Genomic DNA, 109,797 nt, shown 5'->3' on the forward strand with positions numbered 1-109,797 from the left:
TTGACGTTGGCGATGTCCACACCGGTGCCGTCGCTCTTGACGCGCACCTTCACGTTGAAATCGACGACCCGCTTGACGGGGACCAGGACCTTCATCAGACTCTCCTTTGCAACTGCATGTCACGCGCTATGGCGCATCAGTCAGCGAACTGGCCTGCCGCCTTGATGACGGGTTCGTATCGCGTCGTCTCCTGCTGGAGCCAGGTCTGGAGGCCGGCCGGCGTCAACTTTGCATCGCTGGGAATGATCGCCCCGAGTTCTGCCAGGCGTTGAGCAACCGTTGGATCCTTCAGCGCCGTTTTCAATGCCGCACCGAACTTGTCTATCGCTTCCTTGGGCGTTCCCTTCGGCGCATAGATGCCGTGCCAGACGACGACCTGAAAGTCCTTCAGCCCCTGCTCAGCAAGCGTTGGCGTGTCGGGAAGCGTCTTGAGGCGGAAAGACGTTGTGACACCATAAAGCTTGATGGAGCCCGCCTTGATGTGCGGCGTGGTCGAAGTGGTCTGATCGCACAGCAAGTCGACCTGCCCGGCCAGCAGTGCATTCATGGCAGGGCCGGTGCCCTGATAGGGCACGGTGGTCATCGACACACCCATCGCCTGGCGCAACAGGACGCCGCACAGATGGGAGACCGCGCCCAGCCCTGCATGGGCGAGATTGATCTTGTCGCTGTTCGCCTTCGCGTAGGCCATCAACTCCTTGAAGTCCTTGGCCGGCAGGTCCTTGCGCCCTACCAACGTCATCGGCACATCGATCACCTGACTGACGTACTCGAAATCGGAGAGCGGCTTGTAGTTGAGTTTTCGATAAAGGGCCGGTGCCGTCGCCATGCCGTTGTGATGGATCAGGAAGGTGTAGCCATCGGGGTTCGCCCGCGCGGTGTAGGCGGCGGCAATGGTGCCGCCCGCGCCTGTCTTGTTCTCCACGATCACCGATTGGCCAAGCGTCTTGGTCATGGCCGCACCCAGCGTCCGGGCCACGACGTCCGTCGGACCGCCCGCAGCAAAAGGAACCACCAGGGTGATCGCCTTGGTCGGATAGCCCTGCGCCGAGGCGGCGCAGGACAAGGCCAACCCGGCAACCGTCGAGACGGTCATCTTCCAGACCGGCGTTTGATTCAGCTTCATGTCACTTGTCTCCAGTTCTTAATACAAATTTCAGATGGCGCCTGCACTGCGCATGGACGCAATGTCCTCGCTCGACCACCCCAGCCCCTGAAGGATGGCGTCGGTGTTCTCACCGAGACCCGGCACAGCGTCCATCCGCGGTGCGTACGCTTCCGTTTTGCCCGGGGGCAATAGCGCCGGAATAAGCCCACTGGGCGTCGGGACCTTGGTCCAGCGATTACGCGCCTTCAGCTGGGGGTGGTCCCAAACGTCGTGCATGTCATTCACGCTCGCATTGGCAATCTGGGCTCTGTCCAGCCGTTGAACAACCTGCTCCACCGTCAGCGATGAAAACCCTTCCACGATGAGCGCTCGCAGCGCGACCCTGTTGGCCACACGCTTGGAGTTGGAGGCGAAGCGCTCGTCGGTCGTCAGTTCGGGCCGTTCCAACACGGTCTTGCAAAAGGCGCCCCACTCCCGCTCGTTCTGAAGGCCGAGCATGACTGTGCCGTCGCTTGCCGGGAAGGGACCGTACGGGTAGATCGTGGCGTGAGCGGCACCTGCCCGCGGAGGCGGCGCCGCACCCTCGTAGGCGTAATAGAGCGGATAGCCCATCCACTCCACCATGCTCTCCAGCATCGACACGTCGATCCGACTGCCCTTGCCGGTCTTGTCGCGCTGGATCAGCGCAGCAAGGATGCCCGTGTATGCGTACATGCCTGCGGCAATGTCGGCGATGGAGCACCCTGCCTTCGCAGGCTCCGCGTCCGAACCGGTCACCGACAGGAACCCCGACTCGCTCTGGATCAGCAGGTCGTAGGCCTTCTTGTCGCGGTACGGACCGTCGTCGCCGTAGCCCGAGATGTCGCACACGATGAGCCTGGGATGCTTCTCGTGCAAGGCTTCGAATGAGAGCCCCAGTCTTGCAGCCGCACCGGGCGCCAGGTTCTGCACGAGCACGTCAGCGTCTTCGAGCAGCTTGGCGAGCACCTCCTGGGCGACGGGCTGCTTGACGTCCAGCGTCAAGCTCTCCTTCGACCGGTTCGTCCAGACGAAGTGCGATGCCATGCCCTGTACTCGCTCATCGTAGGCGCGCGCAAAGTCACCCACGCCAGGCCGTTCCACCTTGATCACACGGGCGCCGAGATCCGCCAGTTGGCGGGTGCAGAAGGGAGCCGCGATCGCGTGCTCCAGCGTGACGATCGTCACGCCATCCAAAGGTCGTGCCATGACAGAGTCTCCTTCGATCAGAACGACCGCGGCAGCCCGAGCACGTGCTCGGCAACGTAGGCATAAATGAGGTTCGTGGAGATCGGAGCAACCTGGTAGAGCCGCGTCTCCCGGAACTTGCGCTCGATGTCGTATTCGTTGGCAAAGCCGAAGCCACCGTGCGTCTGCATGCAGACGTTGGCCGCCTCCCAGCTCGCCTTGGCCGCCAGGAACTTGGCCATGTTGGCCTGTGCGCCGCAGTCCTGGTGCGCATCGAAGCGCCGCGCTGCCTCGAAGCGCATCAGGTTCGCGGCTTCCACCTCGATGAAGGCATCCGCGATCGGAAACTGCACGCCCTGGTTCTTGCCGATGGGGCGGTCGAACACGATGCGTTCGCTGGCGTACTTGCGTGCGCGCTCGATGAACCAGTAGCCGTCGCCGATGCATTCGGCAGCGATCAGCGTACGCTCGGCGTTCAGGCCGTCCAGGATGTACTTGAAGCCCCTGCCCTCCTCGCCGATGAGGTTCTCTTCCGGGATCTCCAGGTTCTCGAAGAACAATTCGTTGGTTTCGTGGTTGACCAGGTTGGGAATGGGCCGCACCGTCAGGCCGTTGCCGATGGCCTGCTTCAGGTCGACGATGAAGATCGACATGCCCTCGGATTTCTTCTTCACCTCCGCCAGCGGCGTGGTGCGTGCCAGCAGGATCATCAGGTCGGAATGCTGCACGCGCGAGATCCACACCTTCTGCCCGTTGACGACGTAGCGGCCGTCCTTCTTGACCGCGGTGGTCTTGATCTTGGTCGTGTCGGTGCCGGTCGTGGGTTCGGTCACCGCCATCGACTGGATGCGCAGTTTGCCGGCCGCAATGCCCGGCAGGTACTTGTCCTTCTGCGTCTTGCTGCCATTGCGCAGCAATGTGCCCATGTTGTACATCTGGCCGTGCACTGCACCGGCATTGCCGCCCGAGCGGTTGATCTCCTCCATGATCACCGTCGCGGCAGTCAGCCCGAGGCCGGTGCCGCCATATTCCTCGGGGATCATCGCGGCCAGCCAGCCGGCCTGCATCAGCGCGTCGACGAAAGTCTCGGGATAGGCCTTCTGCTCGTCGATCTTGCGGAAGTATTCGTCGGGGAACTGCCGGCACAGTGCGCGCACGGCATCACGGATTTCCTGGTGGTCGTCGGTCTCGTTGAACATGTGTGTCTCCTTGAAGGTGTGTTCAGTACAGGTTGGCTTTTGCTTCCATCGCGAGATGGCCTTCTGGGGTACGCGCCCAGAGCGTCACGGTCTCCGCATCCTCTCGGCGCCCACAAACCGTAAAGGGCGCGACATCGAATAGCGGCTTGACGGCACGGAACGAAAAGTTCTTGACCACCGCTTCGGGAAGATTGCGCCGCAACAGGTCCAGCAGCAGCGTCGCGATCAGCGGCCCATGCACGATCAGGCCCGGGTAGCCTTCCACTTCGGTGACGTACCGGCGGTCGTAGTGAATGCGGTGCCCATTGAACGTCAGGGCCGAATAGCGAAAGAGCAGCACGTCGTCTGGCTCGATACGACGCGACCATTGCTCACCTTGCGGCGCCACCACGCCCGCGGGCGCGGGTTCACCGGGAGCGGGCATGTCGCGGTAGACGATGTCGTGCCGCTCTGAAATTGCCAACTGCCCATCGGCACGGATCTCGTGATCCACATTGACGAACACCAGCGGTCCGGTGCGACCATCCTTCAAGCGCACGTCGGCGATTCGCGATGTCCGCGAGATCTGCTGGCCCACGCGCAGCGGGGTGTGGAAAGTCAGTTGGCTACCCGCCCACATCCGGCGCGGAAGGGGTACAGGCGGCAGGAAGCCCCCGCGTGTGGGATGCCCGTCGGGGCCAATTTCCGATTGCTGGGGAAGCGGCAGGAAGTACAGCCAGTGCCAGCACGGAGGGACCATTGCGTCCGGCCCCAGGGGCGGGTCATTGCGATCAAGCGTCGCCGTCAGCGCCTTGAGAGGCACCGGGGTCACCACATCATCGATGACCACAGTCTGGTCAATCCAGGTGCGTAGATGATTGATGTCAACAGTCATTGAATTGTCTCCTTGTTGGAGCAGTAGCTCTACAGATCTAGTCGTCCTATGCCCAGATTCTGGGCTGAGGTCACATATATGGGAAATACCGATTCGGGCTATCCGCTATACGTTGATCATCTAACTAGCCAGCGACGGTCGGCATCAACTCGGATCCCGATCACAAAGGACCTCGGGCCGGGCCCGCCGCTCGGCGCGTCGGTTGTGCGTGAGGCATGGCAGGCGCTGTTTGCCAGAATCTTGGAGAGCTATGGAACTCAGACAGCTTCGCTACTTCATTGGTGCCAGCGAGGCCGGTAGCCTGCTTAAGGCCTCGACCCGGCTTCATGTCGCGCAACCCGCACTGGGCCAGCAGATCGCCGCGCTCGAATCGGAGGTCGGCGCCCAACTTTTCAATCGATCAAGCCGTGGTGTGACCTTGACCGACGCCGGGAAGGTCTTCCTGGACCACGCAAGGGTCGTCCTTTCTGACATCGAAAGAGCGCGCGACGCGGTGCGCGAGCTCGATTCGGTGCCTCGAGGTGAGGTCGCCATCGGGCTCCCGACGACCGTTGGACTGACTGCAACCGTGGCGATCCTCGGTGCGTGCCGCACACGCTTGCCCGAAGTGCGCTTGAAGGTGGTTGAGGCCTACAGCGGATTCTTGCGCGAGTGGCTCCAGTCTGGTCGACTCGATCTGGCTGTTCTTTTTGGTGATGCCGCAGAGCCCGGCTTGATCAAGCAGCCGCTACTGGACGAATGGTTGGTATTTGTGGCCAGCCCCGCTGGGCCGAAACTACCCAAGCGTCTTCCCCTGTCCGCGCTATCGCGATGGCCGATGATCCTGCCAGGGAAAGAACATGGGTTGCGCAAGATCATCGATGACGCCTGTGCACCTCTTTCGGTCCAACCCAATGTGGTGGCGGAAGTCGAATCGCTTCGCAGTGTCAAACTGGCCGTCCAGGGAGGCATTGGCGCCACCATCCTGCCACTGGGTTCAGTGGCCGAAGAAGTGGCGTCAGGGGCTCTGCGAAGCGCGCGACTTGAAAGTTCCGCGATGACGCGCCGCGTCGTATGCGCCACGAGCACGGTGCGCCCAGCCACTCTCGCGAAGTCCGCAGTGCATTCCTTGGTTCAGGAGGTGATTCGCGATATGGTGCTGTCCAGTGCCTGGCCTGCTCGCTGGATCGGGGAACCTGCTTGAAGGGAGCGACGGTCACGGGTATTGCCTCTCGATCCAGGACCTGGACATGGAGAGCATCCGCTCAGGTCCTGCTGCGCAAGATCTTGCCTGGGTTCATCAGGTTCATGGGATCGAATGCCGCCTTCAGCGTGCGCATCATGTTCAGGTCGATGCCGGGCTTGAAGCGCTCCAGGCGCTCGACGTGCATCCTGCCGATGCCATGCTCTGCGCTGATGCTGCCTCCCAGTTCCACGCTCGCCTCGTGCACGATCAGATTGACTTTCGCAGCCGCTTCTTCGCATTGGTCCGGCGTGCCGTAGATCGAACGCGAAAGCACCGCGATGACATGGATGTTGCCGTCGCCGATGTGCCCCGCGTGGCACACCGCGGCCCCCGCCACCTGCTGCTCGATACGATCGGTCACGAGATCGATGAAGCGCGGGAGCTTGGAGACCGGCACCGACGTGTCGTTCGAGACGGTGAAGCCCGCGCGCTTGTTGGCCTCCGAGATGTTGTGCCGCAGCTCCCAGATGCGGTTGGCCTTGGCCACGTCGGTGGCGACCGCCGCGTTGGTGACCAGGTCGCGCTCGAAGGCGGTCTCGAGCGTCTTTTCGAGTTCGGCGATGGCATCCCACTGCGGCGAGCTGTCCGCGATCTCCATCAGCACAAACCACGGGCTGTCCAGCTCCATCGGCGATTGGAGGCCGTGGCCATGTTTCAGCACCATCTCGACCTGCGGGCGCGACATGATCTCGAAGGCCTCGATCCGGTTGCCCACCTGTTCCTGCATGAAGCGCAGAAGGTCGACCGCCTGCTGGACGCCCGTCAGCGCCACCATGGCAGTTGCGGAGACATTGAGACGGGGAAAGAGCTTCAGCACCGCGGCCGTCACCACACCCAGCGTGCCCTCAGCGCCGATGAACAGCTGCTTCAGGTCGTAACCGGCGTTGTCCTTGCGCAGCGCCCGCAGGCCGTCCCACACGCGGCCATCGGGCAGGACCACCTCGAGGCCCATCACCAGCTCTCGCATGTTGCCGTAGCGCAGAACGCCGGTGCCTCCGGCATTGGTCGACACCAGGCCACCGATCTCGCAGCTGCCGACGCTGCCCAGCAGCAGCGGGAACTGGCGCTGGCGCTCATCGGCGGCCTCCCGCACATGCGCCAAGATGCAGCCGGCCTCGGCCGTCAGCGAGTTGTTGGTTGCATCGATGTCCCGGATCCGGTTCATGCGCGACAGGTTGAGGATCACGGCCGGCCGCTCGGCGCCCGCCACGGCACCACCCGTCAGGCCGGTGTTGCCCCCTTGCGGAACGATCGCCACCTCCAGGCTCGCGCAGGCCTTCACGAGCTCTGCGACCTCGCTCGTGCTGCCGGGCATCAGGACCGCGAGCGCCGCGCCCTGGTATCGGCCGCGCCAGTCCTGCTGATACGGCTGCGTGGCGCCCGGATCAGTCAACACGCGTGCCGGGCCGACAACCTCGGCGAATCGCTCGAGCAAAGCGGCGGTCTTGAGCATCATGCTCTCTCCAGCGTGACGGCACACATGGCTCACTCCCTCTTGAGACCGCCGATGGACTTGATGACAGCGCCCCATTTGCCGAGCTCGGACTTGACCAGCGCATCCAGTACTTCGGGCGTCGATCCCACCGGCACTGCGCTCAGGTCCTTCAGCTTCGCCTGAACGTCTTGCATCGCCACCACCGCCTGCAGTTCTCGGCTCAAAAGTTCGACCAGAGGGCGCGGCAGTTTCGCGGGCCCGAAGACGGCGTTCCAGGTGTAGGTTTCATAGCCGGCAAGACCCGCTTCCGCGAGGGTCGGAACGTCCGGAAAGGACGGCGAGCGCTTGCTGGTGGTCACCGCCAGGGCACGCGCCGAGCCGGCTCGGATGTGCGATGCCGCCCCCGTCAGGACGTCGAACAGGATGGGAATGTGGCCACCGACCAGGTCGGTCATGGCCGGCCCGCCACCCTTGTAAGGAACATGACCGATGTCCACACCGGCCATGGACTTGAACAACTCGCCCGACAGGTGCGGAGGCGTACCCACACCGGACGAGCCGTAGTTGAACTTGCCCGGCTGCGCCTTGATCTGGGCAATGAGCTCCTGCACGTTCTGTGCCTTCACGGAGGAGCTCACAAGCAGGACGTTGGGCACGGTCGCGACGAGCGAGATGGGCGTGAAGTCGCGCTGGGCATCGTAGGAGGACGGCGGTGTCGAAAGCGGATTGATCGCGTGCGTCGCGACCGTACCCATCAGCAGCATGCTGCCATCGGCTGCGGCCTTCGCCACCTTGGCGGCGCCGATGGCGCCCCCGCCGCCGGCGACGTTCTCCACGACCACGCTGTGCGCGATGCGCTCCGACAGCTTTTGCGCGACCAGGCGGGAAACCACGTCGGTGGCCCCTCCGGCCGAGAAGGGAACCACCAGCGTGATCGGTCCCTTCGGCAGGACCGACTGTGCAAAGGCGTGCGGCAGGGGCGCGCCCAGCGTGGCGGCCACGCCCCACTTCATCAGGTCGCGCCGGGACAGCGTCGATGTATTCATGCTCTTGTCTCCGTCTATTGCTTTGAAGGTGTCAGCGCATCACGAACGGGTTGCCTGTGACCGCGCCGCTGTTGATCCACACGCACTTGGTCTGCAGGTATTCGCGGATCGCATCGATGCCGTTCTCGCGGCCCAGGCCGGAATCCTTGTAGCCGCCGAACGGCGCCATGAAGCTCACGGCACGGTAGGTGTTGACCCACACGGTGCCGGCCTGCAGTTTCTCGGACATGCGGATGGCGCGCCCCATGTCCCTGGTCCAGACGGCCGCCGCCAAGCCGAAACGCACGTCGTTGGCGATGCGCAGTGCGTCGGCCTCGTCCTTGAAGCGGATGATCGACAGCACCGGGCCGAACACCTCTTCCTGTGCAATGCGCATGTCGTTGCGCACTCCGGTGAAGATCGTCGGCTGCACGAACCAGCCGTTGCCGCACTCGGGTGCGCTCCCCTTCTCGCCGCCCAGCACGGCAGTTGCGCCTTCGCTGCGGGCAATGTCGATGTACTCCAGCACCTTCTTGTACTGCGGCGGCGTGGTCACCGGACCCACCTGGGTGTCCGGGCTCATCGGATCCCCCATGCGGGCGGTGCGAGCCACCGCGAGCAGGCGCTCGACGAAGGCGTCGTGGATGCTCTCCTGCACCAGCAGGCGGGAACCCGCAATGCAGGTCTGGCCCGTCGCGGCAAAGATGCCCGAGATGGCGCCAAAGGCGGCCTGTTCCAGGTCCGCATCCTCGAACACCACATTGGGCGACTTTCCGCCCAACTCCATGGCCGCGTGCTTGAGATGGCGGCCCGCCTTCTCGTTGATCAGGCGGCCCGTGCTGTCCGAGCCGGTGAAACTGATCTTGCTCACCAGCGGGTGCTCGACCAGCGGCGTGCCCACCTCGGCGCCGAAGCCCGTGACGACGTTGAAAACGCCCGGCGGAAAGCCCGCCTCCTCGAACAGCTCCGCCAGCTCCAGCGTGGAGGCCGAAGTGAACTCCGAGGGCTTGACCACCACGGTGCAGCCTGCAGCCAGGGCGGGAGCGATCTTCCAGCTCAGGAGCATCAGCGGCGAATTCCAGGGGGTGATGGCTGCCACCACGCCGACCGGCTCATGGCGGGTGAAGGCGAAGTACCCCTTCTTGTCGAGCGGCAGCGTGCTGCCCTGCACCTTGTCGGCCAGACCGCCGTAGTAATGGAACCACTGCGGGATGTAGTTGAGCTGCGCCTGCATCTCGGCCAGCAGCTTGCCGTTGTCGCGAACCTCGGTCGTGGCGAGCTTGACGGCATCGCGAGCGATCAGGTCGGCGAGCTTGCGCATCAGGGCGCCGCGCTGAGTAGCCGTGAGTTCGGCCCAGGGACCTTGCGTCAGCGCCTGGTGGGCAGCCTGCACGGCGGCATCCACGTCACTCGCATCGCCGCGCGGAATCTGCGCCCAGCTTTCGCCGGTGTAAGGGTTCTGCGTGTCGAACCACTGGCCGCCGCGGGGTTCGCAGGCTTGGCCGCCGATGTGCAGCAGGTAACGCTTCATGCCGTCTCCATTCATTGTCTTTCCAGGAGCCATGGCCGGGTTTTCAGAACGGCTTGAGGCCGAGCGCGGCGCGGAACCTGTTCTTGATGAAGGGGCCATCGCGCGGCGGCAGTGCGCGAGGCGGCTCATCGGCTTCGATGAACACCTGCACGAAGGCCAAGCCGCGGCGTGCATTGATGCCCTGAGCAATCTCGTCGACGAGATCGATGCTGCTGGTCGAATAGGCGTCGGCGATGCCAAAACCCTTGGCAATGGCCACCAGGTCCGCTCCGAGGCTGGAGTGACTGCGCTGCATACCCGTCTCACCGAAATGCCCGTTGTCCAGCACGACGATCGTGAGGTTCTTGGGTTGCTTCACCGCGATCGAGCCCAGGCTACCGATGCCCATCAGTTGTTCACCGTCGCCGGTGATCACGACCACCGGCTTGTCGGACTGCGCCAGGGCCAAGCCGAGGCCCAGCGAAGTGGCACCGCCCATGGCTCCCCAGAGGTAGTAGTTCTTATCCCGATCGCCGGCGGCAAACACGTCGTAAGAAGCGGAGCCCAGGCCAGTGACTACCATGGCATCAGGGACCGCAGCCAAGAGCTTGGCCACGAATTGGCGGCGATCCGCGCGCTTGTTCAATGCATCCTGACTCATCACTTGCGCTCCCACTTCTTGCGGCCGATCAGTTCTTGTCCCAACAGCACGGCGACCCTTTCGCCGGCCTCGAATGCGGCATCGAAGCCGGCGCTGACGATCTCTTCTACTTCCTCGGGCTTCGAAGCACGGAGTACGTGGATGCCCATCAGCTCCAGGGCAGCCTGCGTGGCCTTGCCCATCGGCCCCTGCCACGGATTGAACTCGGCGTACTCCCCGCGCATGGTGACGAGCGTGAAGAACGGGAAGTCGGCCGCCTGCAGCAGCGAGAACATGTTCACGCAGTTGCCGACGCCGCTGCTTTGCATCAGAAGCACTGCGCGATCGCCGCCAAGCCATGCGCCGCTGCAAACGGCCACGCCTTCCTCCTCCGTCGTCAGCACGACATCCTGGATGTCGGGGTCGGCAATGGCGCTGCGAATGACGTGCGAATGGCCGGCATCGGGAACGTAGGCGATCTGATTGACGCCCCCCTCCTTGAGAACCTTGAAGATGGCCTCCTGCCAGGCAGGGGCCGGTGCGGGTGTGTGATTCATAGCCGTGTCGAGCCTTTGGGTAGTACCGGGGTGCAGGAATCATAGTTTTTGATCTATCTTCATGGACAATAGAATTTAGGCATTCCACCATCACGATTCGAGATTCATCCATGGACTTCAAACAGCTGCGTGCCTTTCTCACCGTGGCCGAGACCGGCAATGTCACCCGGGCCGCCGAGGTCCTGCATCTCGTGCAACCCGCGGTCTCGCGCCAACTGCGCCTTCTCGAGGAAGACATCGGAGCGCCTCTTTTCGACCGTGGCCGGCACGGCATGGTGCTGACGCCGGCCGGCCAGTCGCTGGTGGGCTACGCGCGCCGGGCGATGCTGGAACTCGAGCGCGCCCGCGCGGAGATTGGCGGGAGCGACAACGGCAATGGCGTGAGCGGCCTGGTCACCCTGGGTCTCCTGCCCAGCACCATCGACATGCTGTCCAGCCCGCTCGTCTCGGCCATGGCAGCTGAATACCCGGGCGTCCACGTCCGCATCGCGATGGGTTACGCGGGCACGCTCCTGCGCTGGCTCGAATCCGGCGAGGTGGATGCGGCGCTGCTGTACGGCGCCGCACGCTCGGCCGAAGTCCAAACGACACCGCTGATCGAAGAGTCGCTGTGGGTCATCGGCCCGAAGGAAGCCAAGCTGCGCAAGAACAAGCCGGTGCCGCTGGCCAAGCTGGCCGGAATGAAGGTGGTGCTGCCCAGCGCGCCGCATGGAATCCGGGCACTGGTGGAGCATGCGTGCGCGGTCGCCAATGTCACGCTGGACATCTGCGCAGAGACCAACGCACTGAGCGTGCAGCGCAGCCTGGTCCTCGGCGGCCACGGCCTGACCATCCTGCCGCCGATCGCGGTCGCCGAGGACCTCCGCACCGGAAAGCTGTCGGGTGCTCCCCTGGCCGATCCGCCAATCGCCCGCACCATCGTGCTTGCTCTACCGGCCGACCGCGCTACGGGGCGGCATGTACGCTGCGCCGTGGACCTGCTGGTGAGGGAAGCGCGGCGCGCGATCGACTCCGGCACATGGCTGGAGGGACGGTGGCTCGGCACCTGAAGGCCGACGCCTCCATCAGCTCAAGTCGAACAACACGTCGCCGTAGCCCACGAGCGCACCCTCGGCTGATGCCTGCCGGATGGCCACAGCGTCGCGGTCGGAAAGGATCGGCGTCAGCATTTCACCCGCTCGGAGGAAAGCCAGAATCTGGCCCTTTTTCACGCCCCCTCCTTCCCGCATGGCCTCGAGCCCCGTCAACGGGTGCTTGACACAGAAGATTCCGATTCCCGGGGACTTCAGGCACGTCGATGCTCCGCTCGCGCCGAGGGGCGCCTGCTCGGTGGAAGTCAGGTCCCCATCGCTCGGCGCTTGCGTACCGGGCTGCCGGCTGAACCGTATCCGAAAAACGCCCTGCGGCCCTTCGCACTCGAAGTACGTCACGTCGCAGCTCTGAAGGCTCAGCACCACGCGCTGCAGTTCGCTGGGAGTCATCATGATGGCGTACTCGCTTTGTTGGCGGCGGCGAGCCAATGCTCCAGGTGGTGGATGTCCGTTCCGCCTTCAACGAAGCCCGGCTCGTCCATGATCGCGCGCTGCAACGCCACCGTGGTCTCCACGCCCTCCAGGACCGTTTCGTCGAGCGCCACGCGCATGCGCGCAAGTGCTTCACCCCGGGTTCTCGCATGCACGAGGATCTTCGCGACGAGGGAGTCATAGTGCGGCGGCACCGTATAGCCGTCCTCGAGATGCGATTCCACACGCACGCCGGGACCTGCCGGCGGCGTCCAATGGGTCACGGTCCCTGGAGACGGGGTAAAGCGCCAGGGATGCTCCGCGTTGATGCGGCACTCGATCGCATGGCCCCTCGGCTGAACTTCCGCCTGCGCGAACGACAGGGGATGTCCCTGCGCGATGCGCAGTTGCTCCACCACGACGTCGATGGCCGTCACCAGTTCGGTTACCGGGTGTTCGACCTGGACGCGCGTGTTCATCTCGATGAAGAAGAACTCGCCGCCCTCGTAGAGAAACTCGAAAGTTCCTGCACCGACGTAGCCGATCTCGCGACACGCATGCACGCACTGCGCGCCCAGCGCCGCGACGAGCTCGCGCGCAATGCCGGGCGCCGGCGACTCCTCGATGACCTTCTGGTGCCGACGCTGCATCGAGCAGTCGCGCTCCCCGAGCCAGACCGCTTTTCCGTGGGCATCGGCCAGCACCTGGATCTCGACGTGGCGCGGATGCTCCAGGAAGCGTTCCATGTAGACCTCCGCACTGCCGAAGGCCCGCAAGGCTTCTTCTCGCGTCATGGCCACCGCGGACTCCAGTTGTGCCTCGGCCCGCACCACGCGCATGCCGCGCCCACCACCGCCGGCCGCCGCCTTGATGATCAACGGGAAGCCGACCGAAGCTGCAATCCGGCGTATGGCACCCGGACCCTCCGGGAGCGCGCCCTCCGATCCGGGGACGCAGGGCACTCCGGCCGCGAGCATGGCGCGCTTGGCGCTGATCTTGTCGCCCATGCGGCCAATCGATTCCGCGCTCGGCCCGATGAACACCAGGCCGGCGTCGGCGACAGCGCGGGCGAAGCGTGCGCTTTCGGAGAGAAAGCCGTACCCGGGGTGCACGGCCTGCGCACCGGTCAGTTGCGCCGCCCGGATCAGAAGATCCTGGTCCAGGTAGCTCCTGGCCGCCGGCGCCGGCCCGATGCACAGTTTGGTGTCGGCGAGCGCAACATGCCTCAGGTTGGCATCGGCCTCGGAATAGACCGCCACGGTCTTGAGGCTGAGCGAGCGGCAAGCCCGCAGGATGCGCAGCGCAATCTCGCCGCGGTTCGCAATGAGCACGGTGTCAAACATCGCGCGTGTCCTCGGTATCGATCGCGAACAAGGGCGCGCCGGTTTCGACAGGCGCTCCGCCGTCTGCAAGGATCTCGGCCACGCGGCCGGCATGATCGGCTTCCACCGCATGCAGCATCTTCATGGATTCGATCAGGCCCAGTTGCTGGCCGGCCTTCACGCGCTGTCCGAGCTCCACCAGCGCTGGCTGTTCGGGTGCCGATGCGCGATAGAAGGTGCCGTGCATGCCGGCGCGGATGATTTCCCTGCGCTCGTGTCCGACGGGATCAGCCTCGGGAGTCGCTGCTGCCACCGCCACCTGCGGTCTCGCGCGATGGACCTCTGCCGGCCCCGGATCGCGAACCAGATGCAGGCGATGGCCGTCCGCGTGGTACTCGATCTCCGACACGCTCGTGCCCCGCACCGCGAGCAGCATCATGTCCAGCAGTTCGGCAACCATCTTGCGTCAGGCGAAAGGCTTGATGGCGATCCCGGCCCCAGTCAGCCGAGTCCGGATGGCCGCGGCCATCTGGATGGCTCCGGGGCTGTCGCCGTGCACGCAGATCGAACCGATCTCCATCGGCAGCACGGTGCCGTCTACCGTTTCCACTCCACCGGCACGGACCATGCGCAGCACGCGCGCGGCCACGGCCTCAGGATCGTGCAGGACGGCGCCGGGGAGCTTGCGCGACACCAGCCGGCCATCAGCGGCATACGCGCGGTCGGCGAAGATCTCGGCGCAGGTGCGCAGGCCCATCTCCTTGGCGATTCGCGTGGCGTGGCCATCGGGGAAGGTAAGCAGAACCAGTTCTCGATCCACGGCGGCCAATGCGCGCACGATCGCGCCGGCCACCCCCTCGTCCACCTGCGAGAGATTGCCGAGCGCGCCATGGGGCTTCACATAGCTGATCGGGTGGCCGACATAGGCCGATACGCCCTTGGCGGCGCCGATCTGGTAGGCGACGAACTGCTCGATCTCCGCCGGCGCGAAGGGCATCTCCCGACGGCCGAATCCCCAGAGGTCGGGATAGCCGGGATGCGCACCGACTGCGACTCCGAGCTCCTTGGCGCGGGCGAAGGTCCGGGCCATGATGTGCGGGTCGCCGGCGTGCATCCCGCAGGCGACATTGGCCGAGCTCACGATCTCGAGGATGGCGTTGTCGTCGCCCATCTTCCAGGCGCCGAAGCCTTCGCCCATGTCGGAATTCAGGTCGACGGTTCGCGTGGCGCTTGTCGAGTTCATTGATGCTCCTGGGTGGTGGTAGGGGAGGTTTTCATTGACGATGCGCCATGAGCGCTAGGCCCTGCCGTATGCGCACCTGCTCGCGATCCTGCTCGCGAATGGCGGCAACGGCGGTCTCTTGATCGACCCGCTCGAACCGGATGCGCTGACCAGGCCGCAGCTGCGCGAGCCGCCACAGGTCCGGCTCGATGACGTTGGCGATCTTGGGGTAGCCGCCGCAGGTGTTGGCTTCGGCCATCTGCACGATCGGCTGTCCGGAAGGCGGCACCTGGACGGTGCCCGGCACAATGCCATGCGACAGCAGTTCCAACGGGCGCTTTGTGTTCAGCGCCTCGCCATCCAGGCGGTAGCCCTGGCGGTTGCAATCTGGCGTGAGGCGGTACTCGGTTTGCTCGAAAGCGGAGATCGCGGCCTCGGTAAAGTGCTCGTGCTCTGCCGATGCCAGTGCACGGATCCGCACCGTGCCGGCGGCCACCTCGCCGGCAAAGTGCAACCGGGACTGAGGAGCGACGCCGAACGACGGCGCCACTGCATCTTCACGGCGGTTGGTTGCACCAAGAGCCAGGCGATCCTCCTTGCGCAGGCCACGACCTTCCAGGCCCCCGAACCCGCTCTTCAGGTCCGTCGAACGCGAACCGAGGACCAGCGGCACGTCGATTCCACCAGCCAGCGCGAGGTACGCCCTTGACCCGTGTGCGGGCGGCGCGATGGTGAGCACGTCCCCCGCCATGGCCTGCGCCGCCCACCAGCTCGGTACCTTCCGCTGCCGGAGTTCGAGCGTCGTGCCCGCCCCGGTGCATGCAAAGCAAGCGGCCTCGTGGAACTTCAGCTTGAAGGGAAAAATGCTGATCTCGATGCCAGCAGCGGACGCGTCGTTGCCGACCATCCAGTTCGCCATCGAGAGTGCGGGCGCATCCATGGCGCCCGTTCCGCTCACGCCGAGCCCGAGGTGGGCAGGCCGCCCGAGGTCCTGCACGAGGTTCAACGCGCCGTTGCTGAGGATCTCGATCATCGCTTCGCGCCTCGCGCAGTGAAGCGGATGCGATCGCCGGGCGAGAGCACGCAGGGTTCGGCGCGTGACGGGTCGAACATCTCGAGTTCGGTCATGCCCAGCGCATGCCAGCCCGAAGGCATGTCCATCGGAATGACACCCGTCTGCGAGCCACCGATCGCGACCGTTCCCTTGGGGATCCGGGGCCGCGGCGTCGTGTGCCGCGGCATGGCAAGCTTCGGCGGCAGGCCGACCACATAGGCGAAGCCCGGGACGGAGCCAATGCAGGCTACGTGATATTCCGCCGAGATGTGCAGCCGGATCACTTCGTCTACACCGAGGCCGGCGTGCTTGGCGATACCCTCCAGTTCCGACCCTGGGGACGTGTCGTAGACCACGGGCACCTCCAGGAGTTGCCCGCTTTCTTCGTGCGGCTGCGAAGTCTCCCAAGCCCGCTGCAGTTCATCGGCAAGCCCTACCGGATCCGTCCGCAGGGGGTCAAAGATGACGAGCACGTTGTTCACCCCGAGCACGATGCTGCGTAGGCCTTCCAGCTCTCGCAATCGGCCAGCGTTGCCGGCAAGCGACCAGAGGCGCCTTTGCGTCGAAAGACTGAATGCGCCTTCGGCAACGTCCAGCAGGAGGCCGCCCGTGCCGCAGGAGTGGATGCGAGAGGTCATCGTGCCGTTCAGCCTCACCGGGTCAGTCAGCCCTGATTCCGGCTTCGTCGATGACCTTCTTCCACTTCGCTCCTTCGGAGCTCACGATCGTGGCCACGCGGGACGCCGGTCCGCCGACGAGCTCGATGTCCATCTCGGCCAGCCTGTCCTTCATGTCTTTCTCGTTCAGGACCGCGTTGATGGACTGGTTCAGCTTCTCGACCACGTCCTTCGGCGTGCCGGCTGGCGCCACCATGGCGTACCAGAGGTAGATCTCGAAGTTCTTCATGCCCTGCGAATCCGCGACGGGTGCCAGTTCCGGGTACCGCTGGTTGCGCGACGGCGACGTGACGGCCAGCGCCTTCAGCTTGCCGGCCTTGACCAGCGGCATGGCCTCCGAGACGAGGGCGATCATGACGTCGATGTTGCCGGCCATCAGATCCTGCAGGGCAGGTGCTCCGCCCTTGTAAGGCACGTGGACCGCGTGGACGCCGGCGGCGCGCTTGTAGAGCTCCATGGCCAGATGGCTGGGCGCGCCGCTTCCGGCCGAACCGTAGCTGATCTTTCCCGGATGAGCCTTCAGGTAGGTCGTGAGTTCCTCCATGTTCTTCACCGGCAGCTGCGGGCTGACCGCCACCACGCTGGCGATCTTTGCCACCGGCAGGATGGCGGCGAAATCCTTCGCGGGGTCGTACTGCAGCTTGCTGAAAAGCGAGGGATTGATCGCCAGACCGATCGTCGTCGCCATCATGACCGTGTAGCCATCGGCCGGTGACTTGGCGACGGTCACCGCCCCCACCTGTTCCGAGGCGCCGGGCTTGTTCTCGATGACAACGGGCTGCCCAAGACGCTCGGAAAGTTTCTGACCGATCATCCGCGCCATGGCATCGGTGGACCCGCCGGGTTGGTATGGGACGACGATGCGAACAGGCTTGCTCGGAAACTCGCTGCCGAATACGAGCGGTGTGGCGAGCGGTGCGCACGCTGCCAGCGTCAGGGCAATGGCACGACGGACGGATGAGATCATGGTGAGAGGTCCAGGTTGAGTCGGGCTTTTTGAACTACTGCTGAGGGATGCTGAGGTCCTTGATCAGCTTGGCGTAGAAGTCCGATTCGGATCGGATGAACGCGCCGAACTCCGCGGCCGAACCGCCGGCGGGATAGAGGCTGATCTCGGTGAGCTGCTTCTGAACGTCCGGCGCGGACAGCACCTTCTGCGAGGCTGCATTCAGCTTCTGGACGATGGCGGGCGACGTGCCGCCCGGCGCGAGCAGGCCCATCCAGTAGACCGCCTTGAAGTTCGGAATACCGGCCTCGGCGACCGTGGGCACGTCGGGAAGCGTGGGCAAGCGCTTGTCGCTCGTCACCGCCAATGCCTTCAGCTTGCCGCTCTTCACGTAGGGCACTGCCGTGGGAGAAGTCTCGAACATGAGGTCGACGTGTCCGCCGACGAGGTCGGCGAGCGCCGGCGCACCGCCCTTGTAGGCGACGTTGACCATGTCGGTTCCCGTGGCACTCATGAAGATGCGCGCGGACAGATCCTGCGGATTGCCGATGCCGGAGGTCCCGAAGCTCAGCTTGCCGGGGTTGGCCTTCAGGTAGGCCACCAGTTCCGGCAGGCTTTTCGCAGCCACCTTGGTGGTGTTGACGATCAGGACGTTGGGCTGATCCGCCACGCGGATGATCGGCGCCAGATCCTTCAACGGGTCGAAGGGAAGCTTCTGAAACAGGTGCGCATTGGTGGCGAGGCTGAACGGCGCCATGACGAGCGTGTAGCCATCCTTCGGCGACTTGGCCACCAGGTCCATGCCGATGTTGCCGCTGGCGCCCGGCCGGTTGTCGACGATCACGGGCTGGCGCAGCTCATCCGAGAGCTTCTGGCCGAGCAGCCGCGCGACCATGTCGATGCTGCCGCCCGGCGGGAATGGAACGACCACGCGGATCGGCTTGGTCGGGTAGTCGCCGGCGGCCATGGCGTTGCCGCCGAAGCCCGCCGCCAGTGCAAGGACTGCGGCCAGTGTGCGAATCAGGGTTTTCATGATGACTACAGGCTTGAGTTGAGGAACTTGACGGTGAGACGGCCTACCGGCCGCTGGTATCGGCGGTCCAGCGGCGCTGGTGCCATGAAGTGCAGGCCTGGTAGCCCCTCGCCACGCCGAGCACACGCGCCTCGGCATCGGTGCGGCCGGCAATCTGCAGGCCGATCGGAAGGCTCTGGTCGTCTTCCCCCATCTGGACCGAAATGCCGCAGAGGTCCAGCAGGTTTCCGATGCGTGCGTACCGCACGGGCGGGTTCGTGTGGTCGACGCTCTCGAGAGGACGTGCAGTCCACTGAGAGGTGGGCGTGAGAAAGACATCCAGATCCCCGAGGGAAGGGGCGAACAGCCGCTTCAGTTCCGCGCGCCGCCTGCAAGCCGCGACGTACTTCGTCGCGCTGAGCCTGGCGCCGGCAAGGATCCGCGGCCGCACCGAAGCATCCATCCGCAGGGACTCGTCCGCAGCAAGATGGCCCCAGCTCGCCGCGGCCTCGGACAGCATGATGGTGCTCGAGACGTCGGCGAGTTCGTCGAAGGTGGTCGGCAGCACGAGCTGCTGCAGGTGCGCCCCCTGTTCGCGGAAGGTATCGAGCGCATGCGCATAGGCACGGTGGATCTCGGGCTGCAGGCCCTCGAGGTCCGCCGAGCCGAGATAGCCGACGCGCAGGCCCCGCAGTGAAGGGCTGGCGCCTGCTTGAAGTTCCGATGGCGGAAACGCCTGCGCATCGCCGGTCAGCGCGGCGAACATCAGGGCCGCGTCTTCGGCGGTCTGCGCGAGCACGCCGACGCTGTCCAGCGTCGTGCTCAACGGCACCACGCCTTCACTGGACAGCCGTCCGATCGTGGGCTTGAAACCGGTCACGCCGCACAGCGAGGCCGGCACGCGCACGGAGGCGCCGGTATCGGTACCGATGGTGAGAGGGACCATGCCGGCCGCGACCGCCACCGCCGATCCGCTGCTGGAGCCGCCCGGGGAAAGGTGCGCCTTGCCGCCCCACGGGTTGCGCGGTGCACCCATGTATTCGTTGGCGCCCCAGGCGCCCAGCGCGAACTCGACCATGTGCGTCTTGCCCACGATGACGGCGCCGCAAGCAAGAAGACGCTGCGTGATCCACGCATGGGCCGTGGCCACCTGGCTCGCGAGCAGCGTCGAACCGGCCGTACTGGGTCGGCCCGCCACGTCGACGTTGTCCTTCAATGCGACCGGAATGCCATGCAGCGGTCCGAGCCAGTTGCCAGCGCGGATCTGGTTGTCCGCAGCCTGGGCGGCCAGCAATGCCTCCTTCGCGTAGATGCCGACGAAGGCATGCAGCCTGCCATCCAGCTGCTCGATGCGCTGCAGCGCGTACTCGGTGAGATCGACCGAGCTGCACACCCCGGTGCGCAGCATCTCGCCCATCGAGACCAGGCTCGGAAAACCTTCGGCGAGGATCTGCGAGGCCAGCTTCATGCCTGCGCTCCCATGGCCTTGGCGATCAGGGCCGAGGTGCCCATGATGTCCGGGTACTTCTCGCCGCCGTCGAGCCGCTTCAGCGTGAGCTTCTCGTCGCTCATCATCTTCAGCGCGCGCCGCGCGCTGGCTTCGATGTCGGCCACAGGCAGGACGAGCACGCCGTTCTCATCCGCCACGATCGCATCGCCCGGATTGACGGCGACGCTTCCGCAGGTGACCGGCACGCAGAACTCGCCGCCGAGTCCGAGGCTCTTGACGGTGACCGCCGAAGTGCCCTTCGACCACACGGGTACGCCGTATTGCCGCAGTTCCCCGAGATCCGTGACCAGGCCGTCGACGATGATGCCGGCCACGCCCGCGACCTTCGCCGCATAGGCGACAGCGCCGCCGAGGGTCGCAATCGTTTCGTCGCCGCAGCGATCGATCACGATGAAGTCCCCGCGCCGTGCCTTGCCGACGGCGTAGTGCACCATGGACCCGTCCATCCCCGGCACGCGCACCGTGACGGCTGTGCCCGCGACGCGACGGTCCTGGAAATGGGCCCGGACGGATGGCGACATGAAGCCCGTATGCCGGAAGTGTCCGATCACGGCAGGTTCGGCGGAGGCAAGCAGATCGAGGAGCGCCGGATCGACTTGCGTCGGGAGATCGTTGAGGACAAACAAGATGAGTTCCCTGGCGTGGCTGTGGAGATGCAGCGGACTTTAGGAGTCGCTCGCCGCTTCGAAAAGACACAAATCTGGACCCCGGGCTATAAACTAAATTGATGTTGCGCATCACCTTCCGGCAGTTGGAGGCCTTCTACTGGGCCACGACGCTCGGCACCGTCAATGCGGCGGCCAAGCATCTGTTCGTCAGCCAGCCTGCGATCACGGCACGCGTGAAGGAGCTCGAGGAAATCCTCGGTATCGCGCTCCTCAGCAGAAGCCAGCAGGGTGTGCAACTGACGCCCGCCGGCCGCGAAGTGCTCGAGCACGCGCAGCGAATGTTGAAGCTGGGCGGAGAGCTCGAAAAGTGCGGGCAGCACGAAGTCCCTCCGCTCGACGGCGTTCTGCGCATGGGTGCGGACGAGTCGTCTGCGGCGGTGGCCGTGTCCGAGATCCTGCGCCAGTTGAAAGTTCGTTATCCAGGCCTGCGGGTCGACCTGAGCATCGAACGCAGCAAGGTGCTGCATGAAAAGCTCAACCGGCGCGAACTGGATGTCGCCCTGCAGACCAGTCCCGTCGCGCGCCCTCACGTGACCGATGAACTGCTGGGCTGGGTCCAGGTCGCGTGGGTGGCAGGGGCTTCCGTGGAGCTGGCGCACCTGCCCTTCTCTCCCGGCGACGCGGCCTCGGTGCCGCTGGTGACGAATCCGCAACCGTCCATCCTCCACTACGTCGCCAAGGATTGGCTCAGCAAGTCAGGCACCGACCTGCATCAGCTCAGCACCTGCAATTCGCTCGAGATGATCATGAAACTCGTGCGCGACGGGCATGCGATCGCAGCGCTGCCGGTTCCGGTGGTCCTGGATCACCTGAAACAAGGCACCCTCAAGCTGGTCGAGTCGGATCCGCCCTTGCCTCCCATCGCGTACTACGTGTCCTACCTGGTCGAGAAGCAGCCGGCCGGCGTCGGGGTCATCGTCGAACTGGCGCGAGCGGTTCTCGAGTCGGCGCAGTTCTTCATCGACGGGCCTCGAACGGCAGCGGACGACTTCTCCTAGAAGGCCGAGGTCGTCGTCCGGTCAGACCGCAGCAATGAACTCCAGCCGCAGCTCGCGGATGCGTGGTTCCACGTAATAGCCGCCGTACTCGGTGTAGCGCAGGAAGGGTCGACCGCATCCGACACAGGCCCACAGGTCGCAGCGGTTGTAAGGATGGAAAGGGGGTGCGATCGGCGCCCGGGGCGACCAGTAGCTGGTGCCGTTCGGGTGGTACTCGTCCAGCGTGGGCTCCTGGTCGCCAGGCGGGCGAAGAGAGCCGACCCGACGCAGGCTGCTTTCATCCGCGGTTGCCGAGAGGGCCTCCCATCCCGGGCAGCGAAGTGCAGCGCACCGCGCGCAACCCGTGTTCGACACGTGCTCGCTCGCCAGCCTAAGCAAGGCTTCGGCATCGAGCACGGCATCGTCGGAGTTGGGAGGCATGCGTCAGTCCAGCGTCACGCCGGCCACTGTACTCGCGTAGCGCACGCTCAGGTCAGGCCGAGCCGGCGCAGCGTGTCCGTCAGGCCGAGCAGGTCCGAAGTGAAGCTCCCTTGCGCGATGGCCTCGCGCTGCTTCTCTTCCTTCTCCTCCCGCGCCAGGCTGGCCGCAATGACCGACTCCACCTCGCCCTGCGGCACCACCGCGAGGCCGTCGCGGTCGCCGACGATGATGTCGCCGGGGTGGATCAGCACGTCGCCGATGCTGACGGGCACGTTGACCTTGCCGGGTTGATTCTTCGCAGTCCCCTTGATCGACAGCCCGCGGCAGAACACGGGAAAGCCAAGCTCGATGATGAGATTGGCATCGCGCACGCAGCCGTTGATGACCAGGCCGGCGATGCCGACCTTCATCGCCTGGATCGTCAGGACATCGCCCCATGGTCCGGCTTCCATGAAGCCCTTGGCGTCGACCACGAGCACGTCGCCTGGTTGTGCCTTTTGCACCGCGTAATGCAGCATCAGGTTGTCGGCCGGGCGGCAATCGACGGTGAAGGCCGGGCCGGCGAGACGCACGGTCGGATCGATTGGTTTCATGCCGTGGTCAAGTGCGCCCTTGGCACCCTGAGACTCGTACACGGTGGCTGCGCCCAGGTCGCGCAGTTGGTTGAGTTGTTCCTGGTTGGCTGTTGCTGTCATGTTGAAGAATTTCGAGTTGACGAAGGAACCTCAAAGGCGAGATGGCGAAGCCGCTTCCTTGACACTCCCCAATGAAATGCAAAAACTCTGGATGGCCTCACAGGCCTTGCGCAGCGAAGCATCGTCCAGCGCATAGGCGATGCGGATGTACGGCCCCAAGCCGAAGGCACTGCCATGGACGACGGCCACGCCAGCCTCGTCCAGCAGTGCCATCGCAACGTCCTCGTCCGTGTGCAGCACGGTGCCCGCAGGCGTCGTCTTGCCGATCAGGCCCGCGCATGAAGCGAAGGCGTAGAACGCACCGGCGGGCACTTCACAGTGCAGGCCCGACGTGTCGTTCAGCAGCTTCACCATCATGTCGCGCCGCTTCTGGAACACCGCGCGGCTGCTGTCGATGAAGTCTCGAGGCCCGGTGAGGGCGGCCACCGCCGCATGCTGCGAGATGCTGCACGCGCCCGAGGTCTGCTGGCCTTGGAGCTTCTCCATCGCATCGAGCAGCCATCTCGGCCCCGTGCCGAAGCCGATGCGCCAGCCCGTCATCGCATAGGCCTTGGACACGCCGTTCATCGTCAGCGTGCGCTCGCGCAGGCGAGGTTCCACCTGCGCGATGGTGTGGAAGGCGGCGCCGTCGAAGGTCAGGTGCTCGTAGATGTCGTCCGACAGCACCAGCACATGAGGACAGTCCAGCAGCACCTCGGCCAGCGCCTGCAGATCCGCGCGCGTGTACACCGCCCCCGTCGGGTTGGAAGGTGAGTTCAGGATCAGCCACCGCGTCCGCGGCGTGATCGCGTCCGCGAGCTTCTGCGGCGTGAGCTTGAAGCCCGTCTCGCTTCCGCAAGGCACGACCACCGGCTTGCCCCCGCAGAGCTGGACCATCTCCGGATAGCTCACCCAGTAAGGCGCAGGCACGATGACCTCGTCGCCTTCGTTCAAGGTCGCTGCCAGGGCGTTGTAGATCACCTGCTTGCCGCCGCTGCACACCAGCGTGTCCTGCCAGTTCACCTCCAGGCCGTTCTCGCGCCTGAACTTCATGGCGATGGCCTCGCGCAAGGCACGCAGGCCCGCAACCTGCGTGTAGCGCGTATGGCCGGCGCGGATCGCGGCGATGCCCGCTTTGCGCACGTGTTCGGGCGTGTCGAAGTCCGGCTCTCCGGCGGACAGCGAGATCACGCTCGCGCCGGCCGCGCGGCGCGCCGCCACGCGGTCCATCACGCGATAGGTGGCGGAAGGCTGTGCGCTTTCGAGGTGGGCGTTCAGGCGCCGCGAGCCGGATGCCGCGGCACTCATCATCCCTTCCTCTGCAGCGTGTGGTAACCCAGGGCCTGGCGAGCCTCTCCCAGGGTCTTCCCTTGCGCAATTTGCGCGCGAATCTCGGATTCCACGCCTTCGATCTTGAGGGCCAGTTCGGCCACCTCGCGCGCGCGGGCACGAGGAACCACCACCACGCCGTTTGCATCGGCCACCACGATGTCGCGCGCCACGACCCGGGCCGTGCCGATCGATACCGGCGTGTTGACCGACTCGACCTCGACCCGGTCCTTGCCCGTGCGCATGAAGCGCCCCTTGGTGAACAACGGATAGCCGTCGCCCAGCGCCTTGGAAACATCGCGGCACACGCCGTCGATCACCGTGGCGCAGATCTTCCGGATGCCAGCGTACTGGGTCATGATGTCGCCCCACACGGTGCAGTCGGTGCGCCCGTCGTTGTCGATCACGATCACGTCGCCTTCGGCCACGTCGTCGATGAAGTCGCCGACCGTGCCGGCGGGCGTGGCGGCCGGCACGTACTTGACGGTGAAGGCAGGCCCGATGACGACCTGCTTGTAGTTGTCCAGCGGCGCAATGCCCAGGCATTGGCCCGGGAGCCCCAGCTTGTCCATCGCGTCCGAGACGCCTGGGGTATCCAAGCCCTCGAAGAGGCTGACGAGTTCCTTGTCTTGTGCGTTCATTTGCCGGCTCCCTGGTTGATGGCTTCGAATTCCTTGTCGTGCATGACTTCGGCGACCGAGCGGCCGGCGCGTACGGCCTGCACCATGGCGTCCTGGCGGCGCGCGATGCGTTCGCCCAGGTCGAGGACTTCCTTGATGCGCGCCGCCGGCACGAACACGGTGCCGCAGCGATCCGCGATCACGTAGTCGTCCTGATTCACCGTCACGCTGGCCATCTGCACCGGCTTGCCGGAATCGACCTGCACAACCCGGTTGCGCGCACTGATCATGGTCACGCCACGGCCATAGACGGGATAGCCGATGGATTCGCTGCCTTCGATGTCGCGGCTCAGGCCGTCGATCACCGAGCCGCGGATGTTTCGCGCCACGGCGGCGTTGGCCAGGATGTCGCCCCAGCAGGAGATTCCGTCGACGCCGCCGGCGATGACCAGCACCCGTTCGTTGGTCGTGACCTCCGCGATGACGGGGGAGATCAGATGCACGGTCGGCTTGGCATCGGTCTTCGGGCCGAGCTGGATGGTGCTGGCGCGGCCCACGATCTTGGGGCAGGACCACAGCGGGCGCAGTCCGTAGGTGGCGCCGGGCAGTTGAAGGAAATCGAGCGCGTCGGAGACGGTGTTGGTGTCCAGCGCGGCCAAGCGGACAAGCAGGGAGGGAGGCGTCATGGCATAGCGGTGTGAAGCAATCGGAGCCCTCACTTTCGGTCGATGCCATTCATCTGTAAATTCCGAATTTCGGAACCCATCCATACGATCAACCTATCGCCCGACCATGATCAACTTCCGCCTCATCCGCCATCTCTGGCTGTTCCTGATCGTGGCCGAGGAGAAGAACTTCAGCCGCGCCGCAAAGCGCCTGGGCATGTCGCAGCCGCCCTTGACCGAGCAGATCCAGGTTCTCGAACAGTCGCTGAAGATGCGCCTCTTTGAGCGCTCACGGCGAGGAGCCCAGCTCACGCCGATGGGCGCGGCCATCCTGCCGGCGGTGCGCAAGTTCGCCGAGCAGCTGCAGCGGCTGGAGCTGGCCGTGCAGGAGGCGGCCGCGGGACAGACAGGCCTGCTCACCATCGGCGCCATCAGCTCGGCGATGGTGGATGTCCTGCCTGCACTCCTCGAGCAATTGAAGGCCGACCTCCCCTCGCTCACGGTGTCCGTGCGCGAGATCGACAGCGTGGATGCCATCCCCCTTCTGAAGAGCGGGGACATCGACCTGGCCTTCGCGCGGCTGGATGGAGACTTGGGCGCGGACATCGCATCGGTGCCCCTCACCCAGGAACGGCTGTCGGTGGCCCTGCCCAAATCGCATGCACTGGCGCAGCTGCCGAGGATTCGCCTCGCCTCGCTCGCGCAGGAGGCCTTCGTGATGTTCTCCCGGCAGGTCAGCCCCGTCTACTTCGACAGCCTCGTCGCTGCCTGCCTGGCGAACGGCTTCTCGCCGCGCGTGATCCACGAGGTCCGCTCGATCTCGTCCCAGGTCGCCTTCGTCGGATGCGGCCAGGGCATCGCACTGGTGCATTCGTCCTTCAAGCGCCTGGCGCCGGAGAACGTCGTCTTCCGGCCCCTCAAGGAGCGCTTGAATGTCGTGACCACGGCGGTTGCATGGAGCAGCGCGCGTGCAAATCCGGTCGTCGACACCATCATCGCCAAGCTAGGCGCTGTCTCGGCGCCCTCTCGCAAGGCCGCCGGGGCCAAACACTCCTGAGTTCGCGCAGTAGCCGAGTTGCCGATTCAGACACCCCGGTTGTTCGGGTTCCTGTAGGCCTCCTTGACGGCGCTCGGCATCGGGAGGTTGATGTTCGCTCCGGTCGGAGGCACGGGACGGGTGAACCACTTCGCATAGAGTTCATTGATCTCCCCGCTCTTCATGAGCGAAGTGAGCGTGGCATCAACCAGCGCCTTGAACTGCGGATCGTCCTTGCGATACATGAACCCATAGGGCTCTTCCCGCAGACGCTCTTCAAGGATCTTGTATTCACCCGGATTGTTCGTTCGGGCGATCAGGCCCGCGAGCTGCACGTCTTCCACGATCATCGCCGCTGCGCGGTCGGAGGAAAGGAGCAGGAACGCATCTGCCGTGTCCTTCCCCGAGATCTCGTTGATCTCCAGCTTCTCGTTCTTGCGGAAGGCACGCAGCAGCTGGATCGAGGTGCTTCCTGTGACCGTAGCAACGGTCTTGCCCTCGAGTTGGGCCATGCTGTTGATTCCCGAGCTCTTCTTGACGGCGGCGGCCACGCTGGCCACGAAATGCGTTGGGGCAAACTCCACCTGCTGCGCACGGGCGACCGTGTTCGTCGTCGTGCTGCACTCGAGGTCCACGGCGCCGTTCTGCACCAGTGGAATCCGGTTGGTCGGCGTGACGATGGTGTAGTGCACCTTCAGGTTCGGCATGCCCAGCTTGGCCTTCACCGCGTCGACAACCTTCATGCAGAGGTCGGCAGAAAAGCCGACCGGGTTGTCGTCCGAGCTCAGCTTGTACGAGAACGGAAACGATGCCTCTCGTCCACCGAGATTGATGACGCCGGTTTCCTTGATCTTCTGCAAGGTGTCCTTGGGCTGCGCATGCGCCGCACCCAGTGCCTGCAGCCCCACGATGGCAACGACGGTGATGGTCTCGAGAAGTTTCATGACGGCTTTCAGAAGTGGTTGACCTGCGGCAGGGCCAATGCCCTGCGGCCGACATTCTGAGATTTGATTGATGGAGTCATGAAATAGTTATTACTGATTGCTCCATCACGGATTGGCATCGGCATGCCGCCCCGGGGCACGGCGATCAGTCGTGACCGTTGTAGTAGGCGCGCAGCTGGACTTCGCTCTCGGGCGTGCACGACCCGCCGTCGACGACGATGCTCTGCCCGGTCACACGCAGATGGAGAGCCGCAGAACGGCCGACGTTTTGACTATGCAGAAAACCGCGGCCGTGGTGCGTCATACCATCTAGCGGCGCCGATCCCCCGCCCGCACAATTTCCGGCATGAACTGTCTGATCGTATTTGCGCATCCCGAGCCGGCATCCTTCAACGCAGCGCTCAAGGACCTCGCTGTTGGCGAGTTGGAGCGCCAGGGCCACACGGTCGTCGTCAGTGACCTCTACCGCATGGGCTGGAATTCGGCCTTGGGTCCTGCCGACTTCGCAGGCGAGCGAGCAAACCCCGACTACCTGGATCTCTCCAGGGAACAGGAACATGCATTCGCGACCAACGCATACAGCGCAGAAGTCGCGGCCGAGCAGGCCAAGGTCGCAGCCGCCGACTTCATGCTGTTTCATTTCCCGGTCTGGTGGTTCTCTATGCCCGCGATTCTCAAGGGCTGGATCGACCGCGTCTTCAGCCGAGGCTTCGCGTATTCCGCGGGGCGCAAGTACGAATCCGGGCACCTCAAGGGCAAGCGGGCGATGCTTTGCATCACAACAGGGACGGCGCCCACCCTCTACGAAGCCAACGGCATCGACGGCGACCTTCACCATGTGCTCTGGCCCATCCACAACGGGATCCTGGGCTACACCGGCTTCACCGTGCTCCCACCCTTTGCCGCCTGGATGCCTGCGCGCGTGTCGGTAGCGGAACGCCAGGCCTACCTCGACGCGTTTGCCGAGCGCCTGCGCAGCATCGACCGGACCGAGCCGCTCTTCTTCCATCCCTGGAGCGACTACGACAAGTCGCAGCGACTCAAGCCCGGTGTCCTCGCTCGGTCTGGCGTGCAGTGGAACCCGCGCGCCGGCCAGACATTCGAGCAATCGGCGTCGGACTTCGCACAACGGCAGCGGCCGGCTCGGGCCTGATTTCGCCGTTCATCCATTTGCTCTCCCTCGGTCATGCCATCAGCGAATTCAGGCCGCGTCGTTATTGTCGGCGGCGGCATCATTGGCAGCTTCTGTGCGTGGTCACTGCGCCAGGCCGGCTTTGCGGGATCGATCACTGTCGTGGAGAAAGACCCGACGTACCAGTACTCTTCGACAGCCCTGTCTGCCGCTTCGATACGCACACAGTTCGGGACACCCACGAATATCCAGATGAGCCTGTTCGGGGCTCACATGTTTCGCAACATCAAGGCCGTGTTCGGAGAAGAGGCGGACATCGGATTCCAGGAAAAGGGCTACCTGATCCTTGGGGAGAGCGATCAGATCGCCGAGCGGGTGGCGGCGGCCGAGATGCAATGCGCCCAAGGTGCACGCATCCTCGCGCTGGACCCCGACGAACTCGGCGTGCGCTTTCCTGGAATCAGTTTCGACGGCGTCGGCATCGGAACGCTGGGCGTGCAGCACGAAGGCTGGTTCGATGCCTGGAGCCTGCTGTCCACGGTGCGTCGATCGGCGCGCCAGCACGGCGTCCACTACGTGCAGGCGGCGGTCGAGACGTTGGAGACGCATCACGCCAGGGTCGCCAGCGTCGGGCTGTCGAATGGAGAGAAGATCCCCTGCGATTTCTGCATTCTGGCGTCGGGCGCGCTATCCGGCCGGTTGGTCGCATCACTGGGCATCGCGCTGCCTGTTGTGCCCAAGAAGCGCACGGTGTTCTGCTTCAAGACGCCGTTCAGGCTGGAAAACTTCCCGATGCTGTTTGATTCAAGCGGTATCTGGGTTCGTCCTGAAGGGGACAGCTACATCGGGGGCATTCAGCCACCGGCCGAGAAGGACGCGGACGCCGATGGGGATTTCGAGCCGCATCACGAGCTCTTCGAGGAACTCTTCTGGCCCTTGCTTGCCACCCGTATTCCGGCCATGGAGGAACTTCGGCTCCACCGTGCATGGGCGGGGCACTATGAAGTCAATACGCTGGACCACAACGGGGTCGTCGGCGCCCACGATGAACTCAGCAATCTCATCATGGCGACCGGATTCTCCGGCCATGGGGTCATGCATGCGCCAGCCGTGGGTCGAGGTGTTGCAGAACTGGTCACAACAGGAGAGTTCCGGTCCATCGACATGACCCCGTTGGGCTGGGGCCGAATTCGCAGTTCAACACCATTGTTTGAATCCATCGTCTATTAAGAGGAAGTCGAAATGAGGCTTGCAGGAAAAGTTGCTGTCGTGACAGGAGCTGCGCGCGGAATCGGGCGCGCGACGGCCGAACGTCTCTTGGCCGAAGGGGCCAAAGTGGTTGTCTCCGACGTCAACGTGGACCAGTTGCACAAGACGGCCGGTGAGATCGGCACGCCGGATGCCGTTCTGGCGCTACCCGCCGACGTTGCGAAGAAGAGCGAGGTGGTTCAGCTCGTCGAGGCGGCCGTCCAGCGCTTCGGCGCCGTCGACATCATGGTGAACAACGCCGGCATCGCGCCGGTGGTTGATTTTCTGGACGTCACCGAAGAACTCCTGGATCGCGTGCTGGACGTCAATCTCAAGGGCGCCTTCTACGGGACGCAGGCAGCAGGCCGCCAGATGATCAGCCAAGGCAAGGGCGGCGTGATCATCAACATGTCGTCGATCAACTCCGGGCTGGCCAACCCCAACGTGGCGCCCTACGCCATCTCCAAGGGCGGCATGAACCAGGTAACTTCCACCGCGGCGGTGGCGTTTGCGCCCCATGGCATCCGTGTCGTGGGCGTCGGCCCCGGGACCATCATGACCGACATGGTGGCCGGGGCGTTCGTCAACAGCGCGGGCCATCATGCGATCCTGTCGCGAACCCCGCTGGGCCGCTACGGCCAGGCATCGGAAATCGCGTCGGTCGTCGCCTTCCTCGCCAGTGACGATGCGTCGTACCTGACCGGGGAAACCGTGTATGTGGACGGAGGCCGGCGCGTGCTGAACTATGTCGTACCGGTCAAGGACTGAACCCATGTCGACCTTGTTCAACAAGTTTCACCACATCTGCATCGTGGTGTACGACATCGACAAGGCGCAAGCCTACTACGAGTCCATCGGCGTGGGCCCGTGGGTCGAATATCCGCCTCTGGTCGAGTATGAGGAGCTGGAGGTTCCCAGCAAGGCCGGCTTCCTGTCGCTCAAGTACAGGATCTGCAACCTGCCCAACGTTCAGATCCAGCTGTGTGAGCCTGGCGATGAACCCTCGCCCCAGCGCCTTCACCTGGACAGCAAGGGAGAAGGTGTCTTCCACATCGGCTTCGAGGTTGCGGACGCCGATGCCGCCGAGGCGCAGGCCAAAGGCGCGGGCCTGCCGGTGCTGATGCGCGGGCGCCGCGCCAACCGTACGGGCTTCACCTACTACGACTCGGCGCAGGGCGCGGGCGTCACGCTCCTCACGCGTGCAACGAATCTGCCCGGCAAGTGACGGCTGGCGACGTGTTTTCGCTGACACACGAAAAGCAGCGGATCCGGCGCTGACGAAGCAACTCGATGCGAAGGACGCAAGGATGCGGATCGATCTGAATTCCGATCTCGGGGAAGGTTACGGGCCTTGGGTCATGGGGGATGACGCGCTCATCCTGGACTGCGTCACCAGCGCCAACATCGCCTGCGGCGGTCATGCCGGCGACGCGGAAACCATGTACAGGACGCTGCGCATGGCCGCAGACCGTGGCGTCAAGGTCGGGGCCCATCCCGGCTATGCGGACCGTGAAGGTTTCGGCCGGCGCGCGATTCCGATGCAAGCCGCCGAGATCGGCAGGATGGTCGTGGCGCAGGTCGGCGCGCTCGCTGCAATGGCGCGATTGGCGGGCACGCGAGTGAGCTACGTCAAGCCGCATGGCGCGCTGGGCAATCTCGCGGCCGCTGACATGACGGTGGCGAAGGCCATCATTTCCGTGGTGAAGTCCGTGGACCCGACGCTCGCGATACTCGCCATATCCGGCACGGAGCTCGAGCGCGCCGCGCTTGAGCAAGATGTTCAGGTGTTCTCCGAGATCTTTGCCGATCGCGCGTACCTGTCCAACGGCCAACTGGTGCCGCGCAGCCAGACCGGTGCCATGCTGCTTGACGCCAAGGAGGCCGCGGATCGCTTGATCGGCTACCTGAAAACCGGAAGGATGCCGGTGCTAGGCGCCGAGCCTATTGCGTTGAACGCCGACTCGATCTGCGTCCACGGCGACAGTGCCGCGGCCGTCGAGATGGCAAGACTCGTCCGGATGCGGTTGGAGGCCGAGGGTGTCACCGTGGCCTCCTTTGTCGGCTAGCCGCTGGCGATGGATGGAGCCGTGGTGGGGTTTGGAGAGCCCGCTGTTCAGGATCGCCTGATTCCCCGTCACTTCGCGCGCGCAGCAGTGCGGTACTGCTGTGGGGTGAACATGGTGGCAGCCTTGAACTGCCTCGAAAAGGCGCTGTGGTCGGAGTACCCACACTCCGTCGCGATGTCGGTGATGCTGTCCTGGCCGTTCTCCAGTTTGCGGCATGCGCGATCCAGCCGCATCCGCATCATGATCTGCTTGGGCGCCATGCCGAACACCTCCCTGCACAAGCGCTCCAGCATATCCATTGACAGGTTCACGGCCACCGCAATCTCGCTGATCCGCAGGTTCTGTTGATCCGGGGCCTCCAGCATCTTCAGGAAGTCGAGTAGCCGCTTGTAGCTTGCGTGCTTTTCGTCGGGACGCGAAAGTATGCGCGACACGCCGACCAGCCCGACGACCTGCCCTGCCTTGTCCGACAAGGGAAACTTCGAGCTGAGGCACCACTGTCGGCGCCCATCCGCCGAGAAGAAAAGGCGCAGCACGTCGACCACGGGCTTGCCGGTGCTGATCACTTCTCGGTCCTGCGTGAGTGTGGTTGGCCCGGTGAAGCCGAACAAGTCGTCCGAGGTGAGTCCGACCACCTCTTCCTTGCGCCTACAGCCGCTGTGGTTCAGCAAGGTACTGTTGACCACCAGATACCGTGCCTCCCGGTCCTTGACATAGAACAGGACGCTGGGAAGGTGGTCGAACATCTTCTCCAGGAGGGAGAGATCGAGCTTCATCTCGATCGCGCGCAGCAGGGTTTCCTTGTCCAGCATGGGTAGGGGCACCATCCAGGTTGATCGGATCCTATTTTGGATTCGAAAGTAAGATAGTGGCCCGTGAAGGTTTGGATGCGAGGTCTGTGATGGCTGACGAGTCGGCGAATGGCGCGCTTGTATTGTCTGCAGATTCAGTCACGAGCGCACTGCGTGACATGATTCTGACCGGGTCCCTCGGCTTAGGGGTCCAGCTCAAACAAGAGGCGCTGGCCAAGCGCTTCGGTGTCAGTCGCATCCCCGTTCGCGAGGCCTTGAAGCGGCTTCAGGCCGAAGGCCTTGTCCAGCATACCCCGCACCAAGGCTCCATCGTCGCGACCCAGTCCGTCCCCGAACTGCTTGAGACCCTGGACATCCGAATCGGCCTGGAAACGCGTGCTCTGAAGCTTGCGATCCCACTGATGAAGACAGCTGACCACAAGGCGGCGCGCGAGATCATGGCCAGGTACGACGCAAGCGACTCGCCTCTCGAGTGGGCGGAGCTCAACCTCGAGTTTCATCTGTGCTTGTACAGGGCCTGCGGGCGGCCCAGGCTTCTGAAAATGATCGAAGAGATCGTGCGCGGGATCGGCATTCACCTCCGCGCCCAGCAGTCGTACAAGGCCGGACGAAAGTCCCCCCAATCCGAACACCGCGAGATCCTCAAGGCTTGCGTGGCTCGTGACATTCCCTTGGCCATCGAACTGCTGGAGAAGCACATCGAACACACGCAAAGAGCGCTTCAGGACGATTGATCCGAGAGCGCGCAGATGAACCTCAGGTCGGCGGCGCTCCCAAGAACTTTCCGCCCACCGCCCAATCCGACGGCTTCACGTCCTCGAACACAACGTGGACCGTTTCCGGTTTGCAGCCGCAGTGAGCAACCATCGATTGCGTGATCTCCTCGGCAACCTTCTGCTTTTGCTCCTGCGTTCGGCCTGCGGACAGTTCGATGCGAATCACGGGCATTGCTTTTCCTTCGCACTTCAGGGAACGGCTTGACGAACTCTTGTCCGTGCTGTTGCAAGCAGGAACGAGGCGTCTGCCTGGTCAACGGCGCTATGAGCAGCGAGAGTCGTCAAGGCGAGAAGGCATCAAGCTCGCCCGAGGACGTTACGAAGAACTCCAGATGGCGGGCTCTGCTGCCTGAGGCTTCGGGCGACGATTCAAACGCCCTTGTCCGTGGGATTCCTATACAGCGCCTTCGTCGCCTCGGACATCGGGAACTGCAGGTTCACGTTGCGGGGCGGAATCGGCGAGGTGAACCACTTCGCATACATCGCGTCGATCTTGCCGGTCTTCATCAGATCGGTGACCGTGGCGTCGACGAGCGCCTTCAACTTCGGATCGTCCTTGCGGAACATGATGCCGTACGGCTCCTGGCGAAGTGCCTCGGGCAGGATCTTGTACTCGGCAGGCGCCTGCGAGGCTGCGATCTGTCCGGCCAGCAGCACGTCATCCATCACGAAAGCGCTTGCGCGGTCCGATGCGAGCAGGAGGAACGAATCCGAATGATCCTTGCCATAGATCTCGCTGACCTCGACGTTGTCGGTCTTTTTGTATGCACGCAGCAAAGGAATGGATGTGGTGCCCGTCGTCGTCGCGATCGTCTTGCCTGCAAGGTCAGCGAAGCTGTTGATGCCCGAGCTCTTCTTGACCGCGGCACTCACGCCGACGACGATGTAGTTCGGACCGAACGCAACCAGCTGCTGACGCGCCATGGAATTGGTGGTCGACCCGCATTCCATGTCGACGGTGCCGTTCTGCACCAGCGGCACCCGGTTCTGCGAAGTCACCGTCTGATACTTCACGGTGAGGTTCGCAACGCCCAGCTTCGACTTGATTGCGCTGGCGACCTCCTTGCAGATGTCGATCGCAAAGCCCACGGGTTCATCGCCGGTTCCGAGAACATAGGAGAAGGGAATCGACGAATCGCGATGGCCAATCGTGATGGACCCTGCAGCCCTGATCTTCTCGAGCGTGTCGCCCGGTTGTGCGGACGAGGCGCCTGCCGCCAGGGCCAGACAACAAAGTGCAAGAAAACGCATTGCTGATCCTCTGTGACTCAATGATGGGTTGCATTGGATCCAATCACGGATACACTGTCAAGCCCAGTTCACTCCGAAACCAAGATTTCCAATGGACTCATCAACCGCGACCACCTTCGATGTTGCAGTCGTCGGTGGCGGCATCATCGGATCGAGCGTCGCCTACTACCTTCTCAAGGCGTCCCCTGCCCTTTCGGTCTGCGTGATCGAGCCGGACCCCACCTACGAGTTCGCATCCGCGCTTCGGGCGTCGGGCGGATGCCGCGTCCAGTTCACCTGCCCCGAAAACATCGAGATGTCGAAGTACAGCATCGACTTCATCAAGGGCTTCGAGGACACCATGGCGAGCAAGGGTCGCCCTGCGCCCGTCGACTGGGTCGAAGGTGGCTACCTTTTCATCGTGCCGCCAAACCAGGTGAAGGGCCTGGAGCGCAATGTGAAGATCCAGCAGGACCATGGCTGCGTCGTGAACCTGTTGGATGCCGCGGGCCTGAAGGCGAAGTTTCCCTCGATGAACGTGGAGGACCTTGGCGCAGGCGCGCATACCCCCCACGACGGCTGGTGCGACCCCAACGGATTGCTCTGGGGCTTCCGACGCAAGGCTGTTGAGCTCGGTGCGGTCTACATTCAGGAGCGCGTCGTGCAAGCCGATGTAGACGCCGTCAATGTGAAGTCGGTAGGACTTGGCAACGGCGATCGCGTCTTCGCAAACTCATTTGTTAACGCGACGGGCGCGTGGTCGGGCGTATTGGCCGAGAAGTTCGGCATGAAGCTTCCGGTCACTCCGCTGCGACGTTTCGAGCACTACTTCAGTCCGGGTTCGCCTGTCGAGTTCTTGCCGTACGTGAAGGACACGGCGCGGCTCGCCTTCCGCTCCGAGGGCAAAGGCTTTTCTGGCGGACTTGTCGATAGCGACGAACCCCGCGCCTTCAATTTCGAAGTGGATCATGACTACTTCGAGCGCGTGGTATGGCCCGCCGTCGCCCATCGATTTCCTGCATTCGAAGCGGCGAAGTGCCATCGAACCTGGTCGGGTCTCTATGAGCAGAACGAGCTCGACGGCAACCCGGTGATCGGCGCATGGAGCAAGCTGCCCAATCTCTACACCGTGGCCGGATTCTCAGGCCACGGGATGATGCACGCGCCGGCAGCGGGCCGAGGAATGGCTGAGCTCATCCTGAAGGGAAGATTCGAGACCATCGATCTCTCAAGACTTGGCTACGAGCGCGTCGAGAAACAGCAGCCGTACGCGGAAGCGGGCATTTTGTAGGCTGAGAGCGGCATGTACAGCGACAAGATCGACCTCTTCATCGACGGCCAATGGATGCCAGGCGCCGACCGGACCGAGGCGCCCATCGTCAACCCAGCAACGGGGGATCGGATTGCGTCGCTGGCATGCGCCAGTGCAGCTGACCTCGACCTGGCGCTGGATGCGTCCACCCGTGCCTTCGAGCAATGGAAGACGACCACGGCCGCGCACCGATGGGAGATCCTGAACCGTGCCGCGTCGTTGATCGATGAGCGAAAAGCGCACATCGCGCATGTCCTGACGACCGAGAACGGCAAGACTTTTTCCGAGGCCACAGGAGAGCTTGGGTTCTGCGTCGACGCTACTCGCTGGTATGCAGAAGAATCCAAGAGAGCCTACGGCCGCGTCATCCCTTCCCGACACCCGGCGGTGCGCCAGACCGTCCTGAAAGAGCCCGTGGGGCCTGCGCTTGGCTTTGCCGCTTGGAACTTCCCTGCGGGCAACGTCACTCTCAAGATCGTTTCCGGTGCGTGCGGCTACGCCGACCAGAGCGCCTTCGCGAGGCAATTCAAGGTTGCGACCCACATGACGCCGGCTCGGTACAGATCAGCTCACAAGCCGTTCTCCTCGAGCCGTCCCGGTGGCAACTAGCAAGACGGCGTCGAACGCTCTTTCCGATCCGTCGGCGTTGTGGTCGGGACACGGCAGTGCTCGTGGTCACGAGCGGACGGAACGGCGCGATTGCAATGGGGCGCTGCCCCTGGGCAGGCCATTGTGGGGCAATGACGCACGCCCGATCAAGGGCGCCTTGCTGTACGAGGCGGGGAGCCCATATGCCGGCGCCTTATTTGACTGCGCTGCATATCGCAAATCTATAATAAGTCATTCGTCACGTCCTGAGCCCGACAATGGGCGGGGGCTCGCATTGTCGGGCCATGACCACGCGGAGAAGCTATCGATACTTCGCCTTCGCCTGCTCGCGCTGCCGGGCGAGTGCCCGAAAACAGGACTCTCGATGCTGCGGCATCGAGCTTTTCGCATGGGTACTTAGACGGCACGAGCGCCTCATTCGGGCCGTTTCGGCTGTTCCCTGCCGCGCGTAAGGTGGAGAGGGACGGCATTCCGTTCCCGTTGAGCAACCGGGCTCTTGATCTTCTGATCGTGCTCGTCGAGCATGCTGGCGAGATCGTCAGCCACCGGGAGTTGATCTCGCGCGTGTGGCGCGACCTGGTGGTGGACTCAGGCAGCCTCAGGATGCACATCACCGGTTTGCGCAAAGCACTGGGCGATGGCGAGGGGACCGCTCGGTACATTGCGAACGTCCGGGGCCAGGGCTACTGCTTCGTGGCCCCGGTCAGCCGTGAGGACCACCCCTATCGTGCAGACTCGGCGCCCCCGGACGGCGCGGCCTTGCAAACCCCTGCCCTCCCGCCGGTTCTTGGGCGGATGGTTGGACGCGACGAAGCGGCTCGCGCCATTGCCGCTGACCTGATTGCGCATCGCTTTTTGACGATTGTCGGACCCGGTGGCATGGGCAAGACGACGGTAGCCGTAGCTGTCGCCCACGCCATGCTTCAAGAGTTCCCTGAAACGGTGTGCTTCGTCAATTTGGGCGCCCTCTCAGACCCGGCGCACGTGGCATCCACCGTCGCATCTACGCTCGGGCTCACGATTCAGACCGAGGACGCGCTGCCGAGCCTGAGGGAATCCCTCCGGGGGGCACGAATGCTCCTCGTGCTGGACAACTGCGAGCATGTCATCGGAGCTTCAGCCGCACTTGCCGAGCAGATCTTCCGCGAAGCACCCGAGGTTCACATTCTGGCGACCAGCCGCGAGGCGCTGCGAGTCGAGGGCGAGTACACATACCTGCTGCCCCCTCTCGAGTGCCCGCCGCTCGATCCGAGCCTGAATGCCGTTGAAGCGCAAACGTTCCCGGCCGTCAAGCTCTTTACGGAGTGCGTCGCTGCCAGCGGAAGCAGCTTCGAGCTCATTGATGCGAATGCGCCGATCGTGGCCAGCATTTGCAGCAGGCTGGATGGAATCGCACTCGCCATCGAGTTCGCTGCAGGCCGAGTCGGTGTTTATGGCGTCGAAGGCATCGCCAGCCTGCTGAACAGTCGCTTCGGTTTGGATTGGCCCGGAAGGCGCACCGCCCTGCTCCGACATCAGACACTTCACGCAACGCTGGACTGGAGTCACGATCTCCTTTCCGAGAGTGAGCAGGTCGCGCTGCGGAGGCTGTCGATCTTCGTCGGCACCTTTACCCTCGAGGCCGCTCAGGCAGTTGCGCGCGGGGGACTCGATGAGGACCAGGTCGTTGCCCATGTCGGCGATCTGGTGGCGAAGTCCCTTGTCTCGGCGGTGACTGCCGAAGATGGGGCCATGCGCTATCGGCTGCTCGAGACGACCCGGACTTACGCATCCGGGAAGCTGGAAGCAAGCGGCGAGATGGGTGCCACTGCCCAGCGCCACGCCAGGTATTTTTCGCTGCTCCTGGGTTCCGTTTCCGGCGAGGGCATCGATCCGAACCGCGACCCACGCGCGCTCGCTCTCAGCGAACACCTGGGGAACGTGCGGGCGGCGCTCGACTGGTGCTTCGGCGATCGCGAATCGGAACCTCGCCACGCGGTCCTCGGAATCGATCTGGCAGCAGCTGCCGCCCCTGTGCTTCTGCAACTCCTCTTGCTGACCGAGTGCCACAAATGGAGCACGAAGGCGCTGTCATTGCTCGAGGATGCTGATCGGGGCACCAGAAAAGAGATGGTTCTCCAGGAGACGCTCGCGACAGCGGCGATGTGGACGGGAGGAGCCGGCGACGACGTGCGCGCTGCAATCGCCCGCGCTCTGGACATCGCGCAGCGGCTCGGAGAAACCTCGCATCGCCTGCGGCTGATGGTGGGGCTGCACATCCTTCTCATTCGCGCGGGAGACTTTCGAGGCTCCCTCGCCGTGGCGGAAGAGTTGAGTTCTGCGGCCCGGACATCGACAGACGTTTCGTACATGGTCGTGGCCGACTGGATGCGAGGGGGATCGCAGCATTTCCTCGGCAATCAACGGGCCGCGGAGCGCGACTTCCAGAAAGGATTCGGGCGCGTCGGGCCCCGCAACCTGCATCTGTTCGGGCTCGATTACCGCGTTCGAGCGCTGGTGCCGTATGCCCGTGTCCTGTGGCTCGCCGGCCGTCCGGATCGCGCGATGGCGGTCGCGAGAGAGGCGATCGGCGAGGCGGCCGCTTCCGGAAGATCGGTCGACGTCTGCTTCTCCCTCCTGTACGCCACTCCGGTATTCCTCTGGTGCGGCGATTGGAGCGCTGCGGAGGGTGCACTCGGGAAGCTGATGCAGCACACGAACTGGCAGGCGTTGCTGTCGTTTCACGCAACCGGGTCTGCCTTGAAAGGCGAGTTGCTTGTCCATCTCGGAGAGACCGACCGGGGTACGGCGATCTTGCGGGATGCCTTGAAGGCCATGAAGGCCGAGAGGCATGTCATTCTGGTCAAGCGAGCTGCTTGCGCGCTTGCGGATGCACTCATGAGAAGCGGACAGCTCGACGAGGCGCTCGCTGTCATCGCCAACGCGATCGCCGAAACGCAAGACGGGGAGGAGGCGCTGGAGTTGCCCGAGTTGCTCCGGCTTCAGGCCGCTGTTCTCCTCTTGATGCCCGATAAGGGTGAGTCGCAAGCCGAAGACTGCCTCATGCGTTCGCTGGACTGCGCGCGCCGCCAGCGCGCATCGGCCTGGGAGTTGCGAACGGCCACGTCGCTTGCACGGCTTCGAATGAGCCAAGGCCGCCACAAGGAAGCTCAAGAGATTGTCGCTGGCGTTTATCGCTCGTTCACCGAGGGCTTTGAGACGCGCGATCTCAAGGCTGCCAAACATTTGCTGAACGAGTTGGATGAATTCACCGGCTCCGCCGCGAAGCTCGGCGAGCAGGGCCTGACGGATGATCAACCTTCGCCAAGAGCTCCCTCGCGGTGACGAGGTCGGCCGTGCCATGACCTTCGGTGAACCTGCCATAGACCGGCGCAAGCAGCCGCCTCGCCCGATCGATCCGGCCTTGGTTCAGCCAGAGGCGCGAAAGACTGTTCGATGCTCGCAACTCCCATGACAACGCCGATTGGCGCTGTGACCATTGGATCGCGCCAAGAAGGCACTGCTCCGCAAGTTGCGAATCAGCGCCAGGCGTGCTCGCCAGGATCTCCCCTTTCACGCGCAGCGTTTCCGGCATATGGAGATAGCCGCCCTGTCGCTCGGTCAGAGTGATCGCTTCTTCGATGGCTGCCAAGGCCGCCGCATGTTGCTGCAGGTTGTTCAGCCCTTCGGCCAACGCAGTGATGAATACGGCGGTCCGCATCTCGTAACGGTTGGCACGTACGGCTTGCAGGCTGTCCCGCAACTGGTTCACTCCAAGGTCGGGTCTTCCGCGCTTGACCTGCACCTCGCCCCTCAACCCCATGGCGACCGCCACGTAAGGCGACAGTGAATGCTTCGTGGCGAGGGCAAGCAGCCGCTCGATGACTTCTTCCTCCCGTGAGCAGTCTCCCCTCCAGAGAAACACGGAACCCGCCCAGATCAGTGCGATGGACAGCGTCACGGGGTGATTCAGCATTTCAGCCTGCTCGATCGCGTACTGGGCCACGGCCGCCGCGTGGTCGCATTCGCCTCGAAGCCAGTGGCATCGCGCCTGGCCACACAGTGCATGGATGCGATGGTTGAAACCGAGGCGCATGGTACGGGTGCGATGCGCTTCGGCGGCACCCTTGAGTGCAGCCTCCCAACGCTTCTCGGCCTCAGCGATGTCGCCGGTCAGGTCCAGCGCCACGCCCAGCATGGAATCCGCCGTTCCCTGCGCCACCGGGTCATCCATCCTTTTGGCGACGGATTCGGCCAGGCGGGCAAGTTCCAATGCGCCTCTGAAGTCTCCCATCCTGAGCTGGAAGGTACCGAGCCCACCGAGCAGTCTCAATCGGAATGGGAGATCCTCGAGCGCTTCCGCGAGTTCGAGGCCGCGCCAGAACGCGCGTCTCACTTCCTCGCTGTTGCCGCTGGTGAACATGAGCGATTGGCCGAGCGACGCCTGCAGCTCCATCTCGCGGCGGGTGCCGCGCATCGCCCCGCCGAGCGAAGCGATTGCCTTCTCCATCCAGGCGCGGCATTCGCTCAGCGGCGACATCTCCAGCAGCAGCGGCGCTGCAGCTGCGGCCAGTGTCGTGCCGATTTCCACGTCGCCGCTATCCGACAGGCTCCAGTCCAGCGCGGCGCGTACGTTGCCGAGGATCTCTGCCTGCTGGAACAACGTCCTGTCCTTGTCGGTACCGAATGCGGGCAGGGCCGCACCTTCGAGAACGGATCGGTAGTGAGAAGCGTGACGTGAGGCGACTGCGAAGGTCTCGCCGCATTCGATCAGCTTCCTCAGCGCGTAGACCCGCGTGCTGTCCAACATTCGATAGCGCATGGCCTTGCGGCCGGCTTCGCCGGTGAGCAACGACTTCGATACCAGATTGGCCACGGCTTCGACGACCTCCGCGTCTTCCGTGTCGCCCTGGCCAGCCACGAACCGGGCAGCTTCGAGCGAGAAGACACCGACGAACACCGAAAGGCGGCGCAGAACGGCGCGCTCGACGTCCGTCAGCAGGTTGTAGCTCCATTCCAGCGTAGCGCTCATCGTCTGGTGCCGCGGCACCGCTGTGCGGCGACCGTGCCACAACACCGTGATGCTCTTGTTGAGCAAGGCTGCAATGCCTTGAACGCCGTATGCATCGAGGCGCCCGGCAGCCAACTCGATGGCCAGTGCGATGCCGTCGAGTTCGCGGCAAATCTTGGCCACGGCGGGCGCGTCGGCGTCGCCAAGTTCGAACCTGGTGGCGCCGACTGCTGCGCGGTCAACGAACAGTTGTACCGCAGCATAGGCAAGTGCCTCCTCGGCCTTCAGCGCATCGCTGGCAGGTGGGCAAGCAAGTGGGAGCAGCCGATGAACTTGCTCGCCTTCGACGCGCAAAGCCTCGCGGCTGGTGGCCAGGATGTGAACATTCGGCGCCTCCTGAAAGATCCGCTCCGCCAGTTCAGCCACTGCGCCGATGACGTGCTCGCAACTGTCCAGGACAAGCAACATGCGCTTGTCGCGCAGGAAGTTGACAATGCCCGACGCGGCGTCTCCGGAATGACCCAGCAGGCCCAGCGTCGCCGCGAGCGTGCTGGACACATAGGCATCCTCGTTCACCGGTGCCAGATCGATAAAGCGGGCGGCACCCTCGAAGGCGGGCAGCATGGCATGAGCCGCCGAAACGGCGACGGTCGTCTTGCCAATACCCCCGGGCCCGACGATGGTCACAAATCGCTTCTGCAGCAGATCGGCCTGGATCGCCTGCACGGTGGCGTCGCGGCCCACGATGCGAGTCAATGGCGCTGAGAGGCCGTTTGGCAAGTCGGGGCACGCAGCGGTGCCCGCTGGAACTGCAGGTGCTTGCAAGCGCGTGACAGGGGCCACGAAACAGTACCCTTGAGCGGTGACGTTCGTCACGTACCTTGCACCTGCTTGACCGTCGCCCAAGGCCTTGCGAACTGCAACCATGTGGACTCTGAGACTGCCCTCCTCGACCACGACGTCGGGCCAGACTCGCGCGATGAGTTCCTTCTTGCTGATGACTTGACCTGCCGAACCGACGAGGGCAATCAACAGACTGAGCGCTCGTCCTCCAAGATGCACGGGAACGCCGTCCCTGTCGAGGAGCCTCGCCGCCGCGGACAGCCGGAATGGACCGAACGAGGCGACCCACGCGTCCTGGCCGGCAGGCTCGGCGCTGTCCGTCGTCGGTGTTGTCATTGCCTGGGCCTCACAAGCGGAGTCAAGCCACATTCTCGGATACTCCTACGGTGCAGTAAATCGGCTTGACATTCACTCCTCTGGCGCTGCATCCGGCGGCCGGTGAGAGGCGAGCGCGGCTCGAAGGCTTCGAATTTCCGGGAAAGAATCGGCAGTTCGATTGTTGAGGATGATCAACCGAACTATCTTGTCTGCGCGTACGGCAAAGTGGAACGCGAGAACCAGGGGCCCCGGCAGGCCCGTCTTGTCGTAGTCGCCGTCCACGTTGGCAGTCACGATCACATCCCCGAAGTGCTCGACCACCTTGACGACCTTCATGGTCACTTTGTCCCCGATGATCTCCCGCTCCGCCCACGCCCTGATGGCGTCTATGCCCCAGTAGTCGCGCAATTCATCGTTGACCAACGCCCCTTTCGCAAAGCAGGCGATCAATGCGTCCGCGTCGAAGGAGTTGGTAGCAGCGATGTAAGCTGCAACAGCAGTGGGTAAGCCAGCAGGCGCCGCGACCGAGGGTGGCTCGCGCGAAAGAGTCATGAGGATCCTCCAGGACGTCGCATGCCATCATCAGCGCGCTCGCCGCCAGGTGCATGTTAGGCTTTGTCAAGCCTTGTTAAGACGACACCACACGCAAGTACCTTGCGGCCTCGTTGCGGTCATAGAAGCAGCCGTTCAAGGTGAATCCGGACTGCACCGAATGCTTTACCGAAGTGACCTTGCCTGCGGCGGACCTCGTAACGACCAGTTCATCGGGCAATCCGTCAATCATGTGAATCGGGGCCAGCCGGCCATCGGCGAATCGTGACGGATAGACGCGACCCGTTTGCGTGTTGCGAAAGGCAGGTCGGAACCCGAAGGGCCTGTTGTCGGCACTGACGCCGCCGCTTCCCTGATACGCGATGGTTTCTTGCTCAAGGATCAACTGATTCATGTTGCTCACCTCGTGGTCAATGTCGTGGGCTGTTGGTCATGCTTCCCCAGATCAACCGTCGTTAGGAAGCGATGCACTGAGGCAGATGCTAGAAGGATGAAAGTGCTATCGGAAGGTAGCTCGCCCACATCTTGATGTTTCCAGGAAGGCAACAGCGCGACGCGCGGTTGAAATTGCGCACGAAGCTACATCGAGTCATAGCTCGGACCATCACCGCCTTGCGGTGCGATCCACACGATGTTCTGCGTCGGGTCCTTGATGTCGCAGGTCTTGCAATGAATGCAGTTCTGCGCGTTGATCTGAAGCCGATCCTCACCCTTGTCGTTCTTCAGAAACTCGTACACGCTCGCGGGACAGTACCGGCTCTCAGGACCGGCATAAATACGCAGATTGACCGCCACCGGTACCGCCGCGTCACGCAAGCTGAGGTGCACTGGCTGGTCTTCCGCATGGTGCGTATTGCTCAGGTACACGGAACTCAGCCGGTCGAACGAGAGCTTCCCGTCAGGCTTGGGATACGCGATGGGCTCGCACTGGTCGGCGGGGCGCAGGCTCGAATGATCCGCACGCCTTCCGTGCAGCGTCCACGGCGGGGTCCGGATGCCGAGCTTTGGCATGAGCCACTGCTCGACACCCGTCATCAGCGTGCCGACGACGGCGCCTCCCTTGAACCAGAGCTTGAAGTTCCGAGATTCACGCAGCTCCTCATGCAGCCAGCTGCGCGCGAACGCCTGCGGATATGCCGTGAGCTCGTCACCCGAGCGCCCTTCGCGCAGCGCGGCGCACGCGGCCTCGGCCGCAAGCATGCCGGTCTTGATGGCGGCGTGGCTGCCCTTGATGCGCGCCGCGTTCAGATAGCCGGCATCGCATCCCACCAGCGCTCCTCCCGGAAATACGGTCTTCGGCAGGCTTTGCGGAAAGCCGTTGTTGATGGCACGCGCGCCGTACCCGATGCGCCGGCCACCTTCGATGTGAGCCCGGATCGCGGGATGCGTCTTCCAACGCTGGAACTCGTCGAAAGGGCTAAGCCACGGATTCTGATAGTCGAGCCCGATGACGAAGCCAAGCGAGACTCTGTGGTCCTCGAGATGGTAGAGAAAGCCGCCACCGAATGTGTCACTGCGCATCGGCCACCCTGCTGTGTGAACGACGAGACCGGGCTTGGCCCGCGCCGGGTCGATCTCCCAGACCTCCTTGAGTCCGATCGCATAGCTGACGGGGTCGCGCCCTTCGGCCAGGCCGAAGCGCTCGATCAATTGGCGGCCGAGCTGCCCGCGAGCGCCTTCGGCAAAGATGGTGTACTTGCCGCCAAGTTCGACACCCGGCTGGAATGTCGGGGTCCGTTCGCCGTTACGCCCGACACCCATATTGCCCGTGGCCACGCCCATGACGCGGCCCCCTCTGCCGTAGAGCACCTCGGTGGCGGCAAAGCCCGAGAAGATTTCGACCCCGAGGCTTTCGGCGTGCTGCCCCAGCCATTTCGCCACTTTGCCTAGGCTGATGACGTAGTTGCCATTGTTGCGAAAGCACCTCGGTACCAGGAAATCCGGTGTACGCACCGAGCGCCTCTCGCCGAGAAACAGAAACTCGTCGCCCGCCACGGGCTGGTTCAGGGGCGCACCGAGTTCCTTCCAGTTTGGCAGCAGCTCATTGATCGCCCTCGGATCCATCACCGCGCCCGAGAGGATGTGCGCGCCGAGCTCGCTTCCCTTTTCGAGCACCACGACAGATGCCTCGGGGTCGAGTTGTTTGGTCCTGATTGCGGTGGCCAGGCCCGCCGGCCCGCCACCGACAATGACGATGTCGTAGTCGATTTTCTCCCGCGCATCGACAAATGAAGGGGTGGATGGGGTCATGCAGCAAAGCTTGCGATGTGGGGGCGATTTCAGGGGACGGGACGGTCGAACGAGTCGATCGTAGGCAGTCACGCAAGTCGGCGGAAGGTGCGCTTAGCGGCGCACGGTGTTGCCGGGCGGCCACCAATCAATGGCCTGCCGAGGCGGCTGAGAGCCCCGCAGGGGCAGGCGACAAAGCCGGTCATAACGAACCTTGACACTCAATAACTGGTCTTCGCGCGCTTGGGCGAGCAGAGTAGGCGCAATGGTTTGCATCGCGAGACCGAAATTTTTGCCTCCAAGAAGCCGCTCCCATGACCTCCTCCACCCTCCTCTGCCGTCCGCCCACCCCCCTCACACCGCGCGCGGACCCCCTTGCCTCCAGCTTCGCCACGAGCTATGCGGGGGTCGTCGCCTTCATTGCAGTGGTCACGGAAGGCAGCTTCGCTCGGGCCGCCGACCGCCTGGGCATCGGCCGCTCGGCGGTGAGCCGTAGCGTCCAGAAGCTGGAAGACCAGCTGAACGTCCGGCTTTTCCTTAGGACCACGCGGAGCACAACCCTGACCCGCGAAGGCGACCTCTTCTACGCAAACTGCCACACCGGGGTCGATCGAATCGTTCAGGCCGTCGAAGAGATGCGAGACCTTCGGGAGGGACCGCCTCGCGGGCATCTTCGCATCAGTTCGGCGGTCGGCTTCGGCCGGAAGGTGGTTGCGCCGCTGCTCGGCGAGTTTCGGGCCACCTACCCTGACGTGTCGATCGACCTGCTTCTCGACGACAAGCCGACCGACTTCATATCGGACCGTGTGGACATCGCGTTTCGCAACGGACGCATGGAAGACGCCCAAATCATCGCGAAGCAGATCATCCCCATGCAGATGCTGGTCTGCACGTCCCGCGGATACCAGGACGCCCACGGACTGCCCCAGACGATGGAAGACCTGGTCAATCACCAATGCATCAACCTCCGCTTTTCGTCAGGTCGGATCTGCGAATGGGAGTTCAAGGTGGACGGCCAGGTCCGCAAATTCCTGCCGCAAGCCAAGGTCACCTACAACGACCCCAATCTGGTGTTGCAGGCCGTGCTCGACGGCCAAGGCATTGCCCAGATGGCGGGCTACCTGGCCTGCGATTCCCTCAGGTCCGGTGCACTCGTTCCTTGCCTGGCGCATCAGGCACCCGATGATCGCGGCCACTACATCTGCTACCTGAGCCGGCAGCATATGCCTTCGCGCATGCGCGTCTTCATCGACTTCATGACGACCAGGATCCGCGCATCAGACCTTCAGTGCCTGACCAACTTCAGCGTACGGACTTGAGGGCGGCGAACCGCGGTCCGAGCCGCTATTGGTGCTCGCCATGAAACACCGTGCGGCCCTCCGCGACCCTACCGCTGGCGCACACCCAAACCTACGATCTGTTCCGGCGCTCCCAACCCAACGGCCCTCGGGGCCACTGAAAGACCCATCATGAAAATCGTCGTCATCGGAGGCAGCGGCCTCATCGGCAGCAAGCTCGTCAACAACCTGCGTGCGCTCGGCAACGAAGTCATCGCCGCCTCGCCCGCCTCGGGCGTCAACACCATCACGGGCGAGGGCCTGGCCGAGGTGCTCGCCGGCGCCCAGGTCGTCGTCGATGTCGCCAACTCGCCGTCCTTCGAGGACAAGGCCGTGCTCGAGTTCTTCCAGACCTCCGGCCGCAACCTGCTGGCCGCCGAGGAGAAGGCCGGCGTCAAGCACCACGTCGCGCTCTCCGTCGTGGGCACCGATCGCCTGGCCGAGAGCGGCTACTTCCGGGGCAAGATCGCGCAGGAAAAACTCATCCGGGAATCGAAGGTCCCCTACACCATCGTCCACTCCACGCAATTCTTCGAGTTCCTCGGCGGTATCGCGCAGTCGGGGACCGACGGGAAGACGGTGCACCTGTCACCGGCCTTCGTGCAGCCTATCGCTTCGGACGACGTTGCCGCCGCGATGGCCGACTTTACGGTGGGGGCGCCCATCAACGGCGTGGTGGAAATTGCCGGCCCGGAACGCGTGCGCCTGTCGGAGCTTGTCCAGCGCTACCTTTCGAAGACCAATGACCCGCGCACCGTCGTGGCGGACATGCATGCGCGCTACTTCGGCGCCGAGCTCAAGGACGACACGCTCGTGCCCGGCGACAACCCGCGCATCGGCAAGCTCGGCTTCGATGCCTGGTTCGCACTGCCCAAGGCGCCACGCTGAATGCCATCCTCTCCGTTGAAACCGCCGCCGGTCGAGTTGCTGGACAAGTTCCATGGACCGGACTTCCTTCCGCTGTACACCACCACGGTGACGGCCAGCGGCGGCGAGGCGAAACACGGACGCGCGTCCGGCGAGGTGCGGTCCGATGACGGCAATCTCGCTGTGTCGCTCCGGCTTCCGCCCGAACTGGACGGCCCCGGTGGCGGCACCAACCCGGAGCAACTGTTCGCGGCAGGCTATGCCGCCTGCTTCCATGGGGTGCTTTGCCTCTTGGCCAATCGATTGGAGATCCCCGTCCAGGATGTGGTGGTACGGGTCAGCGTGGCCTTCGGACGGGATCCGGTCGATGGCCTGTTCATGCTGACGGCCGACGTCCGGGTCCATCTCCACGGCGTGGAGAAGTATGTCGCGGAGGAACTCCTGCGCAATGCCGAACGCGCCTGTCCGTACACCAAGCTGGCGCAGCAGGGAATGCAGAGCACGGTGGCACTCGCATCGTGACGCCGCTCGCCGGCCATCGCGATGCGCTGGCGTCCAGTTTCGCCACGAGCTATGCGGGCGTGATGGCGTTCATCGCCGTCGTCAACGAGGGCAGCTTTGCCAAGGCCGGCGACCGGCTCGGCGTCGGACGCTAGGCCGCGAGCCGCAGCGTCCAGAAGCTGGAAGACCCGCTGAACGCGCGCCTGTTCCTGCGCACGACGCGCAGCACGACGCTGACGCACGAAGGCGAGCTGTTCTACGAGCATTGCCATCCCGGCGTGGAACGCATCGTGCAGGCGCTCGACGCATGCGCGACCAGCGCCGCGGTTCGCCTTGCGGAATGCTGCGGATCAGCTCGGTAGTCGGCTTTGGTAGAAAAGGTGGCGCCGCTGCTGCACGAGTTCCGCACCTGCCGTCGCGCATCCGCGTCTTCGTCGACTTCATGACCGCGCAGATCCGTGCGCTCGACCTCCACTGCCTCAGCAATTTTTCCGCCGCTGCATGAGTGCCGGCGTGCCCGGACCGCGTGATTGTTGATCGGCGGGCAACGCGGTGATCCCCTCCACAGGCCTACTGCATCGGCCGGTGCAAACCTAGGATTTGGGTGCGCGCAATGACGTGACGCACACATCCACGGAAAGGTCGGGACCACCATGACGAAACATTTTCTGACTGCCCTGCTTGCCAGCCTCGCGACTTCGGCCGGGCTCTACGCGATGCAGCCGATCAGCGCTGCTGAGCCGCCTGCGCCGGGCCGGCCCGCTTCGCCTGCGATCTCGCCCGCCCCGTTGGACCTGGCGATGCCGCCGCCTCAAGAGCCGTTCGACATGACGCCCATCACCCCGTACGAGAGCGCGGGTGCGCCTTATTCGCCTTAGCAAGCATCCGCACCGTGCCTACCGCATCGGCCGCCGCATCCATTCAATCCAAGGAACCATGACATGAAGCTCTACCACATGCCCGGTGCGTGCTCGCTTGCCGACCTCATCGTTCTCCAATGGATCGGCGTGCCGCACGAGCCCGTGAGGATGAGGCTGGAGGCCCTCAAGTCCCCGGACTATCTTGCGATCAACGCCGGAGGCACCGTTCCCCTGCTCCAGCATGGTGACCTGTCCCTGACGGAGAACGTCGCCATCCTCGGCTACCTGGCCGACCTCCACCCCGATGCGCGCCTACTGGGCGACGGCTCTCCGCGCGGCCGTGCGGAGGTGATGCGCTGGCTGGGCTTTCTCAACTCCGACGTGCACAAGGCCTTCAAGCCCATCTTCACGCCGGGCCGCTTCCTGCCCGACCCGCAGTACGCGAGCGCACTCGCGGACAACGCGCGCACCCACGTGCGCGCGTATCTCGAGCGGCTCGACGACAGGCTGGAGGGACGCGACTGGCTCACCGGCGAGCGCTCCATCGCCGACCCCTACCTCTTCGTGCTGACACGCTGGTCCAGGAGCAAGAAGGTCGGCGTGGACGGCTTCGACAACCTCGCGCGCTTCGCCGAGCGCATGAACAGCGACCCTGGCGTTCAGGCTGCCCTGGCGGCGGAAGACAGCGCGTCGCCGCCGGCGATGCCTTTGCACTGAATAGGAGCGCAACACCATGAAGATCTCTCTCCACCCCATGCGTGACATGAGGCCGCACGCTTCGGCGGCCTCGCAGGCGCTGGCCGACTGGTATGCCCGACATTCCGTCGTGCTGCGGCTCTGGGCCATCCGGCCCTACGCCGTCGGCCACGGGATGCGCGTCATCGTGATGCTCGAACCCTCGATCGACGGCAACGAGATCAGCCCCGTGTGGATGGCGAAGGGCGCCAGCTGGGCGCGCGACCTGCAACAGAAGCTCGACGGCGCCGTGCAACTGGAGCGCCTCGACGGACCGCTGCCCGAGGAGTTCGAGATCGAGGGAGAAGGCGTCCTGCACGCCAGCCTGTGCTGGCGCGACTCGACGGCGTGACGCTCGAGCCCGCGGAATGAGCACATTGGTGCCTCCGGGACAACACCGTGATCCTGTGCACACGCCTACCGCGACAGGCCGTCGAATCCTACGATCTGCCCCACAGCGAATGGTTGCAAACGGGCTCCACAGCCGCACTGTGGTGAACCTGAGTCTTCGGACACGAAAGAGGTGAACCCATGAGAAGAATGGCAAGACACATCATCGCGGCATTGCTGATCGCTCCGCTGGGAGCGCCCGCGCAACAGGCGGGCGCGCCGCATGCAGCGCACGACATCGTCGTCAAGCAGCTGATGACCAAGGCACTCTCGGACATTCCCGGCAAGGAGGTCCTGGCGATCACCGTGGACTACCCGCCGGGCGGCGCCGACCCCATCCATCGCCACGATGCGCATGCCTTCGTCTACGTGCTCGAGGGCTCGATCGTGATGGGCGTCAAAGGCGGCAAGGAAGTGACATTGAAGGCCGGGCAGACCTTCTACGAAGGCCCCGACGACATCCACACGGTCGGCCGCAACGCGAGCAAGACCAAGCCGGCGAAGTTCCTCGTCATGCTGGTGAAGAACAAGGGCACCGATTTCTTTCTGCCTGTGAAGTGACCGTTTTGCTTCCCGCCCGTCGCAACGAAGACGACGGGTGTCAGATCGTCGAGGCGGCTGTAATGAGGCGTGCGCTTTCCACCCGTTCGTGCACGGGACAGACTCACGTCGGCGCGGTGTCCCCGCGCAAATCCGACCAGCTACACGACGACGCGACGGGTGGGAGGCGCCCCTTTTTTTTGCGTACGGAGCAGTCCCGCAATGAACCTCTTCTACATGCCAGGCGCCAGCTCGCTGGCCGATCACATCGCCCTCGAATGGTCGAAAGCGGAGTACGAGACCGTCCGGATGGATCGCAGCAGCATCAAGGCCGAAGACTATCTCGCGCTCAATCCGTCGGGCAGCGTGCCGCTCCTGGTCGACGGCGATTTCGTGCTCACCGAGAACGTCGCCATTCTGGTCTACCTTGCCGAACTGCACCCTCATGCGCGGCTTCTCGGCGATGGATCGCCCCGGTCTCGCGCCGAAGTGATGCGCTGGCTCGGGTTCCTCAACTCCGACGTGCACAAGGCCTTCAGGCCCATCTTCTACCCGGAGCGCTACCTGCAAGGCCAGGAGTTCGCGCAGCACCTCGCCGCGACGGCACGCGGGCACGTCCGCGACTATTTACGACGCCTCGACGCGCAGCTCGAGGGACGCGAGTGGCTCACCGGCGAGCGCTCGATCGCGGATGCGTACCTGTTCGTGCTGCTGCGCTGGGCGATCGGCACCAAGGTCGGACTTCAGGGATTCGCCAACCTGTCGCGCTTTGTCCGGCGCCTGCACGACGACGAAGGCGTTCATGCCGCACTGGCAATGGAAGAGGGATTGGCCCCGCGACGCGACACCCCGCCTGTCCCGAGCGAAGTCCTGAGGCGAATCGAAGGCAGGCTCCACGCAGACGGATCCGCCACGCTGACGGCCGAGGTCGTCGGAACCGTCGAGTACCGCGAAGGGGATGGTCCTGCACTCGAGCTTCGCAGGGGCCTCGTGGAGGTCGACGTCACGTCCATGGATACCGTTCTCAGCTGGGTCGACGAGAACTACCGCGGCGAGGCAGCGATGCCTTTGCCGAATTTCATGCGCTACGTCGGCGACGGCGCCATCCGCCTGGCTGCGTAGCCGCCTTGTCGTGCCTGGCTCCTCGGTCAACCCCCATGCCGTGATGCACGCATGGGCCTTTCTCGGCGTCGTCGCGGTGGCGCTCGGCTTGGCCTGTGCTGTCGCCGGCGGCGATGTGGCGGATGCGGAGATTCGGCTTGCCGCGGCGGCCGCGACGCTTTCCCCAACCCTCGGTCCCATGAAGACCGCGAAAGACATTCATGATCCACCCCAACCATGGCGCGACAGCGCCTTGCACGCACCTCGACCAGCTTCGGCCGGTCAGCTCCCGCTCGGCGGGATGTGAAGAGTGCCTCCGGTTCGGAGGCCGCTGGGTTCACCTGCGGATGTGCCTGAGCTGCGGCCATGTCGGCTGCTGCGACTTCTCGGAAGGCAAGCATGCGACGCGGCACTTTCGCGAAACAGGCCATGCGCTCGTACAGTCGGCCGAGGTCGGCGAAAGCTGGCGCTGGTGCTACATCGACCAGCGCGAGGTCTGAGCAATGACGCCGACTACATCCATCAGCGACGCTGCTGGCATTCTTCGAGCCATGGGCGTCTGCGAGCGCGCCAAGCGCGAGGGCGACATGGCCCCCGATGTCAGCTTGCGCTCTGCATCGGGCGCGCCGGTGAAGCTGTCCGACCTGTGGCACGGCGGGCCGCTCGTCGTGATCTTCTACCGCGGAGGATGGTGCAGCTACTGCAATCTTCAGTTGCACGCATGGCAACAGCATGCGAGTGAGCTGAAGCGACTGGGTGCTGCGCTGGTCGCGATATCCCCCCAGACGCCGGACCATTCCCTCGACACGATCGAGCGCAATGCGCTCGCCTACACGGTGCTCAGCGACTCGAGCCTGGATGCCGCCAACGGCTTCGGCATCGCAATCACGCTGCCGCCCGAGCTGATCGATCTGTACGCGTCGGCGGGTACCGACATCCCCGTGCTGAACGGCAATGCTCAATGGGTGTTGCCGATCCCCGCGACCTACGTGATCGACCAGACCGGGAGGATTCGGTTCGCCCACGTCGAGATGGACTATCGCGAGCGCGTCGATCCGCAGAGCGTCATCGCGATCATCGAAGGCGCTAGGTACTAGGAGCGCGCAGAGGCGTCTCTGCCGGCATTGGTGAGCACTGCACAACAGCGTGAGTCCTCTCGCGGACCTACCGCTATCGAAGTGTCAAACCTACGATTTGTTCCGTTGCGCGATGTTCGCAACACGGGTACTCAGCCGCTCTGAGTTCCAAATGGCCGGACGCCACAACACTGTCACACCATGCTGAACCTCTTGCTGCAGACCACGATCGAGGGCGATCACGACGATTGGAACATCGAGCGTTTCAGTCACTTGAAGGCTTTCTTGTCGAGCCTGCGAGACGAGGATGGCCAGTTCGCCTTCCGGGTGACGGCTCGCAACCGCGCGAAACGCGGCCAGCCGGATCCCGTGCTGTCGAACTTGCATGAATCGGATGTCGATCAGCTCTGGCTCTTCGCCGTCGATGTCGGCGATGGCCTGACACCCCAGGATTGCGAGGGCATCCGCCGTTTCCGGCTTCAGGGTGGAACGCTCATGGTCACACGTGACCACATGGACCTGGGAAGTTCACTCTGCAACCTGGGCGGCGTCGGGGCAGCACATCACTTTCACAGCCGAAACTGCGAACCCGACGATGCCCGCCATTGTGCTGACAACCCGTTCGCGGCGAACATCTCCTGGCCCAACTACCACTCCGGCGCCAACGGCGACTTTCAGCGCATCAGGCCCGTCGGAAGCATTCACCCGGTGATGCTGGACAAGCAGTCGCCGACCGGCATCGTTCAGTACCTGCCGTCACACCCGCACGAGGGCGCTGTCAGCGCGCCGCCCCACGATTCGAGCGCTCGGGTCGTCATGGAGGGAGAGAGCTCGGTGTCCGGCCGGCGGTTCAACCTGGCGGTCGCCTTCGAGCGCTCCGAGCAGGGTGGACGAGCGATTGCGCAATCGACCTTTCACCACTTTGCAGACTACAACTGGGACCCCACGGCCGGCAGCCCGTCATTCGTGAGCGAACCTGCTGGCGACGGAATAGCCAGGTTTCCCGAGGCGCTTCGTTCGACCCAGCAGTACGTCCGCAACGTCGCGTTGTGGCTCAACGCCTGAAACCCTGGGAGAAGTTTGCGATGACCTCACACCCGGCCCTTTCCCGACTCCAACTGCGCGCGGGCGCGGCGACATGCCTTGCCCTGATGCTGTGCGGCTGCGCGGTGGGTCCGGAGTTTGTGAGGCCCGAGAACGGACTGCACGAAATCGCACTGGCCCCAAGGGCGGAACACGTCGGCGCCGCACAGCCTTCCGATTCCGACGTCCCCTCTCAATGGTGGACGCTGTTCAACGACGCACTGCTGGCCGACCTGCAATTGCGTGCGCAAGCTGCCAATCTTGATCTGCAAGTCGCGTCCACCCGCATCGAGCAAAGCCGCGCGCAACTAGGTATTGCTTCGTCAGATCTGCTGCCCAGTGTGAGCGTCGGCGCCAACTACTCGCGTGAGGCACTCAGTGAACACGGCAAGTTCGCCGCGTTGGGCGCACCGACCACGCCCAGTGACTTCTGGCAGCTTGGCTTCGATGCCAGTTGGGAAATCGATCTATGGGGTCGTGTTCGGCGTGCGCGCGAAGGGGCGGAGGCAACTCTGGACGCCGCAATGTACGACCGCGAAGCGACGCGTGTGGCCTTGGCTGCCGAAGTGGCTCGAACCTATCTGCAGTTGCGCGGAACGCAGGCACAACTGGACATCGCAGAACAGAATCGAGTCGTCGCCGAACGTACGCTCAGCCTGGCGGAAAGCCGTGAGCGCAATGGGGTCGCCACGCGTTTTGAGACCTCATCCGCGCGCGCGCAGTTGGCGACGGTCAAGGCGCTGGTTCCAGAGCTGATCCAGCGACGCAATGTCCAGATGAACGCGCTGGCGTTGTTGCTGGGCAATCCGCCGCGCGCCATCGATGAGCAACTGCGCAATGCCGTGCCCTTGCCCGCGCTTCCGACGAATGTGCCGGTGGGTGTTTCGTCCGAGCTGGCGCGCAGGCGGCCGGACATCCTGCGCGCCGAAGCGGAGCTCCATGCCGCCACGGCGGCAATCGGGGTGGCGAAGGCCGACTTCTATCCGCGCATCAGCTTGAAAGGCCGAGTGGGCGTTGAAGCTTTCGAATTCGGCGACCTCGGCAGTTGGGACTCGCGATTCTTTTCCGTGGGACCGACGGTTTTCCTCCCCATCTTCCAGGGCGGCAGGCTGACCCAGCGCCTGGCGCTGAACGAGGCGCGGCAGAAAACGGCAGCCCTCGCATATCGGCAGACGGTACTGCGAGCCTTGCACGAGGTGGACAACGCCTTGGATGCCTGGGCCGCCCAGCAGCGTCAACACGCTGAACTGGTGGTCTCCTATGAGCAGAGCATGGAGGCGCTGCGGGTTGCCGAGCGAGGCTATCAGGAGGGTGCTGCCGACTATCTGAGTGTGCTGACTGCGCAGCGCAACCTGCTGGCCAGCCAGACCAGTCTCAATGGCAGCGCGACGGGCGCCACGCTGACCCTCGTGAACCTCTACAAGTCGCTCGGAGGTGGCTGGAACCCAGGAAAACTCGAACTCGCGTCGCGGCCTGCCCAAGCTGCTTCTGCGCGCACCTTGCCGGAAGCTTCGGTCGCACGTCTTGCACCGGCTGCCGTTTCGGCCGAGGCCAGGCCATGACCAGCACCACCTTGCCGGTGCGACCCGGCGTGCCCGTTGCCGAGGCCGCCCCCGCCAAGCCCTCCCTGCGTCCCATGGGCGGACTGGTCGGCATCTTCCTGGCCGCCGTGATGGCAGGACTGAACAATCGCGTCGGCGCACTGGCGCTGGCCGATGTGCGTGGCGCCCTCGGCTTTGGCCTGGATGATGCATCCTGGCTCTCCACCGCATATACCGCCGGCGAACTGATCGCGATGCCGTTTGCAGCGTGGTTTGCCGTCACCCTGTCCGTTCGCCGTTTTCACCTGTGGATGCTCGGCACCTGCACGGTGCTGGCCGTCCTGCTGCCATTCGTCGAGGACTTGGACCTGCTCCTGGGCCTGCGCTTCCTGCAAGGCATCAGCAGCGGCACCCTGATTCCGATCCTGATGATGGCTGCCCTGAAATTCCTGCCGCCACCCATTCGCCTGCATGGGCTGGCGCTCTATGCGATGACTGCCACCTTTGCGCCCAACCTCGCGATCTGGTTGGCAGGGCAATGGACGGATGGCATCGCCGATTGGCGCTGGGTGTATTGGCAGATCGTGCCGATGGCTGTTGTCGCCGGACTGCTCGTGAGCTGGGGACTCCCAAGCGATCCGATCCAGATGGACCGCTTCAGGCAGGCCAACTGGGTCGGCATGGCCATCGGCATACCGGCCCTGTGCCTGATCACCGCCGCGCTCGACCAGGGCGTGCGCCTGGACTGGTTCAACTCGCCATCGATCACGGTTGCGCTGCTGGGCGGGTTCGTCCTTCTGTTCGTCTACCTGTTGACCGAGTGGTATCACCCCTCGCCCTTCCTCAAGCTGCAGATGCTTGAGCGCCGCAATCTGGGACTGGGTTGCACCCTTTTCGTCCTGCTGCTGGTGCTTCTGCTGGCCGGCTCGCTGCTGCCTGCCAGCTACCTGGGGCTGGCCCAGGACTACCGCTCCATGCAGACGGCACCGATCGGCTTGATCGTGGCCTTGCCGCAACTGGTGCTGGGATCTGTAGTGGCACTGTTCCTGTATCAGAGGTGGGTCGATGCACGTCTGGTGTTCGCGTTCGGGCTGGCCCTGATTGCACTGGCATGCTTCGCCGGATCGCGATTGACGGCGGACTGGATCTGGGAGCAGTTCGCCGTCGCACAGGCCTTGCAAGCCTTCGGCCAACCGATGGCCGTGGTGTCCATGCTCTTCCTGATGACGAGCGTCGTGCAGCCCCAGGAAGGGCCTTACCTCTCCGGCACGATCAACGCACTGCGCGCTTTCGGCTCCTTGTTCGGCGCCGCCGTGGTAGGGCAGTTCACGACGGTGCGTGCCCGCTTCCATGCGGAAATGCTGCTGGACCATGCGGGTCTGGTCAGCCACGCCCTCCCGAATCCGCCGGAGTCCTCCCAACTGATGGGCATGATCGGCCAGCAGTCGCTGGTGCTGTCGATCGCCGATGCCTACCGCGTTCTCGGCGTCCTGGCTCTGCTGATGATTCCTCTCGTGCTGCGGCTGACCCATATCCCCGCGCCTGACCTGGGCGCTGCATCTACAACTTCTTCCAACGGATGAACTGCCATGGCATTACCGAAGACAGCCAAGATCATCAGTGCCGCACTGCTGCTCGCAGTGTTGATCGGCGGCGCGCTCTATCTCAATCGCCCCGCATCCAGCGCATCCACCCAGTCCACGGACGATGCCTACGTGCAAGCAGACTTCACAACCGTGGCGCCCCAGGTGTCGGGAACGGTGGACAAGGTCTTGATCGAAGACAACCAACCCGTCAAGACAGGCGACTTGCTCGCCACCATCGACGACCGTGATTTCGTGGTTGCCGTAAACGCAGCGAAGGCCCAGGTCGAAGGCGCCCTGGCCACGATCGCCGGCCTGCAGGCGCGCTTGATCCTGCAGGAAACCGCGATCCGCCAGGCACAGGCAGCTGTGGAGGCCAACGAAGCCTCGTTCAGGCTGGCCAAGACGAACCAGGCGCGCTATCGCAACCTGGCCGCGGATGGATCAGGAACCGTGCAGGCGTTGCAACAGGCCGAAGCGCAGTTGAGCATCCAGTTGGCCGCGCGAGAGAAGGACCTGGCGGGACTGCAGGCCGCCCGTCAGCAGATCGGCGTTCTCAGGGCCGATCTGGAGAAGGCCAAGGCGGCTCTTTCCCAGTCGCAGTCTGCGCAAGCCGCCGCAGAACTCAGGCTTTCCTATACGCGCATCACTGCACCGGTCGACGGGACCATCGGGCAGAGATCGGTGCGCGTCGGGGCCTTCGTGAGTGCGGGCAAACCATTGCTGGCCATCGTTCCGCTCGACGCCGTCTACGTCGCCGCCAACTTCCGCGAAACGCAACTGGCGCGCGTGGAGGCTGGCCACGCCGTGGACATCGAAGTGGATGCCTTGCCGGGCGAGCTGCTGAAAGGCGTGGTGGAAAGCCTGGGCCCGGCCAGCGGCGTCAGCTACTCCGCCGTTGCGCCCCACAACGCCACGGGCAACTTCACGAAGATCGTGCAGCGGCTTCCTGTCCGCATCCGCATCGATCCGGACCAGTCCGCCGCGGCGAAGCTGAGAGTAGGCATGTCCGTAACGCCGAAGATCTACATCGGTCAACGGCGCGGTCCAGCTCCAGCATGGACAGGACCCAACCTCTGACCCCCAACCCGAAAGGAGCGCCTCCATGTCCATGGTTCAGCAAGCGGCCGCCGCGAACCGGCGATACACCATCCTGAGTGAGGTGGCTGATGCCCTTCGGGCCGCGGACAGCGGCATCAGGAGCATAGAGGCGGTCATCGCCACGACCGATCTCAGTTCCCAGGAGGTCGCCGACGCGTTCGGCAGCAATCACGGCCTCGTCATCGCCCTGGCGGAGATGCTCGCAGCCTCGATGCTGGAGCCGCTCGAGGGTTTCACGACGGCGGCGTCTTTCCGGCAGAAGCTCCTTGCTTTTGGCCATCGAGTCACCAATGAGCACTCGGTCTCGCAGCTGAAAAGTCTCTATCGAATCGCGCTCACGGAAGTCATCCGGAACACCGGGATCGGCCGCGAGTTCTACAAGCACGGCCCGGGCTCGTTGACGGCCGGATTGGCTCGCTTCTTCAAGGCTGCCCAAACGGCCGGCATCGTCCTGGAAGACGACTGCGACGCTCTGGCAAGTCACTTCCTGGCGCTGCTCAGAGCCAGCTTCGATCTTTCCGACACTTTCCTTTCCGATGTGTCGAAAGAATTGTCATACGAACAGGGCGATGTCTCGCACATCGTGGACCTGTTCTGTGCCGGCATTCACACAGGAGCCAAAAATGCACACGCTGCTCTCTAGGACGGTCAGGGCCTTGGGGTCGAACTGGGATCCCGTTCCGCGCGGAACCACCGATGGTCGTTCGCACGTCCCCGGCGTCCCGGACGAACTGGCCATCGAGATAGACGCCGACGGTTCGCCGATCACGGTTCATGAAGGCCATTGGTTCGTCTGCTTCGTTCCGGGACTACAACGGCAATGGTGGCATCGCTTCGCCAATGCCAAGCACAAGCACGTCTTCGCGATGCGCCTTGTCGACGACGACACATGGCTTCTTATGGAACCGTGGTGGACACGGATGATGGTCAACGTCCTGACGCTCGACGAAGCCATCAAGTTCCTGCGCTGGGGCGCTGTCGGCAACATTCTCAAGGTGCGCGAGGCGATCCCGGGGCGAGGCAGCCAGGCGCGCGGCTGGTCGAACTGCGCGGTGCTGATTTCCTTTCTGCTCGGCCGGTCGTACTGGACGTGGACACCCGATGGACTCTATCGGCGGCTCAAGGCCGAAGCCGAAGCGGAGCCGATCGAGCTGACGCAATTCCTGTGCGACCACTTCCAGGCCGTGGCGAACAGGATTGCCGACAAGACCTTGAAGCTGCTCCCAAGGCGAAACGAGGAGCCGCTCGATGAAGTGCTGCTGGGTCTTGGAACCGCCGTCATGACCGCCATGATGTCCTCATCGGCCATCAGCCTGTACAAGGCGGCCGTGTCCGATTCCGAGCGATTCAAGGATGCCGCGGCCGCCTACTGGACATTCGGTCCCAAGCGGGCGATGGATCGCATCTGCGAAGTTCTGGAGGATGCAAAGCGCCGCGGTGAAATCAAGGTCGACGATTGCGCACTATCCGCGCGCCGGTTCGTGGCGATGCTCCGGGGGGACCTGCTGTTGGAGGTCGTCTTCGGCTTGCGAGCTTCGCCCAATCCGGTGGAGATTCACGTCCATGCGATGTCCGTCGTGGCCATGTTTCTGCGCGGAGCTTGTCCGGCTGGCCGCTTGCAGCTTGTGCGTGTCGGGACCTAGCCGATTGGTGCGCGCTGCACAACACGGCGCGGCCCTTCATGGATCTACCGCACTCGAACGTCCAAACCTACGATTTGTTCTCCATCGCGGTCTTCGCAAACGGGTTCCTCAGCCGCACTGAGGTCTGAGGATCATCACCATGACGCAACGTGTCAACTACGTCCAGCAATCGCCTGAGCTCTTCAAGAAGCTGGTCGAGTTCAATCAACTCGTGGATGGCGGCGCCATCGAGCAGTCGATCCGCGACCTTGTCGCGATCCGTGCATCGCAGCTGAACGGCTGCGCGTACTGCCTCGACATGCACATCAAGCAGGCCAAGATCCACGGTGAGCGCGAACTGCGCCTGCACCATCTCGCCGCCTGGCGTGAGTCGACCCTGTTCATTCCGCGCGAGCGCGCCGCGCTCGCATGGACCGAGATCCTGACCCGGCTCCCCGAGCAGGGTGTGCCCGACGACATCTACGACCGCGTGCGCACGCAGCTGTCCGAGAAGGAGCTTTCGGATCTGAGCTTCAGCGTGATGGTCATCAACGCCTGGAACCGCGTGAACGTCGCTTTCCGGACCGTGCCCGGATCGTCCGACAAGGCGTTCGGCCTCGACAAGGCCAAGCTCGCCTGAGCGCTCTGAAGGCGGCCCGCTCGGAGCGTCGCGCAAATGATCGGCAAGGCACTGCTCCAGTGGGTAGACCAGCGGTTTCCCGCCAGTCGCCTGTGGAACGAGCAGTGGGGAAGCTACTACGCGCCCAAGAACCTGAACTTCTGGTACTTGTTCGGCGCATTCGCGCTGCTGACGCTCGTCATCCAGATCGTGACCGGAATCTTCCTGGTCATGCACTACAAGCCGGACGCGGCGTTGGCCTTTGCCTCCGTCGAATACATCATGCGGGACGTGCCCTGGGGCTGGCTCATCCGCTACATGCATTCGACCGGGGCCAGCGCGTTCTTCATCGTCGTGTACCTGCACATGTTCCGCGGCCTCATGTACGGCAGTTACCGCAGGCCGCGGGAGCTGGTCTGGATCTTCGGCTCCTGCATCTTCCTTTGCCTGATGGCCGAGGCCTTCTTGGGCTACCTGCTGCCGTGGGGTCAGATGAGCTACTGGGGCGCGCAGGTGATCATCAACCTCTTCGCCGCCATCCCGTTCGTCGGGCCGGATCTTGCGCTGCTGATCCGTGGCGACTACGTCGTGGGAGACGCCACGCTCAACCGTTTCTTCAGCTTCCACGTGATCGCCGTGCCGCTTGCGCTGATTGGCCTTATCGCGGCGCACCTGATGGCACTGCACGAGGTCGGCTCGAGCAATCCGGACGGCATCGAGATCAAGGCGCATCTCGGCGCCGACGGCCATCCTTTGGATGGGATCCCCTCACATCCCTACCACACGACGCACGGACTCTGGGGTGCCTGCATATTCCTCTCGTGCTTCTGCTCCGTCGTGTTCTTCGCGCCGGAGGCCGGCGGCTACTTTCTCGAGCATGCCAACTTCATCCCGGCCGATTCGCTCAAGACCCCTCCGCACATCGCCCCTGTCTGGTACTTCACTCCCTTCTACTCGATGCTGCGCGCGACGACGGATTCGATGGTCAACCTCCTGTGCGTGATCATTGGCATCGCCGCGGCTGCCGGACTCGTCAAGGGGCGCATGGGTCGTCTCGCCAAGGCGCTTCTCCTGGTCACGGCAGTCATGGCGATCTCTCTCCTCAAGACCTTGGATGCCAAGTTCTGGGGCGTTGTCGTGATGGGCAGCTCGGTGTCCATCTTGTTCTTCCTCCCATGGCTCGATCACGCCCCTGTCAAGTCGCTACGCTATCGACCGGCCTGGCACAAGTACGTATATGGCGTCTTCGTCGCGTCTTTTCTCGCCCTCGGCTACTTCGGCTCGAAGGCTCCTTCGACGGTCGGCAACTACGCTTCACAGGTGGGAACCATCGTCTACTTCGGCTTCTTCCTGACGATGCCGTGGTGGAGCCGTCTGGGGCGCAGCAAGGCTGTCCCTGAGCGGGTCGTGTACACGCATTGACTTCATGCGAACTCGGTGATCCAGCAATGCCTGCCCGAATGCCGCGCAGGTGACCGGATCGTCCTATCCATGAACCTGAACGACGACGTCACAGTTCATGAGTTGGCGTTGTTTGCAGATAGGTTCGCGGTTCGCGCTGGGGTGGACATTGGCACCAGCTGCTGGCCGAGTTCGCGGGCGAGTCGGCGCAGGGATCGTTGTTTGGTCTGGAGAACCTTGGCTTCGTAATGCTGCAGGCCTTGCTCGACGTAGTGCATGCCCTTGACCATCACGCGCCAGAACAGAGCGGCGAGCTTGCGTGCCAGCGCGATGTTCGCGACCAGGCCGCCGCGATATTACGGAATGCGCGATCGAATCGACGGCCGATTCTTTGGATGACCACGATTCGTTGTTCTTCTTGAGTAGGATCGCGAAGCGTGCATCAGACTCGACCGTCTGCGTAGAGGGTGGCTCCGCGGCGGTGCGCCCCACCCACTACATTACCCACGCGCTGCGCCCCGCGCAGCTTTTTAGAGACCGGCGACGGTCGCGTGCATTGAACGAGTTTGGAAGGAAGCAACCTTGGGACTACTTGATGGAATGCTTGGCAACGCAGCCAAGATCGACCCTGCAAAGATTCAGCAGGAGTTCAGCCAGATCCTGGCGAAGGGGGAAGTGGTCGAGCACGCCTACCAGCTCATCCGCGATTACTTCGTGTTCACCGACAAGCGCTTCGTCCTGGTCGACAAACAAGGCATCACGGGAAGCAAGGTCGAATACCACTCCATTCCCTACAAGAGCATCACGCACTTCAGCGTCGAGACCGCCGGTACCTTCGATCTCGATGCCGAGCTCAAGATATGGATCTCGGGGACGGCCGCTCCGATCCAGAAGCAGTTCAACAAGAAGCTCAGCATCTACGAGGTACAGAGCGTGCTTGCGAGCTACGTGCTCAGGTGAGCTGAGCCTCGCGGGACGCGGCGCCACGCTCCGACTCAGTCGGTGCGGCTGGCCGGCAGCACGATGGTCATCAGCAGCCTGGTGTCTTCCAGCGCATGCAAGCCGTGCGGCACGCCGCCGGCGAGGTACATCACCTGATCGGCCTCGAGCAGCTTCACGTTGCCGTCGAACTGCACCTCGACCCTTCCGCGCATGCACTGCAAGGTCATCGACGTCGAGACGGCGTGCGACGGGACCTGCTTGCCGGCCGGCAGCACCAGCCACATGATCTCGATGTCGCCGGCCTTCAGGAGTGCACAGGTCTCCGCCGCCTGCACGTCGAGCGCGCCGAGGTTCACGACCTGACCGGATGATGCGTGGGGGAGTGCCATGCGGGGCAGTTTGGCAAGGTAGGCTTACGTTGTCCAGATGGGTCATGCGTCGTGAGGCACGTCCTGCGGCATCGCCACCGCGCTCAGCACCTGCATTGGTCCCACTGCGTGGACGCGGTCCAGTTCCTCTTGCGAACGCAAGAACAATGAGCCAGCGAAGCCGAGCCCGTTCACGGAGATCGATTCGAAGCATGCGCGCGAACGCGGCACGACGAGCATCCAGCCTCGGCGAATCAGCAGGTTGTAAGGTGCCGACTGAACTTCGCCCTCTTCGGCGGCGACAGCGGAAATGCCGCACCGATGAAGCAACTCGCGATAGAGGGCATGCAACTCGGGAGCCGTCGCTTGCGGCGCCAGACGTGCGAACGCATGCCTGAACGGCAGCGGCGAACCGCTGCCCAGCACCCGCTCCATCGGCACTTCGTCCGGGCTCTCGCGTGTAAGCGGGAGCGGCACAAGCTGCAGGTGCTTATGCCGCTGGCTGGCCCCGGCTTCGACGCCCCCGTTGTAGAAGCCGAGTCCATCGACCTCGCTCAGGCAAGCGATGAGCGCCGCGAAATCCTCAACGGTAAGGAGGCGCTCCTGGCGTTCGAAGCGGCGCGTGACGAGCAGCACATGGCCGGCGAGCAGTTGGAACTTGTTCAGCAGAATGTAGTGCGAAGGCGCGAGGTCGCCTACGAACAGAGAACGGTCGTAGTCGCCGAGTGGATCCGTGGCCGCCGCGACATGGCGCGCCTTGTCCTTGCGCGCGAGGCTCGACACCGTGCGCACGACGAACCGGACGCCATCGCTGTCGAGGAGGATGGTCTGCGTCTCGATCGGCTGCAGTGCACCGTCTGCCAGGGCGCGCCGCATTGCGTTTTGGACGACGGACAGGGAAAACATGCCGTCATTCTCGACCCGTTCCGGGCAACCGAGGCACGCCCAGACACTAAGACTTGAATTCTTCCGCCGTGATACCGAGCTTGCGCAGCTTGTCGTGCAGCGTCTGCCGCGCGATCGCCAGCGCGCTGGCGGTGGCCGGCTGGTCACCCTGGTGCTTGCGCAGCGCTTCGACGATCACCGCCCGTTCGAAGGACTCGACCTGCTGCGGCAGTCCGCGCGGCAAGGCGGGCATGCCTTCGGCGTTGCCGCGCGCCTGCGTCAGGCGCTCGCCCAGCAGGCCAAGCACGAAGCGGTCGGCCACGTTACGCAGCTCGCGCACGTTGCCGGGCCAGGCGTAGGCCATCAGGTCGGCCACCTGCGCGCCGCTCAGGATCGGCGCGACGCGCTCATAGCGCGCGGCCGCCAGCAGCGTGAAATGCTCGAACAGCAGAGGGATGTCCTCGCGCCGTTCGCGCAGCGGCGGCAGCTCGATGAAGGCAACGCCGAGCCGGTAGTACAGGTCGGCCCTGAACTTTTGCTGGTCGCTCATATCCTTGAGGTCGTCCTTGCTCGCGGCCACCACGCGGCAGTCAAAGGGAATGGCCTTGTTGGAGCCGATGCGCTCGATCGAGCGCTCCTGCAACGCACGCAGCAGCTTGATCTGCACCGCCATCGGCATGCTCTCGATCTCGTCGAGAAAAAGCGTGCCGCCGTTGGCGTATTCGAACTTGCCCACGCGCACGCGGTTGGCGCTGGTGAAGGCGCCGGCCTCGTGGCCGAACAACTCGCTCTCGGCCAGCGCCTCGGGCAGGCCGCCGCAGTTGAGCGGCACGAAATGTTGGCGCCGACGTTCGCTGTGCTCGTGCAGGCAGCGGGCGACGAGCTCCTTGCCGGTACCGGTTTCGCCGTAGATCAGCACGTCGGCCGAGGTCTCAGCCAAGGTCATCACGGTGCGGCGCACCTGCTGCATCTGCGCCGAGCGGCCGATCAGCACTGCCTGGATGCCGTGCCAGTTCTCCAGCGCATCACGCAGCGCGCGCACCTGCAGCGTGAGCTGCCGGCGCTCGATGGCGTGGCGCACGATGGCCACCAGCCGCTCGGAGCTGAAAGGCTTCTCGATGAAGTCGTAGGCGCCCTCGCGCATGGCCTGCACTGCCATCGCTATGTGGCCGTGGCCGGTGACCAGGATGACGGGAAGCTCGGCGTCGGCGTTGTGGAGTTCGAGCAGCCATTCGGTGCCGCTCAGGCCCGGCAGGCGCACGTCGCAGACCACGATGGCAGGCACGCCGAAACCGATCTGCGCGCGCGCGCGTTCGGCGCTCGCGAAGGATTCGACCTCGAAACCGGCCAGGGTCAGCACCTGGGTCGTGCTGATTCGGACGTCTTCGTCGTCCTCGACCAGCAGCACCCGGATGGCAGGGGCTTCACTCACTTTTTGATCACTCCTGTGGGGTGGGGGTAAGGATGGTGCGGATGGCGGCCGGCAGGTCGACGACGAAGCAGGCGCCGCCGTCCGGCAGGTTGGCGGCACGCAGCGTGCCGTCCATGGCCCGCACCAATTGTGCCGAGATCACGAGGCCCAGGCCCAGCCCGGTGCCCGCCGGTTTGCTGGTGACGAAGGGCTCGAACAGGCGCGGCAGGATGTCGGGCGGAATGCCCGGCCCGGTGTCGCTCACGCGCAGGATCACGCGGCCGTCCTGCGGTCGCGCTTCAAGGCGCAGCGTGCGCCGCGGCGATGCCTGCATGGCGTCGATGGCGTTGCGCATCAGGTTGACGAGCACGCTACCCAACGCGGCCTCTTCGGCCATGACGCTCAGGGTGGCGGGCTGCACATCGACCTCGATGACGATGCCGTTCTTCTTCGAGGCTTCGGCGACGATGACCTGCGCGTCGGCCGCGATCTGCGCCATCGGCACCGGCGCGAGCGGCAGCTCGCTCTTGTGCGCGAAGGTCTTGAGCTGCGAGGTCAGGCGCGCCAGGCGATCGACCATGCCGCGGATGCGCTGCAGGTTGCCGCGCACGTCGTCGAAGCGGCTCTTGTCGAGCAGGATGGCGGCGCTTTCCGAGAGGGTGCGCATCGCCGTGAGCGGCTGATTCAGCTCGTGCACCACGCCGGCCGACATCTGGCCCAGCGCCGCCATCTTGCCGGCATGCACCAGCTCGCCCTGAGCCGCGCGCAGCTGGGCGGTGCGCGCGACCACGGTCGACTCGAGGGAGTCGTGCGCCGCCTGCAGCGCGGCCTGGTTGGCCAGCTTCTGCCGCACGGCGCGGCGGCGCTGCCACAGCGTGACGGCGATCAGCAGCAGCACCGCCATCGCCAGGCTCGCTGTGATGGCCGCGTAACGTGCACCGACGCGCACCGGCGCCAGATCGTCGAGCACCACCAGCTGCCAAGGCGCCCCGCGCAGCGCGCGCGTCGAAGCGAGCTGATCCACGCCGTCGAGCGCGATGACCTGCACGTTGCGCGCCAGCGCCTCTTTCTGCGTCCACTGCAGCGGCTGCAGGCCCGCCTCGCCGTAGGGGCGCGAGCGCTGCACCTCGGCGCGCTGCGAAGCGTCGAGCGGCCACAGCGGCCGGAACTTCAGGTCCTCCCGGGTGGCGAGGATCACCACGCCGCGCTGGTCGATCAGCGCCACGTTGCCTGGCAGCATGCGCCAGGCGCGCTCGGACTCCTCGAGATTGACCTTGACGGCCACCACGCCGCGCGCGGGCTGGTCGTGGCGCAAGGCGTACGAGAGGTAGTAGCCGGGCTTGCGGCTGGTGATGCCGACGCCGTAGAAGCGGCCCCTGCCCTGCCCCAGCGCATCGATCACGTAGGGCCGGAACGACAGGTCCTGGCCGATGGTGGTGCCGGGCCGGTCCCAGTCGGAGGCCGCCAGCGAGGTGCCGGCGGCGTCGAGCACATAGAGCATCTCCGCCCCCGCGGTGGCGTTGACGCCGTCGAGGTAGCGGTTGACCGCGTCGCGCAGCCTCGAGTCCGACGGCGCGCCGAGCAGCGCCGGAACGATCGGCGTCATCTCCAGCAGCGCTGGCAGATACTCGAAACGGGCCAGGTCGGCATCGAGCCCGGTCGCGAGCATGTCGAGCCGGTGGTCGGCCGCCTCGCGCAGCCGCGCCAGGCCGTTCTGCATGGCGAGGTGATGGCCGGCGACGGCGGCCAGGGCCACCAGCGCCAGCGCGCCGCACCAGCGCGGCAGGCCGCGCCAGCGTCTTTGAGTGTCGGAAGGCAAGTCGAAGCGCCGGGCCGGCTCCCGTGAATTCATGAACCCGTTATTGCACAAGGCCGCGCGGGACGCATCAGTGGCTGCCCGGTGGCGCGTGTCACGGGTGGTTTCATTCAGGCCCAGTGTCTGCTCAGGCATAGCGCAGTTCGCCGGTCTTGCCGCGGAAGACCCGGTAGGAGAATACGGTGTAGCCCACGATGGCCGGCACCGAGATGCACACGCCCACCAGGATCACCTTGAGCGCCGGTGCGCTGCTCGCCGCCTGCCAGATCGTGAGCTGGCCGATCACCACGTAGGGATAGATGCTGTAGGCCAGCCCCAGGAAGCCGAGCACGAACACCATGACCAGCAGCACGAAAGGCAGCCAGCACACCGGCCCGCGCACCATGCGCGTGTTCAGCAGGCCGCGCACGGCGAGCAGCGCCGCGCCGGTCATGAGCGGAATGGCGGCCAGCGCCAGGATCTCGGGCAGCGCGAACCAGCGCTCGCGCACCTCGGGGCTGATCCAGGGCGTGGCCATCGAGATCAGCAGCATGCCGCCGACCATCGGCGCCCAGGCAGTGCGTGCCCATTGCACGGCGCGCTCCTGCAGCGCACCCTCGGTCTTCATGATGAGCCAGGCCGCGCCCATCAGCACGTAGGCCATCGGCAGCGCCACGGCGATGGCGGCGGCGAACAAGGGATAGTTCCAGCCGGATCCGAAGCCGCTGATGTAGCGCCCGAGCATCCAGCCCTGCGCCACCGAGGCCAGGGTGGAACCCGCGAAGAAGAGCCGGTCCCAGGTGCGCTTGTGGCTGTCGCGCGCCTTCACTCGGAAGTCGAAGGCCACGCCGCGCAAAGTGAGGCCGACGAGCATCAGCGCCACCGGCAGGTAGAGCTCGCCCAGCACCAGGCCGTGCGCCTTCGGGAAGGCAACCAGCAGGATGCCCACGCCCAGCACCAGCCAGGTCTCGTTGGCATCCCAGAACGGGCCGATGGAGGCGACCATCACATCCTTCTCGGCGTCGCTCGCACGGTGCATGAGCATGCCCACGCCAAGGTCGTAGCCGTCGCTGACCACGTAGACCAGCATCGACGCGCCCATCAGCACCATGAAGATCACCGGCAACGCGGCGTCGAAGCTCATGCGCGGCCTCCTTCGGCCATCGGCGCGGTGATCGCGGTGATCGCGCCCGGCGGCGTCGCGGCCCGCTCGACGGCCTCGGTCGCCAGCACCTCGTCGGGCTTCTCGGCCATGTACTTGAGCACCGCGACGTACGCCACGATGAGCGCGAGGTACAGCGCGATGTAGAGCGCGAGCGTGAGCCCGATCATCGCGGGCGGCACCTTCGACACCACGTCGGCCGTGCGCACCAGCCCGTAGACGATGTAGGGCTGGCGGCCGATCTCGGTGACGTACCAGCCCGCCACCGTGGCTATCCAGCCCGAGAAGGTCATCCCCGCGAACAGCCACAGCAGCGCGCGCGGCAGCAGCGCCGGTTGCCAGCGTGCGCGGCGGTACAGCCACCAGCCGAGCCAGCTGGTCGCGAGCATCAGCACGCCCATGCCGACCATGATGCGGAAGGCGAAGAACATCGGCAGCGGCGGCGGATGCGCGTCGGCAAAGTCGTTCAGGCCGCGGATCTCGCCGTCGGCCTCGTGCGTGAGGATCAGGCTCGCGCCATTCGGCACCGCGATCTCGAAGCGGTTCCTGCGCGCCTCGGCGTCGGGAATCGCGAACAGCAGCAGCGGCACGCCGCGCCCGGTCTCCCACACGCCTTCCATGGCAGCAATCTTGGCGGGCTGGTGCTTGAGCGTGTTGAGGCCGTGCATGTCGCCCACGACGATCTGCACCGGAATCAGCACCGCCGCCAGCGTGAGCCCTACCCGCATCACGCGCGCCGCGCTGCGCTGTCCCACGCCGCGCAGCACCTGCCAGGCCGACAGGCCGATCAGCAGGAACGCGCAGGTCAGCGCGGAGGCCAGCAGCATGTGCACGAAGCGGTACGGAAACGACGGGTTGAACACCACCGCCGGCCAGCTGGCGACATGGAATTCGCCGTTCACGACCTCGTGGCCCGCGGGCGTCTGCATCCACGAGTTGAGAGCAAGAATCCAGAAGGCCGACAGCGTGGTGCCGAAGGCCACCATGAAGGTCGACAGCAGGTGCACGCGCTCGCCGACCTTGCCATGGCCGAACAGCATGACGCCGAGAAAACCCGCCTCCAGGAAGAACGCGGTGAGCACCTCGTAGCCCAGCAGCGGCCCCGCCACGTTGCCGACGCGCTCCATGAAGCCCGGCCAGTTGGTGCCGAACTGGAAGCTCATGGTGATGCCGCTGACCACGCCGAGCGCGAAGGTCAGCGCGAACACCTTGGTCCAGAAGCGGTAGGCGTTGAGCCAGCCCTGCGCCAGCGGTGCATTGCCGCCGCCGCGCGTGCGCAGCCAGCGCCAGCGCAAGAACAGCAGCAGCCAGCCCAGTGCGATGCTGATCGTGGGGAACAGGATGTGGAAGGTGATGTTGGCCGCGAACTGCATGCGGGCGAGGATCAGGGCGTCCATCAGGTTCCTTTCGGGCCGGCGGCGGCGCGGCCGCCGCCGGCCTGGGTCATCGCTTCGCCGCCGCGCCCTGCTTCAAGGCTTCCGACATGCCGATGAGCACGCCGCTCACCAGCGCCGAGTAGCTGTCGATCAGCGCCTGCGAGGCGCGCAGGCCCATCGCGCGGCCATCGCGCAGGCTCTTCTGCGTGTCTTCCATGAGCTGCTCGAGCGCCGCCGTGGCGCGCGCGCCGGTGCCGGTGCCCTTGCCCTGCATCGCCCGGAAGACGCCGCTCCACGGACCGTCGGCCGGCGCCGCCTTGCGCACGCTGGCGAACAGCGTCTCCTCCATCTTCTCGATGTCGGCGAGCGCCTTCTTGAGCTGCGTCTCGCGCAGGCTCACGCCCTGGTCGACCAGCTGTTGCAGCGCGCGTTGATTGGCCAGCACGGCCTGCTCCAGCGCGCCGTCCATGCCGGCAAAGACCTTGCCGAGCAGGCCTTCCACATCGGGCGCGGGCAGCTTGCTGCCGGCCGCGCCGGCCGAGGCCGTCCTGGTGACCGTGCCCAGCACCTGCCGGATGTTCGCCAACGTGAGCTCGCGGCCCTGCAGCGCCTTGAGCGTGGCCTCGTGCACCGCCTTGCGAACGGTCTCGCCCTGCTTGGCGGAGGCCTCGGAGAACTTCTTGATCAGTGCGACCTGATCGATGCCGTGTTTGAGGATCATGGTCGTCTGTTCATTGCATGTGCTGACCGCCATTGATGGCGATGTTGGCACCGGTGACGAATGCCGCTTCTTCCGAGGCGAGGTAGATGATCAGGCCCGCCACTTCTTCGGGCTTGCCGAGGCGTCCCACGGGGATGTGCGGCAGGATCTTGCTGTCGAGCACTTCCTTCGGAATGGCCGTGACCATCTTGGTGCCGATGTAGCCCGGCGAGATGGTGTTCACGGTGACGCCCTTCTTCGCCACCTCGAGCGCCAGCGCCTTGGTGAATCCATGCACGCCGGCCTTGGCGGCCGAGTAGTTGGTCTGTCCGAACGCGCCCTTCGAGCCATTCACCGAGGACACGTTGATGATGCGGCCCCAGCCGCGGTCCACCATGCCGTCGGCCACCTGCTTGCTCATGTTGAACAGGCTGTCGAGGTTGGTGCGCAGTACCGCGTCCCAGTTGATGCGGTCCATCTTCTTGAAGGTCATGTCGCGCGTGATGCCGGCGTTGTTGACCAGCACGTCGACCGGGCCCAGCCGCGCCTGCACCTCCGACACGGCGCGCGCGCACGAGTCGAAGTCCGCCACGTCGCAGGGCACGGCCAGAATCTCATAGCCGCGCTGCGCCATCTGCGCCACCCACTCGGCGTGCGACTTGTTGCCCGGCGAATAGGTCACCGCGAGCTTGTAGCCTGCATCGACCATCTTGGTGGAGATCGTCTCGCCCAGGCCGCCCATGCCGCCGGTGACCAGGACCACTTGTTGCTGCTTCTCGCTCATCTGCTTTCTCCTTGGTACGTTGTGTGACTAAGAAAATCGGTCAGGCGCGCTCGACGGCCAGCGCCACGCCCATGCCGCCGCCGATGCACAGCGAGGCCAGGCCCTTGTTGGCGCCGCGGCGGCGCATCTCGTGCAGCAGCGTCACCAGCACGCGGCAGCCCGAGGCGCCGATGGGGTGGCCGATGGCGATGGCGCCGCCGTTGACGTTGATGCGGCTGGTGTCCCAGTCCATCTCGCGGTTGACCGCGCAGGCCTGCGCCGCGAAGGCTTCGTTGATCTCCATCAGGTCGAGGTCCTGCGCCTTCCAGCCGGCCTTCTTCAGCGCCAGCTGCGAAGCGGGCACCGGGCCCATGCCCATGAGCGACGGGTCCAGCCCTGCGCTCGCGTAGGCGCGGATCACCGCGAGCGGCTGCAGGCCGAGTGCGGCGGCGCGCGAGGCCGACATCACCAGCACCGCGGCCGCGCCGTCGTTCAGGCCCGAGGCATTGCCGGCCGTCACCGAGCCGGTCTTGTCGAAGGCCGGGCGCAGGCCGGCGAGCGCATCGGCGTTGGTCTTGCGGTTCACGAACTCGTCGGCCGCAAAGACGACGGGGTCGCCCTTCTTCTGCGCAATGCTGAAGGGCAGGATCTCGTCGTCGAAGCGCCCCGCGTCCTGCGCGGCCGCGGCCTTCTGCTGCGAGGCCAGCGCCAGCGCGTCCTGCATCTCGCGCGTGATGCCGTACTTCTTCGCCACGTTCTCGGCCGTGGTGCCCATGTGGTACTGGTTGTAGACGTCCCACAGGCCGTCCACGATCATGGTGTCGACCAGCTTCCAGTCGCCCATGCGCTGGCCGTTGCGCGAATTGGGCAGCACGTGCGGCGCAGCGCTCATGTTCTCCTGGCCGCCGGCCACCACGATCTCGGCGTCGCCGCACCTCACCGCCTGCGCCGCCAGCATCACGGCCTTCAGGCCCGAGCCGCAGACCTTGTTGATGGTGAGGCCCGGCACGCCGATCGGCAGCCCCGCCTTGATGACCGTCTGCCGCGCCGGGTTCTGGCCCGCACCGGCCGCGAGCACCTGGCCCATGATCACCTCGGACACAGCATCGCCCGGCACGCCGGTCTTGGCGAGCAGGCCCTTCACCACGTGCGCGCCAAGCTCGGGCGCGGCCGTACCGGCGAGCGAGCCGCCGAACTTGCCGACCGCCGTGCGTTGCGCGGCCACGATCACGATATCGTCTGACATGAGAGTCTCCTTGGGGGTTGATGCGAAGGGAATGACGACGGCCCGGCTTCAGGCCGCCTTGGCTTTGACATAGCGCCCGGGAGCGGGCTCGATCACGGGAAAATCCGCGCTGCCCAGCGCGCGGCGGGCGGCGACCTTCGCGCCGGCATGCACGGCGAGCCAGTCGCTCCACCCGGGCCACCAGCTGCCGTCAATGCTTTGCGCGCCGTCGAGCCAGGCGCCGGCGTCGGACGCGAGATCGCCGACCCAGTGGTTGCGCTTCTTCTTCGCGGGCGGGTTGATCACGCCCGCGATGTGGCCGCTGGCGCCGAGCACGAAGCGCGTGTCGCCGCCGAGCAGTTGCGTGCCGGCATAGGCGGTCTTCCACGGCACGATGTGGTCGTCGCGCGAGGCGTAGACGAAGGCCGGCGCATCGACGCGCGACAGGTCCACCGGCACGCCGCACTGCACCGTGCCGCCGGGGACGCGCAGCCTGTTCTCCAGGTAGGTGTTGCGCAGGTACCAGCAGTACATCGGCCCCGGCAGGTTGGTGTCGTCGCCGTTCCAGTACAGCAAGTCGAAAGCCGGCGGCGCCTTGCCTTTGAGGTAGCCGTTGACCACGTAGGGCCAGATCAGGTCGTTGGCGCGCAGCGCGGCGAACACGGTCGCAAGCTCACGGCCCTTGAGCAGGCCGCCGCGGCCGATGGTGGCTTCGCGCGCGGCCACCATGGCTTCATCCACCATCAGGCCCAGTTCTCCGGTGTCCGAGAAATCGAGCATCGCGGTCAGCAGCGTGACGCTGGCGGCCGGCGTTTCACCGCGCGCGGCGGCTACGGCGAGCGCGCTGCCCAGCAGCGTGCCGCCGATGCAGAAGCCCAGCGTGTTGACCTTGTCGGCACGGGCGATGCTCCGCGCGACATCGAGCGCCCGCAGCACGCCTTGCTCGACGTAGTCGTCCCAGCCCAGATGGCCCTGCTCGGCCGAGACATTGCGCCACGACACCAGGAAGACGGTGTGGCCCTGTTCGACCGCATAGGCAACCAGCGAGTTACCCGGCTGCAGGTCGAGGATGTAGAACTTGTTGATGCAAGGCGGCACGATGACCAGCGGGCGCTTGTGGACCTTCGCCGTGGACGGCGTGTACTGCACGAGCTGCATCAACTCGTTCTCGAACACCACGCTGCCGGGGCTGGTCGCGACGTTGCGGCCAACCTCGAAGGCCTGGTCGTCCGACATCGAGATGCGGCCCTTCGCCACGTCCGCCAGGAAGAGGCGCGCACCTTCGAGCAGGCTCGCGCCGCCGGAGTCGAGAGCGGCTTGCATCGCCTCGGGGTTGGTGGCGAGGCTGTTGGCCGGGTTCATGGCATCGACGACCTGCCGCAGCGCGAAGTCCATCTGTGCCTTGCCGCGCGCATCGAACGGCGCCGCCTCCAGCGCTTTGCGCATCAGCGCGCCGAACTGCGTGTGCCCCTGCGAAAGGCCCTGCTGCCAGGCTTGCAACCACGAGGTCGCATCGAGATCGGGTGAGGGTTGGGTCATGGCCGTGGCTGCTCAGTGGAGCTTGACGTGGGGTTCGGTGCGCCGCGTGATGAGGCGGGCGAGCGTGTCGAGCGAGACCTTGACGACGCCGTGCAGCGCCAGCTCGTGCATCTTGTAGAGCGACATGTACATGAGCCGCGCGAACAGCCCTTCGATCATCAGACTGCCGCCGATCAGGCCGCCCATCATGTTGCCCACGGTGCTGAACTCGCCGAGCGACACCAGCGAGCCGAAGTCGCGGTAGCGGTAGGGCTTGAGCGCCTTGCCGCCCAAGCGCCGGCGGATCTGCGCCGCGACGTGCGAGGCCTGCTGGTGCGCCGCCTGCGCGCGCGGCGGCACCAGGCCGCCCTTGCCGCCGTTGGCCTCGGGCCAGTCGCAGGCCGCGCAGTCGCCGATGGCGAAGATGTCGGCATCGCGCGTGGTCTGCAGGGTCGGCAGCACCGCAAGCTGGTTGCTGCGGTTGGTCTCCAGCCCCGCGATGTCCTTCATGAAATCGGCCGCCTTCACGCCCGCGGCCCACACCACCAGCTCGGCCGGCAGCGTGCGCCCGTCGGCCAGGCGCACGCTCTCTGGCAGCACCTCGGCCACCTTGGCGGAGGTGTGCACGTCCACGCCCAGCTCGCGCAGGAGCGCCTCGGTGGCGGCCGACATGCGCGGCGGCAGCGCGGGCAGCACGCGGTCGGCGGCCTCGATCACGCTGACCTGGATGTCCTTCTCGGCGTCCACGCGGTCCAGCCCGTAGGCGATGACCTCGCGCGTGGTGCGATGCAGCTCGGCCGCCAGCTCCACGCCGGTCGCGCCCGCGCCGATGATCGCCACGTGCAGCTGCTCGGGCCGCAGCGGCGTTGTCTGCGCATGCGCGCGGATGCAGGCGTTGACCATGCGCTGGTGAAAGCGCTGCGCATCCGCCTTCGATTCGAGCCGCAGCGCATGCTCGCGCACGCCGGGCGTGCCGAAGTCGTTGCTGAGGCTGCCGATGGCGACCACCAGTGTGTCGTAGCCGAAGGCGCGCGCCGGCGTGACCAGCCGGCCCTCGTCGTCCAGGTAGGGTGCGACATGCACCTCGCGCCGCTCGCGGTCGATGCCGGTGAGCTCGCCGAGCCGGAAGCGGAAGCGGTGCCAGTGCGCCTGCGCGAGGTAGTCCACTTCGTGTGCGCTCAGGTCCATGCTGCCCGCGGCGATCTCGTGAAGCTTGGGCTTCCACACGTGGGTGCGGTGCTTGTCGACCAGCGTGATGTCGGCCATGCCGCGCTTGCCCAGCGTATCGCCGAGACGCGTGGCCAGCTCCAGCCCACCGGCGCCGCCGCCCACGATGACGACTCGGTGCCTCTGCACGGGGTTGTTCATGGTTGGCTGCTCGTACAGGCGCGGGGGCGCTTCAGCGCGGCTGCGCGACGGGCATGTGGGTCTCGACCTGATCCAGCACGGCCTCGGGCGCGTCGGCCTCGGCCGGCGTCTCGTTGTCCAGGATGCGCTTCATGCGGGCGGCGTCCAGGTCGTTGGTCCACTTGGCGACCACCACCGTGGCGACGCCGTTGCCGATCAGGTTGGTCAGCGCGCGGGCTTCCGACATGAAACGGTCGATGCCCAGGATCAGCGCCAGGCCCGCCACCGGCACGTGCCCCACTGCCGACAGCGTGGCGGCCAGCACGATGAAGCCGCTGCCGGTCACGCCGGCCGCGCCCTTGGACGTCAGCAGCAGCACCAGCAGCAGCGTGATCTGCTGCGTCACGGTCATGTCGGTGTTGGTGGCCTGCGCGATGAACACGGCCGCCATCGTCAGGTAGATCGAGGTGCCGTCGAGGTTGAACGAGTAGCCGGTCGGGATGACCAGGCCGACCACCGACTTCTTGGCGCCCAGGTTCTCGAGCTTGGCCATCATGCGCGGCAGCACCGATTCGCTGGAGGAGGTGCCCAGCACGATCAGCAGCTCTTCCTTGATGTACTTGATGAACTTCCAGATGCTGAAGCCGTGCGCCCGCGCGATGCCGCCGAGAACGACGAAGATGAACAGCAGGCAAGTGGCGTAGAAGGTCGCCATCAGCTGGCCGAGCTGCAGCAGCGAGCCGACGCCGTACTTGCCGATCGTGAATGCCATCGCCCCGAAAGCGCCGATTGGCGCCACCTTCATGATGTAGCCGACGATGACGAACAGGACGTGGGAGAACTTCTCGATGAAGTCGAACACCAGCGTACCGCGACCGCCGAACTTGTGCAGCGCGAAGCCGAACATCACGGCGAACAGCAGCACCTGGAGGATCTCGCCCTTGGCGAACGCGTCGACCACCGTGCTCGGAATCACATGCAGCAGGAAGTCGACCGTGCCCTGCATCTGTCCAGGCGCTGTGTAGGCGGCGATCGCCTTGGTGTCGAGTTGGCTCACGTCGATGTTCATGCCGGCGCCGGGCCGCACGATGTTGATGATGACCAGCCCCACCACCAGCGCAATGGTGCTCACGATCTCGAAGTACAGCAGCGCCAGGCCGCCGGTCTTGCCGACCTTCTTCATGTCCTCCATGCCGGCGATGCCGACCACCACCGTGCAGAAGATGATCGGCGCGATGATCATCTTGATGAGCTTGATGAAACCGTCGCCCAGCGGCTTCATTGCCGCGCCGGTCTGCGGATAGAAATGGCCCAGCAGCACGCCGATGACGATCGCAGTGATGACCTGGAAGTACAGGGACTTGTAGAAGGGCTTGGATACGGGTTGGTGGTCCACGAATGTCTCCTAGAAAATTCAGACGCCGGCGGCATGCGCCTGCCGGTCGGCGTGGTAGCTCGACCGCACGAGCGGTCCGCAGGCGGCATGGGCAAAGCCCATGGCGTGCGCCTGCTGCGCAAGGGTTTCGAATTGCGCCGGAGCGACGTAGCGCGCAACCGGCAGGTTGCCGGGGCGCGGCTGCAGGTACTGGCCGACGGTGAGCATGTCGACGCCATGGCGGCGCAGGTCGCGCATCACCTCCAGCACTTCGTCGTCGGTCTCGCCCAGGCCCAGCATCAGGCCCGACTTGGTGGGCACGCCGGGGCAGCGCGCGCGGAACGACTGGAGCAGCTGAAGCGAGTGCATGTAGTCGGCGCCGGGTCGCGCCTGGCGGTACAGGCGCGGCACGGTCTCGAGGTTGTGGTTCATCACGTCCGGCGGGTCGGCGGCGAGGATGTCGAGCGCAACCTCGGCGCGGCCGCGGAAGTCGGGCGTGAGCACCTCGATCTGCGTGCCGGGCGACTGCCTGCGCACCGCGCGGATGCAGGCGGCGAAATGCGCCGCACCGCCGTCGCGCAGGTCGTCGCGGTCGACGCTGGTGATCACCACGTACTTCAGGCGCAGCCGAGCGACCGTGTCGGCCAGGTGCTGCGCCTCCTGCGGATCGGGCGGCTGCGGACGGCCGTGGGCCACGTCGCAGAAAGGGCAGCGACGCGTGCAGAGGTCGCCCAGCACCATGAAGGTGGCGGTGCCCTTGCCGAAGCATTCGCCGATGTTCGGGCACGAGGCCTCTTCGCACACGGTGTGCAGGCTGGCCTCGCGCAGCGTGCGCTTCACCTCGCGGAAGCTCTCGCTCTGCGAGACGCGCACGCGGATCCAGTCGGGCTTGGGCAGGGCCGGGCCTGCCTCGGCCACGCGGATCGGTATCCGGCGCGTCTTGGCGGCGCCGCGCTGCGGGCCATGGAGCACGATGTCGTTCATGGCCGAGCCGTTAGGCCGCGCCGCGGTGCGAGTTGGCATCGACCACCGCCAGCGCCGTCATGTTGACGATGCGGCGCACGGTGGACGACGGCGTGAGGATGTGCACCGAGCGCGCGGCGCCCAGCAGGATGCCTCCCACCGTGATGCCGCTGCCGGCCGCCATGCGCAGCAGGTTGTAGGAGATGTTGGCCGCGTCGACGTTGGGCATGATGAGCACGTTGGCTTCGGTGTCCAGCGCCGAGTCCGGGAACTCGTGGTCGAGGATCGACTTGGACAACGCCGCGTCGCCGCGCATCTCGCCTTCCACCGCGAGCTGCGGATCGCTCGCCTTGATGAGCGCGAGCGCCTCACGCATCTTCACGGCCGAGGCCGCATCCGAGCCGCCGAAGTTCGAGTGCGACAGCAGCGCCACGCTCGGCGTCACGCCGAAGCGGCGCACCTCTTCGGCCGCGAGCAGCGTGATCTCGGCGATCTGCGCCGCATCGGGGTCGCGGTTGACGTGCGTGTCGCAGATGAAGAGCTGGCGTCCCGGCAGCATCAGCATCTGCATGGCGGCCATGGTCTTGGTGCCTGGGCGCAGGCCGATCACGTCGCGCACATGGCGCAGGTGATCGCCGTAGCCGCCCAGCGTGCCGCACAGCATGGCGTCGGCCCGGCCCTGGCGCACCAGCATCGCCGCGAGCAGCGTGCCGCGGCTGCGCATCTCGGTCTGCGCCACCAGGCGCGAGACGCCGTCGCGACGCTTGAGCTGGTAGTAGGCCTCGGCGGCGTCGCCGTGCACGGCGGGGTCGAGCAGGTCGACGGCCTCGCAGTCGGTGCCCAGCGCAAGGCGCAGGCCGTACTGCGCGATGCGCTCCGCGATCACCTCGGGGCGGCCCAGCAGCAGCGGCCGCGCCAGGCCTTCGTCCACCACCACTTGCGCGGCGCGCAGCACGCGCTCGTCCTCGCCCTCGGCGTAGACCACGCGCTTGGGCGACTGCTTGGCGGCTGCGAACAGCGGCTGCATGCTGCTGCCCGACTGGTAGACGAACTGCGACAGGCGCTGGCGGTAGGCCTTCATGTCGGCGATGGGCCGCGTCGCCACGCCGCTGTCGACCGCGGCCTGCGCCACCGCGGGCGCGACCGCCTCGATCAGGCGCGGGTCGAAGGGCTTGGGGATCAGGTAGTCGCGGCCGAAGCGCAGGCCGAGCGCGCCGTAGGCCTGCGCCACCACCTCGGGAATCTCGGCATGCGCGAGCTCCGCGATGGCGCGCACGGCGGCAAGCTTCATCTCTTCGTTGATGGTGGTCGCGCCCACGTCGAGCGCGCCGCGGAAGATGAACGGGAAACACAGCACGTTGTTGACCTGGTTCGGATAGTCCGACCGGCCGGTACCGAGGATGGCGTCGGGGCGCACGGCCAGCGCGTCTTCCGGCAGGATCTCCGGCGTCGGGTTGGCCATCGCGAGGATGATCGGATCGCGCGCCATCTCCTTCACCATCTCCGGCTTGAGCACGCCGCCGGCCGACAGGCCGAGGAAGATGTCGGCGCCGCCGATCACGTCGGCCAGCTTGCGCGCCGCGGTGTCCTGCGCGTAGCGGGCCTTGTTGGGGTCCATCTGCTCCTTGCGGCCGGTGTAGACCACGCCCGCGCTGTCCGACACGTAGATGTTGTGCAGCGGCAGGCCGAGGCTCACGATCAGGTCGAGGCAGGCCAGTGCCGCCGCGCCGGCGCCCGAGGCCACCAGCTTCACCTCGCGGATGTCCTTGTTCACATGGCGCAGCGCATTGAGGATGGCGGCGGCCGCGACGATGGCGGTGCCGTGCTGGTCGTCGTGGAAAACCGGGATCTTCATGCGCTCGCGCAGCTTCTTCTCGATGTAGAAGCACTCGGGCGCCTTGATGTCTTCGAGGTTGATGCCGCCGAAGGTAGGCTCCATGCGCGCGATGGTGTCGATGAGCGCGTCGGGGTCGGTCTCGTCGAGCTCGATGTCGAAGACGTCGATGCCGGCGAACTTCTTGAAGAGGCAGGCCTTGCCTTCCATCACCGGCTTGCCGGCCAGCGCGCCGATGTTGCCGAGTCCCAGCACCGCCGTGCCGTTGGTGATGACCGCCACCAGGTTCGCGCGCGAGGTGAGATTCATGGCCTCGGCCGGATCGCGCGCGATTTCCATGCAGGCGTCGGCCACGCCGGGCGAATAGGCGAGCGCGAGATCGCGCTGCGTGGCCATCGGCTTGGTCGGGTTCACCGAGATCTTGCCGGGCGTCGGAAAGCGGTGGTAGTCGAGGGCAGCTTCGCGCAGGTTGTCGGACATGGTTTTGTCTCCGTGTGTCTGTCTGTACTGAGGGTGTCGGGATCAGCGCGGGGCGAGCGCGCAGGCGTCGCCCAGCCAGCCGTGCAAGCCGCACAACAGCGCTTCCGGTTGATCCGCGTGCACCCAGTGGCCGGCCTCGGTGATGTGCTCCAGCTGCGCGCAGGGGAACATCGCCTGGATGCGTGGAAGCGAATCGGGTCGCACGTAGTCGGACTCCGCCGCCGCGAAGAACAGGGCCGGCCCGTCGTAGCGTTCGCGCAGCAACTGTTCCGGGAACCCGCAAAGGTCCGGCATGCACAAGGCCGTCGCCATCAGATTGAGCCGCCAGTCGAAACGCTCGGTCTGGCGCCGCAGGTTCTGCATCATGAAGTCCACAGGTGCGGTGCCGCCCAGACCGTCCAGCAGCGCCTGGCTGATGCGCCGGCGGCTTGCCGCGGCAGCGGTGTCCAGGCCTCGCATGGCGGACACATGCGAGGCGAACTGGTCGGCATAGCACTCGGGCGCGATATCGATCACCGCGACCCCGCCAATGGTCTTTGGGTGGCCGAGCGCCAGGGCCATGGCGGTCTTGCCGCCCATGCTGTGGCCGACGACGAACGGCCGCTCCAGCTGCTCTCTTTCGATGAGAGCCAGCACGTCGAGCGCCATGTCGGTGTACGACATGGTCTCGGCCCACGGCGAAGCACCGTGGTTGCGGGCATCCGGCAGGTAGACGCGGTAGCCGGCGGCCAGCGACTGGGCGATCTGCGTCCAGTTGCGGCCGGCGCCGAACAGGCCGTGCAGGATCACCATGGGAGGCCCCGATCCGAGTGCCTCGAAGGCAAGTTGAACTGGCATGGCAGCGCGTCCTACTTCTTCTTCACCGGCGGCAGATCGGTGCAGACGCCCTCGAACAGCTCAGCCGCCATGCCGATGGATTCGCCCAGTGTCGGATGCGGATGGATGGTCTTGCCGATGTCGCCGGGCTCGCAGCCCATCTCGATGGCCAGGCACAGCTCGCTGATCAGGTCGCCCGCATGCGTGCCGACGATGCCGCCGCCGACGATGCGGTGCGTGGCCTCGTCGAAGATCAGCTTGGTGAAGCCTTCGTCGCGCCCGTTGGCGATGGCGCGGCCCGACGCCGCCCAGGGGAACACGGCCTTGGCGACCTTCAGGCCCTCGGCCTTGCACTGCTCCTCGGTCTTGCCGGCCCAGGCCACCTCGGGGTCGGTGAAGGCCACCGAGGGGATCTGCCGCGCATCGAAGAACGCCGCTTCGCCGTGCGCCGCCTCGGCCGCCACGTGGGCCTCGTGCACGGCCTTGTGCGCGAGCATGGGCTGGCCGACGATGTCGCCGATGGCGAAGATGTGCGGCACGTTGGTGCGCATCTGTTTGTCGACGTCGATGAAGCCGCGCTCGGTGACGGCCACGCCGGCCTTGTCGGCGCCGATCTTCTTGCCGTTGGGACTGCGGCCCACGGCCACGAGCACGAGGTCGTAGACCTGGGCCTCCTTCGGCGCCTTCTCGCCTTCGAAGCTCACCTCGATGCCAGCCTTGGTGGCCTTGGCGCCGACGGTCTTCGTCTTGAGCATGACGTGGTCGAAGCGCGGCGCGTTGAACTTTTCCCACACCTTGACGAGGTCGCGGTCGGCGCCCTGCATCAGGCCGTCGAGCATTTCGACCACGTCGACGCGCGTGCCCAGCGTCGAGTACACCGTGGCCATCTCGAGCCCGATGATGCCGCCGCCGACCACCAGCATGCGCTTCGGAATGCTCTTGAGCAGCAGCGCGCCGGTGGAGTCGACGACGCGTTCGTCCTCGGGCATGAAAGGCAGCTCCACGGCCTGCGAGCCCGCGGCGATGATGGCCTTGGCGAACTTCACCACCTTCTTCGCGCCGCCCTCGCCCAACACTTCGACATGGTACGGATCGAGGAAGCTGCCGACACCGGTGACGACCTCGACCTTGCGTGCCTTCGCCATGCCGGCCAGGCCGCCAGTGAGCTTCTTGACGACGCCGTCCTTGAAGCCGCGCAGCGCGTCGATGTCGACCTCGGGCGCGGTGTACTTGATGCCGTGGTGGCCCAGCAGCTTGACCTCGTCCATCACGCTTGCGGTATGCAGCAGCGCCTTCGACGGGATGCAGCCGACATTGAGGCACACGCCGCCGAGCGTGGCGTAGCGCTCCACGAGCACCGTCTTCATGCCGAGGTCGGCGCTGCGGAAGGCGGCCGAGTAGCCGCCGGGGCCGGCGCCGAGCACGAGCACCTCGCACTCGATGTCGGCCTTGCCGGCGTAGCTGCCGGCCGTGGGCGCCGGCACGGACGCGGGTGCGGCTGCGGGTTCGCTCCCTCTCCCGCTTGCGGGAGAGGGTTGAGGTGAGGGTGAGGCCGCCGCCGCCGTCTCGATCACCAGGATCACCGAGCCTTCGCTCACCTTGTCGCCGAGCGCGACCTTCAGCTCCCTGACGGTGCCCGCATGGCTCGACGGAATCTCCATCGAGGCCTTGTCGGACTCCACCATGATCAGGCCGGTATCGACCGCGATGACCTCACCGGGCTTGACCAGCAGCTCGATGACCGCGACATCCTTGAATTCGCCGATGTCGGGGACCTTGACTTCCACCATGTGTGCCATTTGGGAGCTTCCTTCAGAACAGCACGCGCCGCAGGTCGGCGAGCACGTTGGCGAAATAGACGTTGAAGCGCGCGGCGGCGGCGCCGTCGATCACGCGGTGGTCCCACGACAGCGAAAGCGGCAGCGTGAGGCGCGAGGTGTAGGTCTTGCCGTCGGAAGAGTGCTGCTTCCAGTAGCTCTTGCACACGCCCATGATGGCGACCTCGGGCGCGTTGATGATCGGCGTGAAGTAGATGCCGCCGATGCCGCCGAGCGAGCTGATGGTGAAGGTGCCGCCCGACATCTGATCGGGCTTGAGCTTGCCGTCGCGCGCGAGCTTGGCGAGCTCGCCCATCTCTTTCGCGATCTCGGGCACGGTCTTCCTGTCGGCATCGCGGATCACCGGCACCATGAGGCCGTTGGGCGTGTCGGCCGCGAAGCCGATGTGCCAGTAGTTCTTGAGCACCAGCGCATCGCCGTCGAGGCTGGCGTTGAACTCCGGGAACTTCTTCAGCGCCGCCACGGCCGCTTTCATCATGAAGGGCAGCATGCTGATCTTCACGCCCGACTTTTCCAGCTCCTTGTTCATCTGCACGCGGAAGGGTTCGAGCTCGGTGATGTCGGCCTCGTCGTGCGTCGTCACGTGAGGAATGACGACCCAGTTGCGGTGCAGGTTCGCTGCGCTGATCTTCTTGATGCGTGACAGTTCCTTGCGCTCGGTCGGTCCGAACTTGGCGAAGTCGACCTTGGGCCAGGGCAGCAGGTCGATGCCGCCGACGCCACCGCCCGCAGGGGCTGCAGCGGCCTTGCCAGCGGCCGGCGCGGCAGTTGCACCGCCACCCTTCGCGAAGGCCTCCACGTCGGCGCGCACGATGCGGCCGTGCTCGCCGGTGCCCTTGAGCTTTCCGAGATCGACACCGAGTTCGCGCGCGAGCTTGCGCACGGCGGGGCCGGCGTAGGCGAGTGCGAAGGCAGCTTCGTCGATGGCGCCGCCGGCGGCTGCAGCGGCCTGCGCCGGTGCGGGCGCGGCAGATGCTGCCGGCGCCGGTGCAGCGGCGCTCGCCGCAGGCGCATCGCCGGTCGCGAGCGACAGGATCACCGAGCCCTCGCTGACCTTGTCGCCGATCTTGATGCCGATGGCCGTCACCACGCCCGAGAGCGGCGCGGGCACGTCCATCGTGGCCTTGTCGGATTCGAGCGAGACGAGCGGGTCCTCGGCCTTCACCGTGTCGCCGACCTTCACGAAGATCTCGATGACGGGCACGTCCTTGAAGTCGCCGATGTCCGGCACGCGCACCTCGGCCACGCCGGCCGGCGCGCTGGTGGCCGACGGCGCCGCACTGACGCTGGGCTTGGCGGCTTCGGCGGGAGCGGGCGCAGCCGCGCCACCCTCGGCCTTGAACGTCATGATGACGCTGCCCTCGCTGACCTTATCGCCCAGCTTCACGGCAATGGACTCGACCACGCCGCCGCGCGGGGCGGGCACATCCATCGTGGCCTTGTCGGATTCGAGCGAAACCAGCGGGTCCTCGGCCTTCACCGTGTCGCCGGGCTTCACGAAGATCTCGATGACGGGCACGTCGCTGAAGTCACCGATGTCGGGAACCTTGATGTCGATTGCGTTGCTCATGTTCTGCCTTGCCTCAGACGGTCCAGGGGGCGGCGCGCTCGGCTTGGAGCCCGTATTTCTCGATGGCCTCGGCCACCACGGCGTGCTTGATCACGCCGTCGTCGGCCAGTGCCTTGAGCGCGGCCACCACCACGTGCCAGCGGTCGACCTCGAAGAAGCGGCGCAGCTTGCGGCGGTAGTCGCTGCGGCCGAAGCCGTCGGTGCCCAGCACGGTGTAGCGCCGGCCCGCGGCCTGCACGTACTCGCGCACCTGGTCGGCGTAGTTGCGCATGTAGTCGGTGGCCGCGATGACGGGGCCGTCGTGGCCGTCGAGGCATTGCTCGACATGGCTCCGGCGCGCGGGCTGCGTGGGGTGCAGCCGGCTCCAGCGTTCGGCGGCCATGCCGTCGCGGCGCAGCTCGTTGTAGCTGGTGGCGCTCCACACGTCGGCCGCGATGCCGAAGTCGCTCTTGAGCAGCTCGGCCGCGAACATCACCTCGCGCAGGATGGTGCCGCTGCCCATCAGCTGCACGCGGTGGCCTTTCTTCGGCGTCTTGCCGCCCTCGCTCAACTGGTAGAGGCCCTTGAGAATGCCCGCCTCGCTGCCCTCGGGCATGCCGGGGTGCGGGTAGTTCTCGTTCATGAGGGTGATGTAGTAGTACACGTCCTCCTGCTCGGCGTACATCCGCCGCATGCCGTCGCGCACGATGGCCACCACCTCGTAGGCAAAGGTCGGGTCGTAGGAGACGCAGTTCGGGATCGTGCCGGCCAGGATGTGGCTGTGGCCGTCCTCGTGCTGCAGGCCTTCTCCGTTGAGCGTGGTGCGCCCCGCGGTGCCGCCGAGCAGGAAGCCGCGCGCACGCATGTCGCCGGCCAGCCAGGCCAGGTCGCCCACGCGCTGCAGGCCGAACATCGAGTAGTAGATGTAGAACGGAATCATCGGCACGTTGTTCGTGCTGTACGAGGTGGCCGCGACGATCCAGCTGGACATCGCGCCGCCCTCGTTGATGCCTTCCTGCAGCACCTGCCCGTCCTTCGACTCGCGGTAGTACATGAGCTGGTCGGCGTCCTGCGGCTTGTAGAGCTGGCCGAGCGAGGACCAGATGCCGAGCTGGCGGAACATGCCCTCCATGCCGAAGGTGCGCGACTCGTCGGGCACGATGGGCACCACGTGCTTGCCGATCGCCTTGTCGCGCACCAGTGTGCCGAGCATCTGCACGAAGGCCATGGTGGTGGAGATCTCGCGCTCGCCGGTGTCCTTGAGCAGGCGCTCGAAGGTGGCCAGCGGCGGAATCTCGAGCGCGGTCGACTTGCGGCGGCGCTGCGGCAGGTAGCCGCCGAGCGCGGCGCGGCGCTCCCGCAGGTACTTCATCTCGGGGCTGTCCTCGGCGAGCCGGATGAAGGGCACGTTGGGCAGCTCTTCATCGGACACCGGGATCTGGAAGCGGTCGCGGAAGCCGCGCAGTGCGTCCTGCGTCATCTTCTTGGCCTGGTGCGCGATCATCTGGCCCTCGCCCGATTCGCCCATGCCGTAGCCCTTCACCGTCTTGGGCAGGATCAGCGTGGGCTGGCCCTTGTGCTTGACGGCGGCGGCATAGGCGGCGAACACCTTCTCCGGGTCGTGGCCGCCGCGGGTCAGCGCCCAGATCTGCTCGTCGCTCATGTCGGCGACCAGGGCCTTCGTCTCGTCGTACTTGCCGAAGAAATGCTCGCGCACATAGGCGCCGCTCTTGCTCTTGAAGTCCTGGTACTCGCCGTCGACGCACTCTTCCATGCGCTGCAGCAGCTTGCCGCTCTTGTCCTTGGCGAGCAGCGCGTCCCAGCCGCTGCCCCAGAGCACCTTGATGACGTTCCAGCCGGCGCCGCGGAACACGCTCTCGAGCTCCTGCACGATCTTGCCGTTGCCGCGCACCGGCCCGTCGAGGCGCTGCAGGTTGCAGTTGATGACGAACACGAGGTTGTCCAGGCTCTCGCGGCCCGCGAGCGAGATGGCGCCGAGCGATTCGGGCTCGTCCATCTCGCCGTCGCCCATGAAGGCCCAGACCTTGCGCGGCGCGGTGTCGGCGAGGCCGCGGCCGTGCAGGTACTTGAGGAAGCGCGCCTGGTAGATCGCCATCAGCGGGCCGAGGCCCATCGAGACGGTGGGGAACTGCCAGAAGTCGGGCATGAGCCAGGGGTGCGGGTACGACGGGATGCCGCCACCATCGGCCTCCTGGCGGTAGTTGAGCAGCTGCTGCTCGCTCAGGCGGCCTTCGAGGAAAGCGCGCGCGTAGATGCCGGGCGAGCTGTGGCCCTGGATGAAGAGCAGGTCGCCGCCATGCGTGTCGGTGGCGGCATGCCAGAAATGGCCGAAGCCAATGTCGTAGAGCGTGGCCGCCGACTGGAAGCTCGCGATGTGGCCGCCGAGTTCGGACGAGTCCTTGTTGGCGCGCAGGATGATCGCCATCGCGTTCCAGCGGATGATGGAGCGCAGGCGGTGTTCGATCTCGCGGTTGCCGGGAGACTTTTCCTCCTTCTCGGGCGGGATCGTGTTCTTGTAGGCCGTGTTCAGCGAACGGGGCACGTACACGCCGTCGCGGCGGCCCTCGTCGACGAGGCGATTCAACAGAAAATTCGCGCGCTCGCTGCCGCGGTGTTGTTGAACCGCGCCAAGCGCGTCGATCCACTCGCCAGTTTCCGTGGGGTCAAGGTCACCCATGGTGCTCATCGGTTTGTCTCCTGTGTCATGGCCAGGATCCGCATCGGGCGACGCGGTCGGCCTTGGTACAGAGCAATCGATGTGCCACGCGGCGCGCGGCGCGCAAAGCACGCTAAGTCGTTGATTTCATGAGGGATGAGCTGAGGATGGGGCGAGTGCTCCGCCGATGATCCGGATGCGGAGCGAAGAGGCCGTCCGAATCACCGGACCGGTGATCCGGGCAAACCCTGGGGTCACTCAGGCGTGCGAGACGGAGACCGCCGTGCTCCATCACGCCGCGGTCAGCATGCGGATCAGGGCGACTTGGCGGCTAGCGCCGCGGAAAGCGCTTGATCATGCTGTGTCCCAGCGAGGTGATGGCGATGACAGTGGCCGGCGGCTGGTTGTAGCCGTCCAAGGTCCGCACGGGTTTGGGGATGGACGCCTTGACGTGACCCGCGAGGCTCAGCACGCGCACGGCATCGACGTCCGAACCGTGGTTGACGGCGACCGGCAGATCGTGTTCTGCCAAACGATGAAGCAGGATGATAGGCACCCAGCGAGTATGCCGGCTCGCGGCGTCAGGTCTGCGCCAGACTTGTAGGCGAACAGCAGGCAACGCGCGTCGATGCCTGACTGCCGGCCCGCCGCGAAGGCCGGTAGGCGCCGGCAAGCGCTGACGACGCGGAGCGTATAGGCTTGGCCCATTTTTTCTGCGGGCCGATCCCATGCACGTTCAAGAAGCTGTTGCGAGCCGCCATTCCATCCGGGCTTTTCTGTCGACGCCGGTCGACGGCGAGACGATCCGCCGCGTGCTGACGGCCGCCGCTCGCGCGCCTTCCGGCGGCAACTTGCAGCCTTGGCACATCGACGTGCTCGCGGGGGACGCGCTGGCCGAACTCAGGCAGCGCATGCAGGCGCGGCTCGCTGCCGGCGAAACGGAGCCCGCCGCTTACGACATCTATCCCAGAGAGCTGCGCTCGCCCTGGCGCGAGCGGCGCTTCCAGGTCGGCGAGGCGATGTACGCGCGCCTCGGCATTCCGCGCGAGGACAAGGCGGCGCGGCGACGCTGGTTCGCCAACAACTACGGATTCTTCGGCGCGCCGCTCGCGCTGTTCTGCTCGGTCGATCGCTCGATGGGGCCGCCGCAATGGTCGGACCTCGGCATGTACCTGCAAACCGTCATGCTGCTGCTGCGCGGCGAAGGCCTCGACAGCTGTCCCCAGGAGTGCTGGGCGGTCTATCCGGACACGGTGGGCAGCGTGCTGCGACTGCCGCCCGAACGCATGCTGTTCTGCGGCATGTCCATCGGCCACCGCGATCCCGGGCATCCGGTGAACGCGCTTGTCAGCGACCGGGCGCCCGCCGACGAGTGGCTGCGCTTCCACGGCTTCTGACGAAAGCGTTCAGGGTTCCGGCACAAAACGCGGCGCGCGCCGCTCGATGTTGGCACGCACGGCCTCGATCTGGTTGGCGCTGCCGACCAGCGCCTTCTGCTCGACCGATTCGGCCAGCAGCAGGTCGGCGGCGCTGTGCGCCATTGCCGCGTTCAGGAGCCGCTTGCCGGCGCGGATCGCATCGGGACTCTTCTGCGCGATCTCGTGCGCCATCTGCAAGGCATCGGCCAGCGGATCGGCCGACACCCTCGTCGCGAAGCCGAGCGCCACCGCCTCCTCGCCCGAGAAGATGCGGCCGGTGAAGGTGAGCTCGCGCACCACGTCGGCCCGCGCCAGCTCGCGCATCAGCACCATGCCGCCCATGTCGGGCACCAGGCCCCACTTGATCTCCATCACGGACAGCTTGGTGTCGGGCGCGACGAGCCGCACATCGGCACCCAGCGCGACCTGAAGGCCGCCGCCGAAGGCCACGCCGTGCACCGCGGCGATCACCGGCACCGGCACTTCGCGCCAGACCATCGCCACCTGCTGCGCGGCGTTGGCGATGCCGTGCGTGCGCGCGAGCAGGTCCGCAGCGGCGCCTGACCCGATGACACCGCTCGCGCCGCCCTGCCCCATGCGCTCGAAGGACTGCATGTCGAGCCCGGCGCAGAAGGCCTTGCCGCGGCCTGCAAGGACCACCGCGCGCACGCGCGTGTCATCGCTAAGCCGCGTGCCGGCATCGATCAGCGCATCGAACATCGCGGGGTCCAGTGCGTTCATCTTGTCGGCGCGCGAGAGCTGGAGTTCGACCACGCCATCGGCGTGGCGGATCGATTCGATGCGGTCGTTCATTGGATGTCTCCGGGTTGGATCGATGCAAGTATCGGCGCCCGGCGATGATGGCGCCTGTCGCGCAGCCAACAGTACAGTCCATCCAGGAGGAATGCCCATGGCCATCCGCATTGTTCGCCTCGGCTCCGAACGCGCACCCGGCGAGGGCCTGCGCATCGGCACCGTGCGCCGCCCGCCGCGCGGCGTGCCGAAGACCGAGTTCGCCTCGCAGAACTGGTACGACGTCTGGTACCCGAATCTCGCGCCCTCGGTCGAGACCATGAAGATGGCTCAGGCCGCCGAAACCCCGGCGCAATGGACTGCCTTCGGCCGCAAGTTCAAGAGCGAGATGGCCGAGGCCGACGCCAGCCGCAGCCTCGACCTGCTGGCGGCACTGTCGCACCAGAGCGCGTTCTCGATCGGCTGCTATTGCGAAGACGAAGCGCATTGCCACCGCTCATTCTTGCGCGAGTTGCTGGCCGAACGCGGGGCCGACATCGCCAAGGACTGATCCGGCCGCCGCCGGGCCGCCCCAAGGCGGCCGGGCCTCCCCCTCGGGGGGTGGAGTTACACGCGGCGAAGCGGAGTGAAAAGCCGGGGGGGGCCTTATCTTTGCGCCTTGTCCTTCTGGTTCTGTGCCTCGATGCGCTCGCGCGCCTCCTGCCAGTCGGCATCGCTCCACTGCCGCAGCTCGTAGAAGTTGCCGCCGGTCGCCAGCGCGTTGCCGCCGTCCATCATGATGCTCTGGCCGGTGAGCCAGTCGCACTGGCCCGGCGCCATCAGGAAGGCCGCGAGGTTCTGCAGCTCGCTCATCTTCCCGGTGCGCGCCATCGGGTTGTTGGCCTTGCTGCGCGCGCCGGGCTCCTCGCCCGGGTTCAGGCGCTTGCTCATGCCCTCGGTGGGGATCTCGCCCGGTCCGACGGCATTGAGCCGGATGCCGTGGCGCGCCCATTCGATCGCGAGCGACTTGGTCATCACCTCCACGCCGGCCTTGCTCATCGCCGAAGGCACGACATAGGGGCTGCCGTTGTCGACCCAGGTCACGATGATGCTCATGACGCTGCGGTACGGGTCGCCCGCCTTCCACTGCCCCGCCTTGGCCTCGGCGATCCAGCGCTTGCCCACCGCCTGCGTGACGTAGAAGCTGCCATGGAAGACGATGTTGGCCACCGCGTCGAAGGCGCGCGGCGACAGGCTCTCGGTCGGCGCGACAAAGTTGCCGGCCGCGTTGTTGATGAGCCCGGTCAGCCCGCCAGATTGCCAGAGGGCTTCGACCATCTCTTCCACGCTCTGCGCGTTGCGAATGTCGACGCCGAAGGCATCGATGCGCCGCCCCGGAAACTGGGTGCGCCATTCGGCCGCCGTCTCCTCGACCACCGCCTGACGCCGGCCGCAGATCGCAACGTCGGCGCCCAGGCCCAGGAAGCGCTCGGCCATCGCCCGGCCGAGGCCGGTGCCGCCGCCGGTCACGAGAATGCGCCGGCCGGCCATGAGATCGGATTGGTACATGTGGGTCTCCTTGTCTTGGGTTTGAGGGCTGTGCAAGCCGCATCGTAGAGCGGCCGGCCCGAGCCGGTAAGCTCCCAAGGTGACACCGCCGAGGACACCCAGCATGCCGACTTCCCCTGCCCCCGCCTTCGCACCGCTCGCCGGCGTGCGCGTGCTGAGCCTCGCGCTCAACCTCCCGGGCCCCGCCGCGCTGCTGCGCTGCCGTGCCATGGGCGCGAGCTGCGTGAAGTTCGAGCCGCCGACGGGCGACCCGATGGGCCACTACAACAAGGCCGCCTACGCCGCGCTGCACGAGGGCGTCGACGTCCGGACTGCCGACCTCAAGACGGAGGCCGGCCAGGAAGAACTGCATCGCACGCTCGAAGAAACCGATGTGCTGCTGACTTCGTTTCGACCTTCGGCCCTCGACAAGCTGGGCCTGGGCTGGGCGGCGCTGCATGCGCGCCATCCGGCGCTCTCGCAGGTGGCGATCGTCGGCGCACCCGGCGCGCGCGCCGAGGAGCCGGGCCACGACCTCACCTACCTGGCCGAAAGCGGCCTCGTCACCGGCACCGAGCTGCCGCCCACGCTCTATGCTGACATGGGCGGTGCCGTGCTCGCGAGCGAGGCGGTGCTGAAGGCCCTCCTCCATGCCCGTGCCGCGCCGGGGACGGGCGCGTACCTCGAAGTCGCGCTCAATGCCGCGGCCGACTGGCTCGCACTGCCGCGCACCTGGGGCCTGACCCGGCCCACCGGCGCGGTCGGCGGCGCGCATGCGGGCTACCGCGTCTACCCCTGCGCCGATGGGCGCGTGGCGGTGGCTGCGCTGGAGCCGCATTTCGCCGCGCGCCTGTGCGAAGCCGCCGGCGTGGCCTCGCGCGACATGCTGGCGCCAGGCACCCGCGAAGCGCTCGCGGCCTGGCTGCGCACGCGAACGCGCGCCGAGCTGGAGGCGATGGCGGACGAGCGCGACGTGCCACTGCTCACGCTGGCCGACTGAACCAACTCAAAGCTTGATGCCCGCGCCTTTCACCGTCGGGCCGAGCACGCCCACCTGCTCCCTCACGAAGCTCTCGAAGCGCGCCGTGCTCTCGGGCTTGCCGACGATGCCCAGCTCGACGAGCTTCTTCTGCACCTCGGGCATCACCAGCACCTCGTTGCAGGCGGTGTTGAGCCTGGCAACCATGTCCACGGGCAGCTTCGCCGGCCCGCTGAGCCCGAAGAAGTTCTCGAGCACCAGCTTGGGCTGGCCGAGTTCCACCACCGTCGGCACCTCGGGCATGAGCGGCGAGCGCGCACTGCCGGTCACTGCCAGCGGCACCAGCTGGCCGCTCTTGAAGAAGGGCACGTAGGCGGTGATGACGTCGATGCCGACCGGGATCACGTTGGCGATCAGGTCGGTGGTCATCGGCGCGCCGCCGCGGTAGGGCACGTGCACCAGGTTGGCGCCAGTCGTCTTGCGGATCAGCTCGCCGTGGATATGGCCGATCGATCCGGGACCGCCCGAGCCGAAATCCAGCCGCCCTTCCTTGCGCGCTCGCGCGTCGAGCTCGGCATAGCTCGCGATGCCCGAGGGCTTGCTCGCCATGATCGCCAGCGGCGCCGAGCCCAGGTAGGCGACGTGCGTGAAGGCCTGCAGCGGATCGTAGGGCTGCTTCTCCAGCGTGAAGGGTCCGAGCGCGATCGGCGTCGTGTTCGAGAGCATGAAGGTGTAGCCGTCGGCCGGCGCCGCGGCCACCAGCGCGCCGCCGATGGTGCCGCCGGCGCCGGGCTTGTTGTCCACCACGACGGGCTGGCCCAGCTTCTTGCCGAGCTGCTCGGCCATGACGCGCGCCAGGATGTCGCTCGACCCGCCGGGCGGGAAGGTCACGATGATCTTGATCGGCTTGTCGGGCCACTGGGCAAGGGCCGGCAGCGCCAGTGAGGCGGCGCCGGCGGCCAGCAGTTGAAGCGCGCCGCGGCGCGTGGAGCGGGTGGTGAGGGTCATGGCGCTTCCAAGCAAAAGCGATGCCCGCGCGCAAATCATGCGGCGAAGCGCCACTTTGAACCACAATGCCCCTCTTCCCGCTCCAGCTCCTTTCATGACCGCCGCCCCTCCACCGCTGCTGCTGAGCCCCGATCGCATCGCGATGATCGGCAAGGGCGTGTCCGCCATCGTGGCTTCGCGCGACGCTGCGCTTCGCCCGAGCCTGATGCGCGCCGTCGGCACCGGCATCTCGGCCGAGGGCTCGGAGATCACCGTGTACCTCGCGCGCACCCAATCGCGCCAGCTGCTGCAGGACCTGGCTGCCACCGGCCATGTGGCCGTGGTGTTCAGCGAGCCGCTGAGTCACCGCACCGTGCAAGTCAAGGCCAAGGCGGTGCGGCTTCGCGCTGCCGACGACAGCGACCTGCCGGCGCTGCGCCGCTACCTGGCCTCGATGGAACACGAAGTGGGCTGCGTGGGCTACGGCGCCGTCTTCGTGCGCGCGATGCTCGCCTGCGAACTCGGCGACGTGGTCGCCGTGAGTTTCTGCCCCACCGAGGCCTTCGACCAGACGCCCGGCCCGCGCGCAGGCAGCGCCCTGCCCGCTTCGTCCGCCGCGCCATGACCGCAGGCATCGCGCCCTCGCTGCCCGCAATCCGCGCCTGCTTCGAGGGCGCGATCCCGGCCATGATGGCGACCTGCGCCGAGGACGGCACCCCCAACGTGGCCTATATCTCGCAGGTCTACTACGTGGACGAGCGCCATGTCGCGCTGTCCTTCCAGTTCTTCAACAAGACGCGCCGGAACATCCTGGCCAATCCGCACGGCAGCGTGCTGGTGATGGATCCGGTCACGGCCGGCTTCTACCGACTGCAGATGCGCTACCTGCGCACCGAAACCGGGGGTCCGCTGTTCGAGGGCATGAAGGCGCAGCTCGCGGGCATCGCCTCGCACTCGGGCATGGCCGGTGTGTTCCGGCTGCTCGGTTCCGACATCTACGAGGTCGAGGCCGTCGAGCGCCTGGAAGGCGAATGCCTGCCGGCAGCGCCGCGCCCGGGCCTGCTCGCCGGCGTGCGGCGCGCGGCCGAAGGCCTGGCCGCCTGCAGCGCGACCGACGAGCTGCTGCAGGCCGCGCTGGCCGCGCTCAACGACCACCTGGACATCCGGCACGCGATGGTGCTGATGCACGACGCGGCGACGCAGCGCCTCTATGCCGTGGCGAGCTGCGGCTACGCGACCTCCGGCGTCGGCTCCGAGATCGAGATGGGCCATGGCGTCATCGGCGTGGCCGCGCGCGAACGCACGCCGGTGCGCATCGGCCATATGACGAACGCGGCCGCCTACAGCCACGCCGTGCGCAGCAGCATGCGCGAGAGCGAACCCGGCCTCGCGCTCGACACCGAGATCCCCTTCCCGGGCCTGGCCGAGCCGCACAGCCAGCTGGCCGTGCCAATCCTCTCGACCGGCCGGCTGCTCGGCGTGCTGTTCGTCGAGAGCCCGCTCGACATGCGCTTCGGCTTCGAGGACGAGGATGCGCTGGTCGCCATCGCGGGCCACCTCGGCGCGGCGCTCGATCTGCTACACACCGTGGCCGAGCCCGCGGCGCCCGAGGAGCCCGTGGCGGCGGCTGCGCCCTCGGCCAGCGGCCCGCCCTTCCCGGTGCGGCACTACCTCGCCAACAACAGCGTCTTCGTCGGCGAGCGCTACCTAATCAAAGGCGTGGCCGGAGCCATCCTCGGCAAGCTGCTGCGCGAGCACGCGCAGCAGGGCCGCTCGGAGTTCACCAACCGCGAGTTGCGGCTCGACCCGGCCATCCGGCTGCCCGACCTTTCGGACAACCTCGAGGCGCGCCTGGTACTGCTGCAGCGCCGCCTGGTCGAGAACTGCCCGCACATCCGCATCGAGAAGACCGGGCGCGGCCGCTTTCGCCTGCGCGTGGACCGGCCGGTCGCGCTCGAAGAGATCCCTGCTTAGGCGGCAGGCAGGCCCAGGCTCGCGCCGAGCTTGGCCCATTCGCGTTCGCTCAGGTGCGGGCGCACCACGTCGAGTGCAGCCGCGAAGGCCGGCGCCGGCGCATGCGCGCGCATGTCGGCCAGCATGGCGGCACGCTCGGCGGGGTTCATGAAAGGCACCAGCCAGCGCAGCACGAACATCATCTCTTCGGGCGGGATCGATGCGACCAGCGCGTTGTGGATCTCGATCAGCTCGGCATCGGTGTAGCGCGCCCACAGCACCGCGTTGTGCGCCGTTTCCTCCACGTGCATGTGCTCGAAGTTGTGGGCGACGAAGAGCGAGAGCGCCCGGTACAGCGCGAGCGCGCCGGCCGCCCGGTTCGCCGCGCTGTCTTGCAGCAGCGCGGCGGTCTGGTTCGCGAGCACCGCGATCTCTTCCTCGTGCTGGGCATGCTCGTGGGCGATCTGGCCGCTGGCGCCGGGTGCGCGAGCCTCCATGGCAGCATGCACGAACTCGTTCTCGTGCCGCAGGTGCGAGCGGCAGAAGTCGAGCAGCTGCATCACGCGCTGCGCAACCTGCGCCAGTTCGAGTGCATCGTCGCTGTCCATCCGCCCGACGGCCAGCAGGGTGTCGGCCATCAGCGCGCGCAGCGCCTTGTGGATGCCGGCGTAGAGGTCGACGCGGGGCATGGCCGCCTGGGCGACGTTGCGCATCTCGCGCTGATCGATGTTCATGGGGTGTCCTTCTTTTCGGTGAGCGGCCGGTGCACCATGCACCGGCCTGCTGGAAAAGAAGTCTAGGAATCCGAGGCCCGCGGCGCCGCTAAGAATTGCTTAAGCAATCCCTCACGAAACCTTAAATTTCGCGAGGCTCGGGCTTCAGGGCGCCGGAAGCCGCAGCTCGCCGAGCTTGCGCTCGAAGCGCAGCAGCCAGATGCGCGTCGGCCGCTCCAGCTCGCTGCCGCGCATGATGCGCGCACCGACCGCGCCCGCCGGGCAGCCGCTGACGATCGCGCGCGAACAGGCGATTGACCACCTTGTCGGCCTTCACGCCGGCCGCGGTGGCTTGCAGATTGGCCAGCGTGAGCGGGGTGATCGCGGCACCGCAGGTCGCGCTGCCGAGCACGAGCGCACCCAGGCTGAAGCGCACCGTCTCGCCTTCCTTGCAGACGAATTCGCCCTTGGCGGAGGTGACTGCCTTGGCGGACGAGCCCGCCATGTAGTCCAGGCCTTCGACGGCGGAATCGAGGAACACGCCGGTGACGCTCTTGGCTGCAGGCGGTGCATCTCCACCGCCCGACGACGGCGCGAAACCGCCCCCGCCCCCGCCTCCCCCGCCGCCGCATGCCGTCGCCACCACGCCGGCAGTCATCGCTGCCAGCCACCCCATCCTCGATCGCTTGTTCATTCTTGTTCCTGCTGGTTCGACCCGCGCACCGTGCGCGAGCCCCGGGGATTAAGGCGAAGCTTTGTGACGCTGCGGTGAAACGCTAGGCTGGCCCGCCTAGAACGCGCCGGACGCCTTGCTCGGCACCGGTCCGCGCATTAACCTGCAAGCAGGGGCGGGGCCCCTCCCGCCCGGGAGACCGCCATGTATGAACGCATACTCGTCGCCACCGACGGTTCCGAGCTCTCGGAACAAGCCGTGACCAGCGCGATCGACCTGGCCATCCTGATGAAAGCCGAACTGGTTGCCGTCAAGGTGGTGCACCACTACCCCACCGGCTATTTCGAGGGCTCGCTGCTCTTGAACCAGATGGAAGTCACGCGCCTGCAGGAACAAGCCGATGCCGAAGCGCAGCGCGTGGTCGATAAGGTGAAGGAAAAGGCGCTGGCCAAGGGCGTCGAGAGCACCAAGGCGGTCGTCATGAAGTCCGAGCTCGTCTCGGAAGCCATCATCGAAGCCGCCCGCAACTTCCGCTGCGATCTGATCGTCATGGCATCGCACGGCCGACGCGGCATCAAGCGCCTGCTGATGGGCAGCGAAACGCTGCACGTCCTGACGCACTCGCACACGCCGGTGCTGGTGCTGCGTTAAGCGGATAACAGGGTCTGGTCAGCGCGCCGCGCCGGCTTCGCGCTGCCGGTCCTCGTGCTTGTGCGCGAGGTAGGTTGCGAGGTCGATCTCGTGCAGCTGCTCCGGATATTGCTCGACGGCTTCGAACCAGCGATGCAAGCGCTTCTCCGAGCGCTTCGCTGCCGGCACCTTGAGGCCGGCCAGGTAGGCATCGAGGGTGAAGAAGTAGCGCATCGCGTTGCGCTCCATCAGGCCGCGCAGTCCGCGGATGTATTCGGGCTGGCCGTTCGGCGCCTTTCCGACCACGGTGAAACCCACCTTGTGGCTGCCGAAGGTCGCGAGGTAGGCCATGGTGGCGTAGCGCGCCATCATGTTGTGGTCGTACGCGTAGCCGAAGTGCAGGAAGGTCTGGCGCTCGCCGAGCGGCGTGGCTTCGAGCATCACGCGGTAGCGGCTGGTGCCGAGCGGCCCTGCTTCCGCGGACAAATCGATCGCCAGGTAGTCGCGCGTGGCGCTGGCGGTGCGATGGGTGAAGGGGAGCTCGAAGGCCTGCTCCACCGGCGTGTCGTAGCGCCGCACCACGCTGAGCGTGAGCACGTCGCCGTCCGGCTGCCGGGCCACGCGGCAACGCCGGTTGTTGATGTGCAGGAGCAGCATCTCGCACCACTGAGACGCATTGCCGAGCGCGGCGCGCACCTCGCCCAACGGGCGATCGACGACGGCATAGATATCGCCTTGGAGCCCGTTCTCCGTTTCCACCGATTCCAGATGCATCGGCCGCTTCAGCGGGCTGCGTGCGAGCTGGCCGGCCAGCTTCTGGTGCAGCTCGCGCAGGGCCTGCGCCGAGCCGGCCTCTTGCGCAATTGCCTGCGCGCCGAGCGCCCAGGCACCCAGCGCGAGCCACAGGACCATGCGAGATACGCAGCGACACGAAGCGGCCAAAAAGCTGTTCATGTCCGACACCATACAACGGCTCGGCTTTCAGCCGCTGCCGGCGCGCCTGCGCCGCATGCGCGAGAGACAGGCTTAGAGGCCGCAGCGCTCAGCGGCTCTTGCGCAGCGGCTTGCCGCGCCCGGCGCCGTTGTCGCGCGGCGGCAGCCCGGTGTGCTGCGTGAGGATGCGGCCCTTGACGGGCTGCACGGGCTTCAACGCGACCGTGGTCGAGTTCTTGCGCCGGGCGCTCTGGTAGCTGCCGTCGGTCAGCGGCTGATAGGTCGGGATCAGGTGGTGCTTGCCGTTGCCGATCAGGTCGGCGCGGCCCATCTTCTTGAGCGCCTCGCGCAGCAGCGGCCAGTTGTTGGCATCGTGGTAGCGCAAAAAGGCCTTGTGCAGGCGGCGGCGCTTGTCGCCGCGCACGATGTCCACCGTCTCGCTCTCGCGGGTGATCTTGCGCAGCGGATTCTTGTTGGTGTGGTACATCGTCGTCGCGGTGGCCATCGGCGACGGATAGAAGGTCTGCACCTGGTCGGCGCGAAACCCGTTCTTCTTGAGCCAGATCGCGAGGTTCATCATGTCCTCGTCGCTGGTGCCCGGATGCGCGGCGATGAAGTAGGGGATCAGGTACTGCTTCTTGCCCGCTTCCGCGCTGAACTTCTCGAACATCTGCTTGAACTTGTCATAGCTGCCGATGCCGGGCTTCATCATCTTGGTGAGCGGGCCCTGCTCTGTGTGCTCGGGCGCGATCTTCAGGTAGCCACCCACATGGTGCTGCACCAGTTCCTTCACGTACTCGGGCGACTGCACGGCCAGGTCGTAGCGCAGCCCCGAACCGATCAGAATCTTCTTGATGCCCTTCAGCGCACGCGCGCGGCGATAGATCTTGATCAGCGGGTCGTGATTGGTGTTGAGGTTCGGGCAGATGCCCGGGTACACGCAGCTGGGCTTGCGGCAGGCCGATTCGATCTCGGGGCTCTTGCAGCCGATGCGGTACATGTTGGCCGTCGGCCCGCCGAGGTCGGAGATGGTGCCGGTGAAGCCTTTCACGCTGTCGCGGATGGCCTCGACCTCCTTGATGATCGATTCTTCCGAACGGCTCTGGATGATGCGGCCCTCGTGCTCGGTGATCGAGCAGAAGGTGCAGCCGCCGAAGCAGCCGCGCATGATGTTCACGCTGAAGCGGATCATTTCCCAGGCCGGGATCTTGGTCGCGCCGTCGTGGCTGCCGTGCTCGTCGGCGTAGCGCGGATGCGGGCTGCGCGCGTACGGCAGGTCGAACACGTGGTCCATCTCTGCCGTGGTAAGCGGGATCGGCGGCGGGTTGATCCAGACGTCGCGCGCGGTCGTGCCCTCGCCATGCGCCTGCACCAGGGCCCGGGCATTGCCAGGGTTGGTCTCGAGGTGCAGCACGCGGTTGGCATGGGCATAGAGCACCGGGTCGGCACGCACCTGCTCGTAGGAAGGCAGGCGGATCACCGAGCGGTCGCGCGGCGGGACCTTGAGCTTGCTGCGACCCTGCAAGGCCGGGTTGGGCACGAAGTTCAGCGGCTTGATGGCTGGGTTGACCGAAGCAGCCGCCTGCGCCGCAGCGGCCACCGCCTCGGCCTCGTCTTCCTTCGCACAGGTCGCGCCATTCGCCTTGGCCTGCTCCGAGACCATCAGGTAGGGGTTCACATGGGCTTCGACGCGGCCGGGCTCATCGACGCTGGTCGAGTCGATCTCGAACCAGCCTCGAGCCGACTCGTCGCCATTACGCCGCACGAATGCGGTGCCGCGCACGTCCGTGATCTGCGCCACGGGCTCGCGCGCGGCCAGGCGGTGCGCGATCTCGACGATCGCGCGCTCGGCATTGCCGTAGAGCAGCAGGTCGCACTTGGCGTCCACCACGATGGATCGGCGCACCTTGTCCTGCCAGTAGTCGTAATGGGCGATGCGGCGCAGCGACCCTTCGATGCCGCCGAGCACGATCGGCACCTCGTTCCAGGCTTCCTTGCAGCGCTGCGAATAGACGATGGCCGCGCGGTCGGGCCGGCCGCCGCCGACGTCGCCAGGCGTGTAGGCGTCGTCGCTGCGGATCTTGCGGTCGGCCGTGTAGCGGTTGATCATCGAATCCATGTTGCCGGCGGTCACGCCGAAGAACAGGTTCGGTTTACCCAGTGCCTTGAAGGGCTCGGCGCTGTGCCAGTCGGGCTGCGCGATGATGCCGACGCGAAAACCCTGCGCCTCCAGCATGCGGCCGATCACCGCCATGCCGAAGCTCGGATGGTCGACGTAGGCGTCGCCGGTGACGATGACGATGTCGCAGCTGTCCCAGCCGAGCGCGTCCATCTCCGCCCGCGAGGTGGGCAGGAATTTCGCCGTGCCGAAGCGGGCTGCCCAGTACTTGCGGTAGCTGGTCAGCGGCTTCGCAGCACGCTGGAAGAAAGAGACGTCGACAGGGGCGTTCATCGGGGGAAGGGGTGGCGGCTGGACATGCCGCGGTGGCCCGTTTTCAGGCAACCGGCGATTTTACGGGTTCGGGGTGGGTCTGTCGCCCTAAAGGCCTTGGCGGGGCGCGAAGGCGAGCCCCGCAAATGCTTGCTAAAGTCAACTATTCAATTGACAATAGCAAGCATGTCCGTCGAAACACCTTTTCTTTCCGACGTCGCCGCCGTCAAGGCGGTGCGCCAGTTCAACCGCTTCTATACGCGCCGCATCGGTGCCCTCGACCCCTACCTGGGCAGCGAGATGTCGCTGACCGACGTGCGCGTGCTCTACGAGCTTGCCCACCGCGAGAGCGCGGTGGCGAGCGAGATCGGCAAGGACCTCGGGCTCGACGGCGGCTACCTGAGCCGCATCCTGCGCCGCTTCGAAAGCGCCGGCTGGCTCACGCGCGAGACGCATCCGAAGGATGCCCGCCAGAGCCTGCTGCGCCTCACGGAGGCCGGCCATGCGGCCTTCGCGCCACTCCAGCAGAAATCGCGCGACGAGGCACGCGCCCTGCTCTCGGCGCTGTCGGCGCCGCAGCAACGCCAGTTGATCGATGCGATGCACACGGTGCAGGCGCTGATCGAACCCGCGGCCAACGCGCCGGCCAAGCCCCGCACCGCCGTGCTGCGCGATCCGGGCCCCGGCGACATCGGCTGGGTAGTGCAGCAGCATGGCGAGATCTATGCGCGCGAGTACGGCTGGAACGGCGAATTCGAAGCGCTGGTGGCCGAGATCGCAGGCCAGTTCCTGCGCAAGTTCCAGCCCGAATGGGAGCGCTGCTGGATCGCCGAGCTCGACGGCGAGCGCGTCGGCGCCGTGTTCCTGATGCGCAAATCGGCCACCGTCGCCCAGCTGCGGCTCCTGATCCTCACGCCGCAGGCGCGCGGCCTGGGCCTGGGCGCCCGGCTCACCGACGAATGCATCGCCTTCGCCCGCCACAAGGGCTACAAGAAGATGCTGCTGTGGACCAACAGCTGCCTGAGCGCCGCACGCGGCATCTACGCTGCGCGCGGCTTCAAGCTGGTCAAGTCCGAGCCCTACGAAGGCTTCGGCCAGCAGCTGGTCGGCGAGACCTGGGAGCTCAAGCTCACTGCATGAACCAGCCGTGGCTCACGACCAGCGACTGCCCGGTAAGCGCATTGGTCGGAAAGGCCGCGAACATCAGCGCCACGCGCGCCACGTCGTCGGTGGTGGTGAACTCGCCATCCACCGTCTCCTTGAGCATCACGTTCTTGATCACCTGCTCCTCGGTGATGCCCAGCGTCTTGGCCTGCTCGGGAATCTGCTTCTCGACCAGCGGCGTGCGCACGAAGCCCGGGCAGATCACGTTGGCGCGCACGCCGTGCCTGGCACCCTCCTTCGCGACCGTCTTGGCCAGCCCGATCAGGCCGTGCTTGGCCGTGACGTAGGGCGCCTTGAGCAGCGAGGCTTCCTTGGAATGCACCGAGCCCATGTAGATCACGCTGCCGCCGCGGCCCTGCGCGTACATGTGCTTGAGGCAGGCCTTGGTGGTGAGGAAGGCGCCATGGAGGTGGATGGCCAGCATCTTCTTCCAGTCGGCGAAGCTGAACTCCTCGACCGGATGCACGATCTGGATGCCGGCATTGCTGATCAGGATGTCGATGCCGCCGAAGGCCTTGGCGGCTTCCTCGACGGCGGCATCGACCTGTTCTTCGCTCGTGACGTCGACGCCGACGCCGATCGCCTGCGCGCCGGCCTCCTTGAGCTCGGCGGCGGTGGCGTCGGCCGCCTGCTTGTTGAGGTCGGCGATCACGATCTTCGCGCCTTCCTGCGCGAACAGGATGGCGATCTCCTTGCCGATGCCGCTGGCCGAACCGGTGATGAAAGCGACCTTGTCCTTGAGTTGCATGGGATCTCCTTGGAATGAAAGGTGAAGAGAGGATGGCGCGTGCAAGCTGCGTGCCTGTGACGCAGCCTGCGCCCGAAGTCTTGAATGAAGCTGACCAGTGCCCTCAGCGACCCGCCGGAATGGCCGGCACCCGCATCGGATGGCGAACGCGCGGCGCGCTGGGCTGGGCCAGGTCGAAGGTGGTCACGCCGTTGACCTGCGAAGCGCTCTGCAGCAATTCCGGATGCTCCAGCGTGTTGCAGATGTCGCGCAGGCCGGACTCCCAGTGCTCGTCGACCGAGGCGCGCGAGAACTCGTAGTCCTTGGAGTCGAGCTCGTAGGGCTTGTCGCGGTAGATCAGGTGCACGATCTCGATCGGCTGGTGCGTCAGCTGGGCGCACACGGCGGCGACGCTGGCGTCCTTGCGCAGCGCGGCGGGCAGCCTGGCGATCAGGTCGGCCACCGCCTGCTGCAGGTTCATGTTCGAGGCCATGGCGTCGGTGTTCATGCGCGTGCGGCTCGAGTAGGTGATGTCCTTCTGCCGCTCCAGGGTCTCGGCCAGCGTGCGCGGCATGATGCCGCGGGCGCTGAACAGGTCGACCTGCAGCACCATCAACGGCTCGCTGCGCGGATGCGTGTCGAGCACGTACTGCAGGGGCGTGTTGGAAACGATGCCGCCGTCCCAGTAGTCCTCGCCCTCGATGTGCACCGGCGCGAAGCCGGGCGGCAAGGCGCCGCTGGCCATGATGTGCTCGGGGCCGATGCGCTGCTTCTTGTTGTCGAAATAGACCGAGTTGCCGCTGCGCACGTTGACCGCGCCCACGCTGAAGCGGATCTCGTCGTCGTTGAGGCGGTCGAAATCCACCAGCCGCTCGAGCGTGGACTTCAAGGGCGCGGTGTCGTAGTAGCTCAGCACCGGCGCCGCGCCGCCGAGCAGCAGCGCCGGGCTGCGGCGCGGCGTGAAGAAGCCCGGCACGCCGAATACCGCGGCGGAGGTGGCGCTCCACTGGTTGAAGAGCGCGCGGTCGCCCCAGCCCGGCGGCAGGCGCTGGGCCGGGCCCGATGAGACGAGATCCCAGAACTCGCGCAGGCGGGCGACGCGCAGCTCGGGCGCGTTGCCGGCGATCAGCGCGGCATTGACCGCGCCGATCGACACGCCGGCCACCCAGTCGAGCTCTTTGTGCTTCTCGAACACGCCTGCGTACACGCCGGCCTGGTAGGCGCCCAGCGCGCCGCCGCCCTGGAGCACCAGGGCTTTCTTGGCGGTCGTGATGTCGACGCGAGGGGTGGAGGGATGCGAGTTCGGTTTTTTGGCGGCGGGCATGGATCAATTTGACACCATGCGCACCGCCGCCGCGGCTCGCAGGGCTACATCTTCGGCAGCATCTGCCCGCGGATTTCGCCCCCAGGATTGGCCGCCGTGTGGATGTTGGCGTACCACTTGCCGGCCATGAGGTCGGCGGCCTGGGCCGGCGTCAGCGTGGCCTGGCCCTCGATCGGGCTGGCCGGACTCGCGAAGGGCAGCACGATGCCCGCATTGTCGCCGGCGGCGGCCGGACCGTGGAAGTGCGCCGCGGTGGCCGGACCGCTCAAGCCGGTATAGACGATCTTGTACTTGAGGACATTGGTGTCCTTGTTCAGCCAGGCCTCGGCCAGGCCGCTGCCGCGCGTCATGTTGGGGGGCACCTGGCTGGCCGCATTCATGCTGCCGCTGAAGCTCGCCGTGTTGGACTTCGACATCATTCCGCAGCCCGCGAGTATCGCGGTCGCGGCGCCAGCCACGAGGGCCATGCGCAAGAGGGTGCCATATTTGTTCATTGCGAATCTCCGTCAGTTTCAAGAGCACCCAGCATAGACAGCGCCCGGCGCGCAGCGTGTCGGCCACGAGCCCGACTTCGGGGCACCCGATGGCATCATCGAGCCCATGAAATCCCTGCCTACAGCCCACGATGTCGCGACCTTCTGGACCGAGGCAGGACCGAAGCGCTGGTTCGCCAAGGACGAGGCCTTCGATGCCGAATTCAAGTCGCGCTTCGAAGCCGCCCACCATGCCGCCGCCACCGGAGCGCTCGACGCCTGGGCAGCCGATGCCGAAGGCGCGCTCGCCCTCATGGTGCTGCTCGACCAGTTCCCGCGCAACGCGTGGCGCAACAGCGCCCACATGTTCGCCACCGACGGCAAGGCGCGCGCGATCGCGGGTACGGCGATCGAGGCCGGCCTGGACCAGCAGGTCGAAGCCGCGCTGCGGCCCTTCTTCTACCTGCCCTTCATGCATTCGGAATCGCTCCAGGACCAGGAGCGCTCCGTCGAACTGAATGCCGCGCTCGACGCCAACACGCAGCGCTACGCGGTGCTGCACCGGGACATCATTGCGCGCTTCGGCCGCTTTCCCCATCGCAACAAGGCGCTGGGCCGCGAGACCACGCCGGAGGAGCAGTCGTTCCTCGATGAGGGCGGCTTTGCGGGCTAGGCTCGCGTCGGCGACGAAGGCGCATCGGGGCGCGCGACGCCGCGCAGCGATCCGTACTTGTGCGCGTAGACCCAGGTGAACTCGGCGCCGAGCAGGAAGATCTGCGCCGAGTAGTAGACCCACACCAGCACCACCACCAGCGAACCCGCGGCGCCGTAGCCCGAGGCCACGCTGCTCTTGCCGATGTACAGGCCGATCAGGTGCTTGCCCACGGCGAACAGCAGCGCCGTGACCGCGGCCCCCACCCACACGTCGCGCCATTGCACGCGCACGCGCGGCATGATCTTGTAGATCATCGCGAAGCCGACCGTCACCATCGCGAAGCTGAAGACGAAGTTGACCGCTTGCGCGAGCGTCGCCCAGCCGCCGAAGACCGGTGCCCACCACTTGCTGAGCGCAGCCAGCGCCGCGCTGGCCACCAGCGACACCATCAGCAGGAAGCCAATCCCCATGATCATGCCGAAGGACAGCAGGCGCACCCGCAGCAGGCTCAAGAGACCGCTGCTCTCGTCGCGCGCGGGGGCGCGCCAGATGCGGTCGAGCGCATCCTGCAGTTCGCCGAACACCGTGGTCGCGCCGATCACCAGCAAGGCGATGCCGATCACGGTGGCGATGATGCCTTCCTTCGGCTTGTTGACGGCCTCCAGCATGCCCTGCACCGCCCGCGCGCCCTGCTCGCCCATGAGGCCCGAGAGCTGCGTCATGATCTCGCCGCGCGCCGCTTCCTGGCCGAACACCAGGCCGGCCACCGAGATCACGATCAGCAGCAGGGGCGCCACCGAGAACACCGTGTAGTAGGCCAGTGCCGCGCCCATGCTCGGCGCGTAGTCGGCCTTCCAGGACATGAGGGCCTGCTTGCAGAGATCGAAGAGTTCGCGCGGCTGCATGGCGCGAGTGTCGCAGCATGCGCAGCGCCGGCGTGTCGGCAAACGGCCCGCCCGACCTGCCCCGATAATCGAGCGCGATGCACCCGGCCCCTACCGATGCGGCGGCACCCGACCGCCCGCAACCCCGATCCGCCCGCGACCTCTTCGTTTCGTTCACCTGGCTCGCATTGCAGGGCTTCGGCGGCGTGCTCGCGATCGTGCAGCGCGAGATGGTCGAGAAGAAGCGCTGGCTCACGGCCGACGAATTCCTCGAGGACTGGGCAGTCGCCCAGGTGCTGCCGGGGCCGAACGTGATCAACCTGGCGCTGATGATCGGCGACCGCTACTTCGGCCTGCGCGGCGCCGTGGCCGCGGTGGCCGGCATGCTGACCGTGCCGCTGGTCGTGATCCTCGCGCTGGCCGTGCTCTACGCCCACTACGCCGGCAACCCGCAGGTCGCCGGCGCCTTGCGCGGCATGGGCGCGGTGGCCGGCGGGCTGATCGCCGCCACCGGTATCAAGCTGATCCCGGCGCTGCGCCGGCATCCGCTCGGCTTCGGCGCCTGCCTGGGCTTCGTGGCCCTGGTCTTCGCTGCCATCGCGTTCGCGCGCATTCCGCTCGGATGGGTGCTGCTGGCGGTGGGCGGCGTGGCCTGCGTGTGGACCTGGCGAAAGATCGGACCATGAGCATCGCCGGGCCGCCCCAAGATGCGAGAGCCCCCTCGGGGGGCAGCGAGCACACGCCAGTGCCGAGCGTGGGGGCCACATGACCATTGCCATGCACTGGCACGACTGGCTGGCCCTTTTCGGCCAGTACCTGCTGCTCTCGCTGCTCTCGATCAGCGGCGCCATCACCACCGTGCCCGACATGCACCGCTACCTGGTCGCGCAGCACGGCTGGCTCAGCGACGCGCAGTTCAGCTCCTCGGTCGCGATCGCGCAGGCCGCGCCGGGGCCCAACGTGCTCTTCGTGGCGCTGATGGGGTGGAACGTGGGCCTCAATGCCGGCGGCGGCATCGGCGCCGGCCCGCAGGCCTGGGGGCTCGGCCTGCTCGGACTCGCGATCACGATGGTCGGCATCATGCTGCCGAGCACCACGCTGACCTACGTCGCGACGCGCTGGGGCCATCGCAACCGCACGCGGCGCGAGGTGCGCGCCTTCAAGCAGGGCATGGCGCCGGTGGTGGTGGGCCTGCTGATCGCGACCGGCTGGGTGCTCGCCGCCGGTAACCATGGCGGCGGTGCGCCCGCCTGGCACCTCTGGCTGCTGACCGGCGTGGCAGCATTTATCGTCTGGCGCACCCGCATCCATCTGCTCTGGCTGCTCGGTGCCGGGGCGCTGCTGGGCGCGCTGGGCTTCATCTGAGTCTTCAAGGAAAGCATCCCATGCAACTTCGCCCCCTCGGCCGCTCCGGCCTCCAGGTCTCGCCGCTCGCCTTCGGCGGCAACGTCTTCGGCTGGACCGTCGACGAGGCGCTCTCTTTCCGGCTGCTCGATGCCTGGCTCGACGCCGGCTTCAACTTCGTCGACACCGCCGACGTCTACTCGAGCTGGGTGCCGGGCCACAGCGGCGGCGAATCGGAAACCATCATCGGCAAGTGGCTGCGCCAGACCGGCAAGCGCAACCGCGTGGTGCTCGCGACCAAGGTCGGCAAGCCGATGGGCGAAGGCAAGAAAGGGCTTTCGCCGGCCTACATCCGCGAGGCGGTCGATGCGTCGCTCACGCGCCTCAAGACCGACCACATCGACCTCTACCAGTCGCACGACGACGATGCCGAGACGCCGCTGGCCGACACGCTCGGCGCCTTCGCCGACCTGATCAAGGCCGGCAAGGTGCGCGCCATCGGCGCCTCGAACTACAGCGCGCCGCGGCTTGCGGACGCGCTCGACGTCGCCGAGCGCGAAGGCCTACCGCGCTACGAGAGCCTGCAGCCGCTCTACAACCTCTACGACCGCGCCGTGTTCGAGGACGCGCTGGAACCACTGTGCCTCGAACGCGGCGTCGGCGTGATCAACTTCTACGCGCTCGCGGCCGGCTTCCTCACGGGCAAGTACCGCAGCGAGGCCGACGCCGCCAAGAGCGCGCGCGGCGCGAACACCACGAAGAAGTACCTCAACCCGCGCGGCCTGCGCATTCTGGCCGCGCTCGATGCGGCGGCCAATGCATATGGCGCGACGCCGGGCCAGGTCGCGATCGCCTGGCAGATCGCGCGCCCCTCCATCACGGCACCCATCGCGAGCGCCACTTCGCAGAAGCAGCTCGACGAGTTGGTGGCCGCGGCCAGCCTTGCGCTCGATGCCGAAACCATCGCCGCGCTCGACGCCGCGAGCGCCGAGACCGCGGCGCGGTAGGCACCCTCCCACACGCATTGGCGGCACCAGCCGCCGTGCCTGGCCGATTCCCCGGACACACTGGCTCGATCCAAACATCGGAGAGAGAACCATGTCCTTTGCGCTCTACCTGATCGGTTTTCTGATCTTCCTGGCCGGCGTGGCCTGGGGCGCCTCGGTGGCCGGCGTGCCGACGCTCTACATCGGCATCGGCGCGCTCATCCTGCTCGGCATCGGCATCTTCACCGCCGTGGGGCGCACGCGCAGCAAGGATCCTTCCTGAGCTTTTTTTAGCGCTGCCCCGCTCTTGAAATCCGCGCGGGCCGCTCCTACCTCCTTGACCGGAAGCGCCGGAGGCGTCTCCGGCGCTCCGTTTGTCTCTTCAGCCAAATGGAGGTTTCGCCATGTATCGATCCCTGTTCCCTCGCGATCTGTTCGCCGAGATGGATCGCCTGCAACGCGAAATGCAGCAGGCCTTCGATCTGTCTCCGAGCATCCGAGGTTTGGGCCGCGGCGGTTTCCCGGCCCTGAACGTCGGCGGCACGCCGCAAACGGTAGAAATCTACGCCTTCGCCCCCGGCATTGATCCGGCCACGCTCGAGGTCCAGCTCGACCGTGGCTTGCTGACCATTGCCGGCGAGCGCAAGTCGTTGCTGCCGGAAGACGATTCGCCTTCCACCGTGCACATCCACGAGCGTTTTGCGGGCAGCTTCCGCCGCGTTCTCACGCTGCCGGAAGACGCAGACCCCGACGCCGTTGACGCCAAGTACCGCGACGGCATCTTGCACATCACGATCCAGCGGCGCGCTTCCGCGCAGCCCCGTCGCATCGCCATCCAATGAAAGGAGCACTTGCCATGAACGAGCTTGACACCCTCGCCCGCAAGGACAAGGCGGGCTACGGCGAGGCGGCGCTCACGCCGCCGGTGGACGTGGTGGAGGACAGCACCGGCATCACGCTCTATGCCGATCTGCCCGGCGTCTCCAAGGACAAGCTGCGGCTCCAGGTGGAGTCCGACACGCTCACCATCGACGCCGAGTCGGACCTGGCCGTCCCCGAAGGCCTGCAATCGAGCCACGCCGAGGTCGGCCTCGCGCGCTTCCACCGCGTCTTCACGCTGAGCAGGGAGCTCGACACCGAGAAGGTCTCGGCCGAGCTGGCCAACGGCGTGCTGACGCTGCGCATCCCCAAGGTGGAACAGGCGCAGCCGCGGCGCATCGACGTCAAGGTAGCCTGAGCGCTCGGACCGCCCCCGGCGGTCAAAGTGCAAAGTAGGCCCATGCGGAAGGTTTAAGCTTCCGCATGGATCAATTCGGCCATCGGAACAAAAAGACCTTGAGCGAGGAAATCATGAATGAAGACGGCGAAGTCAAACGCTTCGTCTATGCGGACTGGGAGATTCGCGTCTGCCTGAATGCCCTGGGGGTCGATGGTCAGACGGCCGGACATGCCGATCTGTGGCGAGAAGGAGCCCACCTGTGCCGCGTTGCGCTGTCGGGCCGCTTTGAGGACGACGCGCAGGCCTGTGACGCCTTGGAACGCAAGGCCAGGGATTGGGTCGACGACTGGAGTTCCCGCGACCACACCGGCAACACCGGCTTCGTCAGCCTTTAGGGCCTGAACGGGCCCCTAAGCCGCGAGGCTGCGCTGCCGCATCGCTTCGTAGAGGCACACCCCGCTCGCGACCGAGACATTGAGGCTCTCTACCGCACCGGCCATCGGAATGCTCACCAGCTCGTCGCAGGTCTTGCGCGTGAGCTGCCGCATGCCCTCGCCCTCGGCGCCCAGCACCAGCGCGAGCGGGCGCTTCAGGTCACTCTGGTAGAGCGTGCCCGGCGCGTCGTCGCTGGTGCCGACACACCAGATGTTGCGTTCCTTGAGTTCGCCCAGCGTGCGCGCGAGGTTGGTCACCATGAAGTACGGCACCGTCTCGGCCGCGCCGCTCGCCACCTTGGCCACGGTGGCGTTGATGCCGGCCGCATGGTCCTTGGGGGCGATCACCGCATGCGCGCCCGCGCCGTCGGCCACCCGCAGGCAGGCGCCCAGGTTGTGCGGGTCGGTGACGCCGTCGAGCACCAGCAGCAAGGGCACCGTGCCGGCCGCCTCGAGGCCTTCGAGCAGCTCGTCGAGCGAGTGGGTCTGCGGGATCGGCTCCACGCGCGCAGCGACGCCCTGGTGGCCATGGCTGCCGCTGAGCTTGGCCAGGCGCAGGCCGTCGGCCTCGACCAGCCGCACGCCGGCCTCCTGGGCCCGGGCGACGAACTGCCGCATGCGCGCATCGCGCCGGCTGGCATCGAACAGCACCTCGATCACCGATTTGGGCGCGGTCTTGATGCGCACGCCCACGGCATGGAAGCCGAAGATCAC

At 65.8% G+C, this 109,797-nt stretch carries 111 protein-coding genes and 3 pseudogenes (1 of these 114 only partly in view); 49 read left to right on the forward strand and 65 right to left on the reverse strand.

Features of this window, described 5'->3' with window-relative positions; translation table 11 throughout:
- The 5 genes and pseudogenes from BLS74_RS33850 to BLS74_RS15785 all read right to left on the reverse strand — a co-directional run.
- Positions 1–95, reverse strand: a pseudogene (locus BLS74_RS33850) (electron transfer flavoprotein subunit beta/FixA family protein); the annotation flags it as partial.
- A gap of 41 nt (positions 96–136) precedes the next feature.
- The gene (locus BLS74_RS15770; protein ID WP_093107856.1) at positions 137–1,126 is read right to left on the reverse strand and encodes a tripartite tricarboxylate transporter substrate-binding protein; all 990 of its coding nucleotides are present in this window, start codon (positions 1,124–1,126) and stop codon (positions 137–139) included.
- 30 nt (positions 1,127–1,156) lie between these two features.
- Positions 1,157–2,335: a CaiB/BaiF CoA transferase family protein gene (locus BLS74_RS15775; RefSeq protein ID WP_093107858.1), complete on the reverse strand. Its 1,179-nt coding sequence runs from the start codon at positions 2,333–2,335 to the stop codon at positions 1,157–1,159.
- A gap of 17 nt (positions 2,336–2,352) precedes the next feature.
- Positions 2,353–3,513 carry an acyl-CoA dehydrogenase family protein gene (locus BLS74_RS15780; RefSeq protein WP_093107860.1) on the reverse strand — a complete coding sequence of 387 codons (1,161 nt, stop codon included), beginning with the start codon at positions 3,511–3,513 and terminating at the stop codon, positions 2,353–2,355.
- A 22-nt stretch (positions 3,514–3,535) separates the two neighbouring features.
- Entirely contained in the window at positions 3,536–4,387 is an 852-nt protein-coding gene (locus BLS74_RS15785; protein WP_093107862.1) for an HTD2 family dehydratase, read from the reverse strand.
- 250 nt (positions 4,388–4,637) lie between these two features.
- Between BLS74_RS15785 and BLS74_RS15790 the strand changes: the two genes are divergently transcribed.
- Complete coding sequence (locus BLS74_RS15790; RefSeq protein ID WP_093107864.1) at positions 4,638–5,570, forward strand: LysR substrate-binding domain-containing protein; 933 nt, start codon at positions 4,638–4,640, stop codon at positions 5,568–5,570.
- Between the two features lie 61 nt (positions 5,571–5,631).
- Here the strand turns inward: BLS74_RS15790 and BLS74_RS15795 are convergent, their stop codons facing one another.
- The 5 genes from BLS74_RS15795 to BLS74_RS15815 are packed head-to-tail and all read right to left on the reverse strand — an operon-like array spanning position 5,632 to position 10,779.
- The gene (locus BLS74_RS15795; protein ID WP_244503890.1) at positions 5,632–7,068 is read right to left on the reverse strand and encodes an FAD-binding oxidoreductase; all 1,437 of its coding nucleotides are present in this window, start codon (positions 7,066–7,068) and stop codon (positions 5,632–5,634) included.
- 29 nt (positions 7,069–7,097) lie between these two features.
- Positions 7,098–8,093: a Bug family tripartite tricarboxylate transporter substrate binding protein gene (locus tag BLS74_RS15800; protein WP_170855614.1), complete on the reverse strand. Its 996-nt coding sequence runs from the start codon at positions 8,091–8,093 to the stop codon at positions 7,098–7,100.
- A gap of 31 nt (positions 8,094–8,124) precedes the next feature.
- Positions 8,125–9,603, reverse strand: coding sequence for an aldehyde dehydrogenase (locus tag BLS74_RS15805; RefSeq protein ID WP_093107866.1), 1,479 nt, complete (start codon positions 9,601–9,603; stop codon positions 8,125–8,127).
- Between the two features lie 43 nt (positions 9,604–9,646).
- The gene (locus BLS74_RS15810; protein WP_170855615.1) at positions 9,647–10,243 is read right to left on the reverse strand and encodes a thiamine pyrophosphate-dependent enzyme; all 597 of its coding nucleotides are present in this window, start codon (positions 10,241–10,243) and stop codon (positions 9,647–9,649) included.
- Positions 10,243–10,779, reverse strand: coding sequence for a thiamine pyrophosphate-binding protein (locus BLS74_RS15815; protein ID WP_093107868.1), 537 nt, complete (start codon positions 10,777–10,779; stop codon positions 10,243–10,245). The genes BLS74_RS15810 and BLS74_RS15815 overlap by 1 nt, the downstream gene beginning before the upstream one ends.
- A 110-nt stretch (positions 10,780–10,889) precedes the next feature.
- Here BLS74_RS15815 and BLS74_RS15820 point away from each other — a divergent pair, with 110 nt between their 5' ends.
- Positions 10,890–11,828, forward strand: coding sequence for a LysR family transcriptional regulator (locus tag BLS74_RS15820; protein ID WP_093107870.1), 939 nt, complete (start codon positions 10,890–10,892; stop codon positions 11,826–11,828).
- Positions 11,829–11,843: 15 nt separating this feature from the next.
- Here BLS74_RS15820 and BLS74_RS15825 read toward each other — a convergent pair whose 3' ends face one another.
- From BLS74_RS15825 to BLS74_RS15870, 10 genes are read right to left on the reverse strand one after another with little or no spacing between them, the layout of a single operon-like run.
- Entirely contained in the window at positions 11,844–12,263 is a 420-nt protein-coding gene (locus BLS74_RS15825) for a hypothetical protein (protein ID WP_093107872.1), read from the reverse strand.
- Positions 12,260–13,624: an acetyl-CoA carboxylase biotin carboxylase subunit gene (gene accC, locus BLS74_RS15830; protein WP_093107874.1), complete on the reverse strand. Its 1,365-nt coding sequence runs from the start codon at positions 13,622–13,624 to the stop codon at positions 12,260–12,262. Before accC ends, BLS74_RS15825 begins: the two co-directional genes overlap by 4 nt.
- Complete coding sequence (locus BLS74_RS15835; RefSeq protein ID WP_093107876.1) at positions 13,617–14,063, reverse strand: acetyl-CoA carboxylase biotin carboxyl carrier protein; 447 nt, start codon at positions 14,061–14,063, stop codon at positions 13,617–13,619. The genes accC and BLS74_RS15835 overlap by 8 nt, the downstream gene beginning before the upstream one ends.
- Positions 14,064–14,069: 6 nt before the next feature.
- Positions 14,070–14,846 carry a LamB/YcsF family protein gene (locus BLS74_RS15840; protein WP_093107878.1) on the reverse strand — a complete coding sequence of 259 codons (777 nt, stop codon included), beginning with the start codon at positions 14,844–14,846 and terminating at the stop codon, positions 14,070–14,072.
- A 31-nt stretch (positions 14,847–14,877) separates the two neighbouring features.
- Positions 14,878–15,858, reverse strand: coding sequence for a 5-oxoprolinase subunit C family protein (locus tag BLS74_RS15845; RefSeq protein ID WP_093107880.1), 981 nt, complete (start codon positions 15,856–15,858; stop codon positions 14,878–14,880).
- Complete coding sequence (gene pxpB, locus BLS74_RS15850; protein WP_139191697.1) at positions 15,855–16,517, reverse strand: 5-oxoprolinase subunit PxpB; 663 nt, start codon at positions 16,515–16,517, stop codon at positions 15,855–15,857. Before pxpB ends, BLS74_RS15845 begins: the two co-directional genes overlap by 4 nt.
- A 22-nt stretch (positions 16,518–16,539) precedes the next feature.
- Positions 16,540–17,523: a Bug family tripartite tricarboxylate transporter substrate binding protein gene (locus tag BLS74_RS15855; RefSeq protein WP_093107884.1), complete on the reverse strand. Its 984-nt coding sequence runs from the start codon at positions 17,521–17,523 to the stop codon at positions 16,540–16,542.
- Between the two features lie 34 nt (positions 17,524–17,557).
- Positions 17,558–18,535 (reverse strand): Bug family tripartite tricarboxylate transporter substrate binding protein, encoded by a 978-nt coding sequence (locus BLS74_RS15860; RefSeq protein WP_093107886.1) that lies wholly within the window; start codon positions 18,533–18,535, stop codon positions 17,558–17,560.
- Positions 18,536–18,578: 43 nt separating this feature from the next.
- The gene (locus BLS74_RS15865; RefSeq protein ID WP_093107888.1) at positions 18,579–19,982 is read right to left on the reverse strand and encodes an amidase; all 1,404 of its coding nucleotides are present in this window, start codon (positions 19,980–19,982) and stop codon (positions 18,579–18,581) included.
- Entirely contained in the window at positions 19,979–20,545 is a 567-nt protein-coding gene (locus BLS74_RS15870; protein ID WP_244503891.1) for an RraA family protein, read from the reverse strand. The genes BLS74_RS15865 and BLS74_RS15870 overlap by 4 nt, the downstream gene beginning before the upstream one ends.
- A gap of 9 nt (positions 20,546–20,554) precedes the next feature.
- Between BLS74_RS15870 and BLS74_RS34395 the strand changes: the two genes are divergently transcribed.
- Entirely contained in the window at positions 20,555–20,752 is a 198-nt protein-coding gene (locus tag BLS74_RS34395) for a hypothetical protein (protein ID WP_170855613.1), read from the forward strand.
- On the forward strand, positions 20,752–21,690 hold the full coding sequence (locus BLS74_RS15875) for a LysR family transcriptional regulator (protein WP_093107892.1): 939 nt from the start codon (positions 20,752–20,754) through the stop codon (positions 21,688–21,690). The genes BLS74_RS34395 and BLS74_RS15875 overlap by 1 nt, the downstream gene beginning before the upstream one ends.
- 21 nt (positions 21,691–21,711) lie before the next feature.
- Here the strand turns inward: BLS74_RS15875 and BLS74_RS15880 are convergent, their stop codons facing one another.
- Genes BLS74_RS15880 through BLS74_RS15900 form a run of 5 tightly spaced genes read right to left on the reverse strand, consistent with a single transcriptional unit; the run spans position 21,712 to position 25,419 of the window.
- Positions 21,712–22,110, reverse strand: a complete 399-nt coding sequence (locus tag BLS74_RS15880; RefSeq protein ID WP_093107894.1) for a hypothetical protein — start codon at positions 22,108–22,110, stop codon at positions 21,712–21,714.
- Positions 22,111–22,157: 47 nt separating this feature from the next.
- Positions 22,158–22,805, reverse strand: a complete 648-nt coding sequence (locus tag BLS74_RS15885; RefSeq protein ID WP_093107896.1) for a 4-carboxy-4-hydroxy-2-oxoadipate aldolase/oxaloacetate decarboxylase — start codon at positions 22,803–22,805, stop codon at positions 22,158–22,160.
- A gap of 30 nt (positions 22,806–22,835) precedes the next feature.
- Entirely contained in the window at positions 22,836–24,092 is a 1,257-nt protein-coding gene (locus BLS74_RS15890; protein ID WP_093107898.1) for a pyridoxal phosphate-dependent aminotransferase, read from the reverse strand.
- Positions 24,092–24,754, reverse strand: a complete 663-nt coding sequence (locus BLS74_RS15895) for an RraA family protein (RefSeq protein WP_093107900.1) — start codon at positions 24,752–24,754, stop codon at positions 24,092–24,094. The genes BLS74_RS15890 and BLS74_RS15895 overlap by 1 nt, the downstream gene beginning before the upstream one ends.
- Positions 24,751–25,419 carry an RraA family protein gene (locus tag BLS74_RS15900; RefSeq protein ID WP_093107902.1) on the reverse strand — a complete coding sequence of 223 codons (669 nt, stop codon included), beginning with the start codon at positions 25,417–25,419 and terminating at the stop codon, positions 24,751–24,753. Before BLS74_RS15900 ends, BLS74_RS15895 begins: the two co-directional genes overlap by 4 nt.
- Positions 25,420–25,525: 106 nt before the next feature.
- Between BLS74_RS15900 and BLS74_RS15905 the strand changes: the two genes are divergently transcribed.
- Positions 25,526–26,455 (forward strand): LysR family transcriptional regulator, encoded by a 930-nt coding sequence (locus tag BLS74_RS15905; RefSeq protein ID WP_093107904.1) that lies wholly within the window; start codon positions 25,526–25,528, stop codon positions 26,453–26,455.
- Between the two features lie 26 nt (positions 26,456–26,481).
- Here the strand turns inward: BLS74_RS15905 and BLS74_RS15910 are convergent, their stop codons facing one another.
- Positions 26,482–27,378 carry an amino acid ABC transporter substrate-binding protein gene (locus tag BLS74_RS15910; RefSeq protein ID WP_093107906.1) on the reverse strand — a complete coding sequence of 299 codons (897 nt, stop codon included), beginning with the start codon at positions 27,376–27,378 and terminating at the stop codon, positions 26,482–26,484.
- A gap of 346 nt (positions 27,379–27,724) precedes the next feature.
- Here BLS74_RS15910 and BLS74_RS15915 point away from each other — a divergent pair, with 346 nt between their 5' ends.
- The 5 genes from BLS74_RS15915 to BLS74_RS15935 all read left to right on the forward strand — a co-directional run bounded on the left by BLS74_RS15915 (position 27,725) and on the right by BLS74_RS15935 (position 31,824).
- Positions 27,725–28,531, forward strand: a complete 807-nt coding sequence (locus tag BLS74_RS15915; protein ID WP_093107908.1) for an NAD(P)H-dependent oxidoreductase — start codon at positions 27,725–27,727, stop codon at positions 28,529–28,531.
- Between the two features lie 33 nt (positions 28,532–28,564).
- Entirely contained in the window at positions 28,565–29,740 is a 1,176-nt protein-coding gene (locus tag BLS74_RS15920) for an NAD(P)/FAD-dependent oxidoreductase (protein WP_093107910.1), read from the forward strand.
- A 12-nt stretch (positions 29,741–29,752) separates the two neighbouring features.
- Positions 29,753–30,526, forward strand: coding sequence for an SDR family NAD(P)-dependent oxidoreductase (locus BLS74_RS15925; RefSeq protein ID WP_093107912.1), 774 nt, complete (start codon positions 29,753–29,755; stop codon positions 30,524–30,526).
- A gap of 4 nt (positions 30,527–30,530) precedes the next feature.
- The gene (locus BLS74_RS15930) at positions 30,531–30,983 is read left to right on the forward strand and encodes a VOC family protein (protein WP_093107914.1); all 453 of its coding nucleotides are present in this window, start codon (positions 30,531–30,533) and stop codon (positions 30,981–30,983) included.
- A gap of 82 nt (positions 30,984–31,065) precedes the next feature.
- A complete protein-coding gene (locus BLS74_RS15935) occupies positions 31,066–31,824 on the forward strand; it encodes a LamB/YcsF family protein (RefSeq protein ID WP_093107916.1) in 759 nt (252 codons plus the stop codon).
- Between the two features lie 68 nt (positions 31,825–31,892).
- On the opposite strand, the gene BLS74_RS15940 is transcribed toward BLS74_RS15935, so the two are convergent.
- Positions 31,893–32,636: a helix-turn-helix domain-containing protein gene (locus BLS74_RS15940; RefSeq protein ID WP_093107918.1), complete on the reverse strand. Its 744-nt coding sequence runs from the start codon at positions 32,634–32,636 to the stop codon at positions 31,893–31,895.
- An 89-nt stretch (positions 32,637–32,725) separates the two neighbouring features.
- Here BLS74_RS15940 and BLS74_RS15945 point away from each other — a divergent pair, with 89 nt between their 5' ends.
- A complete protein-coding gene (locus BLS74_RS15945) occupies positions 32,726–33,370 on the forward strand; it encodes a GntR family transcriptional regulator (protein ID WP_093107920.1) in 645 nt (214 codons plus the stop codon).
- A 22-nt stretch (positions 33,371–33,392) separates the two neighbouring features.
- Here the strand turns inward: BLS74_RS15945 and BLS74_RS15950 are convergent, their stop codons facing one another.
- Entirely contained in the window at positions 33,393–33,584 is a 192-nt protein-coding gene (locus tag BLS74_RS15950) for a tautomerase family protein (protein WP_093107922.1), read from the reverse strand.
- Positions 33,585–33,781: 197 nt separating this feature from the next.
- Positions 33,782–34,663, reverse strand: coding sequence for a transporter substrate-binding domain-containing protein (locus BLS74_RS15955; RefSeq protein WP_093107924.1), 882 nt, complete (start codon positions 34,661–34,663; stop codon positions 33,782–33,784).
- A 91-nt stretch (positions 34,664–34,754) separates the two neighbouring features.
- Here BLS74_RS15955 and BLS74_RS15960 point away from each other — a divergent pair, with 91 nt between their 5' ends.
- The 3 genes from BLS74_RS15960 to BLS74_RS15970 all read left to right on the forward strand — a co-directional run bounded on the left by BLS74_RS15960 (position 34,755) and on the right by BLS74_RS15970 (position 39,887).
- A complete protein-coding gene (locus BLS74_RS15960; protein WP_093107926.1) occupies positions 34,755–35,933 on the forward strand; it encodes an NAD(P)/FAD-dependent oxidoreductase in 1,179 nt (392 codons plus the stop codon).
- A 12-nt stretch (positions 35,934–35,945) separates the two neighbouring features.
- Positions 35,946–36,563, forward strand: a complete 618-nt coding sequence (locus tag BLS74_RS15965) for an aldehyde dehydrogenase family protein (RefSeq protein ID WP_093107928.1) — start codon at positions 35,946–35,948, stop codon at positions 36,561–36,563.
- A 453-nt stretch (positions 36,564–37,016) separates the two neighbouring features.
- Positions 37,017–39,887: an ATP-binding protein gene (locus BLS74_RS15970; RefSeq protein ID WP_280142637.1), complete on the forward strand. Its 2,871-nt coding sequence runs from the start codon at positions 37,017–37,019 to the stop codon at positions 39,885–39,887.
- Here the strand turns inward: BLS74_RS15970 and BLS74_RS15975 are convergent.
- The 4 genes from BLS74_RS15975 to BLS74_RS15990 all read right to left on the reverse strand — a co-directional run bounded on the left by BLS74_RS15975 (position 39,811) and on the right by BLS74_RS15990 (position 45,516).
- Positions 39,811–42,732 carry an ATP-binding protein gene (locus BLS74_RS15975; protein ID WP_093108262.1) on the reverse strand — a complete coding sequence of 974 codons (2,922 nt, stop codon included), beginning with the start codon at positions 42,730–42,732 and terminating at the stop codon, positions 39,811–39,813. The genes BLS74_RS15970 and BLS74_RS15975 overlap by 77 nt on opposite strands.
- Positions 42,733–42,804: 72 nt before the next feature.
- Positions 42,805–43,266, reverse strand: coding sequence for a nuclear transport factor 2 family protein (locus tag BLS74_RS15980; RefSeq protein WP_139191698.1), 462 nt, complete (start codon positions 43,264–43,266; stop codon positions 42,805–42,807).
- Positions 43,267–43,342: 76 nt separating this feature from the next.
- Positions 43,343–43,660: a hypothetical protein gene (locus BLS74_RS15985; RefSeq protein WP_093107932.1), complete on the reverse strand. Its 318-nt coding sequence runs from the start codon at positions 43,658–43,660 to the stop codon at positions 43,343–43,345.
- A gap of 185 nt (positions 43,661–43,845) precedes the next feature.
- Positions 43,846–45,516, reverse strand: a complete 1,671-nt coding sequence (locus BLS74_RS15990; protein ID WP_093107934.1) for an electron transfer flavoprotein-ubiquinone oxidoreductase — start codon at positions 45,514–45,516, stop codon at positions 43,846–43,848.
- Positions 45,517–45,809: 293 nt separating this feature from the next.
- Here BLS74_RS15990 and BLS74_RS15995 point away from each other — a divergent pair, with 293 nt between their 5' ends.
- From BLS74_RS15995 to BLS74_RS16085, 19 genes and pseudogenes are all read left to right on the forward strand, one after another.
- Positions 45,810–46,814: a LysR family transcriptional regulator gene (locus BLS74_RS15995; protein ID WP_093107936.1), complete on the forward strand. Its 1,005-nt coding sequence runs from the start codon at positions 45,810–45,812 to the stop codon at positions 46,812–46,814.
- Positions 46,815–46,964: 150 nt separating this feature from the next.
- Complete coding sequence (locus tag BLS74_RS16000) at positions 46,965–47,720, forward strand: SDR family oxidoreductase (RefSeq protein WP_093107938.1); 756 nt, start codon at positions 46,965–46,967, stop codon at positions 47,718–47,720.
- Complete coding sequence (locus tag BLS74_RS16005) at positions 47,721–48,221, forward strand: Ohr family peroxiredoxin (protein WP_093107940.1); 501 nt, start codon at positions 47,721–47,723, stop codon at positions 48,219–48,221.
- A 62-nt stretch (positions 48,222–48,283) separates the two neighbouring features.
- A pseudogene (locus BLS74_RS16010) lies at positions 48,284–48,595 on the forward strand (LysR family transcriptional regulator); the annotation flags it as partial.
- A gap of 258 nt (positions 48,596–48,853) precedes the next feature.
- Complete coding sequence (locus BLS74_RS16015; protein WP_093107942.1) at positions 48,854–49,078, forward strand: hypothetical protein; 225 nt, start codon at positions 48,854–48,856, stop codon at positions 49,076–49,078.
- Between the two features lie 63 nt (positions 49,079–49,141).
- The gene (locus BLS74_RS16020) at positions 49,142–49,777 is read left to right on the forward strand and encodes a glutathione S-transferase family protein (RefSeq protein WP_093107944.1); all 636 of its coding nucleotides are present in this window, start codon (positions 49,142–49,144) and stop codon (positions 49,775–49,777) included.
- Between the two features lie 16 nt (positions 49,778–49,793).
- Positions 49,794–50,147, forward strand: coding sequence for a hypothetical protein (locus BLS74_RS16025; RefSeq protein WP_244503892.1), 354 nt, complete (start codon positions 49,794–49,796; stop codon positions 50,145–50,147).
- Between the two features lie 188 nt (positions 50,148–50,335).
- Positions 50,336–50,746, forward strand: coding sequence for a cupin domain-containing protein (locus tag BLS74_RS16030; RefSeq protein ID WP_093107946.1), 411 nt, complete (start codon positions 50,336–50,338; stop codon positions 50,744–50,746).
- Between the two features lie 201 nt (positions 50,747–50,947).
- A complete protein-coding gene (locus BLS74_RS16035) occupies positions 50,948–51,847 on the forward strand; it encodes a glutathione S-transferase family protein (protein ID WP_093107948.1) in 900 nt (299 codons plus the stop codon).
- Positions 51,848–52,047: 200 nt separating this feature from the next.
- Complete coding sequence (locus BLS74_RS16040; RefSeq protein ID WP_093107950.1) at positions 52,048–52,326, forward strand: UBP-type zinc finger domain-containing protein; 279 nt, start codon at positions 52,048–52,050, stop codon at positions 52,324–52,326.
- Between the two features lie 3 nt (positions 52,327–52,329).
- A complete protein-coding gene (locus BLS74_RS16045; RefSeq protein ID WP_093107952.1) occupies positions 52,330–52,923 on the forward strand; it encodes a peroxiredoxin-like family protein in 594 nt (197 codons plus the stop codon).
- Between the two features lie 180 nt (positions 52,924–53,103).
- A complete protein-coding gene (locus tag BLS74_RS16050; protein ID WP_093107954.1) occupies positions 53,104–53,967 on the forward strand; it encodes a hypothetical protein in 864 nt (287 codons plus the stop codon).
- Positions 53,968–53,987: 20 nt separating this feature from the next.
- Entirely contained in the window at positions 53,988–55,547 is a 1,560-nt protein-coding gene (locus tag BLS74_RS16055; protein ID WP_093107956.1) for an efflux transporter outer membrane subunit, read from the forward strand.
- Positions 55,544–57,109 carry an MFS transporter gene (locus BLS74_RS16060; protein ID WP_212733672.1) on the forward strand — a complete coding sequence of 522 codons (1,566 nt, stop codon included), beginning with the start codon at positions 55,544–55,546 and terminating at the stop codon, positions 57,107–57,109. Before BLS74_RS16055 ends, BLS74_RS16060 begins: the two co-directional genes overlap by 4 nt.
- 6 nt (positions 57,110–57,115) lie before the next feature.
- On the forward strand, positions 57,116–58,189 hold the full coding sequence (locus BLS74_RS16065) for an HlyD family secretion protein (protein WP_093107958.1): 1,074 nt from the start codon (positions 57,116–57,118) through the stop codon (positions 58,187–58,189).
- 25 nt (positions 58,190–58,214) lie between these two features.
- Positions 58,215–58,853, forward strand: a complete 639-nt coding sequence (locus BLS74_RS16070; RefSeq protein WP_093107960.1) for a TetR/AcrR family transcriptional regulator C-terminal domain-containing protein — start codon at positions 58,215–58,217, stop codon at positions 58,851–58,853.
- On the forward strand, positions 58,834–59,853 hold the full coding sequence (locus tag BLS74_RS16075) for a TetR/AcrR family transcriptional regulator C-terminal domain-containing protein (RefSeq protein WP_170855617.1): 1,020 nt from the start codon (positions 58,834–58,836) through the stop codon (positions 59,851–59,853). Before BLS74_RS16070 ends, BLS74_RS16075 begins: the two co-directional genes overlap by 20 nt.
- A 139-nt stretch (positions 59,854–59,992) precedes the next feature.
- Positions 59,993–60,472 carry a carboxymuconolactone decarboxylase family protein gene (locus BLS74_RS16080; RefSeq protein ID WP_093107964.1) on the forward strand — a complete coding sequence of 160 codons (480 nt, stop codon included), beginning with the start codon at positions 59,993–59,995 and terminating at the stop codon, positions 60,470–60,472.
- A gap of 36 nt (positions 60,473–60,508) precedes the next feature.
- Positions 60,509–61,873 (forward strand): cytochrome b, encoded by a 1,365-nt coding sequence (locus BLS74_RS16085; protein ID WP_093107966.1) that lies wholly within the window; start codon positions 60,509–60,511, stop codon positions 61,871–61,873.
- Between the two features lie 95 nt (positions 61,874–61,968).
- Here the strand turns inward: BLS74_RS16085 and BLS74_RS34400 are convergent, their stop codons facing one another.
- Complete coding sequence (locus tag BLS74_RS34400) at positions 61,969–62,130, reverse strand: hypothetical protein (RefSeq protein ID WP_170855618.1); 162 nt, start codon at positions 62,128–62,130, stop codon at positions 61,969–61,971.
- Between the two features lie 322 nt (positions 62,131–62,452).
- On the opposite strand from BLS74_RS34400, the gene BLS74_RS16090 reads away from it, so the two are divergent.
- A complete protein-coding gene (locus BLS74_RS16090) occupies positions 62,453–62,812 on the forward strand; it encodes a PH domain-containing protein (protein WP_348272428.1) in 360 nt (119 codons plus the stop codon).
- A gap of 35 nt (positions 62,813–62,847) precedes the next feature.
- On the opposite strand, the gene BLS74_RS16095 is transcribed toward BLS74_RS16090, so the two are convergent.
- The 19 genes and pseudogenes from BLS74_RS16095 to BLS74_RS16185 all read right to left on the reverse strand — a co-directional run bounded on the left by BLS74_RS16095 (position 62,848) and on the right by BLS74_RS16185 (position 87,408).
- A complete protein-coding gene (locus BLS74_RS16095; protein ID WP_093107970.1) occupies positions 62,848–63,183 on the reverse strand; it encodes a cupin domain-containing protein in 336 nt (111 codons plus the stop codon).
- Between the two features lie 42 nt (positions 63,184–63,225).
- The gene (locus BLS74_RS16100) at positions 63,226–64,068 is read right to left on the reverse strand and encodes an ATP adenylyltransferase family protein (RefSeq protein WP_093107972.1); all 843 of its coding nucleotides are present in this window, start codon (positions 64,066–64,068) and stop codon (positions 63,226–63,228) included.
- Positions 64,069–64,114: 46 nt separating this feature from the next.
- Positions 64,115–65,479, reverse strand: coding sequence for a sigma-54-dependent transcriptional regulator (locus tag BLS74_RS16105; protein WP_093107974.1), 1,365 nt, complete (start codon positions 65,477–65,479; stop codon positions 64,115–64,117).
- A 7-nt stretch (positions 65,480–65,486) separates the two neighbouring features.
- Positions 65,487–67,310, reverse strand: a complete 1,824-nt coding sequence (locus BLS74_RS16110) for a sensor histidine kinase (protein ID WP_093107976.1) — start codon at positions 67,308–67,310, stop codon at positions 65,487–65,489.
- A 91-nt stretch (positions 67,311–67,401) separates the two neighbouring features.
- The gene (locus tag BLS74_RS16115) at positions 67,402–68,397 is read right to left on the reverse strand and encodes a cytochrome d ubiquinol oxidase subunit II (RefSeq protein WP_093107978.1); all 996 of its coding nucleotides are present in this window, start codon (positions 68,395–68,397) and stop codon (positions 67,402–67,404) included.
- Positions 68,394–69,812 carry a cytochrome ubiquinol oxidase subunit I gene (locus tag BLS74_RS16120; RefSeq protein ID WP_093107980.1) on the reverse strand — a complete coding sequence of 473 codons (1,419 nt, stop codon included), beginning with the start codon at positions 69,810–69,812 and terminating at the stop codon, positions 68,394–68,396. Before BLS74_RS16120 ends, BLS74_RS16115 begins: the two co-directional genes overlap by 4 nt.
- 46 nt (positions 69,813–69,858) lie before the next feature.
- Entirely contained in the window at positions 69,859–70,512 is a 654-nt protein-coding gene (locus BLS74_RS16125) for a DUF6781 family protein (RefSeq protein WP_093107982.1), read from the reverse strand.
- A 10-nt stretch (positions 70,513–70,522) separates the two neighbouring features.
- Positions 70,523–71,275: an acetoacetyl-CoA reductase gene (gene phbB / locus BLS74_RS16130; RefSeq protein ID WP_093107984.1), complete on the reverse strand. Its 753-nt coding sequence runs from the start codon at positions 71,273–71,275 to the stop codon at positions 70,523–70,525.
- A 40-nt stretch (positions 71,276–71,315) separates the two neighbouring features.
- The gene (locus BLS74_RS16135) at positions 71,316–72,500 is read right to left on the reverse strand and encodes an acetyl-CoA C-acetyltransferase (RefSeq protein WP_093107986.1); all 1,185 of its coding nucleotides are present in this window, start codon (positions 72,498–72,500) and stop codon (positions 71,316–71,318) included.
- A 48-nt stretch (positions 72,501–72,548) separates the two neighbouring features.
- Positions 72,549–74,018 (reverse strand): PHA/PHB synthase family protein, encoded by a 1,470-nt coding sequence (gene phaC / locus BLS74_RS16140; protein ID WP_093107988.1) that lies wholly within the window; start codon positions 74,016–74,018, stop codon positions 72,549–72,551.
- Between the two features lie 12 nt (positions 74,019–74,030).
- Entirely contained in the window at positions 74,031–75,365 is a 1,335-nt protein-coding gene (locus tag BLS74_RS16145) for an NAD(P)/FAD-dependent oxidoreductase (protein WP_093107990.1), read from the reverse strand.
- Between the two features lie 31 nt (positions 75,366–75,396).
- Positions 75,397–76,740 (reverse strand): dicarboxylate/amino acid:cation symporter, encoded by a 1,344-nt coding sequence (locus BLS74_RS16150; protein WP_093107992.1) that lies wholly within the window; start codon positions 76,738–76,740, stop codon positions 75,397–75,399.
- A gap of 18 nt (positions 76,741–76,758) precedes the next feature.
- A pseudogene (gene lipA, locus BLS74_RS16155) lies at positions 76,759–77,676 on the reverse strand (lipoyl synthase); the annotation flags it as partial.
- A 37-nt stretch (positions 77,677–77,713) separates the two neighbouring features.
- Positions 77,714–79,996, reverse strand: a complete 2,283-nt coding sequence (locus tag BLS74_RS16160; RefSeq protein WP_093107996.1) for an NADP-dependent malic enzyme — start codon at positions 79,994–79,996, stop codon at positions 77,714–77,716.
- 42 nt (positions 79,997–80,038) lie between these two features.
- The gene (locus tag BLS74_RS16165) at positions 80,039–80,833 is read right to left on the reverse strand and encodes an alpha/beta fold hydrolase (protein ID WP_093107997.1); all 795 of its coding nucleotides are present in this window, start codon (positions 80,831–80,833) and stop codon (positions 80,039–80,041) included.
- A gap of 11 nt (positions 80,834–80,844) precedes the next feature.
- Positions 80,845–82,602 carry a dihydrolipoyl dehydrogenase gene (gene lpdA, locus BLS74_RS16170; RefSeq protein WP_348272429.1) on the reverse strand — a complete coding sequence of 586 codons (1,758 nt, stop codon included), beginning with the start codon at positions 82,600–82,602 and terminating at the stop codon, positions 80,845–80,847.
- 22 nt (positions 82,603–82,624) lie between these two features.
- A complete protein-coding gene (gene aceF, locus BLS74_RS16175; RefSeq protein WP_093108001.1) occupies positions 82,625–84,220 on the reverse strand; it encodes a dihydrolipoyllysine-residue acetyltransferase in 1,596 nt (531 codons plus the stop codon).
- A gap of 13 nt (positions 84,221–84,233) precedes the next feature.
- Complete coding sequence (gene aceE, locus BLS74_RS16180) at positions 84,234–86,906, reverse strand: pyruvate dehydrogenase (acetyl-transferring), homodimeric type (RefSeq protein WP_093108003.1); 2,673 nt, start codon at positions 86,904–86,906, stop codon at positions 84,234–84,236.
- Positions 86,907–87,207: 301 nt separating this feature from the next.
- On the reverse strand, positions 87,208–87,408 hold the full coding sequence (locus BLS74_RS16185; RefSeq protein WP_093108005.1) for a hypothetical protein: 201 nt from the start codon (positions 87,406–87,408) through the stop codon (positions 87,208–87,210).
- 196 nt (positions 87,409–87,604) lie between these two features.
- On the opposite strand from BLS74_RS16185, the gene BLS74_RS16190 reads away from it, so the two are divergent.
- The gene (locus BLS74_RS16190) at positions 87,605–88,273 is read left to right on the forward strand and encodes a nitroreductase (protein ID WP_093108007.1); all 669 of its coding nucleotides are present in this window, start codon (positions 87,605–87,607) and stop codon (positions 88,271–88,273) included.
- A gap of 9 nt (positions 88,274–88,282) precedes the next feature.
- Here the strand turns inward: BLS74_RS16190 and BLS74_RS16195 are convergent, their stop codons facing one another.
- Positions 88,283–89,107 carry a crotonase/enoyl-CoA hydratase family protein gene (locus tag BLS74_RS16195; RefSeq protein ID WP_093108009.1) on the reverse strand — a complete coding sequence of 275 codons (825 nt, stop codon included), beginning with the start codon at positions 89,105–89,107 and terminating at the stop codon, positions 88,283–88,285.
- Between the two features lie 97 nt (positions 89,108–89,204).
- On the opposite strand from BLS74_RS16195, the gene BLS74_RS16200 reads away from it, so the two are divergent.
- On the forward strand, positions 89,205–89,597 hold the full coding sequence (locus tag BLS74_RS16200) for a DUF488 domain-containing protein (RefSeq protein ID WP_093108011.1): 393 nt from the start codon (positions 89,205–89,207) through the stop codon (positions 89,595–89,597).
- A 95-nt stretch (positions 89,598–89,692) separates the two neighbouring features.
- On the opposite strand, the gene BLS74_RS16205 is transcribed toward BLS74_RS16200, so the two are convergent.
- A complete protein-coding gene (locus tag BLS74_RS16205; RefSeq protein ID WP_093108013.1) occupies positions 89,693–90,595 on the reverse strand; it encodes an SDR family oxidoreductase in 903 nt (300 codons plus the stop codon).
- Between the two features lie 103 nt (positions 90,596–90,698).
- On the opposite strand from BLS74_RS16205, the gene BLS74_RS16210 reads away from it, so the two are divergent.
- On the forward strand, positions 90,699–91,574 hold the full coding sequence (locus BLS74_RS16210) for a CoA transferase (protein ID WP_093108015.1): 876 nt from the start codon (positions 90,699–90,701) through the stop codon (positions 91,572–91,574).
- A gap of 6 nt (positions 91,575–91,580) precedes the next feature.
- Here the strand turns inward: BLS74_RS16210 and BLS74_RS16215 are convergent, their stop codons facing one another.
- Positions 91,581–92,561: a Bug family tripartite tricarboxylate transporter substrate binding protein gene (locus BLS74_RS16215; protein ID WP_093108017.1), complete on the reverse strand. Its 981-nt coding sequence runs from the start codon at positions 92,559–92,561 to the stop codon at positions 91,581–91,583.
- A gap of 94 nt (positions 92,562–92,655) precedes the next feature.
- Here BLS74_RS16215 and BLS74_RS16220 point away from each other — a divergent pair, with 94 nt between their 5' ends.
- Both BLS74_RS16220 and BLS74_RS16225 read left to right on the forward strand, forming a co-directional pair.
- A complete protein-coding gene (locus BLS74_RS16220) occupies positions 92,656–93,165 on the forward strand; it encodes a hypothetical protein (RefSeq protein ID WP_093108019.1) in 510 nt (169 codons plus the stop codon).
- Complete coding sequence (locus BLS74_RS16225) at positions 93,162–94,514, forward strand: GAF domain-containing protein (RefSeq protein WP_093108021.1); 1,353 nt, start codon at positions 93,162–93,164, stop codon at positions 94,512–94,514. Before BLS74_RS16220 ends, BLS74_RS16225 begins: the two co-directional genes overlap by 4 nt.
- Here the strand turns inward: BLS74_RS16225 and BLS74_RS16230 are convergent.
- On the reverse strand, positions 94,511–95,227 hold the full coding sequence (locus BLS74_RS16230) for a hemerythrin domain-containing protein (protein WP_093108023.1): 717 nt from the start codon (positions 95,225–95,227) through the stop codon (positions 94,511–94,513). The genes BLS74_RS16225 and BLS74_RS16230 overlap by 4 nt on opposite strands.
- A gap of 121 nt (positions 95,228–95,348) precedes the next feature.
- Positions 95,349–95,864 carry a hypothetical protein gene (locus BLS74_RS16235; RefSeq protein WP_093108025.1) on the reverse strand — a complete coding sequence of 172 codons (516 nt, stop codon included), beginning with the start codon at positions 95,862–95,864 and terminating at the stop codon, positions 95,349–95,351.
- A gap of 219 nt (positions 95,865–96,083) precedes the next feature.
- On the opposite strand from BLS74_RS16235, the gene BLS74_RS16240 reads away from it, so the two are divergent.
- Positions 96,084–96,530, forward strand: a complete 447-nt coding sequence (locus BLS74_RS16240) for a universal stress protein (RefSeq protein WP_093108027.1) — start codon at positions 96,084–96,086, stop codon at positions 96,528–96,530.
- A gap of 18 nt (positions 96,531–96,548) precedes the next feature.
- Here the strand turns inward: BLS74_RS16240 and BLS74_RS16245 are convergent, their stop codons facing one another.
- Complete coding sequence (locus BLS74_RS16245; protein ID WP_093108029.1) at positions 96,549–97,421, reverse strand: hypothetical protein; 873 nt, start codon at positions 97,419–97,421, stop codon at positions 96,549–96,551.
- 130 nt (positions 97,422–97,551) lie between these two features.
- The gene (locus BLS74_RS16250) at positions 97,552–99,894 is read right to left on the reverse strand and encodes a YgiQ family radical SAM protein (RefSeq protein WP_093108031.1); all 2,343 of its coding nucleotides are present in this window, start codon (positions 99,892–99,894) and stop codon (positions 97,552–97,554) included.
- Positions 99,895–100,059: 165 nt separating this feature from the next.
- On the opposite strand from BLS74_RS16250, the gene BLS74_RS16255 reads away from it, so the two are divergent.
- Positions 100,060–101,013: a bifunctional helix-turn-helix transcriptional regulator/GNAT family N-acetyltransferase gene (locus BLS74_RS16255; protein ID WP_093108033.1), complete on the forward strand. Its 954-nt coding sequence runs from the start codon at positions 100,060–100,062 to the stop codon at positions 101,011–101,013.
- Here BLS74_RS16255 and BLS74_RS16260 read toward each other — a convergent pair.
- The 3 genes from BLS74_RS16260 to BLS74_RS16270 form a co-directional block, all read right to left on the reverse strand.
- Positions 101,003–101,785, reverse strand: a complete 783-nt coding sequence (locus BLS74_RS16260) for a 3-hydroxybutyrate dehydrogenase (protein WP_093108035.1) — start codon at positions 101,783–101,785, stop codon at positions 101,003–101,005. The genes BLS74_RS16255 and BLS74_RS16260 overlap by 11 nt on opposite strands.
- Before the next feature lie 103 nt (positions 101,786–101,888).
- A complete protein-coding gene (locus BLS74_RS16265; RefSeq protein ID WP_093108037.1) occupies positions 101,889–103,088 on the reverse strand; it encodes a patatin-like phospholipase family protein in 1,200 nt (399 codons plus the stop codon).
- Between the two features lie 44 nt (positions 103,089–103,132).
- On the reverse strand, positions 103,133–103,582 hold the full coding sequence (locus BLS74_RS16270) for a CHRD domain-containing protein (RefSeq protein ID WP_093108039.1): 450 nt from the start codon (positions 103,580–103,582) through the stop codon (positions 103,133–103,135).
- A 106-nt stretch (positions 103,583–103,688) separates the two neighbouring features.
- Between BLS74_RS16270 and BLS74_RS16275 the strand changes: the two genes are divergently transcribed.
- A complete protein-coding gene (locus tag BLS74_RS16275; protein WP_093108041.1) occupies positions 103,689–104,234 on the forward strand; it encodes a DUF924 family protein in 546 nt (181 codons plus the stop codon).
- On the opposite strand, the gene BLS74_RS16280 is transcribed toward BLS74_RS16275, so the two are convergent.
- A complete protein-coding gene (locus BLS74_RS16280) occupies positions 104,231–105,121 on the reverse strand; it encodes a YihY/virulence factor BrkB family protein (protein ID WP_093108043.1) in 891 nt (296 codons plus the stop codon). The two genes, BLS74_RS16275 and BLS74_RS16280, sit on opposite strands and share 4 nt — an antisense overlap.
- A gap of 77 nt (positions 105,122–105,198) precedes the next feature.
- Between BLS74_RS16280 and BLS74_RS16285 the strand changes: the two genes are divergently transcribed.
- The 7 genes from BLS74_RS16285 to BLS74_RS16310 all read left to right on the forward strand — a co-directional run bounded on the left by BLS74_RS16285 (position 105,199) and on the right by BLS74_RS16310 (position 109,044).
- Positions 105,199–105,786 (forward strand): chromate transporter, encoded by a 588-nt coding sequence (locus BLS74_RS16285; RefSeq protein ID WP_093108045.1) that lies wholly within the window; start codon positions 105,199–105,201, stop codon positions 105,784–105,786.
- A 79-nt stretch (positions 105,787–105,865) separates the two neighbouring features.
- Positions 105,866–106,465: a chromate transporter gene (locus BLS74_RS16290; protein ID WP_093108047.1), complete on the forward strand. Its 600-nt coding sequence runs from the start codon at positions 105,866–105,868 to the stop codon at positions 106,463–106,465.
- A 20-nt stretch (positions 106,466–106,485) separates the two neighbouring features.
- A complete protein-coding gene (locus BLS74_RS16295) occupies positions 106,486–107,451 on the forward strand; it encodes an aldo/keto reductase (protein WP_093108049.1) in 966 nt (321 codons plus the stop codon).
- A 91-nt stretch (positions 107,452–107,542) separates the two neighbouring features.
- Positions 107,543–107,713: a SoxR reducing system RseC family protein gene (locus tag BLS74_RS33860; protein ID WP_139191699.1), complete on the forward strand. Its 171-nt coding sequence runs from the start codon at positions 107,543–107,545 to the stop codon at positions 107,711–107,713.
- Positions 107,714–107,834: 121 nt separating this feature from the next.
- Positions 107,835–108,272, forward strand: a complete 438-nt coding sequence (locus BLS74_RS16300; RefSeq protein WP_093108051.1) for an Hsp20/alpha crystallin family protein — start codon at positions 107,835–107,837, stop codon at positions 108,270–108,272.
- Between the two features lie 14 nt (positions 108,273–108,286).
- Complete coding sequence (locus tag BLS74_RS16305) at positions 108,287–108,667, forward strand: Hsp20/alpha crystallin family protein (RefSeq protein WP_212733674.1); 381 nt, start codon at positions 108,287–108,289, stop codon at positions 108,665–108,667.
- A 65-nt stretch (positions 108,668–108,732) separates the two neighbouring features.
- Positions 108,733–109,044 carry a hypothetical protein gene (locus BLS74_RS16310; RefSeq protein WP_093108055.1) on the forward strand — a complete coding sequence of 104 codons (312 nt, stop codon included), beginning with the start codon at positions 108,733–108,735 and terminating at the stop codon, positions 109,042–109,044.
- A 15-nt stretch (positions 109,045–109,059) separates the two neighbouring features.
- Here BLS74_RS16310 and rlmB read toward each other — a convergent pair whose 3' ends face one another.
- Positions 109,060–109,797, reverse strand: partial view of a 23S rRNA (guanosine(2251)-2'-O)-methyltransferase RlmB gene (rlmB, locus tag BLS74_RS16315; RefSeq protein ID WP_093108057.1) — the 3' portion only. Its footprint extends 15 nt past the window's final position; 738 of the gene's 753 nt are visible here — the last part of the coding sequence; the start codon falls outside the window, past its right edge; its stop codon occupies positions 109,060–109,062.

The organism is Variovorax sp. CF079 (assembly GCF_900101545.1).
Taxonomy (GTDB): Bacteria; Pseudomonadota; Gammaproteobacteria; order Burkholderiales; family Burkholderiaceae_C; genus Variovorax.

Excerpts from the sequence above, each read along its gene's own strand:
- BLS74_RS15770 (WP_093107856.1), bottom strand. The coding sequence starts at position 1,126 with ATGAAGCTGAATCAAACGCCGGTCTGGAAGATGACCGTCTCGACGGTT.
- BLS74_RS15775 (WP_093107858.1), bottom strand. The coding sequence starts at position 2,335 with ATGGCACGACCTTTGGATGGCGTGACGATCGTCACGCTGGAGCACGCG.
- BLS74_RS15780 (WP_093107860.1), bottom strand. The coding sequence starts at position 3,513 with ATGTTCAACGAGACCGACGACCACCAGGAAATCCGTGATGCCGTGCGC.
- BLS74_RS15785 (WP_093107862.1), bottom strand. The coding sequence starts at position 4,387 with ATGACTGTTGACATCAATCATCTACGCACCTGGATTGACCAGACTGTG.
- BLS74_RS15790 (WP_093107864.1), top strand. The coding sequence starts at position 4,638 with ATGGAACTCAGACAGCTTCGCTACTTCATTGGTGCCAGCGAGGCCGGT.
- BLS74_RS15795 (WP_244503890.1), bottom strand. The coding sequence starts at position 7,068 with ATGATGCTCAAGACCGCCGCTTTGCTCGAGCGATTCGCCGAGGTTGTC.
- BLS74_RS15800 (WP_170855614.1), bottom strand. The coding sequence starts at position 8,093 with ATGAATACATCGACGCTGTCCCGGCGCGACCTGATGAAGTGGGGCGTG.
- BLS74_RS15805 (WP_093107866.1), bottom strand. The coding sequence starts at position 9,603 with ATGAAGCGTTACCTGCTGCACATCGGCGGCCAAGCCTGCGAACCCCGC.
- BLS74_RS15810 (WP_170855615.1), bottom strand. The coding sequence starts at position 10,243 with ATGAGTCAGGATGCATTGAACAAGCGCGCGGATCGCCGCCAATTCGTG.
- BLS74_RS15815 (WP_093107868.1), bottom strand. The coding sequence starts at position 10,779 with ATGAATCACACACCCGCACCGGCCCCTGCCTGGCAGGAGGCCATCTTC.
- BLS74_RS15820 (WP_093107870.1), top strand. The coding sequence starts at position 10,890 with ATGGACTTCAAACAGCTGCGTGCCTTTCTCACCGTGGCCGAGACCGGC.
- BLS74_RS15825 (WP_093107872.1), bottom strand. The coding sequence starts at position 12,263 with ATGATGACTCCCAGCGAACTGCAGCGCGTGGTGCTGAGCCTTCAGAGC.
- accC (WP_093107874.1), bottom strand. The coding sequence starts at position 13,624 with ATGTTTGACACCGTGCTCATTGCGAACCGCGGCGAGATTGCGCTGCGC.
- BLS74_RS15835 (WP_093107876.1), bottom strand. The coding sequence starts at position 14,063 with ATGGTTGCCGAACTGCTGGACATGATGCTGCTCGCGGTGCGGGGCACG.
- BLS74_RS15840 (WP_093107878.1), bottom strand. The coding sequence starts at position 14,846 with ATGAACTCGACAAGCGCCACGCGAACCGTCGACCTGAATTCCGACATG.
- BLS74_RS15845 (WP_093107880.1), bottom strand. The coding sequence starts at position 15,858 with ATGATCGAGATCCTCAGCAACGGCGCGTTGAACCTCGTGCAGGACCTC.
- pxpB (WP_139191697.1), bottom strand. The coding sequence starts at position 16,517 with ATGACCTCTCGCATCCACTCCTGCGGCACGGGCGGCCTCCTGCTGGAC.
- BLS74_RS15855 (WP_093107884.1), bottom strand. The coding sequence starts at position 17,523 with ATGATCTCATCCGTCCGTCGTGCCATTGCCCTGACGCTGGCAGCGTGC.
- BLS74_RS15860 (WP_093107886.1), bottom strand. The coding sequence starts at position 18,535 with ATGAAAACCCTGATTCGCACACTGGCCGCAGTCCTTGCACTGGCGGCG.
- BLS74_RS15865 (WP_093107888.1), bottom strand. The coding sequence starts at position 19,982 with ATGAAGCTGGCCTCGCAGATCCTCGCCGAAGGTTTTCCGAGCCTGGTC.
- BLS74_RS15870 (WP_244503891.1), bottom strand. The coding sequence starts at position 20,545 with ATGTCGCCATCCGTCCGGGCCCATTTCCAGGACCGTCGCGTCGCGGGC.
- BLS74_RS34395 (WP_170855613.1), top strand. The coding sequence starts at position 20,555 with ATGCCGGAAGTGTCCGATCACGGCAGGTTCGGCGGAGGCAAGCAGATC.
- BLS74_RS15875 (WP_093107892.1), top strand. The coding sequence starts at position 20,752 with ATGTTGCGCATCACCTTCCGGCAGTTGGAGGCCTTCTACTGGGCCACG.
- BLS74_RS15880 (WP_093107894.1), bottom strand. The coding sequence starts at position 22,110 with ATGCCTCCCAACTCCGACGATGCCGTGCTCGATGCCGAAGCCTTGCTT.
- BLS74_RS15885 (WP_093107896.1), bottom strand. The coding sequence starts at position 22,805 with ATGACAGCAACAGCCAACCAGGAACAACTCAACCAACTGCGCGACCTG.
- BLS74_RS15890 (WP_093107898.1), bottom strand. The coding sequence starts at position 24,092 with ATGAGTGCCGCGGCATCCGGCTCGCGGCGCCTGAACGCCCACCTCGAA.
- BLS74_RS15895 (WP_093107900.1), bottom strand. The coding sequence starts at position 24,754 with ATGAACGCACAAGACAAGGAACTCGTCAGCCTCTTCGAGGGCTTGGAT.
- BLS74_RS15900 (WP_093107902.1), bottom strand. The coding sequence starts at position 25,419 with ATGACGCCTCCCTCCCTGCTTGTCCGCTTGGCCGCGCTGGACACCAAC.
- BLS74_RS15905 (WP_093107904.1), top strand. The coding sequence starts at position 25,526 with ATGATCAACTTCCGCCTCATCCGCCATCTCTGGCTGTTCCTGATCGTG.
- BLS74_RS15910 (WP_093107906.1), bottom strand. The coding sequence starts at position 27,378 with ATGAAACTTCTCGAGACCATCACCGTCGTTGCCATCGTGGGGCTGCAG.
- BLS74_RS15915 (WP_093107908.1), top strand. The coding sequence starts at position 27,725 with ATGAACTGTCTGATCGTATTTGCGCATCCCGAGCCGGCATCCTTCAAC.
- BLS74_RS15920 (WP_093107910.1), top strand. The coding sequence starts at position 28,565 with ATGCCATCAGCGAATTCAGGCCGCGTCGTTATTGTCGGCGGCGGCATC.
- BLS74_RS15925 (WP_093107912.1), top strand. The coding sequence starts at position 29,753 with ATGAGGCTTGCAGGAAAAGTTGCTGTCGTGACAGGAGCTGCGCGCGGA.
- BLS74_RS15930 (WP_093107914.1), top strand. The coding sequence starts at position 30,531 with ATGTCGACCTTGTTCAACAAGTTTCACCACATCTGCATCGTGGTGTAC.
- BLS74_RS15935 (WP_093107916.1), top strand. The coding sequence starts at position 31,066 with ATGCGGATCGATCTGAATTCCGATCTCGGGGAAGGTTACGGGCCTTGG.
- BLS74_RS15940 (WP_093107918.1), bottom strand. The coding sequence starts at position 32,636 with ATGCTGGACAAGGAAACCCTGCTGCGCGCGATCGAGATGAAGCTCGAT.
- BLS74_RS15945 (WP_093107920.1), top strand. The coding sequence starts at position 32,726 with ATGGCTGACGAGTCGGCGAATGGCGCGCTTGTATTGTCTGCAGATTCA.
- BLS74_RS15950 (WP_093107922.1), bottom strand. The coding sequence starts at position 33,584 with ATGCCCGTGATTCGCATCGAACTGTCCGCAGGCCGAACGCAGGAGCAA.
- BLS74_RS15955 (WP_093107924.1), bottom strand. The coding sequence starts at position 34,663 with ATGCGTTTTCTTGCACTTTGTTGTCTGGCCCTGGCGGCAGGCGCCTCG.
- BLS74_RS15960 (WP_093107926.1), top strand. The coding sequence starts at position 34,755 with ATGGACTCATCAACCGCGACCACCTTCGATGTTGCAGTCGTCGGTGGC.
- BLS74_RS15965 (WP_093107928.1), top strand. The coding sequence starts at position 35,946 with ATGTACAGCGACAAGATCGACCTCTTCATCGACGGCCAATGGATGCCA.
- BLS74_RS15975 (WP_093108262.1), bottom strand. The coding sequence starts at position 42,732 with ATGACAACACCGACGACGGACAGCGCCGAGCCTGCCGGCCAGGACGCG.
- BLS74_RS15980 (WP_139191698.1), bottom strand. The coding sequence starts at position 43,266 with ATGACTCTTTCGCGCGAGCCACCCTCGGTCGCGGCGCCTGCTGGCTTA.
- BLS74_RS15985 (WP_093107932.1), bottom strand. The coding sequence starts at position 43,660 with ATGAATCAGTTGATCCTTGAGCAAGAAACCATCGCGTATCAGGGAAGC.
- BLS74_RS15990 (WP_093107934.1), bottom strand. The coding sequence starts at position 45,516 with ATGACCCCATCCACCCCTTCATTTGTCGATGCGCGGGAGAAAATCGAC.
- BLS74_RS15995 (WP_093107936.1), top strand. The coding sequence starts at position 45,810 with ATGACCTCCTCCACCCTCCTCTGCCGTCCGCCCACCCCCCTCACACCG.
- BLS74_RS16000 (WP_093107938.1), top strand. The coding sequence starts at position 46,965 with ATGAAAATCGTCGTCATCGGAGGCAGCGGCCTCATCGGCAGCAAGCTC.
- BLS74_RS16005 (WP_093107940.1), top strand. The coding sequence starts at position 47,721 with ATGCCATCCTCTCCGTTGAAACCGCCGCCGGTCGAGTTGCTGGACAAG.
- BLS74_RS16015 (WP_093107942.1), top strand. The coding sequence starts at position 48,854 with ATGACGAAACATTTTCTGACTGCCCTGCTTGCCAGCCTCGCGACTTCG.
- BLS74_RS16020 (WP_093107944.1), top strand. The coding sequence starts at position 49,142 with ATGAAGCTCTACCACATGCCCGGTGCGTGCTCGCTTGCCGACCTCATC.
- BLS74_RS16025 (WP_244503892.1), top strand. The coding sequence starts at position 49,794 with ATGAAGATCTCTCTCCACCCCATGCGTGACATGAGGCCGCACGCTTCG.
- BLS74_RS16030 (WP_093107946.1), top strand. The coding sequence starts at position 50,336 with ATGGCAAGACACATCATCGCGGCATTGCTGATCGCTCCGCTGGGAGCG.
- BLS74_RS16035 (WP_093107948.1), top strand. The coding sequence starts at position 50,948 with ATGAACCTCTTCTACATGCCAGGCGCCAGCTCGCTGGCCGATCACATC.
- BLS74_RS16040 (WP_093107950.1), top strand. The coding sequence starts at position 52,048 with ATGATCCACCCCAACCATGGCGCGACAGCGCCTTGCACGCACCTCGAC.
- BLS74_RS16045 (WP_093107952.1), top strand. The coding sequence starts at position 52,330 with ATGACGCCGACTACATCCATCAGCGACGCTGCTGGCATTCTTCGAGCC.
- BLS74_RS16050 (WP_093107954.1), top strand. The coding sequence starts at position 53,104 with ATGCTGAACCTCTTGCTGCAGACCACGATCGAGGGCGATCACGACGAT.
- BLS74_RS16055 (WP_093107956.1), top strand. The coding sequence starts at position 53,988 with ATGACCTCACACCCGGCCCTTTCCCGACTCCAACTGCGCGCGGGCGCG.
- BLS74_RS16060 (WP_212733672.1), top strand. The coding sequence starts at position 55,544 with ATGACCAGCACCACCTTGCCGGTGCGACCCGGCGTGCCCGTTGCCGAG.
- BLS74_RS16065 (WP_093107958.1), top strand. The coding sequence starts at position 57,116 with ATGGCATTACCGAAGACAGCCAAGATCATCAGTGCCGCACTGCTGCTC.
- BLS74_RS16070 (WP_093107960.1), top strand. The coding sequence starts at position 58,215 with ATGTCCATGGTTCAGCAAGCGGCCGCCGCGAACCGGCGATACACCATC.
- BLS74_RS16075 (WP_170855617.1), top strand. The coding sequence starts at position 58,834 with ATGCACACGCTGCTCTCTAGGACGGTCAGGGCCTTGGGGTCGAACTGG.
- BLS74_RS16080 (WP_093107964.1), top strand. The coding sequence starts at position 59,993 with ATGACGCAACGTGTCAACTACGTCCAGCAATCGCCTGAGCTCTTCAAG.
- BLS74_RS16085 (WP_093107966.1), top strand. The coding sequence starts at position 60,509 with ATGATCGGCAAGGCACTGCTCCAGTGGGTAGACCAGCGGTTTCCCGCC.
- BLS74_RS34400 (WP_170855618.1), bottom strand. The coding sequence starts at position 62,130 with ATGCACTACGTCGAGCAAGGCCTGCAGCATTACGAAGCCAAGGTTCTC.
- BLS74_RS16090 (WP_348272428.1), top strand. The coding sequence starts at position 62,453 with ATGCTTGGCAACGCAGCCAAGATCGACCCTGCAAAGATTCAGCAGGAG.
- BLS74_RS16095 (WP_093107970.1), bottom strand. The coding sequence starts at position 63,183 with ATGGCACTCCCCCACGCATCATCCGGTCAGGTCGTGAACCTCGGCGCG.
- BLS74_RS16100 (WP_093107972.1), bottom strand. The coding sequence starts at position 64,068 with ATGTTTTCCCTGTCCGTCGTCCAAAACGCAATGCGGCGCGCCCTGGCA.
- BLS74_RS16110 (WP_093107976.1), bottom strand. The coding sequence starts at position 67,310 with ATGAATTCACGGGAGCCGGCCCGGCGCTTCGACTTGCCTTCCGACACT.
- BLS74_RS16115 (WP_093107978.1), bottom strand. The coding sequence starts at position 68,397 with ATGAGCTTCGACGCCGCGTTGCCGGTGATCTTCATGGTGCTGATGGGC.
- BLS74_RS16120 (WP_093107980.1), bottom strand. The coding sequence starts at position 69,812 with ATGGACGCCCTGATCCTCGCCCGCATGCAGTTCGCGGCCAACATCACC.
- BLS74_RS16125 (WP_093107982.1), bottom strand. The coding sequence starts at position 70,512 with ATGATCCTCAAACACGGCATCGATCAGGTCGCACTGATCAAGAAGTTC.
- phbB (WP_093107984.1), bottom strand. The coding sequence starts at position 71,275 with ATGAGCGAGAAGCAGCAACAAGTGGTCCTGGTCACCGGCGGCATGGGC.
- BLS74_RS16135 (WP_093107986.1), bottom strand. The coding sequence starts at position 72,500 with ATGTCAGACGATATCGTGATCGTGGCCGCGCAACGCACGGCGGTCGGC.
- phaC (WP_093107988.1), bottom strand. The coding sequence starts at position 74,018 with ATGACCCAACCCTCACCCGATCTCGATGCGACCTCGTGGTTGCAAGCC.
- BLS74_RS16145 (WP_093107990.1), bottom strand. The coding sequence starts at position 75,365 with ATGAACAACCCCGTGCAGAGGCACCGAGTCGTCATCGTGGGCGGCGGC.
- BLS74_RS16160 (WP_093107996.1), bottom strand. The coding sequence starts at position 79,996 with ATGTCCGACAACCTGCGCGAAGCTGCCCTCGACTACCACCGCTTTCCG.
- BLS74_RS16165 (WP_093107997.1), bottom strand. The coding sequence starts at position 80,833 with ATGCCAGTTCAACTTGCCTTCGAGGCACTCGGATCGGGGCCTCCCATG.
- lpdA (WP_348272429.1), bottom strand. The coding sequence starts at position 82,602 with ATGGTGGAAGTCAAGGTCCCCGACATCGGCGAATTCAAGGATGTCGCG.
- aceF (WP_093108001.1), bottom strand. The coding sequence starts at position 84,220 with ATGAGCAACGCAATCGACATCAAGGTTCCCGACATCGGTGACTTCAGC.
- aceE (WP_093108003.1), bottom strand. The coding sequence starts at position 86,906 with ATGAGCACCATGGGTGACCTTGACCCCACGGAAACTGGCGAGTGGATC.
- BLS74_RS16190 (WP_093108007.1), top strand. The coding sequence starts at position 87,605 with ATGCACGTTCAAGAAGCTGTTGCGAGCCGCCATTCCATCCGGGCTTTT.
- BLS74_RS16195 (WP_093108009.1), bottom strand. The coding sequence starts at position 89,107 with ATGAACGACCGCATCGAATCGATCCGCCACGCCGATGGCGTGGTCGAA.
- BLS74_RS16200 (WP_093108011.1), top strand. The coding sequence starts at position 89,205 with ATGGCCATCCGCATTGTTCGCCTCGGCTCCGAACGCGCACCCGGCGAG.
- BLS74_RS16205 (WP_093108013.1), bottom strand. The coding sequence starts at position 90,595 with ATGTACCAATCCGATCTCATGGCCGGCCGGCGCATTCTCGTGACCGGC.
- BLS74_RS16210 (WP_093108015.1), top strand. The coding sequence starts at position 90,699 with ATGCCGACTTCCCCTGCCCCCGCCTTCGCACCGCTCGCCGGCGTGCGC.
- BLS74_RS16215 (WP_093108017.1), bottom strand. The coding sequence starts at position 92,561 with ATGACCCTCACCACCCGCTCCACGCGCCGCGGCGCGCTTCAACTGCTG.
- BLS74_RS16220 (WP_093108019.1), top strand. The coding sequence starts at position 92,656 with ATGACCGCCGCCCCTCCACCGCTGCTGCTGAGCCCCGATCGCATCGCG.
- BLS74_RS16225 (WP_093108021.1), top strand. The coding sequence starts at position 93,162 with ATGACCGCAGGCATCGCGCCCTCGCTGCCCGCAATCCGCGCCTGCTTC.
- BLS74_RS16230 (WP_093108023.1), bottom strand. The coding sequence starts at position 95,227 with ATGAACATCGATCAGCGCGAGATGCGCAACGTCGCCCAGGCGGCCATG.
- BLS74_RS16235 (WP_093108025.1), bottom strand. The coding sequence starts at position 95,864 with ATGACTGCCGGCGTGGTGGCGACGGCATGCGGCGGCGGGGGAGGCGGG.
- BLS74_RS16240 (WP_093108027.1), top strand. The coding sequence starts at position 96,084 with ATGTATGAACGCATACTCGTCGCCACCGACGGTTCCGAGCTCTCGGAA.
- BLS74_RS16245 (WP_093108029.1), bottom strand. The coding sequence starts at position 97,421 with ATGGTCCTGTGGCTCGCGCTGGGTGCCTGGGCGCTCGGCGCGCAGGCA.
- BLS74_RS16250 (WP_093108031.1), bottom strand. The coding sequence starts at position 99,894 with ATGAACGCCCCTGTCGACGTCTCTTTCTTCCAGCGTGCTGCGAAGCCG.
- BLS74_RS16255 (WP_093108033.1), top strand. The coding sequence starts at position 100,060 with ATGTCCGTCGAAACACCTTTTCTTTCCGACGTCGCCGCCGTCAAGGCG.
- BLS74_RS16260 (WP_093108035.1), bottom strand. The coding sequence starts at position 101,785 with ATGCAACTCAAGGACAAGGTCGCTTTCATCACCGGTTCGGCCAGCGGC.
- BLS74_RS16265 (WP_093108037.1), bottom strand. The coding sequence starts at position 103,088 with ATGCCCGCCGCCAAAAAACCGAACTCGCATCCCTCCACCCCTCGCGTC.
- BLS74_RS16270 (WP_093108039.1), bottom strand. The coding sequence starts at position 103,582 with ATGAACAAATATGGCACCCTCTTGCGCATGGCCCTCGTGGCTGGCGCC.
- BLS74_RS16275 (WP_093108041.1), top strand. The coding sequence starts at position 103,689 with ATGAAATCCCTGCCTACAGCCCACGATGTCGCGACCTTCTGGACCGAG.
- BLS74_RS16280 (WP_093108043.1), bottom strand. The coding sequence starts at position 105,121 with ATGCAGCCGCGCGAACTCTTCGATCTCTGCAAGCAGGCCCTCATGTCC.
- BLS74_RS16285 (WP_093108045.1), top strand. The coding sequence starts at position 105,199 with ATGCACCCGGCCCCTACCGATGCGGCGGCACCCGACCGCCCGCAACCC.
- BLS74_RS16290 (WP_093108047.1), top strand. The coding sequence starts at position 105,866 with ATGACCATTGCCATGCACTGGCACGACTGGCTGGCCCTTTTCGGCCAG.
- BLS74_RS16295 (WP_093108049.1), top strand. The coding sequence starts at position 106,486 with ATGCAACTTCGCCCCCTCGGCCGCTCCGGCCTCCAGGTCTCGCCGCTC.
- BLS74_RS33860 (WP_139191699.1), top strand. The coding sequence starts at position 107,543 with ATGTCCTTTGCGCTCTACCTGATCGGTTTTCTGATCTTCCTGGCCGGC.
- BLS74_RS16300 (WP_093108051.1), top strand. The coding sequence starts at position 107,835 with ATGTATCGATCCCTGTTCCCTCGCGATCTGTTCGCCGAGATGGATCGC.
- BLS74_RS16305 (WP_212733674.1), top strand. The coding sequence starts at position 108,287 with ATGAACGAGCTTGACACCCTCGCCCGCAAGGACAAGGCGGGCTACGGC.
- BLS74_RS16310 (WP_093108055.1), top strand. The coding sequence starts at position 108,733 with ATGGATCAATTCGGCCATCGGAACAAAAAGACCTTGAGCGAGGAAATC.